Annotated in this window: 83 protein-coding genes and 1 tRNA gene; 50 read left to right on the forward strand and 34 right to left on the reverse strand. The window is 57.0% G+C overall.

Features of this window, described 5'->3' with window-relative positions:
- Positions 1-100 precede the first annotated feature (100 nt).
- Positions 101-175 (forward strand) — tRNA-Gln (locus tag INF86_RS18885).
- Between the two features lie 108 nt (positions 176-283).
- On the opposite strand, the gene ubiF is transcribed toward INF86_RS18885, so the two are convergent.
- Entirely contained in the window at positions 284-1,459 is a 1,176-nt protein-coding gene (ubiF, locus tag INF86_RS18890; protein ID WP_193543802.1) for a 3-demethoxyubiquinol 3-hydroxylase, read from the reverse strand.
- A 135-nt stretch (positions 1,460-1,594) separates the two neighbouring features.
- On the opposite strand from ubiF, the gene miaB reads away from it, so the two are divergent.
- From miaB to rihA, 10 genes are all read left to right on the forward strand, one after another.
- Positions 1,595-3,019 carry a tRNA (N6-isopentenyl adenosine(37)-C2)-methylthiotransferase MiaB gene (gene miaB, locus INF86_RS18895; RefSeq protein ID WP_003858672.1) on the forward strand — a complete coding sequence of 475 codons (1,425 nt, stop codon included), beginning with the start codon at positions 1,595-1,597 and terminating at the stop codon, positions 3,017-3,019.
- A gap of 163 nt (positions 3,020-3,182) precedes the next feature.
- Positions 3,183-4,229, forward strand: coding sequence for a PhoH family protein (locus INF86_RS18900; RefSeq protein ID WP_022647440.1), 1,047 nt, complete (start codon positions 3,183-3,185; stop codon positions 4,227-4,229).
- Positions 4,226-4,693 carry an rRNA maturation RNase YbeY gene (gene ybeY, locus INF86_RS18905; RefSeq protein ID WP_193543803.1) on the forward strand — a complete coding sequence of 156 codons (468 nt, stop codon included), beginning with the start codon at positions 4,226-4,228 and terminating at the stop codon, positions 4,691-4,693. The genes INF86_RS18900 and ybeY overlap by 4 nt, the downstream gene beginning before the upstream one ends.
- Positions 4,694-4,777: 84 nt before the next feature.
- Positions 4,778-5,656 (forward strand): CNNM family magnesium/cobalt transport protein CorC, encoded by an 879-nt coding sequence (gene corC / locus INF86_RS18910; RefSeq protein WP_003858679.1) that lies wholly within the window; start codon positions 4,778-4,780, stop codon positions 5,654-5,656.
- A gap of 5 nt (positions 5,657-5,661) precedes the next feature.
- Positions 5,662-7,200, forward strand: coding sequence for an apolipoprotein N-acyltransferase (gene lnt / locus INF86_RS18915; protein ID WP_193543804.1), 1,539 nt, complete (start codon positions 5,662-5,664; stop codon positions 7,198-7,200).
- A gap of 383 nt (positions 7,201-7,583) precedes the next feature.
- Entirely contained in the window at positions 7,584-8,489 is a 906-nt protein-coding gene (locus INF86_RS18920; RefSeq protein WP_022647438.1) for an amino acid ABC transporter substrate-binding protein, read from the forward strand.
- A 155-nt stretch (positions 8,490-8,644) separates the two neighbouring features.
- On the forward strand, positions 8,645-9,385 hold the full coding sequence (gene gltJ / locus INF86_RS18925; RefSeq protein WP_015571133.1) for a glutamate/aspartate ABC transporter permease GltJ: 741 nt from the start codon (positions 8,645-8,647) through the stop codon (positions 9,383-9,385).
- Entirely contained in the window at positions 9,385-10,059 is a 675-nt protein-coding gene (gltK, locus tag INF86_RS18930; RefSeq protein ID WP_022647437.1) for a glutamate/aspartate ABC transporter permease GltK, read from the forward strand. The genes gltJ and gltK overlap by 1 nt, the downstream gene beginning before the upstream one ends.
- Positions 10,059-10,784: an amino acid ABC transporter ATP-binding protein gene (locus tag INF86_RS18935; RefSeq protein ID WP_006809622.1), complete on the forward strand. Its 726-nt coding sequence runs from the start codon at positions 10,059-10,061 to the stop codon at positions 10,782-10,784. Before gltK ends, INF86_RS18935 begins: the two co-directional genes overlap by 1 nt.
- Before the next feature lie 119 nt (positions 10,785-10,903).
- Positions 10,904-11,845: a pyrimidine-specific ribonucleoside hydrolase RihA gene (rihA, locus tag INF86_RS18940; protein WP_193543805.1), complete on the forward strand. Its 942-nt coding sequence runs from the start codon at positions 10,904-10,906 to the stop codon at positions 11,843-11,845.
- A 67-nt stretch (positions 11,846-11,912) separates the two neighbouring features.
- On the opposite strand, the gene INF86_RS18945 is transcribed toward rihA, so the two are convergent.
- Positions 11,913-12,395, reverse strand: coding sequence for a zinc ribbon-containing protein (locus INF86_RS18945; protein ID WP_032621827.1), 483 nt, complete (start codon positions 12,393-12,395; stop codon positions 11,913-11,915).
- Between the two features lie 214 nt (positions 12,396-12,609).
- Here INF86_RS18945 and leuS point away from each other — a divergent pair, with 214 nt between their 5' ends.
- The 14 genes from leuS (at position 12,610) to lipA (ending at position 27,565) form a co-directional block, all read left to right on the forward strand.
- Positions 12,610-15,192 carry a leucine--tRNA ligase gene (gene leuS / locus INF86_RS18950; RefSeq protein ID WP_015571136.1) on the forward strand — a complete coding sequence of 861 codons (2,583 nt, stop codon included), beginning with the start codon at positions 12,610-12,612 and terminating at the stop codon, positions 15,190-15,192.
- 14 nt (positions 15,193-15,206) lie between these two features.
- Entirely contained in the window at positions 15,207-15,776 is a 570-nt protein-coding gene (lptE, locus tag INF86_RS18955) for an LPS assembly lipoprotein LptE (RefSeq protein ID WP_022647432.1), read from the forward strand.
- Complete coding sequence (gene holA / locus INF86_RS18960) at positions 15,776-16,807, forward strand: DNA polymerase III subunit delta (RefSeq protein ID WP_193543806.1); 1,032 nt, start codon at positions 15,776-15,778, stop codon at positions 16,805-16,807. The genes lptE and holA overlap by 1 nt, the downstream gene beginning before the upstream one ends.
- Positions 16,800-17,465, forward strand: a complete 666-nt coding sequence (nadD, locus tag INF86_RS18965; protein WP_193543807.1) for a nicotinate-nucleotide adenylyltransferase — start codon at positions 16,800-16,802, stop codon at positions 17,463-17,465. Before holA ends, nadD begins: the two co-directional genes overlap by 8 nt.
- Before the next feature lie 268 nt (positions 17,466-17,733).
- The gene (rsfS, locus tag INF86_RS18970) at positions 17,734-18,051 is read left to right on the forward strand and encodes a ribosome silencing factor (protein WP_003858696.1); all 318 of its coding nucleotides are present in this window, start codon (positions 17,734-17,736) and stop codon (positions 18,049-18,051) included.
- Positions 18,052-18,054: 3 nt separating this feature from the next.
- On the forward strand, positions 18,055-18,522 hold the full coding sequence (gene rlmH, locus INF86_RS18975; RefSeq protein WP_058677431.1) for a 23S rRNA (pseudouridine(1915)-N(3))-methyltransferase RlmH: 468 nt from the start codon (positions 18,055-18,057) through the stop codon (positions 18,520-18,522).
- Between the two features lie 28 nt (positions 18,523-18,550).
- The gene (gene mrdA, locus INF86_RS18980; protein WP_015571138.1) at positions 18,551-20,452 is read left to right on the forward strand and encodes a peptidoglycan DD-transpeptidase MrdA; all 1,902 of its coding nucleotides are present in this window, start codon (positions 18,551-18,553) and stop codon (positions 20,450-20,452) included.
- A gap of 2 nt (positions 20,453-20,454) precedes the next feature.
- A complete protein-coding gene (mrdB, locus tag INF86_RS18985; protein ID WP_022647428.1) occupies positions 20,455-21,567 on the forward strand; it encodes a peptidoglycan glycosyltransferase MrdB in 1,113 nt (370 codons plus the stop codon).
- 16 nt (positions 21,568-21,583) lie between these two features.
- Positions 21,584-22,690: an endolytic peptidoglycan transglycosylase RlpA gene (gene rlpA, locus INF86_RS18990; RefSeq protein ID WP_023305687.1), complete on the forward strand. Its 1,107-nt coding sequence runs from the start codon at positions 21,584-21,586 to the stop codon at positions 22,688-22,690.
- A gap of 139 nt (positions 22,691-22,829) precedes the next feature.
- Positions 22,830-24,041, forward strand: a complete 1,212-nt coding sequence (dacA, locus tag INF86_RS18995; protein ID WP_003858714.1) for a D-alanyl-D-alanine carboxypeptidase DacA — start codon at positions 22,830-22,832, stop codon at positions 24,039-24,041.
- Between the two features lie 107 nt (positions 24,042-24,148).
- A complete protein-coding gene (gene ybeD / locus INF86_RS19000; protein ID WP_003858718.1) occupies positions 24,149-24,412 on the forward strand; it encodes a DUF493 family protein YbeD in 264 nt (87 codons plus the stop codon).
- A 94-nt stretch (positions 24,413-24,506) separates the two neighbouring features.
- A complete protein-coding gene (lipB, locus tag INF86_RS19005) occupies positions 24,507-25,148 on the forward strand; it encodes a lipoyl(octanoyl) transferase LipB (protein WP_045308970.1) in 642 nt (213 codons plus the stop codon).
- A gap of 291 nt (positions 25,149-25,439) precedes the next feature.
- The gene (locus INF86_RS19010) at positions 25,440-26,393 is read left to right on the forward strand and encodes a YbeF family transcriptional regulator (RefSeq protein ID WP_022647425.1); all 954 of its coding nucleotides are present in this window, start codon (positions 25,440-25,442) and stop codon (positions 26,391-26,393) included.
- Between the two features lie 206 nt (positions 26,394-26,599).
- Entirely contained in the window at positions 26,600-27,565 is a 966-nt protein-coding gene (gene lipA, locus INF86_RS19015; protein ID WP_006809637.1) for a lipoyl synthase, read from the forward strand.
- A gap of 80 nt (positions 27,566-27,645) precedes the next feature.
- Here the strand turns inward: lipA and tatE are convergent, their stop codons facing one another.
- The gene (tatE, locus tag INF86_RS19020; protein ID WP_022647424.1) at positions 27,646-27,849 is read right to left on the reverse strand and encodes a twin-arginine translocase subunit TatE; all 204 of its coding nucleotides are present in this window, start codon (positions 27,847-27,849) and stop codon (positions 27,646-27,648) included.
- A 128-nt stretch (positions 27,850-27,977) separates the two neighbouring features.
- Positions 27,978-28,766: a deaminated glutathione amidase gene (locus INF86_RS19025; protein ID WP_023299586.1), complete on the reverse strand. Its 789-nt coding sequence runs from the start codon at positions 28,764-28,766 to the stop codon at positions 27,978-27,980.
- A 67-nt stretch (positions 28,767-28,833) separates the two neighbouring features.
- On the opposite strand from INF86_RS19025, the gene crcB reads away from it, so the two are divergent.
- A complete protein-coding gene (gene crcB, locus INF86_RS19030) occupies positions 28,834-29,217 on the forward strand; it encodes a fluoride efflux transporter CrcB (RefSeq protein ID WP_017382474.1) in 384 nt (127 codons plus the stop codon).
- A 219-nt stretch (positions 29,218-29,436) separates the two neighbouring features.
- On the opposite strand, the gene cspE is transcribed toward crcB, so the two are convergent.
- The 7 genes from cspE to INF86_RS19065 all read right to left on the reverse strand — a co-directional run bounded on the left by cspE (position 29,437) and on the right by INF86_RS19065 (position 36,899).
- The gene (gene cspE, locus INF86_RS19035) at positions 29,437-29,646 is read right to left on the reverse strand and encodes a transcription antiterminator/RNA stability regulator CspE (RefSeq protein ID WP_002439184.1); all 210 of its coding nucleotides are present in this window, start codon (positions 29,644-29,646) and stop codon (positions 29,437-29,439) included.
- 190 nt (positions 29,647-29,836) lie between these two features.
- Positions 29,837-30,412 (reverse strand): lipid IV(A) palmitoyltransferase PagP, encoded by a 576-nt coding sequence (gene pagP / locus INF86_RS19040; RefSeq protein ID WP_193543808.1) that lies wholly within the window; start codon positions 30,410-30,412, stop codon positions 29,837-29,839.
- 161 nt (positions 30,413-30,573) lie between these two features.
- Positions 30,574-33,690 carry an efflux RND transporter permease subunit gene (locus INF86_RS19045; RefSeq protein ID WP_193543809.1) on the reverse strand — a complete coding sequence of 1,039 codons (3,117 nt, stop codon included), beginning with the start codon at positions 33,688-33,690 and terminating at the stop codon, positions 30,574-30,576.
- Entirely contained in the window at positions 33,687-34,886 is a 1,200-nt protein-coding gene (locus tag INF86_RS19050; protein ID WP_193543810.1) for an efflux RND transporter periplasmic adaptor subunit, read from the reverse strand. The genes INF86_RS19045 and INF86_RS19050 overlap by 4 nt, the downstream gene beginning before the upstream one ends.
- On the reverse strand, positions 34,883-36,139 hold the full coding sequence (locus tag INF86_RS19055; protein ID WP_193543811.1) for a TolC family protein: 1,257 nt from the start codon (positions 36,137-36,139) through the stop codon (positions 34,883-34,885). Before INF86_RS19055 ends, INF86_RS19050 begins: the two co-directional genes overlap by 4 nt.
- Positions 36,140-36,150: 11 nt before the next feature.
- Positions 36,151-36,444, reverse strand: a complete 294-nt coding sequence (locus INF86_RS19060) for a copper-binding protein (RefSeq protein WP_193543812.1) — start codon at positions 36,442-36,444, stop codon at positions 36,151-36,153.
- Positions 36,445-36,497: 53 nt separating this feature from the next.
- Positions 36,498-36,899, reverse strand: a complete 402-nt coding sequence (locus INF86_RS19065; protein WP_193543813.1) for a hypothetical protein — start codon at positions 36,897-36,899, stop codon at positions 36,498-36,500.
- 342 nt (positions 36,900-37,241) lie between these two features.
- On the opposite strand from INF86_RS19065, the gene dcuC reads away from it, so the two are divergent.
- Both dcuC and rna read left to right on the forward strand, forming a co-directional pair.
- Positions 37,242-38,609, forward strand: coding sequence for an anaerobic C4-dicarboxylate transporter DcuC (gene dcuC / locus INF86_RS19070; RefSeq protein WP_017382481.1), 1,368 nt, complete (start codon positions 37,242-37,244; stop codon positions 38,607-38,609).
- 94 nt (positions 38,610-38,703) lie between these two features.
- The gene (gene rna / locus INF86_RS19075) at positions 38,704-39,513 is read left to right on the forward strand and encodes a ribonuclease I (protein ID WP_155025409.1); all 810 of its coding nucleotides are present in this window, start codon (positions 38,704-38,706) and stop codon (positions 39,511-39,513) included.
- Here rna and INF86_RS19080 read toward each other — a convergent pair.
- Entirely contained in the window at positions 39,507-40,133 is a 627-nt protein-coding gene (locus INF86_RS19080; protein WP_023299579.1) for a flavin reductase family protein, read from the reverse strand. The two genes, rna and INF86_RS19080, sit on opposite strands and share 7 nt — an antisense overlap.
- A 262-nt stretch (positions 40,134-40,395) precedes the next feature.
- On the opposite strand from INF86_RS19080, the gene rnk reads away from it, so the two are divergent.
- Positions 40,396-40,806 (forward strand): nucleoside diphosphate kinase regulator, encoded by a 411-nt coding sequence (gene rnk, locus INF86_RS19085; protein ID WP_022647414.1) that lies wholly within the window; start codon positions 40,396-40,398, stop codon positions 40,804-40,806.
- Positions 40,807-40,944: 138 nt separating this feature from the next.
- On the opposite strand, the gene INF86_RS19090 is transcribed toward rnk, so the two are convergent.
- Entirely contained in the window at positions 40,945-42,183 is a 1,239-nt protein-coding gene (locus INF86_RS19090; RefSeq protein ID WP_015571156.1) for a zinc-dependent alcohol dehydrogenase, read from the reverse strand.
- 181 nt (positions 42,184-42,364) lie between these two features.
- Here INF86_RS19090 and uspG point away from each other — a divergent pair, with 181 nt between their 5' ends.
- Complete coding sequence (uspG, locus tag INF86_RS19095) at positions 42,365-42,793, forward strand: universal stress protein UspG (RefSeq protein WP_022647413.1); 429 nt, start codon at positions 42,365-42,367, stop codon at positions 42,791-42,793.
- Between the two features lie 59 nt (positions 42,794-42,852).
- Here the strand turns inward: uspG and ahpF are convergent, their stop codons facing one another.
- Both ahpF and ahpC read right to left on the reverse strand, forming a co-directional pair.
- Entirely contained in the window at positions 42,853-44,418 is a 1,566-nt protein-coding gene (gene ahpF, locus INF86_RS19100; RefSeq protein ID WP_022647412.1) for an alkyl hydroperoxide reductase subunit F, read from the reverse strand.
- Positions 44,419-44,606: 188 nt separating this feature from the next.
- A complete protein-coding gene (gene ahpC, locus INF86_RS19105) occupies positions 44,607-45,170 on the reverse strand; it encodes an alkyl hydroperoxide reductase subunit C (protein WP_014882974.1) in 564 nt (187 codons plus the stop codon).
- A gap of 621 nt (positions 45,171-45,791) precedes the next feature.
- Here ahpC and INF86_RS19110 point away from each other — a divergent pair.
- The 3 genes from INF86_RS19110 to INF86_RS19120 all read left to right on the forward strand — a co-directional run bounded on the left by INF86_RS19110 (position 45,792) and on the right by INF86_RS19120 (position 48,675).
- Positions 45,792-46,712 carry a LysR family transcriptional regulator gene (locus INF86_RS19110; RefSeq protein ID WP_022647411.1) on the forward strand — a complete coding sequence of 307 codons (921 nt, stop codon included), beginning with the start codon at positions 45,792-45,794 and terminating at the stop codon, positions 46,710-46,712.
- Positions 46,713-46,840: 128 nt separating this feature from the next.
- On the forward strand, positions 46,841-48,064 hold the full coding sequence (locus INF86_RS19115) for a phosphoadenosine phosphosulfate reductase (protein WP_063146997.1): 1,224 nt from the start codon (positions 46,841-46,843) through the stop codon (positions 48,062-48,064).
- Positions 48,049-48,675: a ParB/RepB/Spo0J family partition protein gene (locus INF86_RS19120; RefSeq protein WP_032624678.1), complete on the forward strand. Its 627-nt coding sequence runs from the start codon at positions 48,049-48,051 to the stop codon at positions 48,673-48,675. Before INF86_RS19115 ends, INF86_RS19120 begins: the two co-directional genes overlap by 16 nt.
- Here the strand turns inward: INF86_RS19120 and INF86_RS19125 are convergent, their stop codons facing one another.
- The gene (locus tag INF86_RS19125) at positions 48,676-49,836 is read right to left on the reverse strand and encodes a pyridoxal phosphate-dependent aminotransferase (protein ID WP_032676370.1); all 1,161 of its coding nucleotides are present in this window, start codon (positions 49,834-49,836) and stop codon (positions 48,676-48,678) included.
- A gap of 122 nt (positions 49,837-49,958) precedes the next feature.
- Between INF86_RS19125 and INF86_RS19130 the strand changes: the two genes are divergently transcribed.
- From INF86_RS19130 to INF86_RS19140, 3 genes are read left to right on the forward strand one after another with little or no spacing between them, the layout of a single operon-like run.
- Positions 49,959-50,573 (forward strand): methylthioribulose 1-phosphate dehydratase, encoded by a 615-nt coding sequence (locus INF86_RS19130; RefSeq protein ID WP_022647407.1) that lies wholly within the window; start codon positions 49,959-49,961, stop codon positions 50,571-50,573.
- On the forward strand, positions 50,570-51,259 hold the full coding sequence (mtnC, locus tag INF86_RS19135) for an acireductone synthase (protein ID WP_023305674.1): 690 nt from the start codon (positions 50,570-50,572) through the stop codon (positions 51,257-51,259). The genes INF86_RS19130 and mtnC overlap by 4 nt, the downstream gene beginning before the upstream one ends.
- Positions 51,256-51,798 (forward strand): acireductone dioxygenase, encoded by a 543-nt coding sequence (locus INF86_RS19140; RefSeq protein WP_058645960.1) that lies wholly within the window; start codon positions 51,256-51,258, stop codon positions 51,796-51,798. The genes mtnC and INF86_RS19140 overlap by 4 nt, the downstream gene beginning before the upstream one ends.
- A gap of 121 nt (positions 51,799-51,919) precedes the next feature.
- On the opposite strand, the gene INF86_RS19145 is transcribed toward INF86_RS19140, so the two are convergent.
- Complete coding sequence (locus INF86_RS19145; protein ID WP_023299573.1) at positions 51,920-52,144, reverse strand: helix-turn-helix transcriptional regulator; 225 nt, start codon at positions 52,142-52,144, stop codon at positions 51,920-51,922.
- Positions 52,145-52,250: 106 nt separating this feature from the next.
- Here INF86_RS19145 and INF86_RS19150 point away from each other — a divergent pair, with 106 nt between their 5' ends.
- Positions 52,251-52,523 carry a helix-turn-helix transcriptional regulator gene (locus INF86_RS19150; RefSeq protein WP_032624682.1) on the forward strand — a complete coding sequence of 91 codons (273 nt, stop codon included), beginning with the start codon at positions 52,251-52,253 and terminating at the stop codon, positions 52,521-52,523.
- Positions 52,524-52,584: 61 nt separating this feature from the next.
- On the opposite strand, the gene INF86_RS19155 is transcribed toward INF86_RS19150, so the two are convergent.
- Complete coding sequence (locus INF86_RS19155) at positions 52,585-53,055, reverse strand: SRPBCC family protein (RefSeq protein WP_045622238.1); 471 nt, start codon at positions 53,053-53,055, stop codon at positions 52,585-52,587.
- Positions 53,056-53,098: 43 nt separating this feature from the next.
- Complete coding sequence (mtnA, locus tag INF86_RS19160) at positions 53,099-54,115, reverse strand: S-methyl-5-thioribose-1-phosphate isomerase (protein WP_063149481.1); 1,017 nt, start codon at positions 54,113-54,115, stop codon at positions 53,099-53,101.
- Positions 54,116-54,217: 102 nt separating this feature from the next.
- Here mtnA and mtnK point away from each other — a divergent pair, with 102 nt between their 5' ends.
- Complete coding sequence (gene mtnK / locus INF86_RS19165) at positions 54,218-55,417, forward strand: S-methyl-5-thioribose kinase (RefSeq protein WP_048966160.1); 1,200 nt, start codon at positions 54,218-54,220, stop codon at positions 55,415-55,417.
- A gap of 87 nt (positions 55,418-55,504) precedes the next feature.
- Here mtnK and INF86_RS19170 read toward each other — a convergent pair whose 3' ends face one another.
- The 4 genes from INF86_RS19170 to INF86_RS19185 all read right to left on the reverse strand — a co-directional run bounded on the left by INF86_RS19170 (position 55,505) and on the right by INF86_RS19185 (position 60,417).
- Positions 55,505-56,746, reverse strand: a complete 1,242-nt coding sequence (locus INF86_RS19170; RefSeq protein WP_022647399.1) for an LVIVD repeat-containing protein — start codon at positions 56,744-56,746, stop codon at positions 55,505-55,507.
- A 92-nt stretch (positions 56,747-56,838) separates the two neighbouring features.
- Entirely contained in the window at positions 56,839-57,903 is a 1,065-nt protein-coding gene (locus INF86_RS19175; protein ID WP_022647398.1) for a sugar ABC transporter substrate-binding protein, read from the reverse strand.
- Between the two features lie 19 nt (positions 57,904-57,922).
- Positions 57,923-58,918 (reverse strand): ABC transporter permease, encoded by a 996-nt coding sequence (locus tag INF86_RS19180; protein ID WP_022647397.1) that lies wholly within the window; start codon positions 58,916-58,918, stop codon positions 57,923-57,925.
- The gene (locus INF86_RS19185; RefSeq protein ID WP_193543814.1) at positions 58,915-60,417 is read right to left on the reverse strand and encodes a sugar ABC transporter ATP-binding protein; all 1,503 of its coding nucleotides are present in this window, start codon (positions 60,415-60,417) and stop codon (positions 58,915-58,917) included. Before INF86_RS19185 ends, INF86_RS19180 begins: the two co-directional genes overlap by 4 nt.
- Before the next feature lie 159 nt (positions 60,418-60,576).
- On the opposite strand from INF86_RS19185, the gene INF86_RS19190 reads away from it, so the two are divergent.
- The 4 genes from INF86_RS19190 to INF86_RS19205 all read left to right on the forward strand — a co-directional run bounded on the left by INF86_RS19190 (position 60,577) and on the right by INF86_RS19205 (position 63,331).
- Positions 60,577-61,665, forward strand: coding sequence for an oxidoreductase (locus tag INF86_RS19190; protein ID WP_023299565.1), 1,089 nt, complete (start codon positions 60,577-60,579; stop codon positions 61,663-61,665).
- Positions 61,666-61,722: 57 nt separating this feature from the next.
- Entirely contained in the window at positions 61,723-62,466 is a 744-nt protein-coding gene (locus INF86_RS19195) for an SDR family NAD(P)-dependent oxidoreductase (RefSeq protein WP_022647394.1), read from the forward strand.
- Between the two features lie 183 nt (positions 62,467-62,649).
- Positions 62,650-62,952 (forward strand): type II toxin-antitoxin system RelE/ParE family toxin, encoded by a 303-nt coding sequence (locus INF86_RS19200; RefSeq protein WP_022647393.1) that lies wholly within the window; start codon positions 62,650-62,652, stop codon positions 62,950-62,952.
- Entirely contained in the window at positions 62,927-63,331 is a 405-nt protein-coding gene (locus INF86_RS19205) for a helix-turn-helix transcriptional regulator (RefSeq protein ID WP_193543815.1), read from the forward strand. Before INF86_RS19200 ends, INF86_RS19205 begins: the two co-directional genes overlap by 26 nt.
- Here the strand turns inward: INF86_RS19205 and INF86_RS19210 are convergent.
- Entirely contained in the window at positions 63,328-63,525 is a 198-nt protein-coding gene (locus tag INF86_RS19210) for a YbdD/YjiX family protein (protein ID WP_142488620.1), read from the reverse strand. The two genes, INF86_RS19205 and INF86_RS19210, sit on opposite strands and share 4 nt — an antisense overlap.
- A 104-nt stretch (positions 63,526-63,629) precedes the next feature.
- Positions 63,630-65,735, reverse strand: a complete 2,106-nt coding sequence (gene cstA / locus INF86_RS19215; protein WP_038415638.1) for a pyruvate/proton symporter CstA — start codon at positions 65,733-65,735, stop codon at positions 63,630-63,632.
- 268 nt (positions 65,736-66,003) lie between these two features.
- Between cstA and INF86_RS19220 the strand changes: the two genes are divergently transcribed.
- The 3 genes from INF86_RS19220 to INF86_RS19230 are packed head-to-tail and all read left to right on the forward strand — an operon-like array spanning position 66,004 to position 68,286.
- Positions 66,004-66,699 (forward strand): nucleoside recognition domain-containing protein, encoded by a 696-nt coding sequence (locus tag INF86_RS19220; RefSeq protein ID WP_063149477.1) that lies wholly within the window; start codon positions 66,004-66,006, stop codon positions 66,697-66,699.
- Positions 66,696-67,160, forward strand: coding sequence for a YjiG family protein (locus tag INF86_RS19225; RefSeq protein WP_063149476.1), 465 nt, complete (start codon positions 66,696-66,698; stop codon positions 67,158-67,160). The genes INF86_RS19220 and INF86_RS19225 overlap by 4 nt, the downstream gene beginning before the upstream one ends.
- Positions 67,161-67,173: 13 nt before the next feature.
- On the forward strand, positions 67,174-68,286 hold the full coding sequence (locus tag INF86_RS19230; RefSeq protein WP_193543816.1) for a M20 family metallopeptidase: 1,113 nt from the start codon (positions 67,174-67,176) through the stop codon (positions 68,284-68,286).
- 90 nt (positions 68,287-68,376) lie between these two features.
- Here the strand turns inward: INF86_RS19230 and entH are convergent, their stop codons facing one another.
- From entH to entC, 5 genes are read right to left on the reverse strand one after another with little or no spacing between them, the layout of a single operon-like run.
- Complete coding sequence (gene entH, locus INF86_RS19235) at positions 68,377-68,790, reverse strand: proofreading thioesterase EntH (protein ID WP_022647384.1); 414 nt, start codon at positions 68,788-68,790, stop codon at positions 68,377-68,379.
- Positions 68,790-69,542: a 2,3-dihydro-2,3-dihydroxybenzoate dehydrogenase EntA gene (gene entA / locus INF86_RS19240; protein WP_048966668.1), complete on the reverse strand. Its 753-nt coding sequence runs from the start codon at positions 69,540-69,542 to the stop codon at positions 68,790-68,792. The genes entH and entA overlap by 1 nt, the downstream gene beginning before the upstream one ends.
- The gene (locus INF86_RS19245) at positions 69,542-70,396 is read right to left on the reverse strand and encodes an isochorismatase (RefSeq protein WP_022647383.1); all 855 of its coding nucleotides are present in this window, start codon (positions 70,394-70,396) and stop codon (positions 69,542-69,544) included. The genes entA and INF86_RS19245 overlap by 1 nt, the downstream gene beginning before the upstream one ends.
- Positions 70,397-70,406: 10 nt before the next feature.
- Complete coding sequence (gene entE / locus INF86_RS19250) at positions 70,407-72,017, reverse strand: (2,3-dihydroxybenzoyl)adenylate synthase EntE (RefSeq protein ID WP_193543817.1); 1,611 nt, start codon at positions 72,015-72,017, stop codon at positions 70,407-70,409.
- Positions 72,018-72,026: 9 nt separating this feature from the next.
- The gene (entC, locus tag INF86_RS19255; protein WP_023299559.1) at positions 72,027-73,202 is read right to left on the reverse strand and encodes an isochorismate synthase EntC; all 1,176 of its coding nucleotides are present in this window, start codon (positions 73,200-73,202) and stop codon (positions 72,027-72,029) included.
- Between the two features lie 188 nt (positions 73,203-73,390).
- Between entC and fepB the strand changes: the two genes are divergently transcribed.
- The gene (gene fepB, locus INF86_RS19260; protein WP_126490600.1) at positions 73,391-74,350 is read left to right on the forward strand and encodes a Fe2+-enterobactin ABC transporter substrate-binding protein; all 960 of its coding nucleotides are present in this window, start codon (positions 73,391-73,393) and stop codon (positions 74,348-74,350) included.
- 77 nt (positions 74,351-74,427) lie between these two features.
- Here fepB and entS read toward each other — a convergent pair whose 3' ends face one another.
- On the reverse strand, positions 74,428-75,654 hold the full coding sequence (gene entS, locus INF86_RS19265; protein WP_058677448.1) for an enterobactin transporter EntS: 1,227 nt from the start codon (positions 75,652-75,654) through the stop codon (positions 74,428-74,430).
- Between the two features lie 108 nt (positions 75,655-75,762).
- Here entS and fepD point away from each other — a divergent pair, with 108 nt between their 5' ends.
- The 3 genes from fepD to fepC are packed head-to-tail and all read left to right on the forward strand — an operon-like array spanning position 75,763 to position 78,553.
- The gene (fepD, locus tag INF86_RS19270; protein ID WP_193543818.1) at positions 75,763-76,767 is read left to right on the forward strand and encodes a Fe(3+)-siderophore ABC transporter permease; all 1,005 of its coding nucleotides are present in this window, start codon (positions 75,763-75,765) and stop codon (positions 76,765-76,767) included.
- Positions 76,767-77,756 carry an iron-enterobactin ABC transporter permease gene (gene fepG / locus INF86_RS19275; RefSeq protein WP_074129344.1) on the forward strand — a complete coding sequence of 330 codons (990 nt, stop codon included), beginning with the start codon at positions 76,767-76,769 and terminating at the stop codon, positions 77,754-77,756. The genes fepD and fepG overlap by 1 nt, the downstream gene beginning before the upstream one ends.
- Positions 77,753-78,553, forward strand: coding sequence for an iron-enterobactin ABC transporter ATP-binding protein (gene fepC / locus INF86_RS19280; RefSeq protein WP_023299555.1), 801 nt, complete (start codon positions 77,753-77,755; stop codon positions 78,551-78,553). The genes fepG and fepC overlap by 4 nt, the downstream gene beginning before the upstream one ends.
- A gap of 88 nt (positions 78,554-78,641) precedes the next feature.
- On the opposite strand, the gene entF is transcribed toward fepC, so the two are convergent.
- From entF to fes, 3 genes are read right to left on the reverse strand one after another with little or no spacing between them, the layout of a single operon-like run.
- A complete protein-coding gene (gene entF / locus INF86_RS19285; RefSeq protein WP_193543819.1) occupies positions 78,642-82,499 on the reverse strand; it encodes an enterobactin non-ribosomal peptide synthetase EntF in 3,858 nt (1,285 codons plus the stop codon).
- Entirely contained in the window at positions 82,496-82,708 is a 213-nt protein-coding gene (locus INF86_RS19290; RefSeq protein WP_032624700.1) for an MbtH family NRPS accessory protein, read from the reverse strand. Before INF86_RS19290 ends, entF begins: the two co-directional genes overlap by 4 nt.
- A gap of 10 nt (positions 82,709-82,718) precedes the next feature.
- Complete coding sequence (gene fes / locus INF86_RS19295) at positions 82,719-83,918, reverse strand: enterochelin esterase (RefSeq protein ID WP_038415624.1); 1,200 nt, start codon at positions 83,916-83,918, stop codon at positions 82,719-82,721.
- Positions 83,919-84,064: 146 nt separating this feature from the next.
- Here fes and INF86_RS19300 point away from each other — a divergent pair, with 146 nt between their 5' ends.
- Positions 84,065-86,305, forward strand: a complete 2,241-nt coding sequence (locus tag INF86_RS19300) for a TonB-dependent siderophore receptor (RefSeq protein ID WP_063135850.1) — start codon at positions 84,065-84,067, stop codon at positions 86,303-86,305.
- The last annotated feature ends 37 nt before the right edge of the window (positions 86,306-86,342 follow it).

The following is an 86,342-nucleotide window of genomic DNA, read 5'->3' on the forward strand; positions in this document are numbered from 1 at the left end:
GCCAAGCGGTAAGGCACCGGATTCTGATTCCGGCATTCCGAGGTTCGAATCCTCGTACCCCAGCCACTTTAAAGTCGTTAAGCAGTTTGTTTAACGCAATTGGGGTGTCGCCAAGCGGTAAGGCTCTGGTTTCTGATACCAGCATTCCGGGGTTCGAATCCCTGCACCCCAGCCACTTAAAACAAAAAAGCCCGCTCTGCGGGCTTTTTTGTTTTTGTTGCTCAGAATAGTGCGGCCTGATGCCCTCACCCTAACCCTCTCCCACGGGGAGAGGGAATAAAGATTAGAGTCCGAGGGCGTATTTCAGTGCCTGACGCTTCAGACCACCGGCACGTTCCGCTGCCATCAATCCAATATTGCGCAGTATCCGCACCGGACCCACGTCATTGCTGAACCCGGCATAGAACAGATCCATCCCCGACTGCATAATGAAGTTATCCGCCATACGGCGCGTCTGGTAGCGCTTCAGTACCTGATGGCTGGCCCAGGCTTCCGCGTGGGCGCGAGCGTTACCCAGCACATCCAGTAACGCATCGACGTCACGGTATCCCAGGTTAACCCCCTGCCCCGCCAGCGGATGAATGGTGTGCGCCGCGTCTCCCACCAGGGCCAGCCCTTCACGGGCATACTGCAACGCATGGCGTCGCATCAGCGGGAATGCGCCAGCGGCAACCGGGGTCACGTTACCCAGACGGCGCGGGAAGTGCTGGCGGATTTCGCGCTGCAACTGATCCATGGACAGCCCCTGCAACTGTCGAATGCGCGCCGGCTTGTCGTACCACACCAGCGAAGCCCAGTTATCAAACAACGGTAAGAATGCATGCGGGCCGTTCGGCGTAAAATGCTGCCAGGTGCTTTCGCCCGGCGCGTTTTCTGACTGCACGGTGATCAGCATGCAGGATTGCTGATACTGCCAGGCATGGATCCCAATGCCTGCCATCTGCCTGACCTGCGAGTTCGCGCCATCCGCCCCCACCAACAGCTTCACGGCCAGCTCATCGTCGTTATCCAGCGTCAGGAGATATCCACCTTCATGACGATGCAGGGCTTTCAGCGAGTCCGGAACACGCAGCGTCACCTTCGGGTGCGCCTCCAGCGCCTGCCAGAGTGCCTGCTGGAGCACGTTGTTTTCCACCATATAGCCCAGGCGCGGCAGTTTCAGCTCGGCGGCGTCAAACGAGACGTGAGCATTTTCCCACTCCCAGGTTTCAAGACGGCTGTAGGGGTGCGCGCGCATCGCCAGCACCGCCTCCCAGACGCCCAGCCCGCGAAGCAGATCAACAGAGGACGCGCTGATGGCGGAAATACGCACGTCCGGTTGGCTGGCAGGATCGAATACCGGCGGAGCCGCCTGTTCAATAACAGTTACGTCAAATCCCTGCTGCGCCAGCCCCAGCGCCAGTGCGCCGCCGACCATACCGCCGCCAACAACGGCAACTTCGGTGTTCAGGAGTGTCATGGTCACTATTCCTTATTGGAGAATACCTTAAGTTTACCGGATTTTTGCGGCCCTGAGGTTGACAACCTTCATACTGGTCACAACCGCACCAAAGCATTACAATACGCGGCTTGCAATCCTGAGCTGAGCAAGTCGATGACTAAAAAACTCCATATAAAAACCTGGGGCTGTCAGATGAACGAATACGATTCATCGAAGATGGCCGATCTGCTGGATACCACCCACGGATACCAGCTGACTGAAAATGCGAAAGAAGCCGATGTGCTGCTGCTGAACACCTGTTCAATTCGTGAAAAAGCACAGGAAAAAGTCTTTCATGTGTTAGGCCGCTGGAAGCTTCTCAAACGGAAAAATCCGGACCTGATCATTGGCGTGGGTGGCTGCGTCGCATCGCAGGAAGGTAAGCTGATCCGCCAGAGAGCCCCCTATGTGGATATCGTTTTTGGCCCTCAGACCCTGCACCGCCTGCCAGAGATGATTAATCAGGTTCGCGGCAGCCGTAGCCCGGTGGTTGACGTGAGTTTCCCGGAGATCGAGAAATTTGACCGTCTGCCAGAGCCGCGCGCTGATGGCCCGACCGCCTTCGTCTCCATCATGGAAGGCTGCAACAAATACTGTACTTACTGCGTGGTACCTTACACCCGCGGTGAAGAAGTGAGCCGCCCGGCAGACGATATCCTGTTTGAAATCGCGCAGCTTGCCGCGCAGGGCGTTCGCGAAGTGAACCTGCTGGGCCAGAACGTGAACGCCTGGCGCGGGGAAAACTACGACGGCACCACTGGCAGCTTTGCTGAACTGCTGCGTCTGGTGGCGGCGATTGACGGCATTGACCGCATTCGCTTTACCACCAGCCATCCGATGGAATTTACCGACGACATTATTGACGTCTATCGCGATACGCCAGAGCTGGTGAGCTTCCTGCACCTGCCGATCCAGTGCGGCTCTGACCGCGTGCTGAACCTGATGGGTCGTCCACATACGGTGCTGGAGTATAAGTCCACCATCCGCAAGCTGCGTGAAGCGCGCCCGGATATCCAGATTAGCTCCGACTTTATCGTCGGCTTCCCTGGCGAAACCGCTGATGACTTCGAGCGTACCATGAAGCTCATCGGCGAGGTGAATTTCGACGTCAGCTACAGCTTCATCTTCTCAGCACGCCCGGGCACCCCAGCGGCCGATATGGTTGACGATGTGCCGGAAGAAGAGAAAAAGCAGCGTCTCTATATTTTGCAGGAGCGTATCAACCAGCAGGCCAATGCCTGGAGCCGTCGTATGCTCGGCACTGTCCAGCGTATTCTGGTGGAAGGCACTTCACGTAAGAGCATCATGGAACTGTCCGGTCGAACCGAAAATAACCGCGTGGTGAATTTTGAAGGCACCCCGGACATGATTGGTAAGTTTGTGGACGTCGAGATTGTCGAAGTGCTCACGAACTCGCTGCGCGGGAAGGTGGTACGCACTGAGGACGAAATGGGTCTGCGTATTGCACAGACTCCGGAATCCGTTATCTCTCGCACCCGTAAAGTCAACGATTCTGGCGTAGGTATTTACCAGCCCTGATCCCTCTGGCCTGCCTGTCCGGCAGGCCTTGTATTTCCTCTCATCACCCCCAATATCTACCGCAACGCTTGCGCCTTTATTCTATGGCGTGAATAATTTCGGTAATGACCGTTTTATTACGCCGTGTGGCCACAGGTCAGTTAACCAAATAAAGAGGAACAGTTTGAACATAGATACGCGTGAAATTAGCCTTGAGCCCGCAGACAACGCTCGCCTGCTGAGCCTGTGCGGGCCGTTTGATGACAACATCAAACAACTGGAGCGACGTCTGGGTATCGAAATCAATCGTCGCGATAACCATTTCAAACTCACCGGACGCCCAATCTGCGTCAACGCCGCGGCAGATATTCTCCGCAGCCTGTATGTTGATACCGCCCCGATGCGCGGTGAGATCCAGGATATTGAACCTGAACAGATCCACCTGGCCATCAAAGAGGCGCGCGTGCTTGAGCAGAGCGCGGAAAGCGTGCCGGACTATGGCAAAGCCATCAACATTAAAACCAAACGCGGCGTGATTAAGCCTCGTACCCCGAACCAGGCACAGTACATCGCCAACATTCTCGACCATGACATCACCTTTGGCGTGGGTCCGGCGGGTACGGGTAAAACCTATCTGGCCGTTGCTGCTGCGGTCGATGCACTTGAGCGTCAGGAGATCCGCCGTATCCTGCTGACCCGCCCTGCTGTAGAAGCCGGTGAGAAACTCGGCTTCCTGCCGGGCGATTTAAGTCAGAAAGTGGACCCCTACCTGCGCCCGCTGTACGACGCGCTGTTCGAAATGCTCGGCTTCGAGAAAGTTGAAAAGCTCATTGAACGTAACGTGATTGAAGTGGCCCCGCTGGCCTACATGCGTGGGCGTACACTTAACGACGCGTTCATCATTCTGGATGAGAGCCAGAACACCACCATCGAACAGATGAAGATGTTTCTGACGCGTATTGGCTTTAACTCGAAAGCGGTTATCACCGGTGACGTGACCCAGATTGACCTGCCGCGTAACACCAAATCGGGTCTGCGTCACGCCATCGAAGTGCTGGCCGAGGTAGACGAAATCAGCTTTAACTTCTTCCACAGCGAAGACGTGGTACGCCACCCGGTGGTCGCGCGTATCGTTAACGCTTATGAGGCCTGGGAAGAGGCAGATCAGAAGCGCAGGGCCGAGCTGGCCGCAGAACGTAAGCGCGAAGCGCAGGAGCATGAACAGAAATGAGTCAGGTGATCCTCGATTTACAGCTGGCCTGTGAAGATAATTCCTGCATGCCAGAAGAGGCACAGTTTCAGAAATGGCTGGATGCCGTTATCCCCCAGTTTCAGGAAGAATCAGAGGTCACGATTCGCCTGGTGGATGAAGCAGAAAGCCATGAGCTCAACCTGACCTATCGCGGGAAAGATAAGCCGACCAATGTGCTCTCTTTCCCGTTCGAAGCCCCACCGGGCATTGAGATGCCGCTGCTGGGCGATCTGATCATCTGCCGTCAGGTGGTTGAGCAGGAAGCCAAAGAACAGCAAAAGCCGCTGGAAGCGCACTGGGCACACATGGTGGTGCACGGTAGCCTGCATCTTCTGGGTTACGACCATATTGAAGATGACGAAGCGGAAGAGATGGAATCCCTCGAGACAGAGATAATGCTTGCTCTGGGCTATGAGGATCCGTACATTGCCGAGAAAGAATAGTCAGTCACTGACTACCATGCCGCCGCGCAGGGACATAGCGCGGCGGTTAACGTTGAACTAACAAGAGAACCCTTAACAAACGCCATGAGCGACGACAATTCACACAGTAGCGACACGACAACCACTAAAAAGGGATTTTTCTCCCTCATCCTGAACCAGCTTTTCCACGGCGAACCGAAAAACCGTGATGAACTGCTGGAGCTGATTCGTGATTCCGGGCAGAACGACCTTATCGACGAAGATACGCGCGAAATGCTCGAAGGGGTGATGGACATCGCCGACCAGCGCGTCCGCGACATCATGATCCCCCGCTCGCAGATGATTACCCTGAAACGCAACCAGACGCTGGACGAGTGCCTCGATGTGATTATCGAATCGGCTCACTCACGTTTCCCGGTCATCAGCGAAGACAAAGATCACATCGAAGGGATTTTGATGGCGAAAGATCTGCTGCCGTTTATGCGCAGCGATGCCGAAGCCTTCAGTATGGAAAAAGTGTTACGCCCGGCCGTGGTTGTGCCGGAAAGTAAGCGTGTGGATCGGATGCTGAAGGAGTTTCGCTCCCAGCGCTATCACATGGCGATTGTTATTGATGAATTTGGTGGCGTTTCCGGTCTGGTCACAATCGAAGACATCCTTGAGCTGATCGTGGGCGAAATCGAAGATGAGTATGACGAAGAAGAGGATATCGACTTCCGTCAGCTGAGCCGCCACACCTGGACCGTGCGCGCGCTGGCCTCCATTGAAGACTTCAATGACACCTTTGGCACCAGCTTCAGTGATGAAGAAGTGGACACCATTGGTGGTCTGGTGATGCAGGCCTTCGGCCATCTTCCGGCCCGCGGTGAAACCGTTGACATCGATGGTTACCAGTTCAAGGTCGCAATGGCTGACAGCCGACGTATTATTCAGGTTCATGTCAGAATGCCGGACGACTCACCGGTGCCAAAACTGGAAGATTAATGTAAATGGCATTTGCCCCACTCTTTGAACGCCAGCGCGTCCGTTTGCTGCTGGCGCTGTTACTCGGAGCCAGCGGTACGCTGGCTTTTTCTCCTTACGATATTTGGCCAGCCGCTATTCTCTCCCTGATGGGGCTACAGGGTCTTACCCTGAACCGTCGTCCGGTACAGGCCGCGGCCATAGGCTACTTCTGGGGGCTGGGGCTGTTTGGCTCTGGTATCAACTGGGTCTACGTCAGTATCGCTCAATTTGGCGGAATGCCGGGGCCGGTTAACGTCTTCCTGGTTGTGCTGCTCGCCGCCTATCTTTCGCTCTACACTGGCCTGTTCGCCGGTATTCTATCTCGTCTGTGGCCTAAAACGACCTGGCTGCGCGTCGCGATAGCGGCTCCCGTTGTCTGGCAAATCACCGAATTTCTGCGCGGCTGGGTACTGACCGGCTTCCCGTGGTTGCAGTTCGGCTATAGCCAGGTGGACGGCCCGCTGAAAGGTCTGGCTCCCATCATGGGCGTGGAGGCGATTAACTTCCTGCTCATGGCGGTCAGCGGCCTGCTGGTGCTGGCTCTGGTGACACGTAACTGGAAGCCGCTGGTTGCCGCGTTAATCCTGTTTGCCCTGCCTTTCCCACTGCGTTATATCCAGTGGTTCACGCTGGAGCCCGCGCGCGCCACGCAGGTATCGTTGATACAGGGCGATATCCCGCAGTCATTGAAATGGGATGAGAATCAGCTGCTGAACACGCTGAAAATCTACGCCAATGCCACTGAAAAGGTGATGGGTAAATCGCAGCTCATCATCTGGCCTGAGTCTGCGATCCCGGATCTGGAGATCAATCAGCAGCCCTTCCTGAAGATGATGGACGATCTGCTGCGCGCGCGCGGCAGTACGCTGATTACCGGAATTGTGGATGCGCGTCTCAATCAGCAGAACCGCTATGACACGTACAACACGATCATTACGCTCGGTAAGGACAGCAAATACAGCTATACCTCCACCAATCGTTACAACAAAAATCACCTTGTACCGTTTGGCGAATTTGTTCCGCTGGAGTCTATTCTGCGCCCACTGGCACCGTTCTTTGACCTGCCGATGTCCTCATTCAGCCGGGGCCCTTACGTTCAGCCGCAGCTGCATGCGCACGGTTTTGCCCTGACGGCCGCTATTTGCTACGAGATTATCCTCGGCGAGCAGGTGCGCGATAACTTCCGCCCGGACACCGACTATCTGCTGACCATCTCAAACGATGCGTGGTTCGGTAAATCGATCGGCCCGTGGCAGCACTTCCAGATGGCACGAATGCGTTCTCTGGAGCTGGCACGTCCGCTGTTGCGCAGCACCAATAACGGCATCACCGCCGTGATTGGCCCGCAGGGTGAAATCCAGGCCATGATCCCGCAGTTCACCCGTGAGGTGCTGACCACGAAAGTCACGCCAGCTACGGGCCTGACGCCTTATGCGCGCACCGGGAACTGGCCGCTGTGGATCCTGACCACGCTGTTCGGTTTTGCCGCCGTAGTGATGAGCCTGCGTCAGCGTCGTAGATAACCTGGCCTTCTGTTGCCGGGTGGCGGCTACGCCTTACCCGGCCTACTCTCCGGCGCAGCCGCCACCCGACAATTTCCTCCTAAACTTCAATTCTGGCACGCCTGTTGCTTTGTTTAATTACGCAAACGCTGTCTGGCTTAACGTGCAACCTTGTCGCACCAGCATGGATCTCCGGTAGCACCGAAACGGTGCAACGAGAGATTATTGCCTCTGAATGGTGCGGCGCGCTTCGCAAAAATAAACAATAACGCAGCAAAATCTTTACATTAAGCCAGACTAAATGTTAACAAGCTTGCATAACACTGCACTCGCATTGCGCGAGATATAACAACATCACAATGGGTATCAAAGCGTCACTGGCGCTGATAAGAAAGGAGTTGGGTATGCAATTACGTAAACTGGCCACAGCAATGCTGGTTATGGGAATGTCTGCGGGCATCGTTCACGCTGAAGACGCTCCGGCAGCAGGAAGCACTCTCGACAAGATTGCCAAAAACGGCGTGATCGTGGTCGGCCACCGTGAATCTTCTGTCCCGTTCTCTTACTACGACAACACGCAAAAAGTCGTGGGCTATTCACAGGATTACTCCAACGCCATCGTTGAAGCCGTGAAGAAAAAGCTGAACAAACCTGACCTGCAAGTGAAGCTGATCCCCATCACTTCACAGAACCGTATTCCTCTGCTGCAAAACGGCACATTTGATTTTGAATGTGGCTCAACCACCAACAACCTTGAGCGTCAGAAACAGGCCGCTTTCTCGGACACTATCTTCGTTGTAGGCACCCGCCTGCTGACGAAGAAAGGCGGCGATATCAAAGATTTTGCTGACCTGAAAGGCAAAGCGGTTGTCGTGACCTCCGGTACCACGTCCGAAGTGCTGCTGCACAAGCTGAACGACGAGAAGAAAATGGACATGCGCATCATCAGCGCGAAAGATCACGGCGACTCCTTCCGTACCCTGGAAAGCGGTCGTGCCGTTGCGTTTATGATGGATGACGCTCTGCTGGCAGGCGAGCGCGCCAAGGCGAAGAAACCAGACAACTGGGAAATCGTCGGGACTGCGCAGTCGAAAGAAGCTTACGGCTGTATGCTGCGTAAAGGCGATGAAGGCTTCAAAAAGCTGATCGATGACACCATCGCTCAAGCGCAAACCTCTGGCGAAGCGGCAAAATGGTTCGACAAATGGTTCAAGAACCCAATTCCACCAAAAAACCTGAACATGAACTTTGAACTGTCTGACGACATGAAAGCGCTGTTCAAATCACCAAACGACAAAGCTCTTAACTAACTAGAACGACAGGGGCGGGATCTCCTGCCCTCTCGATTGTCGGGAAGCATGGACAGACTATACGTTGAGTGGTCGTTCCCCACTCAGCGCAAAAATTGAGCTTCTCACCAATCTTCGAGGGTAGCGCTGCTACCCTCTTTTTTCTGGAGTTTACTATGTCAATTGACTGGAACTGGGGCATCTTTCTGCAACAAGCCCCGTTCGGCAACACCACCTATCTCGGCTGGCTGTGGAGCGGCTTTCAGGTTACCGTTGCGTTATCGATAACGGCGTGGATTATCGCGTTTCTTGTCGGTTCGCTGTTCGGTATTCTGCGTACCGTCCCTAACCGTTTTCTCTCTTCGATTGGCACGCTCTATGTGGAACTGTTCCGTAACGTTCCGCTGATCGTGCAGTTCTTTACCTGGTATCTGGTGATCCCGGAACTGCTGCCGGAAGATCTCGGCATGTGGTTCAAGGCCGAGCTGGATCCTAACGTACAATTCTTTGTCTCCTCCATGCTGTGTCTGGGACTGTTCACCGCTGCGCGCGTCTGCGAGCAGGTGCGTGCCGCCATACAGTCACTGCCACGCGGACAAAAGAATGCGGCACTGGCGATGGGCCTGACCCTGCCACAAGCCTACCGTTACGTACTGCTGCCTAACGCTTACCGCGTCATCGTTCCGCCGATGACCTCCGAGATGATGAACCTGGTAAAAAACTCGGCCATCGCCTCAACCATTGGTCTGGTAGATATGGCGGCGCAGGCGGGCAAACTGCTGGATTACTCCGCTCACGCATGGGAATCCTTCACGGCAATCACGCTCGCCTATGTTCTGATTAACGCTTTCATCATGCTGGTGATGAACCTGGTTGAACGCAAAGTACGCCTGCCGGGCAATCTGGGGGGCAAATAATGTACGAATTTGACTGGAGTTCCATTGTTCCCTCCATGCCTTATCTGCTGGATGGCCTGGCGATCACCTTAAAGATTACCGTAATCGCCATTATCGTCGGTATTGTCTGGGGCACCCTGCTGGCAGTGATGCGCCTGTCGAGCTTTAAACCGCTCGCCTGGTTTGCTACGGCTTACGTTAACGTGTTCCGCTCCATTCCACTGGTCATGGTGCTGTTGTGGTTTTACCTGATTGTTCCCGGCTTTTTACAGAACGTGCTGGGACTGTCGCCGAAAACCGATATCCGCCTGATCTCTGCCATGGTGGCATTCTCTATGTTTGAAGCCGCCTACTACTCCGAGATCATCCGCGCAGGTATTCAGAGTATCTCGCGCGGGCAGTCCAGCGCTGCGCTGGCGCTCGGTATGACGCACTGGCAGTCCATGAAGCTCATTATTCTGCCGCAGGCGTTTCGCGCCATGGTTCCGCTGCTGCTGACGCAGGGCATCGTCCTGTTCCAGGATACCTCCCTGGTCTACGTGCTGAGCCTGGCAGACTTCTTCCGTACCGCCTCCACCATTGGCGAACGTGACGGAACGCAGGTTGAGATGATCCTCTTCGCAGGCGGGGTCTATTTTGTGATTAGTTTAAGCGCATCGCTGTTGGTCAGCTGGCTGAAGAAAAGGACCGTATAATGATTTCCCTGAAAAATGTTTCTAAATGGTATGGGCACTTTCAGGTGCTGACCGACTGCTCAACAGAAGTGAAAAAAGGCGATGTGGTGGTGGTATGCGGCCCGTCCGGCTCCGGTAAGTCGACGCTTATCAAAACCGTTAATGGGCTGGAACCTGTCCAGCAGGGCGAGATTGTCGTTAACGGCACCAAAGTGAATGACCGCAAAACCAACCTTGCCCAGCTTCGCTCCCACGTTGGGATGGTGTTCCAGCATTTTGAGCTGTTCCCTCACCTCTCCATCATTGAGAACCTGACGCTGGCGCAGGTGAAAGTGCTGAAGCGCGACAAAAAAGCGGCGCGTGAAAAGGGACTGAAGTTGCTGGAACGCGTCGGGCTGTCTGCACATGCGGATAAGTTCCCTGCGCAGCTTTCAGGTGGCCAACAGCAGCGCGTGGCAATCGCGCGTGCGCTGTGCATGGATCCGGTGGCGATGCTGTTTGATGAGCCGACGTCCGCGCTCGATCCTGAGATGATCAACGAAGTGCTGGACGTTATGGTGGAACTGGCGCACGAAGGGATGACCATGATGGTGGTGACGCACGAAATGGGCTTCGCCCGTAAAGTGGCCAACCGTGTGATCTTCATGGATGAAGGGAAAATTGTTGAAGACTCACCGAAAGAAGAGTTCTTCGCAAATCCTAAATCTGAACGTGCAAAAGACTTCCTCGCCAAAATCCTGCATTAATCTTTTTAGTGCGCAATCTGTGGATTGCGCACTGCTTCACGCTTTAGATCTCTTTTTCTATTCGGCGTCACATCGCAGCGTTAACCTTGTCACAAATAATGCTAAGAATGGAGAACGCCATGGCACAGCCTATTATTCTCGACTGCGATCCGGGTCATGATGACGCAATCGCACTCGTCCTTGCTCTTGCCTCCCCTGAACTGGAAGTAAAAGCTGTCACCGCCTCTGCAGGGAACCAGACGCCGGATAAAACCCTGCGAAACGTGTTGCGCATGTTAACGCTGCTAAAACGCACCGATATTCCGGTCGCAGGTGGCGCCATTAAGCCGCTAATGCGCGAGCTGATCATTGCGGATAACGTTCACGGTGAAAGTGGGCTGGATGGCCCGGCGCTGCCGGAGCCGGGTTTCGCACCACAAAACTGTACTGCCGTCGAGCTCATGGCGAAAGTTCTGCGTGAAAGCGCAGAGCCCGTGACGCTGGTGGCGACCGGCCCACAGACCAACGTAGCGCTGCTGCTGAACAGCCATCCTGAACTGCACAGCAATATCGCCCGTATCGTCATCATGGGCGGGGCAATGGGGCTGGGGAACTGGACGCCAGCCGCGGAGTTCAACATCTTTGTTGACCCGGAAGCCGCAGAAATCGTCTTCCAGTCGGGCCTACCGATTGTGATGGCGGGGCTGGACGTTACCCACCGCGCACAAATTATGGCGCAGGACATCGAACGATTTCGTACTGTGGGTAACCCGGTTGCAACAACCGTGGCAGAGCTGCTCGATTTCTTTATGGAGTATCACAAAGCCGAGAAGTGGGGATTCCACGGCGCCCCGCTGCATGACCCATGCACCATCGCCTGGCTACTGAAGCCGGAAATGTTTACTACGGTCGAGCGTTGGGTTGGTGTGGAAACACAGGGGAAATATACCCAGGGAATGACGGTGGTGGACTATTACTCGCTGACGGGAAACAAGCCGAATACCACAGTGATGGTGGATATCGATCGGAAAGCGTTTGTGGATTTGCTAGCGGAGAGGCTGGCTTATTATTCTGCGGCCTGATGCCCTCACCCACAGGGAGAGGGAGCAGACACTAAAAACGGCAACGACGTTGCCGTTTTGCTTTTACCTACGGCTCAAACGGCCGACGCTGGAACTGGTCGTGCCCGCATTTCGGACACAGCGACAGCACCTCCGGCGTATAAACGGCGATATGGTGGTGGCACTTCTCACACACCAGGTTCCCCAGCCCCACCACTTCGCCGCTGTGATAGACACCGTGGTGGTTTAAATCCTGGAATACCTCGCGCCACTCCAGTTGGGTTTTATCGGTAATATCCGCCAGCTCCTGCCACAGGCTCTCTTTAATTACCCGCATAAAAACACTGTCGGCGATTTCGTCCTGGCTCTCTTCATAGCTTCGCGCAAACTCTTCCAGGTCGCGGCGCACGGCGCGCGTCACCTCTTCCACTTCGGTTCGCGATAACTCACCCGTTTGCGTCACGCGTGCGCGTGCCTGTTCGACCAACGCGTCGATATCACGCTCGCCGTTACGCAGCCTTTCCGTCAGAGTCGCTACCAGTTCACGGTAAAATTGAGCAACCTTGTTCATCATTTTGCCTCCCGGGTAAGTAACTGTCTCTAATAATAGACCTTATTTCGTCGCCGCTTTGTCAGGTGAAGCACAGACCCGGTAAATTCCTGCAAAGTGCATTTGCGTGAAAGGCTGTTTTGACGCGGGCGTTTGGGCTATGCTATGCGGATCTGAATTACCACATCCATTGGCTACATTTGTAGCTGTATTGAACACAGGACCACTGGCTGCCATGCAAGAGCAATACCGCCCGGAAGAGATAGAATCAAAAGTCCAGCAACACTGGGACGAGAAGCGCACCTTTGAAGTAACCGAAGACGAGAGCAAAGAGAAGTATTACTGCCTGTCGATGCTTCCCTATCCTTCTGGTCGACTACACATGGGCCACGTGCGTAACTACACCATCGGTGACGTGATTGCACGCTACCAGCGTATGCTGGGCAAAAACGTACTTCAGCCTATCGGCTGGGATGCGTTCGGCCTGCCTGCTGAAGGCGCGGCGGTGAAAAACAACACGGCACCGGCTCCGTGGACGTACGACAACATCGCGTACATGAAAAACCAGCTGAAAATGCTGGGCTTTGGCTATGACTGGAGCCGCGAGCTGGCAACCTGTACCCCGGAATACTACCGCTGGGAGCAGAAGTTCTTCACCGAGCTGTATAAAAAAGGCCTGGTCTACAAGAAAACGTCCGCCGTTAACTGGTGCCCGAACGACCAGACCGTTCTCGCGAACGAGCAGGTTATCGATGGCTGCTGCTGGCGCTGTGACACCAAAGTAGAGCGTAAAGAGATCCCGCAGTGGTTTATCAAAATCACCGCCTACGCTGACGAACTGCTGAACGATCTGGATAATCTGGATCACTGGCCTGACACCGTTAAGACCATGCAGCGCAACTGGATCGGCCGTTCCGAAGGTGTGGAAATTACCTTTAACGTAGAAAACTACGACCAGACGCTGACCGTCTACACCACCCGTCCGGACACCTTCATGGGCGCGACCTACCTGGCCGTGGCCGCAGGTCACCCGCTGGCGCAAAAAGCGGCGGAAAACAATCCGGAGCTGGCGACCTTTATCGACGAATGCCGCAACACGAAAGTGGCCGAAGCCGACATGGCGACGATGGAGAAAAAAGGCGTTGATACCGGCTTCAAAGCGATCCACCCGCTGACGGGCGAAGCGATACCTGTCTGGGCCGCCAACTTCGTACTGATGGAATACGGCACAGGCGCCGTGATGGCCGTGCCGGGTCACGATCAGCGCGACTACGAATTTGCCACCAAATACGGCCTGACCATCAAGCCTGTTATTCTTGCTGCTGACGGCTCTGAACCCGATCTCTCTGAGCAAGCGCTGACTGAAAAAGGCACCCTGTTTAACTCCGGTGAGTTCAGCGGCCTGAGCTTCGAAGAGGGCTTCAACGCCATCGCCGACAAACTGGCCTCCCTGGGCGTGGGCGAGCGTAAAGTGAACTACCGTCTGCGCGACTGGGGCGTTTCCCGTCAGCGTTACTGGGGTGCGCCAATCCCAATGGTGACCCTGGAAGACGGCACCGTGATGCCAACGCCGGAAGATCAACTGCCGGTGATCCTGCCGGAAGACGTGGTCATGGACGGCATCACCAGCCCGATCAAAGCCGATCCTGAGTGGGCAAAAACCACCGTCAACGGTCAGCCAGCGCTGCGTGAAACCGACACCTTTGACACCTTTATGGAATCCTCCTGGTACTATGCGCGCTACACCTGCCCGCAGTACAAAGAAGGCATGCTGGATTCCGATGCTGCAAACTACTGGCTGCCGGTAGACATCTATATCGGTGGCATTGAACACGCCATCATGCACCTGCTCTACTTCCGCTTCTTCCACAAACTGATGCGTGACGCAGGCCTGGTCAACTCCGACGAACCGGCAAAACAGCTGCTGTGTCAGGGTATGGTGCTGGCAGATGCGTTCTACTACGTTGGCGCGAACGGTGAACGTAACTGGGTTTCTCCGGTTGATGCGATTGTGGAGCGTGACGAGAAAGGCCGTATCGTGAAGGCGAAAGACGCCGAAGGTCATGAACTGGTTTATACCGGCATGAGCAAGATGTCCAAGTCTAAAAATAACGGTATCGACCCGCAGGTGATGGTTGAGCGTTACGGCGCTGACACCGTGCGTCTGTTCATGATGTTCGCCTCCCCGGCAGATATGACGCTGGAATGGCAGGAATCCGGCGTTGAAGGGGCAAACCGCTTCCTGAAACGCGTCTGGAAACTGGTTTACGAGCACACCTCACAAGGTGATGCGCCAGCGCTGAACGTGGCTGCACTGAGCGAAGATCAGCAGGCGCTGCGTCGTGATGTTCATAAAACCATTGCGAAAGTCACCGATGATATTGGTCGTCGTCAGACCTTCAATACCGCAATTGCGGCTATTATGGAACTGATGAACAAGCTGGCGAAAGCCCCGCAGGACGGCGAGCAGGATCGCGCGTTAATGCGCGAAGCGCTGCTGGCGGTCGTTCGCATGCTGAACCCGTTCACGCCGCACGTTAGCTTCACCCTGTGGCAGGAGCTGAAAGGCGAAGGGGATATCGACAACGCGCCGTGGCCAGTGGCGGATGAATCCGCTATGGTGGAAAACACCACGCTGGTTGTGGTGCAGGTTAACGGTAAAGTGCGCGGTAAAATTACCGTCGCGGTCGACGCAACCGAAGAACAGGTTCGCGAGCGCGCAGGCCAGGAGCATCTGGTCGCGAAATACCTTGAGGGCGTTACCGTACGTAAAGTGATCTACGTACCCGGTAAACTGCTGAATCTGGTCGTTGGCTAAGCGCGGGAGGAAACGTGCGACACCTGGCAACAATACTCTTATCTCTGGCGGTGCTGGTCACCGCTGGCTGCGGCTGGCACCTGCGCAATACCACGGCAGTGCCGGCTCAGATGAAAACAATGATCTTCGACTCATCCGATCCGAATGGACCGCTGAGCCGGGCCATTCGTAACCAGCTGCGTTTGAACGATGTTGAGCTGATCGAGAAGGGAACCCTGCGTCAGGATGTTCCTTCGCTCCGCGTCCTGAAATCAACGCTGTCACAAGACACGGCATCGATCTTCCAGGATGGACGAACCGCGGAATATCAAATGGTGCTTACCGTTGATGCGGCCGTTTTAATGCCAGGTAAAGATATTTACCCTATCAATACCAAAGTCTACCGCTCGTTCTTCGATAACCCGCAGACGGCCCTGGCAAAAGACGCCGAACAGCAGATTATCATCAAGGAAATGTATGATAAGGCCGCGGAGCAACTGATCCGCAGACTGCCTGCCATTGCCGCGTCGACGAAAAAAGGCGCTGACGTTATCGAAACACCGGATGCCAGCACGCCGGATATGCCAACGTCGCTGGGTAACTGATGATCAGGTTGTATCCTGAACAACTCCGCGCGCAGCTCAACGAAGGGCTGCGCGCGGCCTATCTGCTACTCGGCAATGACCCCCTGTTACTTCAGGAAAGCCTTGATGCGGTTCGCCATGCGGCAGCCGCGCAGGGTTTCGATGAGCATCATACGTTCCAGATCGATAACAGTACCGACTGGAACGCTATCTTCTCGCTTTGTCAGGCCATGAGCCTGTTTGCCTCTCGTCAGACAATCCAGATCGTGCTGCCAGAGAATGGTCCTAACGCGGCCATCAATGAACAGCTGACCATGCTGGTGAGTTTATTACACGGCGATCTGCTGCTTATCGTACGCGGTAACAAGTTCACGAAAGCGCAGGAAAACGCGACCTGGTTTACCCAGCTTGCCACCAATGCGGTACTGGTCACCTGCCAGACGCCAGAACAGGCGCATCTGCCAAAATGGGTTGCCGCGCGCGCAAAGCTGCACAATCTGCAACTGGATGATGCCGCCAGCCAGCTCCTTTGCTATTGCTATGAAGGCAACCTTCTGGCACTGGCGCAGGCGCTGGACAGGCTCGCCCTGCTGTGGCCCGATGGCAAGCTGACGCTACCGCGCGTGGAACAGGCGGTGAATGATGCCGCGCACTTTACTCCCTTCCACTGGGTTGATGCGCTGCTGTCGGCGAAAAGTAAGCGAGCCCTGCACATACTGCAACAGCTGCGCCTGGAAGGGAGTGAGCGGGTCATTCTGCTCCGCACGCTCCAGCGCGAATTACTGCTGCTGAACAACCTTAAACGTCAGTCGGCACATACGCCCCTGCGCGCCTTATTCGATAAACATCGCGTCTGGCAGAACCGTCGGGCGATGACCACGGAGGCGATAAACCGCCTGAGCCAGGAGCAGTTGCGTCAGGCAGTGCAACTTCTGATGCGCGCCGAACTGACGTTAAAACAGGACTACGGCCAGTCTGTCTGGGCGGAGCTGGAGAGTCTCTCTTTGCTGCTCTGCCATAAGGCGCTGGCAGACGTATTTATCGATGGGTGATATGCATTCTTTACAGGCAATGTATGGCGGGACCTTCGACCCGGTACACTATGGGCATCTTAAGCCGGTAGAAATCCTCGCGAATTTGATTGGGTTGCAGCGGGTAATCATCATGCCCAACAATGTTCCTCCGCATCGTCCTCAGCCAGAAGCAACCAGCGAGCAGCGCAAAGCGATGCTCGCGCTGGCTATCGCAGATAAGCCTCTCTTCACGCTGGACGAGCGCGAATTGCGCAGGGATACCCCTTCCTGGACATCGCAAACGCTGCGGGAGTGGCGCGCTGAGCAGGGGCCCGTGCAACCGCTGGCGTTTATCATCGGCCAGGATTCCTTGCTCAACTTTCCCAGCTGGTACCAGTACGAAACCATTCTGGAAAACAGTCATCTGCTGGTCTGCCGCCGTCCGGGCTACCCGTTGACCATGCGCGATGCGCAGCATCAGCAGTGGCTTGACGCGCATCTGACGGACAATATAGAAGACCTGCACAGTCTACCCGCCGGGAAAATTTACCTCGCTGAAACGCCGTGGTTTGATATTTCCGCGACCCTCATCCGCGAGCGTCTCCAGCAGGGTTTAGACTGTGACGATCTCCTGCCCTCGCCCGTGCTGGCCTATATCCATGCACACGGTTTGTATCAGAAAAGTACAGATGCCTGATCATCACCGGCGAAAATGTCTGTTAATGTTTATCCTGCCTTGACAGGCTAAGCCATACTGATATCCTCCGCTGCCAGACTTTCCCGCCGATCGCTGCTTTACAGAAATTGTTTTACAAAAATGGCGATGCAATCTCAGGCGGAGGGTGGGATGATACCCGCCTTCAAAAGCCGGGCGGTGACATTTGTCCCGCGACTGGCGTCAGTTCAGGTATACTGACTGGCCACGAATTCATAGTTGTACAATCTCATTCACCCAGGGGGAAAACTTGCAGGGTAAAGCACTCCAGGATTTTGTTATCGACAAAATTGATGACCTGAAAGGTCAGGACATCATCGCTATCGACGTTAAGGGTAAATCCAGCATCACCGACTGCATGATCATCTGCACCGGGACCTCAACTCGTCACGTTGTTTCGATTGCTGACCATGTTGTTCAGGAATCGCGCGCGGCAGGGCTGCTTCCGCTGGGCGTTGAAGGTGAAGCGACCGCTGACTGGGTGGTTGTCGATCTCGGCGATGTGATTGTCCACGTCATGCAGGAAGAGAGCCGTCGCCTGTATGAGCTGGAAAAACTCTGGGGTTAATGCGTGAAGTTGCAACTGGTCGCCGTCGGCACCAAAATGCCGGACTGGGTACAAACCGGTTTTACTGAGTATCTGCGTCGTTTCCCAAAAGATATGCCGTTCGAACTGGTGGAGATCCCAGCAGGAAAGCGCGGCAAGAACGCAGATATCAAACGTATTCTCGATAAAGAGGGAGAGCTGATGCTGGCTGCCGCAGGCAAAAACCGCATCGTGACCCTCGATATCCCGGGAAAACCCTGGGATACGCCGCAGCTGGCGCACGAACTGGAGCGCTGGAAGCAGGATGGTCGTGATGTCAGTCTGTTGATTGGCGGACCAGAGGGGTTATCTCCCACCTGCAAAGCGGCAGCAGAACAAAGTTGGTCACTCTCGGCGCTGACGTTGCCCCACCCGCTTGTGCGGGTTCTCGTGGCAGAAAGTTTGTATCGCGCATGGAGCATCACTACCAACCACCCTTATCACCGCGAGTAATGACAGACCAGGGTAATTTAAGCAGCGGATGAAACTACAGAATTCTTTTCGCGACTATACGGCTGAGTCCGCGCTGTTTGTGCGCCGGGCGCTGGTCGCCTTTACGGGGATTTTGCTGCTTACCGGCGTGCTGATCGCCAACCTCTATAATCTGCAAATTGTCCGCTATACCGATTACCAGACCCGCTCAAACGAAAACCGTATCAAGCTGGTACCCATTGCGCCCAGCCGCGGCATTATCTACGATCGTAACGGCACCCCGCTGGCGCTAAACCGCACCATCTACCAGATAGAGATGATGCCGGAGAAAGTGGATAACGTGCAGGATACGCTGAACGCGCTGAGAAGCGTTGTCGACCTGACTGATGACGACATCGCTGCGTTCAAAAAAGAGCGCGCACGTTCTCACCGCTTCACCTCTATTCCGGTAAAAACCAACCTGACGGAAGTGCAGGTCGCCCGTTTTGCCGTTAACCAGTACCGTTTCCCCGGTGTGGAAGTCAAAGGCTATAAACGTCGCTACTATCCTTACGGCTCCGCGCTGACGCACGTCATAGGCTACGTCTCCAAAATTAACGATAAAGACGTCGAACGCCTTGATAAAGACGGCAAGCTGGCTAACTACGCCGCAACCCATGATATTGGCAAGCTTGGGATTGAACGTTATTACGAAGATGTCCTGCACGGTCAGACCGGGTATGAAGAGGTTGAAGTTAACAACCGTGGCCGCGTGATCCGTCAGCTCAAAGAGGTTCCCCCACAGGCGGGACATGACGTTTATCTGACGCTCGACCTGAAGCTACAGCAGTATATCGAAACGCTGCTGGCGGGTAGCCGGGCCGCCGTGATCGTGACCGACCCACGTACCGGCGGTATTCTGGCGATGGTTTCTATGCCAAGCTACGATCCGAACCTCTTCGTGGATGGCATCTCCAGCAAGGATTACTCCGGCCTGCTCAACGATCCAAACACCCCGCTGGTGAACCGCGCCACGCAGGGGGTTTATCCTCCAGCCTCAACGGTAAAACCGTATGTCGCCGTTTCTGCGCTGAGCGCGGGCGTCATTACTCGTAATACCAGTCTGTTTGACCCTGGCTGGTGGCAGTTGCCTGGCTCTGAAAAACGCTACCGTGACTGGAAAAAATGGGGTCACGGCCATCTGAACGTGACCAAATCACTGGAGGAGTCGGCGGATACCTTCTTCTATCAGGTCGCCTACGACATGGGTATTGATCGTCTGTCTGAATGGATGAGCAAATTCGGCTACGGACATTACACCGGTATAGATTTGGCGGAAGAACGTTCCGGCAACATGCCAACCCGCGAATGGAAGCTGAAGCGCTTTAAAAAACCCTGGTATCAGGGTGATACCATTCCGGTGGGCATCGGCCAGGGCTACTGGACGGCAACGCCGCTGCAAATGAACAAGGCGATGATGATCCTCATCAACGATGGCGTTGTGAAAGTACCGCACCTGCTGCAAAGCACCGTAGAAGACGGCAAAAAAGTGCCATGGATACAGCCGCACGAGCCGCCGGTGGGTGACATTCATTCCGGGTACTGGGAAATCGCCAAAGACGGGATGTATGGCGTAGCCAACCGCCCTAACGGGACGGCGCACAAATATTTCGCTGGCGCACCGTATAAGGTTGCCGCGAAATCAGGTACGGCTCAGGTCTTCGGTCTGAAAGCGAATGAAACCTATAACGCACATAAAATTGCCGAACGTCTGCGTGACCACAAGCTCATGACGGCGTTTGCCCCTTATGATAACCCGCAGGTTGCGGTGGCGATGATTCTTGAGAACGGCGGCGCAGGCCCGGCGGTGGGTACCATCATGCGTCAAATCCTCGACCACATCATGCTGGGTGATAACAACACCGAACTGCCAGCTGAAAACCCGGCAGCCGCTGCGGCGGAGGACCAATAATCATGACGGATAATCCGAATAAAAAATCGCTGTGGGACAAGATCCACATCGACCCTGCCATGCTGCTGATCCTGCTGGCTCTGCTGGTGTACAGCGCCCTCGTTATCTGGAGCGCCAGCGGCCAGGATATCGGCATGATGGAGCGTAAAGTTGGCCAGATCGCCATGGGTCTGGTCATTATGGTGGTGATGGCGCAAATACCACCGCGCGTGTATGAGGGCTGGGCGCCCTATCTCTATATTTTCTGTATCATTTTGCTGGTGGCAGTAGATGCGTTCGGTGCTATCTCGAAGGGGGCGCAACGCTGGCTGGATCTGGGGATTGTCCGCTTCCAGCCGTCAGAAATCGCCAAAATCGCCGTTCCGCTGATGGTGGCGCGCTTCATTAACCGCGACGTCTGCCCGCCGTCGTTGAAGAATACCGCCATTGCGCTGGTGCTGATTTTCCTGCCGACGCTGCTCGTGGCCGCACAGCCTGACCTCGGTACCTCGATTCTCATCGCCCTCTCCGGCCTGTTCGTCCTGTTCCTGTCCGGCCTGAGCTGGCGTCTGATCGGCATCGCGGTGGTCCTGCTGGCTGCCTTTATTCCTATTCTCTGGTTCTTCCTGATGCATGATTACCAGCGCCAGCGCGTGATGATGCTGCTCGATCCCGAGACCGATCCGCTGGGCGCAGGCTATCATATTATTCAGTCGAAGATTGCGATTGGCTCCGGCGGCCTGCGCGGAAAAGGCTGGCTGCACGGGACTCAGTCGCAGCTCGAATTTTTACCGGAACGCCACACCGACTTTATCTTTGCCGTTCTGGCTGAGGAGTTAGGGCTGGTTGGCATTCTGGTGCTGCTTGCACTCTACGTGCTGTTGATCATGCGTGGGCTCTACATTGCCGCACGCGCGCAGACCACCTTTGGCCGGGTTATGGCGGGTGGATTAATGTTGATTTTGTTCGTTTATGTCTTCGTAAATATTGGTATGGTGAGTGGTATTCTGCCGGTTGTTGGCGTACCGCTGCCGCTGGTGAGTTACGGGGGCTCGGCACTGATCGTGTTGATGGCCGGGTTTGGTATCGTCATGTCGATCCATACCCACAGGAAAATGTTGTCCAAAAGCGTATAAAAATAAGGGGATCGCAATGCGTAAGCAGTGGCTGGGGATCTGCATCGCAGCAAGTTTACTTGCCGCCTGTACAAGTGATGATGGTCAGCAACAGGCAACCGTCGCGCCGCCGCAGCCTGCGGTCTGTAATGGCCCGATTGTTGAAATTAGCGGTGCCGATCCCGTTTATGAACCGCTGAACGCCAGCGTGAATCAGGATTATCAGCGCGACGGTAAAAGCTATAAAATCGTTCAGGATCCTTCCCGTTTCAGCCAGGCCGGCTTTGCTGCCATCTATGACGCTGAGCCAGGCAGCAATCTGACCGCGTCAGGTGAAACCTTCGATCCGATGCAGATCACGGCGGCACACCCGACACTGCCTATTCCAAGCTATGCGCGCATCACTAACCTGGCGAATGGCCGGATGATCGTGGTACGTATCAACGATCGTGGCCCTTACGGCAACGATCGCGTGATCTCCCTGTCACGCGCGGCAGCCGACCGTCTGAATACCTCAAATAATACAAAAGTGCGTATCGACCCGATTATCGTGGCGCAGGATGGTTCGCTGTCTGGCCCGGGCACGGCCTGTACCACGGTCGCGAAACAGACCTACGCCCTGCCCGCACGCCCGGATCTAAGCGGTGGTATGGGGGGCGCTTCAATGCCAGCAGAGCCCGCGCAGCCGCAGGGTGAAGTGCACGCCATCAGCAACGATACGCTACAAAGTGAAGATGCGACAGGCGCCCCGGTGAAAAGCAGTGGTTTCCTTGGTGCACCCACCACGTTAGCGCCGGGCGTGATTGAATCAAATGAACCTGCCCCAGCGCCTGCGCCCGTTGTTGCTGCACCCGCTACACAACCCGCCCCGGTGACCGCACCGGCTGCTACGCAGACTGCGGCGCCTGCGACGGCGAGCGGCAGCTACGTGGTTCAGGTTGGCGCCGTCAGCGATCGGGCCCGTGCAGAGCAGTATCAGCAGCGTTTAAGCCAGCAGTTTGGCGTGCCAGGTCGCGTTGAGCAAAACGGTGCGGTATGGCGTATCCAGATGGGTCCGTTTGCCAGCAAATCGCAGGCAGCGTCCCTGCAACAGCGTTTGCAGAGCGAGGCGCAGCTCCAGTCGTTTATCGCTGTTGCGAAGTAATTAATCGGTGGTATCCGAAATGTCAGTTTGTGTAAACCACGTTAACACTCTCATGATGAAAGTCGGATGCCTGCCCGTATAGCATTTGCTATAGTAAGGCACTTTTTTTAATTCCATCACGGATGTCGTAGTTCTGACCATGAAGACCACTTTTTCTGCTCGTTTTGTGCAGCGCATGGCGCTGACCACGGCCCTTTGCGCTGCTGCGTTCTCCGCAGCTCACGCGGATGACCTGAACATCAAGACCATGATCCCTGGCGTTCCGCAGATCGACGCGGAATCCTACATCCTGATTGATTACAACTCCGGCAAAGTTCTGGCAGAACAGAACGCCGATGCCCGCCGCGACCCGGCCAGCCTGACCAAAATGATGACCAGCTATGTTATCGGCCAGGCCATGAAAGCGGGTAAATTTAAAGAAACCGATCTGGTGACTATCGGTAACGATGCGTGGGCAACCGGCAACCCGGTGTTCAAAGGTTCATCGCTGATGTTCCTGAAGCCAGGCATGCAGGTTCCGGTCTCTCAGCTTATCCGTGGCATCAACTTGCAGTCCGGTAACGACGCCTGCGTGGCAATGGCCGATTTTGCAGCGGGCAGCCAGGACGCGTTTGTGGGCCTGATGAACAGCTACGTCTCTGCGCTGGGCCTGAAAAACAGCCACTTCCAGACCGTTCACGGCCTGGACGCCGAAGGTCAGTACAGCTCCGCGCGTGACATGGCGCTGATCGGTCAGGCGCTGATCCGCGATGTGCCAAACGAGTACTCTATCTACAAAGAGAAAGAGTTCACCTTCAACGGCATTCGTCAGACCAACCGTAACGGCCTGCTGTGGGACAATAGCCTGAACGTCGACGGCATCAAAACTGGTCACACCGACAAAGCTGGCTATAACCTGGTGGCTTCTGCCACTGAAGGCCAGATGCGTCTGATCTCTGCCGTGATGGGGGGCCGCACGTTTAAAGGACGCGAAACGGAAAGTAAAAAACTGCTGACCTGGGGCTTCCGCTTCTTCGAAACCGTGAATCCGCTGAAAGCCGGTAAAGAATTTGCCTCTGAACCTGTCTGGTTTGGCGATAACGACCGTGCTTCCCTGGGTGTGGACAAAGATCTCTATCTGACGATCCCACGCGGTCGTATGAAAGATCTGAAAGCCAGCTACGTGCTGAATACCACCGAGCTGCACGCCCCGCTGCAAAAGAATCAGGTCGTGGGTACCATCAACTTCCAGCTGGATGGCAAAACCATCGATCAGCGCCCGCTGGTGGTGCTGGAGGAAATTCCTGAAGGCAATTTCTTCGGCAAAATCATTGATTACATTAAGCTGATGTTCCATCACTGGTTTGGTTAAAAATTGAACACTTGAAAGTGTGATTTTGATCCCCATATACTACGTATCAGTAAAACTCCCGCCCCGTGGCGGGAGTTATTATTTTTTATACACACGCCGGAGCTGACATGAAAACCAAACTTAACGAACTGCTTGAATTCCCTACCCCTTTTACTTACAAAGTAATGGGTCTGGCGAAACCTGAGCTGGTTGATCAGGTGGTTGAAGTGGTACAGCGCCATGCGCCGGGCGACTACTCTCCATCAGTCAAACCGAGCAGCAAAGGTAACTACCACTCGGTCTCAATCACCATCACTGCGACACACATTGAGCAGGTTGAGACGCTGTACGAAGAGCTCGGCAATATTGAAATTGTTCGTATGGTGCTGTAGTCCTTCTGCGGTTACCCGGTTTGCCGGGTAACCCACTTCCCCGCTGTGATATACTCCCCGTTACCTATTCTCCCTTGTCTTCGGAGACATCCTTTTGTACCAGGATAAAATTCTTGTCCGCCATCTTGGGCTACAGCCTTACGAGCCTGTCTCTCAGGCTATGCATGACTTTACCGACAGGCGCGATGACACCACGCCTGATGAAATCTGGCTGGTTGAACACCTGCCGGTGTTCACTCAAGGCCAGGCAGGAAAAGCCGAACATTTATTGATGACGGGCGATATCCCGGTGATCCAGAGCGATCGCGGTGGACAGGTGACCTACCACGGCCCGGGCCAGCAGGTGATGTATGTTCTGCTTAACCTGAAACGCAGAAAGCTGGGCGTGCGTGAGCTCGTGACCTTACTGGAGCAAACCGTGGTAAATACGCTGGCTGAGTACGATATTGACGCTCACCCTCGCGCCGATGCCCCGGGCGTTTATGTGGGAGAGATGAAGATCTGTTCGCTGGGGCTGCGTATCCGCAAAGGCTGCTCGTTCCACGGGCTGGCGCTGAATATCAATATGGATTTGGCCCCCTTCCAGCGCATCAACCCATGTGGGTATGCCGGTATGGAAATGACGCAAATGCGCCAGTGGGTCGATACCGCCACGCCTGACAATATCCGGCCCGTGCTTCTGAAGAACTTTTTAGCACTGCTTAACAATCCCTCCTACGAATATATTGCTGCTTAACTTACCTCGGGCAGTGGCTCAGTTATTTGACCAGCCACTGCTTAATTACCGCATTTACGCTTTACAATAAACCGCATATTCTATATTTTCGAGTCGCCCATATATTAGCGTCACATATTAATTAGAACCTTAATAGAACCATCGCCGGGTTTCGTGTAACGTGCGTGACAATCACCCAACTGCTTGTTTTCGATAAATAATGGAAACTTACTAAACACTTTACGAATCTCTGCAAGCATAATAAATAAATTCAACTATCATTCATATTGTGAATGGATACGGAGTAAGAGCGTGGAGCCTACTAATTTACCAGCCAAACGCCTGAATGAAACCAGCGGCGAAGATAAGCCGCAAATTTTTCGGACTTTACGTAATATTGATCTCAATTTATTGACTATTTTTGAGGCGGTATATGTCCATAAAGGTATCGTTAATGCTGCGAAAATTCTTAATCTCACGCCCTCTGCTATTAGCCAGTCAATTCAAAAATTGCGCGCGATATTTCCCGATCCGTTATTTATTCGTAAAGGCCAGGGCGTAACCCCAACCGCGTACGCCACCCATCTGCACGAGTACATCAGCCAGGGTCTGGAATCAATACTGGGCGCGCTGGATCTCACCGGCAGTTATGATAAGCAACGAACTATCACCATAGGCACCTCTCCCTCAGTGGGCGTTCTGGTCATGCCAGCCATCTATCAGGCGGTGAAACAGCATGCGCCACAGTTGCTTATCCGCAACGTGCCCGTCACCGATCCGGAAACACAGCTGGCGCAATTCCAGACGGACCTGATCATCGACGGCAATAGCTTTACGGCCAGAGCGTTAGGGCATAACGTACTTTATACCGACACTCTGGCGCTCGTTTGTCGTCAGGCTCACCCTGCGTTGAGCGCACCTTTGACGCCAGAAAATTTGCGCCATTACGAACATGCGACATTTATGTCCGAAGGACAGGGTCAGGATCCGCTGCGACAACGTATTGACGAACTGTTCCCGGACCGTCCGATCAGCTTTAGCAGTTACAATATGTTTACCCTCGCGGCCCTGATTGGCAGCAGCGACTTGCTCTGTATCATGCCTGTGCGTCTCTTCACTTTGCTTCAAAAGTGCTGGCCACTGGAGAGCATTCCATTAAGTCAACTTACGACGGAATCTATTGAAATCTCACTGCATTACAACAAGCTAAGCCTGCGCGATCCGGTGCTGGAAAACGTCATCAATGTGATCCGCCAGACTTTTTGATCCGCCTTTCAGCGTAAGGCCCTGCCGCATGCGGGGCAAAAGGCACAAAACAACAACTATTTTACAAATTGGCGACCTGGCAGGCTGCTTTACCGCCCCTTTAAATGTTATACTGCCTGTCGTTCGTTCAAAAATAGTTGATAATTACAACATTCCCTTGAATTGAAACGCTTTCCTTCGATATTCGCAACTGGAACACGCACGCTATGAGTAAACCCATTGTGATGGAACGCGGTGTTAAATACCGCGATGCCGATAAAATGGCCCTTATCCCGGTTAAAAACGTGGCTACAGAGCGCGAGGCGCTGTTAAGAAAACCGGAATGGATGAAAATTAAACTTCCGGCTGACTCTTCGCGTATTCAGGGGATCAAAGCGGCGATGCGCAAAAATGGCCTCCACTCTGTCTGTGAAGAGGCCTCCTGCCCTAACCTTGCTGAATGTTTCAATCACGGTACCGCGACGTTTATGATTCTGGGTGCCATCTGCACCCGCCGCTGTCCGTTCTGTGACGTTGCCCATGGCCGTCCTGTTGCGCCTGACGCTAACGAACCGCAAAAACTGGCGCAGACCATTGCCGATATGGCGCTGCGTTATGTTGTTATCACCTCCGTTGACCGTGACGATCTGCGCGATGGCGGTGCTCAGCATTTCGCTGACTGCATTACCGCCATCCGCGAAAAAAGCCCGAACATTAAGATTGAGACGCTGGTGCCGGACTTCCGTGGCCGTATGGACCGCGCGCTCGATATCCTGACCGCGACGCCACCAGACGTGTTCAACCACAACCTGGAGAACGTACCGCGTATCTACCGTCAGGTGCGTCCAGGTGCAGATTACAACTGGTCGCTGAAGCTGCTGGAGCGCTTTAAAGAAGCCCATCCGCATATTCCTACCAAGTCTGGCCTGATGGTGGGACTGGGTGAAACCAACGCTGAGATCATTGAAGTGATGCGCGATCTGCGTCGCCACGGCGTCACCATGCTGACGCTGGGCCAGTACCTACAGCCAAGCCGTCACCACCTGCCTGTACAGCGTTACGTGAGTCCGGATGAGTTCGATGAAATGAAAGCCGAAGCGATGGCGATGGGCTTTACCCACGCTGCGTGCGGTCCGTTTGTTCGCTCCTCTTATCACGCCGATATGCAGGCGAAGGGCGAAGAAGTGAAATAAAGCTGTAAAACTTATTTACAGTAAAACAAAAAACCGGCCTCGTGAGCCGGTTTTTTTATGCAAGCCTTGCAGCATTGCCATTACTCTTTGTGTGAAAGCTTCTGTGCTGCGATGTCATCTTCGGCACTTTTCTTCGCTGCCGCGTCGTCATCGTTCATTGCTTTCTTAAAGCCTTTAATGGCAGCACCCAGGTCTCCACCCAGCGTGCGTAACTTCTTGGTACCGAACAGCAGGACGACCAGTGCGGCAACCACCAGCAGTTTGGTAATACTAATCTCACCCATAAATACCTTCTTTACATGAAACAGGCTGCATTCAGCGCCAAAGAAACCTGAACGTATTAACGGTCATCAGGCGCGCGCACACAATAGCAATCTGTAACAAGGTGAATCAAGCATTGTTGAAAAAAACATCATATTAATTGCGGTGGCGCAAACCTGCGGTTGCGCAGAACAGGTAATTGCTGACGCGCAAGCGTTATTCGTGCTGACGTTATCTCTGTCAGCAGTAAAGCAGGCGCTTCCGCCGCCGCGGCTACGGTCACTCCCAGCGGATCGACAACCCTGCTCTGCCCGATATTTTTATTGCCACATTCACCCGCAGCCACTACATAGCAGGTGGTGTCCAGCGCGCGTGCGGCCAGTAGCGTTACCCAGTGATGCTCCTTAAGCGGTCCTCTGACCCACGCGGCGGGCAGAACCAGCACCTCGGCCCCCTGTAGTGCCAGGTTCAGCGCCAGCTCCGGAAAACGGATATCGTAGCAGGTCATCAGGCCAACCTTAAAACCCTCCACCTCAATCAGCGGCGGAATTACACTCCCCGGATCGACCAGTCGCGACTCCTGGACGCTGAACGCATCATACAGATGAAGTTTGGCGTAGCTTGCGACAATTGTGCCTTCACGTATCGCCACCAGCGTGTTCACCGCCCGCCCCGGCGTGGAGGGAACATGGATAGTCAAAATGGTGGTGAGCGCGTTACCGACGCTTTCGGCCAGCAGTCGTTTCAGAAACGCCCCTTCCAGCATTTGCGCAGACTTTACCGACAGGTCCGGATCGCCATCATCGCGCGCCAGTAACGCTTCAGGAAGCACCAGCAGCGCCGCCCCTTTTTGCTTCGCCTGGTTCATCAGGGAGATGCACTTGTCCGCGTTTTCATTCCAGTCCGGCGTCACCGCAAACTGCCCTACTGCTACATACATAATTGTCTCCCGGTTAAAAACAGCGTTACACTCGACGCACTTACACAGCAAATAGCAGGTATTGACAGTGTTACAACTACTTATAGCCGTTTTTATTGGTGGGGGCACGGGTAGCGTTGCGCGCTGGCTCTTAAGCATGCGGTTTAACCCGCTGCATCAGGCCATTCCGATGGGGACACTGGCGGCAAACCTGATCGGGGCATTTATCATCGGGATGGGGCTGGCGTGGTTTAATCGCATGACCAACATCGACCCTATGTGGAAGGTATTGATTACGACCGGTTTCTGCGGCGGTTTAACGACGTTTTCTACCTTCTCTGCGGAGGTGGTGTTTCTGTTTCAGGAAGGCCGGATGGGCTGGGCGCTGACGAACATTGCCGTTAACATGCTTGGCTCGTTTGCGATGACTGCGATCGCATTCTGGTTATTTTCCTCCGCCAGCGGACATTAAGCGCGACAACCTTAATGTTGGCTTAATTTTTGTCTGTCATTCTTGGCTCAATATTGAACGAGGGTGATAGCATGAGAGAGAATCTGTCAGGCGTGGGTATGGTATTGCTAAGCGTCGCGATCGTCGCCAGCTTTCTGAAGATCTATCTTTTTGGTTGATTCATAACGAAAAAAACCCGCTCATTGAGCGGGTTTTGAAATTCTTGCTGACGCGTCTGAATTACAGAGCGATTACGTTAGCAGCAGAAGGGCCTTTGGCACCGTTAGTGATTTCGAACTCTACGCGCTGACCTTCAGCCAGAGTTTTGAAACCATTAGACTGGATTGCAGAGAAGTGTACGAACACGTCTTTGCTGCCATCTTCAGGAGTAATGAAACCGAATCCTTTGGACTCATTAAACCACTTAACGTTACCTTTAATCTTAGACATCAAAATTACCTTTACATTAAAAAACGACACAAATGCTGTGTCGGGTATCAGTACAACAATTGTGAGGCGTTTTGTCCAGCGGATCTTTGATAAAAAGTGACAAAAGTCGCGTTAATTTTCGCTGTCCGATTTTTATCCTTTACATTTCAATGTCTGTGCGTTTTTTGGCCGATTTACCAGACAAATTCAGTTAAAACTGAAACCGCATCCAGGCAAAGTAAACGTTACCGTTGTTATACGTACCCGGTATGTAGGTCATCTGAAACGTTGCAGGACCATAGCCGATGGAGGCAAGCGGCAACAGTACCGGAACAGGAATGTATTTCCAGTTATCACGCGCCGTGAACCCTGCCGTATAGCCCAGCCCAAGACGGAAGTTGTCGTCTGATAACGGACGCCAGGTTTTTTCCCAGCCGTAGCCACCAATAGGCTCCCATTTATTGTAGGAGTCCTTAAACGCCATCAGGTACAGGCCATGCCAGTTACCTTTTTCATCCCAGCGAGACTGACCGACACCAGCCCCCCACGGACGCTCGTTATAACGGTCTGTTTTTTCTTTATCGTAGGCAAAACGTGCATGCCACGTAATGGCCGGAATATAGAGATCGTAATGTTCAGGTTCGTTCCATGTTTGCGCGACGTTATCCGTGAAGGTGGTGAACCAGCTTTTATCCGCTGTATTGCTCTGTGCATTAACAGCAGACGCAAATGATAACTGCGCAATAATAAACAATAAAATCAGGGGGAATTTAATTCGTACAATCACAATGCCATTACCATATTTAGTATTCGGTGCAGACCTTAGCACAGATTACTTGAATGAACGCTTAACAGCATGGGTGTTATTCCTAATTACCATCCCGTTCCTGAGAATAGTCTGACGATACATAAACTGCATGCCTGAATAAGCACATGCAGTTGACATTTTTAACGTTGATGTAACAATTTGTAGAGTGCGGGAATAACTAACATCGACAATAACGGTGCAGTAACCATGCCACCAATCATCGGTGCAGCAATACGTTGCATCACCTCCGAGCCACTCCCATTGCCCCACATGATGGGCAGCAGTCCCGCCATAATAGTGGCGACCGTCATCACCTTCGGACGCACGCGCAGCACGGCACCTTCGTGGATCGCCCGCAATAGCACCGTATTTCCCCCTTCTGGCTCAAGCCTGTGATATTTATCAAGCGCATGATTCAAATATAGAACCATAATTACGCCGAATTCTGCTGCCACCCCGGAAAGGGCGATAAAGCCAACGGCCCCCGCCACAGACAAATTATATTCAAGCAGCCATAATAACCACACCCCACCAATAAGCGCGAAAGGCAATGTCCCCATTATTATCAGGACATTTGATATCCGCCTGAAGGTTAACCATAAAAGGATGAATATAATCATCAGCGTGACAGGTAAGACTATTTTAAGCGTCGCGGTCGCCCGTTCCAGATATTCAAACTGCCCGGACCAGGAGAGAGATACGCCCTGCGGCAATAGCACCTTCTCCTCCACCCGTTTTTGCATTTCATCTACGGCGGACTTCAGATCGCGCCCGCGTAAGTCCACGTAGATCCAGCTGGAAAAGCGCGCGTTTTCACTTTTTAGCATCGGTGGGCCTTCCGTCACGACGATATCGGCCAGTTCCCCCAGCGCCACTTGGCTACCGCTGGCGGTTACTACCGGCAACACCCGCAACGTGTCGACGTTATCACGCAAATCGCGGGGATAACGCAGGTTGATGGGGTACCGCTCGCGTCCCTGGATCACCTCACCAATGTTATCGCCCCCGACCAGCGTGGAGACCAGGCTTTGCAGTTCATCGACGGAAACGCCGTAGCGCGCGGCTTTTTGCCGGTCGATACGAATATCCACGTAGCGCCCGCCTTCCAGTCGCTCCGCCAGCGCCGAGGAGACGCCAGGAACGTCCTTCACCACCTGCTCAATCTGCCGGGCCACGCGCTCAATGTCGGCAATATTATTGCCGTTCACCTTAATGCCGACCGGGCTTTTGATCCCGGTTGCCAGCATGTCCAGACGGTTACGGACAGGGGGCACCCACACATTGGCAATGCCCGGCAGCGACACGGTTTTATCGAGCTCCTCCACCAGCTTTTGCGGCGTCATTCCAGGCCGCCACTGCTCGCGGGGCTTAAAGTGGATAGTTGTTTCCAGCATGGTTAATGGCGCGGGATCGGTTGCCGACTCCGCCCGACCAGCTTTGCCAAACACGCTCGCCACCTCCGGTACGCTTTTGATCAAGCGGTCCGTCTGCTGAAGCAGCCGCGATGCCTCGCGAGCAGAGATCCCCGGCAGCGTGGAGGGCATATAGAGTAAATCCCCTTCATCCAGCGGCGGCATAAACTCACTCCCCAGGCGGCTCAGCGGCCAGAGCGTGGCGATCAGCAGCAGACATGCCAGTGCCAGGGTCGTTTTCGGGAAGGTCAGTACCTTATCAAGCAACGGCTCATACAGGCGGATCAGGAGGCGGTTTATTGGGTTTGCCTTCTCATCCGGGATTTTCCCGCGAATAAAGAAGCCCATTAGCACCGGTACAAGGGTGATCCCAAGCCCGGCGGCCACGGCCATCGACCAGGTTTTGGTGAACGCCAGCGGCGAGAACATTCGCCCCTCCTGCGCTTCCAGCGAAAATACCGGTATAAATGACAGCGTGATGATTAACAGGCTGCAAAACAGCGCCGGTCCCACTTCAACCGCCGCCTTTTCCGCCAGACGCCAGTACTCTCCCGACGCAGGCTCCTTGCCCGGATTATCATGCCGCCACTGCTCCAGCACCTTGTGCATGTTTTCAATCATGACAATTGCCGCATCCACCATCGCTCCGATGGCAATGGCGATCCCGCCGAGCGACATCATATTCGCGTTAATGCCCTGATAGTGCATCACCACAAAAGCCCCGAGGATCCCCAGCGGCAGAGAAACCATCGCCACCAGCGCGGAACGCAGGTGGAACAGGAACAGCGCGCACACCAGTACCACCACGGCAAACTCTTCGAGCAGCTTGTGCGTCAGCGTTTTGACCGACTCCTCAATCAGCGTGGAGCGATCGTAGACCGGAACAATCTCGACGCCCTGCGGCAGCGTTTTTTGCAGCTCGCTCAGTTTCGCTTTTACCGCGCGAAGGGTTTCCAGCGCGTTCTGCCCGTAGCGCATCACGATTACGCCGCCAGCAACCTCCCCTTCACCGTTAAGCTCCGCCACGCCCCGGCGGATCTCCGGGCCAATGCCAATGGTGGCGACATCTTTCAGCAGGACAGGTACGCCATCGCGGGTGGCGATCACCACATTGCGAAAATCCTCCAGCGAGCGCAAATAGCCCGTTGTCCGCACCATATACTCCGCTTCGCCCATCTCCAGCAGGGCGCCGCCGCTCTCTTTATTGGCGGCCTGCACCGCGCCGGATAGCTGGCTGTGGGTAATATTCAGCGCGCGCATTTTCGCCGGGTCCGCCACGATCTGATACTGACGCACCATTCCGCCAATGCTTGCCACTTCAGATACATTCGGTACCGTCTTAAGCTCGAACTTAAGCGTCCAGTCCTGAAGGGCCCGCAGATCTGCCAGGCTGTGTTTTCCACTACGGTCGATCAGCGCATATTCGTAGATCCAGCCCACGCCCGTCGCATCCGGCCCCAGCGACACCTTCACGCCCGGCGGAAACTGCGCCTGTACCTGGCTTAAATATTCCAGCACCCGGGATCGCGCCCAGTAAAGATCGGTGCCATCCTCAAACAGCACATACACATAAGCGTCACCAAACATTGAAAAACCGCGCACGGTTTTGGCACCCGGCACAGACAACATGGAGGTTGTCAGCGGCCAGGTCACCTGATCTTCAATCACCTGCGGCGCTTTCCCGGGGTAACTCGCTTTGATAATGACCTGCACATCAGACAGATCGGGCAACGCGTCCAGCGGCGCGCGCTGCACCGCCCACCAGCCCCAGCTGGCCATCATCAACGCGGCCAGGATCACCAGCAGGCGGTTACGCAACGAGGCGCGAATCACAGCGGCAATCATGGCGTCACCTCCGGCATCACGCTACGCAGGCTGGCTTCGGAATCAATCAGGAATTGCCCGGACGTCACCACCTTATCGCCCTCTTTGACCCCGGACAGGATCGCCGTCCAGCCCTGCGCCGTCAGGCCGGTTTTCACCGTCACAGGCTGGAAATAACCGTCCCCGGTAGCCAGCAGCAGACGCGCAGACTCTCCGCTGTTAATCACCGCTTCTTCCGGCACCGCCAGCACCGGCGGGCCTTTCAGCTCTTGCGCACGCCTGACGGAGAGGTACATGCCCGGCTTCAGCTTATGTGCGGAATTTTCCAGCACGATACGGGCTTTCAGGGTTCGCGTTGCCGCCTCCATCTGCGGCAGCAATTCGCTGACCGTGCCGTGGAACTGCTCCCCCGGCCAGCTTTCTGAGGTTGCTACCACCTTGCTGCCCACCGTCAGAGACTGCGCCTGCGTTTGCGGGTAGTCGACCACCAGCCAGACCGGATCGAGGCTGGCGATCTCAAACAGCGGCGCCGTTGCGGTGATTTGCGCCCCTTCCCGCACGTCCAGCTTCACCACATAGCCCGCCCGGTCGGTGCGCAGAATGAGCGTGGTCTGCGGCTTACCGCTACGCTCCAGCAAACGAATGACCTCTTCTGGCATAAACTGCAACGCCAGCCGCTCGCGAGCGGCGCGGGTCAATGCGGCATCGCCAAGCTGACGAACCGCGAGATACTCCTGCTGGGCGGCGGTCCACTGCGGGATCCACAGTTGCGCCAGCGCCTCTCCGGCTTTTACCTGCTGCTGCGGCGCATTAACAAACAATTTTGACACCACGCCATTGGCCGGGGCTGACAACACCGAGACGTTACGTTCATCCGTTGCAACCGTGGCAAAGGCCGAGAACGGCGAAACCAGCTGGCGCCTCTCAACGTTGGCGGTTTTCATCCCCAGGTTTTGCTGCTGTTGAGTGCTGATGGCCACGCCTGACGCCGCCTGCGCTTCATCGGCGTAGCGTGGGACCAGATCCATATCCATAAAAGGGGATTTACCCGGCTTATCGAAGCGCTGACCGGGCACCATGGGGTCGTACCAGTAAAGCACCTTGCGTTCTGATGGTTGTGAAGCCGCATCCGGCTGATGCGTCTGCTTCTGTCCGACAAAATAGCCGCCAAAGGCAGCTATCGCGATGGCAATCGCCATTAACGTTGTTTTTTTCATTGCGCCAGCTCCTGCGGGATCAGCCAGTTCACGGCAGCCCAGGTTCGCGCCATTTCGCGCTCCGCCTGGTTCACCGCCAGTTCCGTATCCAGTACGCCACGACGCGCCTCCAGCAGGGCCGGAAGCGCCGACTGTCCAGAACGATATTGCGCCGTCAGCACCGCCAGCCGTTGTCGCTGCAACGGTAGTACCTCGTCCCGCTGACGCTGCCACACCGTTTGCGCAGCCTGATACTGCGCCACCAGCGTTTGCACCTGGGCAATGTGTTCGCGTTTGAGCAGCGTCAGTTGATCCACCGCCTGCATTGAGCGGGAAACATCGGCGGCGTAATCCTTGTCCTGACGTTTTGACTGGAACAGAGGCAGATCCACGCTGAACATCACGCCAGCCATATCGTCATAGCCTTCGGCGCGGTGGGCGTAATAGACCTCCACATCCACATCGGGTAGCGCTGCCACGGCAGATTGCGCTGAACGCGCTTTCGCGGTCTCTGCTTCACGTCGCGCGGCCTCCACTTCCGGGTGTCTGGCAATCCCCTCCTGCAACGTTTTTTCATCGGCAGGAAGGCGCTGATAGCGCGGCAGCGGACCGCGAACCGCCGTAATAGCGTGCCCTGTTAGCTCCAGCAGACGGCTTTGCGCCAGCTGCACATCCCGCTGCGCCAGCGTCTCTTTGTCGCGCATGGCGCTGAGGATCATTTGCAGGGCCAGTACGCTGTCCGGCGTTGCGCCTCCCGCCCCGACGCTCGCCTTCTGCACGCCCCGCTGGCGTTCCGTTTCACGGACCAGCGTTCTGGCCGTTTTCAGCGCCTGCTGTGCCAGCGCCAGATCCAGCCAGGCCTGGGCGGTATCACGCTGAAGCGCGGCACGTACGGCCTCGGATTTTGCCAGCACGCTTCGCGCCTGCGCCTGAAAAGTCTGTGCTTTACGTTCCCGCTTCTCTGAGCTGACGTAGCTTTGCATGATGCCAACCTTCTGCATGGTCATCCCTTCGCGCGTAAGCCGCCGATCGTTGCTGCCCTGTACCGGCACGTTTTCAATACCGAATTTCAGTTTTGGATCAGGTAATTGCGTGGCGGAATCCGCCATCGCATCCAGCGCCTGCGCTTCGTTACGGCTGGCGGAGAGTTCTGCCGAGTAGCGCTGGGCTTCGGTCATGGTGTGTTCGAGCGTCCACGGCTCCGCCTGCGCGGCGGAGGTTAACAGGCCGAACAACACCCCACCGAGCCACAGGCTCAGTGTGTGTTGTTTCATGGTGACCTCGCTTAGCGCGCTGACGTCAGCGAGATAATCTGGAAACCGTCACCCGCACGCTCAAGCGTGAAGGTCACCTCATCCCCCGGTTTGGCGCCATTCAGCGTGGCGCCGGCAGATAAAGTAAACGGCATGGTCATCGCTGGCCATTTTAGTTCCGGTATGGCCTCGTGACGGAGCATGACGGCATTGTCAGAGATCGACTGAACCACGCCGCGGCCCTGCCAGGTCTGGTTTGCCTGAACGGTATAAGAAGCGAAAGAGATGGACGCGCCAACCAGCGCGGAAAGGAATAGGGTACGCATGATAAAACTCCTGTTAAACGTTAAGTAAATAAAATCAACGAATTAACAGGTTTTTACTCCCGAAACCGGCAATAGCGGATCGTTGCCGTCGGCCCCACAGCAGGAGGGGTAACAGACCTCGCAGAATGGCTTGCAGATGAGCACTCTGGCGTCGTTAAGGTCAGGGTCATGGCGGCAGGCAGCGCCACCAGATGCGGCTGGGCAGGATCTTTTTGTACCTGATCCGGCACACAATGTTTTTCACACAGCGGTGAAGCACCGGCAGCATAATGCAGCCCCGGTTCCGCCATCATATCCATATGCTGGATGGTGGCCACCTCACCGCGCAAATCCATTGAACATTGATGGGAGGCGACGGCCACCTGACTCTGGATTAACAGCCAGCCAAACGCCAGCAAAAACATCAGCAGATGTTTTTTGATAAAGCGCATGCGATACGTCCAGCTGGCGTGCATATTCAGATCGTCGGATAGGGTAAAAGTGAACCGAGTATAAGCAGGCAAAAGAATGAAAGAGAAGTAGTTTTAAAGAGATTTACGTTTTTAAATCGATTGTCGGCAAGTAATACTCAAAACCTTAACACTTCACCATCAATTTAATGACATATAATATCTATTCATCAGGTCAATAACGTCTTAATATAAATGACGCAGGGTTAGCAAAAATATCGTCATCATTGCCTTTAGTAGTCTCTTTCTTGATTTTAATCAGCAAGGACTGGCCATTTATTCGGCACATTTCAGGCTTCTTTTTTATTGATTATTTGTCTCTCGGGCAGCAAGGATACAGGGGAAATCATGCTTACTTTTCTCGAACTCCTCATTGGAGTCGTGGTCATTGTCGGTGTAGCACGCTACATCATTAAAGGTTACTCAGCCACCGGCGTGCTATTTGTCGGCGGCCTGACGCTGCTGATCATTAGCGCGCTAATGGGTCATCAGGTTTTACCCGCCAGCGAAGCCAGCACCGGATATACCGCTACCGATATTGTGGAATATATAAAAATTCTGCTGATGAGCCGCGGCGGCGACCTGGGCATGATGATCATGATGCTCTGCGGATTTGCTGCCTATATGACCCATATCGGTGCGAATGATATGGTGGTGAAGCTGGCTTCTAAGCCGCTGCAATATATTAACTCCCCCTATCTGCTGATGGTCGCGGCTTATTTCCTGGCCTGTCTGATGTCATTAGCCGTTTCCTCAGCAACAGGCCTTGGCGTGCTGTTAATGGCGACGTTATTCCCGGTAATGGTTAACGTCGGGATCAGCCGTGGCGCAGCGGCGGCTATTTGCGCCTCTCCGGCGGCGATTATTCTCTCCCCTACTTCCGGTGACGTGGTGCTGGCCGCGAAAGCCGCGGAAATGTCGCTGATTGACTTCGCCTTCAAAACTACACTGCCAATCTCCATCACCGCTATTCTCGGCATGGGCGTGGCGCATTTCTTCTGGCAACGCTACCTCGATAAGAAAGAGAACGTCAGCCATGAGATGATGGACGTCAGTGAAATCACCACTACCGCCCCGGCGTTTTATTCCATCCTGCCCTTCACGCCGATTATTGGCGTGCTTATTTTTGACGGCAAATGGGGCCCTCAGCTGCACATCATCACTATCCTGGTGATCTGTATGCTGCTGGCGGCCATCCTGGAATTTGTTCGTGGCTTTAATACCCAGAAGGTGTTCACGGGTCTTGAAGTCGCCTTCCGCGGCATGGCGGATGCCTTCGCGGGCGTGGTGATGCTGCTGGTTGCCGCAGGGGTGTTTGCTCAGGGGCTGAGCACAATCGGCTTTATCCAGAGCCTGATCTCTATCGCCACCTCTTTCGGCTCGGCCAGCATTATCCTGATGCTGGTGCTGGTGGTACTGACCATGCTGGCGGCGATGACTACCGGCTCCGGTAACGCGCCGTTCTATGCGTTTGTTGAGATGATCCCTAAGCTGGCACACTCCTCCGGCATCAACCCGGCTTACCTGTCCATTCCGATGCTCCAGGCCTCCAACCTGGGTCGTACCATTTCTCCGGTATCGGGCGTGGTGGTTGCGGTGGCGGGGATGGCAAAAATCTCTCCGTTTGAAGTGGTAAAACGCACGTCAGTGCCGGTGCTGGTTGGCCTGATTATCGTTATTATCGCCACCGAAGTGCTGGTTCCCGGCGCTGCCTAAGCGAAATTCCTGCTTTCCAAAAAGCGCCTGCGGGCGCTTTTTGTGCTTTAATAACCCCCAGAAATTAATCGCGCCCAACCAATCAGGAAAGCAAATGTTCAGGAAGGATATCGTTATACCGTCTGGCGCAGTAGCGCTTGCACTCTGTGTCTTCTCAATTCAGGCAGATCCGCTTAAGCCAACCCAGTACGGCGATTTCGATCGCTACGTTCTGGCCCTTTCCTGGCAAACGGGATTTTGCCAGAGTATGGTCGAACGCAACCGTGACGAACCGGAAGAGTGTCGCCTGCAAAAAGAGAGCAGCAACAAAACCGATTTTCTGACCGTCCACGGCTTATGGCCAGCGCTGCCGAAATCTATTGCCGCTCGCGGAGTGGATGAACGCCGCTGGATGCGCTTCGGCTGTGCCACTCGTCCGGTTCCGAATTTGCCGGAAGCAAAAGCCAGCCGCAAATGTGACGCCGCAGAGACCGGACTATCGCTAACGGGCGCGGCGAAGCTGAACAGCGTGATGCCCGGCGCGGGCGGCAACTCCTGCCTTGAACGTTATGAATACGCGAAACACGGCGTCTGCTTTGGTTTTGATCCCGACGCTTACTTCGGCACCATGGTGCGCATGAACCAGGAAGTGAAAAATAGTGCGGTTGGGAAATTTCTGGCGGAAAACTATGGCAAAACCGTCCGTCGTAGCGACTTTGATGCAGCCGTGGCCAAAAGCTGGGGGAAACAGAACGTAAAAGCGTTCAAGCTTACCTGCCATGGCAATCCGGCTTATCTGACCGAGATGCAGATCTCGCTAAAATCCAGCACCATTAACAACCCGCTCTCAGCCAGTTCCTTTGCGCTACAGCCGCATCCCGGTAACTGCGGCAAACAGTTCGTTATCGATAAAGCCGGTTACTGATTGTTCCTGCGCGCATCCGGGCGTACCAGATCGAAGCGATGGCTGTCGCTGATGCCGTAGTAGGCTGACGGTCCACCCGCACGCAGAATGGGCTGCGCTTTCGCGGTCTGGTAAATCCCCTCTTCCAGCAAACTCTCAGCGATATGGACGCCCACCACTTCGCCGAGCACCAGCCAGGTATCAATCGGTGTCCCATCCGCGCCGGTCAACTGAATGCACTGTGACAATCGACACTCGAAATTCACCGGGCTTTCCGCCACGCGCGGCGAGCTCACAAGCTGGCTGGCTACGGGCGTCAGGCCGGCAAAGGTAAATTCATCCTCGCCATGAGGGAGTGTGGCGGAGGTTTCATTCATCGCCTCAGCCAGATCGCGCGTTGCGAGGTTCCAGACAAACTCTTCCGTTTCGGTAATATTCCGCACGCTATCCTTCCAGCCGTTGCTGGAAAAACCAATGATCGGTGGGCGATAGTTAAAGCAGTTAAAGAAGCTGTACGGGGCAAGGTTCAGTTGACCGGCCTTATCACAGGATGAAATCCAGCCAATCGGACGTGGACCGATAATGGCGTTCAGCGGGTCGTGCGGCAGGCCGTGCCCCTGAGACGGTTGGTAAAAGTACATATCGCTCTCTCTACGCTGGGGCTGCAACGCGCATTGCCCGGTTTAAGTTTTACCAGCGTAACGAAATTTCCGTTAAGCGTGAATCGGGATGCCGGGTTTATTGCCAAAAATTCATATGGCGCACGAATGTGACCTTCATCACTTCAAACTTAGGGTTTCAGACAGTATCATCAGATAAGTTAAACCCTCGCTGCCAGACGGCGAGGGTTTTCTTTTGGATTGGTTTCTGCGTTACACGCAGCATTAACGACATGGAGTAAAAATGTCCAGACCTACGATTATCATCAATGAACTCGACGCAGAACGTATTGACCGACTGTTGGAGAAACCAGAATTCGCCTCGCTGCCGGTTGCCGATGCGCTGAACGAAGAGCTAGACCGGGCGCAAATGTGTACGCCTGAGACCATGCCGCATGATGTGGTCACCATGAACAGCCAGGTGAAGTTCCGCAACCTGACCACCGGGGAGGAACTCACCCGTACGCTGGTCTATCCGGCGCAGATGACCGACAGCAGCATGCAGCTTTCGGTGCTGGCACCCGTGGGCGCGGCGCTGCTTGGACTGCGCACGGGCGATACTATCCACTGGGAACTCCCGGGCGGCGCCTCAGCCCATCTGGAAGTGCTTGAGCTGCTCTACCAGCCCGAAGCCGCTGGCGATTACCTGCGTTAATCCCTTCTGAACAAGCGACCCCGCTTTGCACAGAGGATGCACCTGCATCCTCTTTCCGCAAATTCACCGATTGTCTTATATCGGACAAAAACCGCTTAATCCACGCTTACTCTGTTGTAGTGCCGTGGGGACGAAACCTCACACAACGCCGCCGGGGAAGGCATTCACCAGTCCCTTCACTTTCTGCTGCGCTGCCTCCGGGGTATCTGCGCCAGGCACCAGGATCACCTTGCGGCACTCCTCCTCCCGTTTTTCGAAGATCTTATAGGCGCGCTCCGCATCAGCCAGCGGAAGATAGTGGGTCACAATATCTTCCGGTGTAAGCAACCCTTTTTCGATAAGCGGCAGCAGCTCTCCCAGCCAGGCGTGGACGTGCGTCTGCCCCATCTTAAAGCTCAGCCCTTTATCGAAGGCATCGCCAAACAGGAAGCCATGGATGAAACCGGCGTACACGCCCGGCACGCTGACCACGCCGCCGCGTCGCACCGCAGCAATGCACTGGCGCAGGGCTTTGCCGCTGCTGCCTTCAATTTTCAGGTTACTGAGGATCGTTTCCGTCGTGCTGCCTTTGGCCTCAAACCCGACGGCATCAATCACCGCATCCACCCCGCGCTGCCCGGCCGTTTGCTCAATGATTTTCTCCGCCGCGTCGTTATCGTCATCAAAGTTAATCGGGATCGCGCCGTAGCGCTCCTGGGCAAACCGCAGTCGATAGGGATGATGGTCAACCACAAAAATCTGCTCTGCGCCGAGAAGCCGCGCGCAGGCAATGGTCAGTAACCCCACCGGCCCGGCCCCGAATACGGCGACGCTGGAGCCTTTCTGGATCTGCGCATTTTTCGCCGCCTGCCAGGCGGTAGGCAGAATATCTGACAGGAAAAGCGCTTTGTCGTCTGACAGCAGCTGAGGCACTTTAAACGGCCCCACGTTGCCTTTCGGCACGCGCACATACTCCGCCTGTCCGCCCGGCACGCCGCCGTAAAGATGGCTGTAGCCAAACAGCGCGGCAGGGGCGGGAATTTGCTTTTTGTTCAGCGCCGCGCCCTGCCCGCGGTTCGTGTTTTCGCAGGCCGCGTACTGTTGCATCTGGCAAAAGAAACAGTCACCGCAGGCAATCACAAACGGGATCACCACCCGGTCACCTTTCTGCACGTTCTTCACTTCGCTCCCGCACTCCACCACCTCGCCCATAAATTCATGACCAAAGATATCGCCGTGCTGGACCTTGGGAATTTTTCCGCGATAAAGATGCAAATCAGAACCACAGATCGCCGTGGCCGTTACGCGCAGGATGATATCGTCAGGCTGTTCGATGCCCGGATCGGGGACATTATCGACCCGAACATGATGTGGACCGTGATAGGTGAGAGCTTTCATGCAACCTCCGAAAGGGTGTGGGTAAGCTTATAAAAGGGTAGCTACCTCTCGGGATCTGCCCCGGAATCCGGCTGTTTTGAGATTTATCCTGGCGAGATAAAAAAGTGCTGTCGGGATTACAGAAACCTTTTATATTTTGTGGTTGAATGATTTCAGCGTTTATAAACAAGGAGAAACGGTTATGTATCAAACAATCATTATGCCGGTTGATGTTTTCGAAATGGAACTGAGTGATAAGGCTGTACGTCACGCGGAATTTCTCGCGCAGCAGGACGGAGTTATTCATCTTCTGCATGTTTTACCGGGCTCTGCCAGCCTGAGCCTGCATCGTTTCGCTGCTGATGTGCGTCGTTTTGAAGAGCATTTACAGCATGAAGCCGAGACGCGCCTGCAAACCATGGTCGGGCACTTCAGCATCGATCCTTCCCGCATAAAAACCCACGTCCGGTTCGGTAGCGTGCGTGACGCCGTTAATGAACTGGCCGCGGAGCTGAACGCAGACGTGGTGGTGATTGGTTCGCGCAACCCGTCTATTACCACGCACCTGCTGGGGTCGAACGCCTCCAGCGTGATCCGCCACACCCACATTCCGGTGATGGTCGTCAGATAAAAAAAGAGGCCACCTTTTGGTGGCCTCTTGTATTGCAGGTGTCGTCTTGCTTTCTTTTATTATGCAGTTTTGGTGCGGATCAGGTAATCAAACGAGCTCAGCGACGCTTTCGCCCCTTCGCCAGTGGCGATGATGATCTGTTTGTACGGCACGGTGGTGCAGTCGCCCGCCGCAAATACGCCCTTCACGCTGGTTTCGCATTTCGCATCGATGATGATCTCGCCCATGCGGTTGCGCTCAATTGCGCCTTCCAGCCAGGTGGTGTTTGGCAGCAGGCCAATCTGAACGAAGATCCCCGCCAGCGGTACGCTGTGAATATCGCCACTCACGCGGTCACGGTATTCCAGACCGGTCACTTTGCTGCCGTCGCCTTTCACTTCTGTCGTCTGGGCATTGAGCACAATGTCGACGTTATTCAGGCTACGTACTTTATCCTGTAACACCTGGTCCGCTTTCATCTCAGGGGCGAACTCCAGCAGGGTAACGTGTTCAACAATCCCCGCAAGGTCGATAGCCGCTTCCACGCCGGAGTTACCGCCGCCGATCACCGCTACGCGTTTACCTTTGAACAGCGGGCCGTCACAGTGCGGGCAATAGGTCACGCCTTTGGTGCGATACTGATCTTCGCCCGGCACGTTCATGTTGCGCCATTTCGCGCCAGTGGCAATGATCACGCTGCGCGCCTTCAGCACCGCGCCGGACGCCGTTTCAATCTGGTGCAAACCACCCTCGACCGCTGCCGGAACCAGTTTGCTGGCGCTTTGGCTGTCAATGACATCCACGTCGTAGTCGCTGACGTGCGCTTTCAACGCCCCGGCCAGCTTCTGGCCTTCGGTTTTCGGCACGGAAATGTAGTTTTCAATGTCTACGGTATCCAGAACCTGACCACCGAAACGCTCGCCCATCAGACCGGTACGGATCCCTTTACGTGCGGAGTAAACCGCTGCCGCCGCGCCCGCCGGGCCGGAGCCAACAATCAGCACGTCGTACGCATCACGTTGGTTCAACTCTTCTGCCGCACGTTTTTCTGCGCCGGTATCCACTTTGGCGACGATTTCGGTCAGCGTCATACGCCCCTGGCCGAACTCCTGACCATTCAGGTAAACCGCCGGAACGCCCATCACGTTGCGCTCGGTGATTTCGTTCTGGAACGTACCGCCGTCAATCGCCGTGTGCTTAATGCGTGGGTTGAGCACTGACATCAGGTTCAGCGCCTGCACCACGTCCGGGCAGTTGTGGCAGGAGAGCGAGTAATAGGTTTCAAACTCAAAATCACCGTCGATATCGCGGATCTGCTCCAGCAGCGCCTGCGCTTCTTTTGACGGATGACCACCGGTCCACAGCAGCGCCAGCACCAGGGACGTAAATTCGTGCCCCAGCGGAGAACCCGCGAAACGCGGCCCCTGGTCAGACCCTGGGTTGGCGATCAGGAAAGAAGGCTTACGGACTGCCAGCGTGTTGTCTTCTTTGAAGGTCACTTTCGGCGACAGCTCAGCAATCTCTGTCAGCAGCGCTTTGATTTCTGCCGATTTCGCGCTGTCGTCCAGCGTGGCAATCAGCTCAACAGGTTTGGTCAGTTTCTCAAGGTAGGCCTTGAGCTGGGTTTTCATGTTAGTGTCGAGCATTATTCTTCCCTCTCTTAAAACGTCATCATGCAAGCCGCCTTATACGGGCTGCCTGAATGCAACTTGCATCATGGTGCTGGAATGAAATGGGCGCGGGGAGCGCCCATTGATTGCCGGGTGGCACTTCGTTTACCCGGCCTACGATACTGTAGGCCTGTGCAAGCGTAGCGCCGCCAGGCTTTACAGACTTAGATCTTGCCGACCAGGTCCAGAGATGGCGCCAGCGTTGCTTCGCCTTCTTTCCATTTCGCCGGGCACACTTCGCCTGGGTGAGAAGCAACGTACTGAGCCGCCTTCACTTTGCGCAGCAGGTCAGATGCATCACGGCCGATACCTTCAGCGGTAACTTCGATAGCCTGGATAATGCCCTGCGGGTCAACAACGAAGGTCGCACGGTCAGCCAGGCCTTCATCTTCACGCATGTTGTCGAAGTTACGGGTCAGGGCGCCAGTCGGGTCGCCGATCATCGCGTATTTGATTTTCGCGATAGTTTCAGAGCTGCTGTGCCACGCTTTGTGGGTGAAGTGGGTATCGGTAGAAACAGAGTAAACGTCTACGCCCAGCTTTTGCAGTTCTTCGTAGTGGTCTGCAACGTCGCCCAGTTCGGTCGGGCAAACGAAGGTGAAGTCAGCCGGATAGAAGAAGAACACGCTCCAGCGGCCTTCGGTATCTTTCTCAGTAACTTCGATGAACTCACCGTTTTTGAACGCCTGGTTTTTGAAAGGTTTAATTTTGGTGTTAATCAAGGACATCTGTACTTCCTCCGTGTTTTCGTTGAGGTGTAAGGTAACCAACTTTGTTCATCGGGGCTAATGCGTATGCTTTATCAAATCAATCAGCCAAACCTTACAACAGCAACAAGACAGCAAGGTGAACCTTTTACAGGAAAGCCTGAAAGTAAAAAGGCCGCCTCAACGGGCGGCCCTGATACCTGAATTCCCCGCAGGTACATTCAGTGCCAGCCGAAGCTGGCGTTGCGTTGCGCTCTACATACCTTGTATCAAGGCCGTAACAGCGGTTTGATTACAGCACCCCTGCGCGCAATGAGCAATGCATAAGAGGGATAGTCCTGCCTATGGCTGTGATAGGCAGATTCGAACAGGTCATTGAAACATTATAAATTTAATTTCATTATGGGTTTCACGCTATATATAAACGCCATTTGTCATTCAAATAATTCAATCACACTTTAAAGATAAAATTATCTTAATAACTCTTGAAGATATGTTTCAATAATCCAAAGCCGTGATATATTAAGATCACTTAAATTTTAAATTAAGCGAGTTATTCACACGGATTGTAAAGGGTAACTACACTCTGTCGTACTCCATGGTGTGATAACGACAGCAAACTCAACTCACTCAGGACGAAACATGGCAAACCTCTACGACCTAAAAAAATTCGATCTCAATCTGTTAGTTATCTTCGAATGCATTTACCAACATCTCAGTATCAGTAGGGCTGCCGAGACGCTTTATATCACACCATCCGCCGTCAGCCAGTCGCTGCAACGCCTGCGCGGTCAGCTTGATGACCCCCTGTTTATCCGTTCAGGGAAGGGAATTACGCCCACCACGGTAGGTACCAACTTGCATCATCATCTGGAAAAAAATCTCAATCAGCTTGAGCAGACGATCAACATGATGCATCACTCGGACATCAAGAAAAAGTTCGTTATCTATTGCACTCAAATGGTGTCTCCTGGTTCGATGCTGGAACCGTTGAAGCTTTTAATATCTGAGGAGAATTATGAGATAGAACAAAGAGATATGCTTATTTCCTCCGAATCAGCGGAAGATTTGTTGGCCTATCGTAAAGCCGATCTCATCTTCTCTATCGCACCTATCCACAATCGCTCTGTGGTCTGCACCCACTTCACTACGGTGCCGATAGCCTTAATCTGTAGAGCAGACCACCCAAGGCTCGCTGACACAGCTACAGTGGACGCGCTATACCAGGAGAAATTCACTTTTTACCAGAGTGCTCATCCGGGTGTAAAAGAGTTCCAGAGTCGGGCCAATGACGCTTTTCCGGAAAGAAATATTGCTTTTCGCACCGACTCCCTTAGCTCTCTCATCTCTATGGTCAGTTCATCTGATTTGTTAGGCTATATCCCCGTGTCGATCTATGAAACATTTAAAGAATCTTTGAAATTAAAAAGGCTTGAGCCACCGTTTGCGCTGCCTGAATTAAAGATCTATATGCTCTACGGCCGTTCATCACTGAATAGCTCTGTTTTTTCAACATTCATTGAAAAAATGCATAAGCTCTGCGTTTCTCCGCCGTCTGCGTAAAATACATTTGCATGGTGAATATAATTAAAGCGAACCGAAAAAAATGACTCCGTGAAATTAAGGATAAATAATTCCATAATATCGTTTTGATTTTCCCAAGACATTTAACACGCAGGACGCGATTAATCATGTCGAACTATAAAATCCCTTTACAGGAAAATGTTTTAGACGCTTCTGCGGAACGCATACACTGGACGCTTAACAATTTCCCCAGGGTATGCGTTTCCTTTTCCGGTGGAAAAGATTCTACCGTGATGCTGCATCTTGTTGCCCAGAAAGCACGGCAATTAAAGCGAAAAATAGACGTCATCTTTCTGGACTGGGAAGCGCAATTCTCGTCGACCATTCAGCATGTTGACGCTATGAAAACGCTCTATCGGGATGTTATCCACCAGTTCTGGTGGGTAGCGCTTCCGCTCACGACCCAGAACGCCCTGTCACAGTTTCAACCTGAATGGCAGTGCTGGGAACCCGGAACAAACTGGGTTCGCCAGCCACCAGAAGATGCCATTACCGATTATCACTATTTCGATTTTTATCAGCAGGGAATGACGTTTGAAGCCTTCGTGCGCGAGTTTGCCGAATGGTATGCGCAAAGACGTCCTGCCGCAGTCATGGTGGGGATCCGCGCCGATGAATCTTACAACCGCTTTCTGGCTATCGCGTCGGCGCGTAAGCAGCGCTTTTCTGACGATAAACCCTGGACGACCGTCGCCCCGGGTGGGCACGCCTGGTATATCTACCCACTGTACGACTGGAAAACCGCCGACATCTGGACGTGGTTCGCGAAATCAAAATGTTGCTATAACCCGTTATACGACCTGATGTACAAGGCTGGGGTGCCGCCGCGTTATATGCGCATCTGCGAACCGTTTGGTCCGGAACAGCGTCAGGGCTTATGGCTCTATCATGTCATTGAACCCGAACGCTGGGCGGCTATGTGTGAACGCGCCTGCGGCGTGCGAAGTGGAGGTATTTATGCCGGGCACGATAACCATTTTTATGGCCACCGGAAGATCCTGAAACCTGACCATCTCGGCTGGCGCGAATACGCCATGCTGCTACTCGACAGCATGCCGCAAAATACGGCGGAACATTACCGAAATAAAATCGCAATTTATCTCCACTGGTATCAAAAGCGAGGCCTGGAGGATATTCCCGATACGCAGGAGGGTGACATTGGCGCAAAAGATATCCCTTCCTGGCGACGCATTTGCAAGGTTTTACTCAACAATGACTACTGGTGCCGGGCTCTCTCATTTAGTCCAAACAAACCTAAACACTATCAACGCTACAGCGAAAGAGTGAAAGCCAAACGCAAGGAATGGGGGATTTTATGCAGCAGCAAATAATCAGAGAAATGCAGACGTACCTGCAGGCCCTTTCTGAAGAAGAGAAAATCGGCGCTATTAATGCCTTTCGCCAGGCATTACACGAAATCAGCCCTTTTAATAATCAACCCGTCGACTGCGTATTGTGGATAAAACAAACTGACATCACCGCCAATGACTACAACCCAAATAATGTCGCTCCGGCGGAGAAGCGGTTGCTCAGCAAATCACTGGAGCTGGATGGATTCACACAACCTATCGTTGTGACGGAAAATGCGCCTGAGAGCTATGAAATTGTCGATGGATTCCATCGCCATGAGCTTGGCAGTCATCGGGCTATTCTGAAGCGTCAACTTAAAGGTTACCTCCCTGTTACCTGCCTGCGTAAAGCACGCCAGGAAAAGTTCGATCGCATGGCTACAACCATTCGTCACAACCGCGCGCGTGGACGCCACCAGATCAATGCCATGTCAGAAATCGTGCGAGAACTGGTGCTTATGGGCTGGAGTGAGCAGAAAATTGGCCTGGAGTTGGGTATGGACAGCGATGAAGTGCTGCGACTGAAGCAAATCAACGGTCTGCTGGAACTCTTCGCGGACCGTCGTTTTTCAGAAGCCTGGACGGTTGAATAGTCAGAGCGAATTTAAGCGCGCAGCCGCTGCCAGCAGCGTCGACTCCTGCTTCGCAAAGCAAAGACGAATCAGTTTATGCGGGAAGGGATCGGCGCAGAACACCGACAGCGGAATGGCCGCCACGCCCACCTCTTTCGTCAGCCACTGGCAAAAACTGACATCATCCAGATCGGAAATCGCGCTGTAGTCCGCCAGCAGGAAGTAGGTGCCTTCGCATGGCAGGATCTCCAGCCGACTCTCGCTCAAGGCAGTCACAAACCGATCCCGCCGCGCACGGTAAAAAGCTGGCAGGTCCCGGTAATGTTCAGGTTCAGCGCGCAGCATATCCGCCAGCGCCAGCTGGGCGGGTGTGTTTACGGCAAACGTCAAATACTGGTGCACTTTACGCAGCTCAGCACTGATGGCGGCGGGCGCCACGCAGTACCCTACCTTCCAGCCGGTCATATGGTAGGTTTTCCCAAATGATGATACCGCGATTGCGCGCTCGCGAAGCTGCGGATGCGCCAGCACGCTGGCATGACCCTCTTCGGCAAAGCAGATGTGCTCATACACCTCGTCGCTCAGAACATAGATTTCACGTTCGGCGATGGCCTGCCACAGGGCGGCAAAATCGCTTTTCTGCCACACCGTCGCCGATGGGTTGTGTGGCGTATTCAGGATCACCAGCCGGGTTTTATCGCTCAGCAGCGCGGCAAACGCCTGCCAGTCCGGACGAAAATGCGGCGGCTGGAGCGCCACGCGTTTCACCACGCCACCGGCCAGTTCAATCGCCGGGGCGTAGCTATCGTAGCTCGGGTCAAAACAAATCACCTCATCGCCCGTACGCACCAGGGCGGTTATCGCCGCATACAGCGCTTCGGTCGCCCCTGCGGTTACCGTGATATCGCTGTTCGCGTCAGGCTTATGGCCGTATAACTCCGCCGTTTTATCCGCAATGGCTTCACGCAACGCCTGCACGCCGGTCATCGGCGCATACTGGTTGGCTCCCTGCGCAACGTGGTACGCCAGACGCTCCTGCAAATATTTCGGCCCGTCAAAATCCGGGAAACCTTGTGAGAGGTTAATGGCGTTGTGCTGCTGCGCCAGGGCGCTCATCTGCGTAAAAATCGTCGTGCCGAGATTCGGAAGTTTACTCTGCGGGATCAACGGGTTATTGCTCATTGTAGTATGCCTGCCTGTAATACTTATGTTGCTGACACTATAACACGATGTTAGTCTCTGGCAATCAAGACGCTTAGACGTCTAAATGATATAAATATTCCTGACCGAGAGGGTAAAAGGAAATGACAGACAACCTGCAACTCACACACCTGGTCGAGGCCTGCCGCTGGATTGGCGCTAAAGGCTGGGCGCCCGCTACCGGCGGCAATATGTCCGTGCGTCAGGATGAACATCTGTGCTGGCTGAGCGAATCCGGAAAAGACAAAGGCAGCCTGACCACCGCCGATTTTCTACAGGTTGAAATCGCCACCAACCGTGCGCCTTCTGGCCGTAAACCGTCGGCAGAGACCGGGCTGCATACCCTCATCTATCGCCTGTTCCCGGAGGCTAACGCCGTCCTGCACGTTCACACCGTCAATGCCACGGTGCTGTCGCGGCTGGTCAACGAGACCGAGCTGAAGATCTCCGGCTTCGAGATGCAAAAATCCCTTACCGGACAGACCACGCATCGGGATACGGTGGCCATCCCGGTGTTTGATAATGACCAGGACATCGACGCCCTCGCCTCTCGAATCGCCCATTACGCGCAGGAACGCCCGCTTAATTATGGTTTTCTTCTGCGCGGTCATGGCTTAACCTGCTGGGGACGCGACGTGGCCGAAGCCCGCCGTCATCTGGAAGGTTTAGAATTCTTATTTGAATGCGAAATGCGTTTACGACAATGGGAGAGAGTATGATTCGCGCGATTGTGACGGATATTGAAGGGACCACCAGCGATATCCGTTTTGTCCATGATGTTTTGTTCCCCTACGCGCGTGAGCGGCTGGCGGCCTTTGTGACCGCGCAGCAGTACGCCGAGCCGGTCAAATCGATTCTGGACAACCTGCGCGATGAAATCAGCACTCCGCATGCCAGCGTCAGCGATCTCATCAACGTGCTGTTTACCTTTATGGATGAAGACCGCAAATCGACGGCGCTCAAAGCCCTGCAAGGCATCATCTGGCAGGACGGTTACATCAACGGTGACTTTACCGGCCATCTCTACCCTGATGTACTGCCCGCGCTGGAAAAATGGAAGGCACAAGGGATTGATCTCTATGTTTATTCCTCTGGCTCCGTCGCCGCGCAGAAACTGTTATTTGGCTACAGCGACGAAGGTGATATTACTCATCTGTTCAGCGGCTATTTTGATACCCGCATCGGCGCCAAGCGTGAGGTGCAGTCTTATCAAAATATTGCGGCGCAAACGGGCATCGCCCCGTCGCAGATCCTGTTCCTGTCGGATATTCATCAGGAGCTGGACGCGGCTGAACAGGCGGGTTTTCGCACCCTGCAACTGATACGCGGTGAAGATGACGGCGCAAGCCATCACCATCAGATCCACCAGTTTGACGAGATTAACCCGGAGCAGATCCCTTCATGAGCGCATTGACCATTTATTCCGATAAAGACGCCAGTCATCACCTGTGGCACAGCACCGACGCCGCCGAGATTGCCCAACAGCTGAACGCTAAGGGCGTGCGCTTTGAGCGCTGGGCGGCAGACCGTGATTTAGGGCAGGATCCCGCGCCTGAAGCCGTGATTGAGGCGTATCAGCATGCAATCGACAAGCTGGTGGCAGAGAAAGGTTATCAGAGCTGGGACGTGATTAGCCTTCGCGCCGACAATCCGCAGAAAGAGGCGCTGCGCGCGAAGTTTCTCAACGAGCACACTCACGGCGAAGACGAAGTGCGCTTTTTCGTGGAAGGGGCGGGACTATTCTGCCTGCACATCGGCGATGAGGTGTATCAGGTGCTGTGCGAGAAAAACGACCTGATTTCCGTACCCGCAGGCACGCCGCACTGGTTTGACATGGGTTCAGAGCCGAACTTTACCGCCATTCGTATTTTCGACAATCCGGAAGGCTGGGTTGCCCAGTTTACGGGCGATGCAATCGCGGATGCGTATCCACGCCTGGCCTGATCTTTTCTCCCTACCCCACAAAGTAATGCGAGCACCGTGCTATCCCCTCGCCCCTCTGGGGAGAGGGTTAGGGTGAGGGGAACATACGGCTCAGGTGGTCAGTTCCATACTCAGGCATTAATTAAATACTGGCGATAATCCTCTGCACATCTGCGCCAACCAGCCTCGCCAGATGCACAAACTCCACCACGTCCAACCTACGCTCACCGTTTTCCACTTTAGCAATAAACGATTGTGGTTTTCCCAGTGCCTCCGCAAGCTGCGCCTGAGTCATCCCCTTCTCTTTACGCGCTTTCTTCAACGCATTGATAACACGCTGGTATTCATCCGAGTAAACTGAAGCCATTGTTCCGATTCCATACAAATATCCTGAAATCGAATATCCTCCCGCTGCCTTCTTATCCCAAAATAGGATAATTGAGCACGTAACGAACACATGTAAGGAGGACACAATGCAACATCAGAACTGGCACCCGGCCGATATTATCGCTGCACTAAAGAAACATGGAACAAGCCTGGCTGCGTTGTCCAGAAAGGCTGGCCTTTCCTCATCCACACTGGCAAATGCGCTTACCCGACCATGGCCTAAAGGTGAACTGCTTATCGCTCAGGCGCCAGACATTCCACCCGATGTGATATGGCCGGAAAGATACTTTGATGAAAAGGGAGAGCGAGTATTTCGTCAGATGAGGAATACCAAAAAGAGAAATCTGTCTTCAACATAATCAATGAATTCTCCCCCCTCACCCCAGCCCTCTCCCTCAAGGGAGAGGGGGTCTAAGGGCACTACCGTTTCAGCCCTTTCACATACCCCACCAGCTGATCCAACACCACGCCCCACCCTTCGTGGAAGCCCATCTGTTCATGCTGCTCGCGGATTTCCTTCGTTGGGTGACGCGCAATCGCCGTGTAGCGGGTCTTGCCCTCCCCCACATCTTCCAGCAGCAGGATCGCTGTCATAAACGGCTTTTCAGCCGGCTTCCAGCCCTCAGTATAGCCATCGGTAAAGACCAGCTTGTTCCCCGGATCGATTTCAAGAAATACGCCCCGGTTATCCATCCGCTGCCCGTCCACCTCAAACACGGTATTGAACCGCCCACCCACGCGCAGATCGAGGTCGCATTCAGTCACCTTATGGGGAGCAGGAATGAAGAAGTTTTTGATGTGCTCCGGTGTGGTCCAGCAGAGCCACAGCAGGTCGCGCGGTGCATCCACCACGCGTTCCAGTTTTAAGTCTGTTTCAGGATCGAGCGTCACGATAACGTCCTCTAAAGGGAACCCCTTACAAGGATAGTCCCACTCAGGCGAATTTCCCTTTCGCTACCTCTTCAGGGGTGACCACGCCCGTATCCAGCACCCAGCCGCTAATCAGCGAGGCGGGGGTAACGTCAAACGCCGGGTTATAGACCTGCGCCTCTTGCGGCGCCCACTGCACCGCGCCAAAGCTTCCCGCCACGCCCGTCACTTCGCTGGCCGCGCGCTGCTCAATCGGGATCGCGTCACCGTTCGGGCAGTCCCGGTCGAGGGTCGTTTGCGGGGCGGCGACGTAGAACGGAATACCGTGGAACTTCGCCAGCACCGCCAGGGAATAGGTGCCGATTTTGTTCGCCACGTCGCCGTTGGCGGCAATGCGGTCTGCCCCCACCCACACGGCATCCACCTGCCCTTTTGCCATCAGGCTGGCGGCCATGGAGTCAGTAATCAGCTGATAAGGCACGCCCAGCTCGCCCAGCTCCCATGCGGTCAGCCTGCCGCCCTGCAACAGCGGACGGGTTTCATCCACCCAGACGTTGCTGACATTCCCTGCCTGATGCGCGCGGGCAATCACACCCAGCGCCGTCCCGACGCCCGCCGTTGCCAGCCCGCCGGTATTGCAGTGGGTCAGCAGGCGGCTGCCGGGCTTCACCAGCGCGCTACCCGCTTTCGCAATCGCGTCGCAAAGCCGTTTGTCTTCATTAATCAGGCGCAGCGCTTCAGCCACCAGCGCCGGAACGAACGCTTCCTGCCACAGCGCAATCTTCATGCGGTCGAGATTGTTCATCAGGTTCACCGCCGTCGGGCGGGAGGCACGCAGGGTCTCCAGCGCCGCCGCCAGCTCGTCGCGGCCTTTACCGCTTTCCGCTAACAGCGCCAGCAGCAGGCTTGCAGAGAGACCAATTAACGGCGCGCCACGCACGCGCAGAGCGTGGATATGCCCAACCAGCGCCTCCACCGTCGAGGCATCCAGCCAGCGTTTCTCCTGCGGAAGCGCCTGCTGGTCGAGAATATAGAGCTGATTATTCGCCACCCGCAGGCTGGTCGTCTGTAATGTCTGCATGTCGTTAATTCCCTGTTGCGTTGTTGTAGCACATTGTGTCAGGATGAAATCCAGATGTATAGACGTCTACATGTCTTAATTAGCAAAACTGAGGAGCAGGCCATGTCGCAATACCGTACCTTTACCGCTCAGGACGCCGTGGAGTATGCCAGGCAGTTTGGCGGACTTGACGATCCGTCATCGCTGGTGGAGGCGCAGGAAATCGGCGACGGTAACCTCAACCTGGTCTTTAAAGTTTTCGACCGCGCGGGCGTGAGCCGCATCGTCGTTAAGCAGGCGCTGCCCTATGTGCGCTGCGTCGGCGAGTCCTGGCCGCTGACGCTGGATCGCGCTCGCCTGGAGGCGCAAACCCTGGTCGAGCATTACAAGCACAGCCCTGAGCACACGGTGAAAATCCACCACTTTGACCCGAAACTGGCGGTGATGGTGATGGAAGATCTCTCCAGCCATCGCATCTGGCGCGGCGAGCTGATTAACAACATTTACTACCCGCAGGCGGCGCGGCAGCTGGGTGAATATCTGGCTCACACCCTGTTCCACACCAGCGATTTTTATCTGCATCCGCACGAGAAAAAAGCGCAGGTGGCAAAATTCATCAACCCGGAGATGTGCGAGATCACTGAAGATCTGTTCTTTAACGATCCGTACCAGATCCACGCGCGCAACAGCTACCCGGCCGATCTGGAGAACGATGTTGCCGCCCTGCGCGACGACGCCCAGCTTAAAATCGCTGTGGCCTCCCTGAAGCACCGCTTCTTTTCGCATGCCGAAGCCCTGCTGCACGGGGACATTCACAGCGGCTCAATTTTTGTGGCCGACGGCAGCCTGAAAGCCATCGACGCCGAGTTCGGCTACTTTGGCCCGATTGGCTTTGACGTTGGCACTGCCATCGGCAACCTGCTGCTGAACTTCTGCGGCCTGCCGGGGCATCTGGGCATTCGCGATGCCGCCGCCGCGCGCGAGCAGCGCCTGACCGATATTCAGGAACTGTGGAACACCTTCGCGGAGCGCTTCCAGGCGCTGGCGAATGAGAAAACGCGCGACGCCGCGCTCAGCGCGCCGGGCTATGCCTCTGCGTTCCTGAAAAAGGTCTGGCACGATGCCATCGGATTCTGCGGCACCGAGCTGATTCGCCGCAGCGTCGGGCTTTCCCATGTGGCGGATATCGACACCATTCAGGATGAAGCGATGCGTCACGAATGCCTGCGCCACGCGATATCCCTCGGCAAGGCGCTGATTGTGATTGCTGACCGCATCGACAGCGCGGAAGAGCTGGTAGCGCGAGTGCGGCAGTACAGTTGAGAACGTTTGCCCGGTGGCGCTGCGCTTACCGGGCCTACGGGTGCAAAATGTAGGCCCGGTAAGGCGAAGCCGCCACCCGGCAAAAACTCATCCTAAATACTCAATCACCGACATCCCACCGTTATAATCCGTGCTGTAAATAATCCCCTGCGCATCCACAAACACGTCGCACGACTGGATCACCTGCGGGCGATTGGGCCGCGTATCCATCATCTTTTCCGGCGCCGCGGGCACCAGCGCCCCCGTTTCCACCGGGCGATACGGATTGGAAATGTCATACGCGCGCACGCCCGCGTTCTGGTACGTCGCGAAGATCAGCGTTGAGCTGACAAAGCTCCCCGGCCGGTTCTCGTGCAGGTTGTGCGGGCCGAAATGCGCCCCTTTCGCCACGTAGTCGGTTTCATCCGGCTGCGGGAAGGTAGAAATGCTCACCGGGTTCGACGGCTCGCGGATATCAAACAGCCAGATCAGCTTCTCGCCGTCCTGCTGGTTATCCAGCACCGCCTCGTCCAGCACCACCAGCAGGTCGCGATCCGGCAGCGGAAGCGCGGTGTGCGTCCCGCCCCCAAACGGCGGGCTCCAGTTACGGTGGCTAATGAGCTTAGGCCGGGTGCGGTCCTTCACGTCCAGCAGCGTCAGGCCACCGTCGCGCCAGCTGCCGTACGCGGTATCGCCTGCAATAATCGCATGGTGCAGGGCGTAGCGTTTGCCTTCCGGCCAGTTCGGCTGTTCGCCTTCGGCCTGATTCATCCCCGGCAGCCACCAGCGTCCCGCCACTTCAGGCTTGCGCGGGTCCGCCAGATCGATGGTCAGAAAGATGTAGTCGGTAAAGCCGTCTATCAGCGCTGAGACATACGCCCAGCGGCCACCGACATACCAGATGCGGTGAATGCCGATGCCGCTCAGCGATAAAAAGCCTATCTCGCGTGGCCTGTCCGGTGTGGAGATATCAAAGACGCGAAGCCCGGCGCTCCAGCCTTTATCCTGCACATCGCTGACGGTCTCCCCCACCTGGCGGGTGTAGTAGACCTTCTCGTCGGCAAAACGCGCATCGGCAAACAGATCCCGGGCGTTGATCACCAGCAGCAGGTCGTCATGCGCCTGGAGATGCACATTCCAGGTACCCGGCGGCGCAGGCACGTATCCTGCGGCTTTTGGTTTTTTCGGGTCGCGCACATCCACTATCGAAAAGCCCTGCGACACCATATGGCCGATATAGGCGAAACCGCGGTGTACCATCAGCTGCACGCCGTCCGGGCGACCGCCCTGATCGCTATGGCCAATCAGCCGCATATTGCGGCTGTATTCGGGAGGGGGTAATTGAGACACCTTATGCTCCTTACGCCCGGTGGCGCTGCGCTTACCGGGCCTACGGGTGCGAAATGTAGGCCGGGTAAGGCGCAGCCGCCACCCGGCTTGGTTTACTTGTTTTTAGCGGCAAGGGTCGCAAACCACGGCGCGATAAAATCTTCCGTCTGGCCCCAGCCCGGAATGATTTTCCCCAGAGACGCCACGTTCACCGCGCCCGGCTGGGCGGTCAGCAGCGCCTGCGGAATGGCCGCCGCCTTGAAATCGTAAGTGGCAGGCGTCGCTTCTCCGGCAATCTTATTGGCAATCAGGCGTACGTTGGTCGCGCCAATCAGCTTCGGATCCACCGCCACGCTCACTGCCCATGGGCTACCCGGCTCGCGCATCAGCTGTAAATCCTGGTTGGAGATGTCGATGCTGTAGAGTTTGATCTCGGTTCGGCCGTTCTCTTTCAGCGCCTTATACGCGCCCTGGCTGAAGGCATCCCAGGTACCCCAGATGGCATCGATTTTACCTTTCGGGTATTTCGCGAGGATCGCGCCCACCTTGTTGGCAGTGTCGCCCTGCACGTCAGAGGAGACCGCGCCGATGGACTCCAGCTCTTTAATCTCCGGGTACTGCTTTTGCAGTTCTTTGTAGGCCGCCTGACGGCGCTCCATCGGCGGGAAGCCCGCGACCCATAGCTTGACGATATTGGCCTTGCCGTTGAAATCTTTCGCCAGCTGGCCGAAAGAGAGGTTGGTCAGGGAGGCATCGTCCTGCTGGGTAACGGTTACGCCCGGGATCTCGCCGTTCACAGCGGTATCAAACACCGAAACTTTGATCCCGGCATCCACCGCCTTCTTCACCAGCGCGGTGGAGTACGGATCGCGCCCCTGAGAGAGAATAATCCCGTCGTATTTCTGGCTGATGGCCTGGTTAACGAAATCCTGGAATTTGGCGTCGTCCCCGTTACTTAAAAAGGTGCTGACCTTAAAGCCGAGCTTTTTCCCTTCCTGAATCGCCCCGGCAACAAACTGCGTGGTGTTGTCGTCCGAGCCCAGGTTGCGGATCACCGCAATGCGAATGGGGCCGTCATGGCTGGCAATGGCGGTCGGAACCGGCGCGGGGGTAGCCGCCAGGCCCGGCAGAGAAGTGAGTAACCCAAGAGCTACCAAAGAGAGCGCAATCTTTTTCATTTATTATCCCGTTGTGTTGTCAGCGTTTTTGTATGTAGGTAATCGCCAGCGCTACCGCGAGCACCAGCCCTTTTATAATGTCCATGGCGTAATACGGCACGGAGAGCATCACCAGCCCGTTCGACAGCACGCCGAGGATCACCGCCCCCACCAGCGTACCCAGCGCGTTCGGCTTGCCGGATCCGGCCAGCGAGAAGCCGATCCACGCCGCCGCCACCGCGTCCATCAGGTAGCCGCCGCCCGCATTCACCTGCGATGAACCAATACGCGAGGCCAGCAGAATGCCGCCCAGCCCCGCCAGCAGAGAGGCAATCACGTAGGCTGCCACTTTGTAGCGGGTGGTGCGAATGCCGGAGAGGCGCGCGGCTTCGGGGTTGCCGCCAATGGCGTACATCCGGCGTCCATGGGTGGTCAGCGACAGGCCCAGCTGTGCCAGAATCGTCACCACCAGCATGACGATCACAATGGTCGGCACCTGCCCCAGCAGGCCAAACGCCGCCGGAATGGTCCCTTCCGCCATGTCGCCGCTCGGCAGCACCATGTTCTCGGTAATCGACCCGCCGTAGCTGTAGGTCATCGCCACACCCTGGATGACAAACAGGCTGGCAAGGGTCGCGAGCATGTCCGGAATGCGCAGGATGACGATCAGAAAGGCGTTAAACAGGCCGACCAGCGTACAGAGCGCGAGGGTCAGCAGAATCGACTCGGTGGTGCCAAAGCCGTGCCAGACGAAAAGCGAAATCACCAGCGCGTTCGCCAGCGACGCGGTAGATCCCACGGAGAGATCGAACCCGCCGACGGTCAGCGAAATAGAGACGCCAACGGCAATCACCGTCACGATGGCAATCGAGCGCAGAATGTTGATTATGTTGTTCGGGTCGAGGAAGCTGTCCGACGCCAGGCCAAACACCGCCACCAGCGCGACGACGGTCAGCAGCATGCCCCACTTATAAAGAAAATCGAAAATCTGCTGACGGCCAGACGCCGCCGTGGTCACTGAAAGGGCCTTGCTCACGACGCCGTGCCTCCGGTTGAATAATAAAGTAGTGTTTCTTCCCGGGCCTCTGCCCCGGCGATTTCCGCCACGATGCGCCCGTCCCACAGCACGCAGATGCGGTCGCACAGACCGACCAGCTCGGCAAATTCACCCGAGGCGTAAATCACCCCTTTGCCCTCGCGCGCCAGGCCGTCTATCAGTTGAAACAGATCGGTTTTGGCCTTCACGTCCACGCCTTTGGTCGGCTCGTCGAATATCAGCACGCTGGCGTCATTGCGCAGCCATTTCCCGATGGCGACCTTCTGCTGGTTACCGCCGGAAAGCCGACGCAGCACCTGCCCCGGCCCGCGCGTGCGCACGCCGACGCGGGCAATCACCTCTTCCGCCCAGCGCCACGCCTGACGATGACCAAACAGGCTCCAGCGCGAGAAGCTGTTATCGGCGCACACGGCAAGGTTCATGCTCACCGGCTCGTCGATAAAAATGCCCTCTTTGCGCCGCTCCTCCGGCACCAGCGCCAGACCGCGTAGCACCGAGTCTGCCGGATCGCGCGGTTTCCAGGCCTGATGGTTCAGCTCGCCGCGCGCCACGCGGCTTTTGCTGGCGCCAAACAGCGCCTTGCAGAGTTCCGTTTTCCCCGCCCCCGCCAGCCCGGCAATGCCGAGGATTTCACCTTTGCGCAGATGCAGGGAGATATCTTTCAGCAGCGCGTCGTCGTGCAGGCCTTCCACCCGCAGCAGCATCTCTTCACCGTGCGGCGGTCGCGGGGGCGGATAGATATCGCTCAGCTCGTGGCCGAGCATCTTCTCGACGATCTCCTCTCCGCTCAGATCCGCCATCGGGCCGGACTCAATCAGCCTGCCGTCGCGCAGCACCGTCAGGGTGTCGCAGATGGCCTTCAGCTCGTGAATGCGGTGAGAAATAAACACCACGCCAATGCCCTGCTGTTGCAGACGTCTTACTACCGCAAACAGACGCTCGCTTTCGTGCGCGTCCAGCGGCGCGGTGGGCTCATCGAGAATGAGAAAACGGCAGTGGTGCGAGAGCGCCCGCGCCAGCAAAATCTGCTGCTTTTCAGCCAGCCTGCAGCTGTCGATGGAACGGCGAACGTCCAGCGAAACATCCAGCTGCGCCAGCGCCTGCCGCGCCTGCTGACGAATCGCGCGCCAGCTGTAGCGGTGTCCCGGCTGCGCCAGCTGGTCGAGCATAATGTTCTCCGCAATGCTCAGCCCGGGGATCAGCGCCACGTCCACCTCCTGCTGCACAAGGTGGATACCCAGCCGTTTGGCGTCCAGCGGCTCGCGGATGCTTACCGGCTGGTTGTTAATGCAGATTTCGCCTTCATAACGATCGTGCGTGCCGCACAGCACCGCCATCAACGTCGATTTTCCCGCGCCGTTGGCGCCGGTCAGCGCATGCACCGACCCGCCATTCAGGGTGAAATCCACGCGCGACAGGGCCTGAAAGCCGGAAAAGGCCAGGCTGATACCGCGCATCTCAAGGCGACTGGAAACCATCCGCGTAAATCCTTCATTACTCTTCTGATTTAGCGAATTTTTCACAGCTCCGGTTGACTGACAACGACGGAAAAGGCATAAGATAAAGCGAAATATTATTAGCCATCCGGATGTCCAGACATAACATCGGGTTAGCGCTTGCTAAAAAAGGACAACTTCATGAGCAACACCGATATCCGCGTCGTGCCCGGCCCGGCGAACTACTTCTCTCATCCGGGAAGCCTTGCGCACCTGGATGATTTCTTTACTCCGGAACAGCTTTCCCGCGCGGTGTGGATCTACGGCGAGCGGGCTATCGAGGGCGCACGCCCTTATCTGCCGGAGAGTTTTAACGCGACGGGGGCAAAACATCTGCTGTTTAAGGGCCATTGCAGCGAGCGTGACGTCACTCATCTGGTGAACGCGTCGGGTGGTGAAGCCAGCGTGGTGATTGGCGTGGGCGGCGGTGCGGTAATGGATACCGTCAAGGCCGTGGCGCGTCGTCTGGGCGTGCCGTTCGTGGGCATTCCCACCATCGCCGCCACCTGCGCGGCGTGGACCCCGCTCTCCGTGTGGTACAACGATGCCGGGCAGGCGCTACAGTTTGAGATTTTTGACGACGCCAACTATCTGGTGCTGGTGGAGCCGCAAATCATCCTTAACGCCCCGGCGGAATACCTGTTGGCAGGCATCGGCGATACGCTGGCGAAGTGGTACGAAGCGGCGGTACTCGCCCCTGAACCGGAAAACCTGCCGCTGACCGTGCGTCTTGGCCTGAACGGTGCGCTGGCGATCCGCGACGTGTTGCTGGAGCGCAGCGAAGAGGCGCTGGCCGACCAGCAGCGCGGCGACCAGACGCAGGCGTTTCGGGACGTGGTGGACGCCGTTATCGCCGGTGGCGGTATGGTCGGCGGTCTGGGCGAACGCTATACCCGCGTGGCGGCGGCACATGCGGTGCACAACGGCTTAACCGTGCTGCCGCAGACGGAAAAATACCTCCACGGCACCAAGGTGGCCTACGGCATTCTGGTGCAGAGCGCCCTGCTCGGTCAGGAGGACGTGCTGGCGCAGCTGGTGGCGGCATACCAGCGTTTTAACCTGCCGACCACGCTTCGCGCGCTGGAGGTCGATATCCATAACCGCGACGAGCTGGACAAGGTCATTGCTCACACCCTGCGCCCGGTGGAGTCTATTCACTTTTTACCGATTACGTTAAGCCCTGACGTTCTGCGCGCCGCGTTTGAGAAGGTGGAATCCTTCAGCCGTTAATCGCGCCGACGGGCTATACCTAATGATGATTCTCTCCACTCTTACAACGAGGTCATCATGCAGATCGATTTAACAGGTAAAAAGGCGCTGGTCACCGGCGCCAGTCGTGGGCTGGGTCGGGCGATTGCGCTGTCGCTGGCACGCGCCGGTGCCGATGTGGTTATCACCTACGAAAAATCCGTCGATAAAGCCCAGCAGGTCGTCGATGAAATCAACGCGCTGGGGCGACACGGCGAGGCGATTCAGGCCGACAGCGCCAGCGCGCAGGCGATTCAGGATGCGGTCACGCAGGCGGCGCGCTCCCTCGGCGGGCTGGATATTCTGGTCAATAACGCCGGGATTGCACGCGGCGGCCCGCTGGAGTCCATGACCCTGGCGGACATCGACGCTCTGATCAACGTCAATATCCGCGGCGTGGTGATCGCCATTCAGGAAGCGCTGGTGCATATGTCTGACGGCGGACGCATCATCAACATCGGCAGCTGTCTGGCGAACCGCGTGGCGCAGCCGGGGATCGCCGTCTACTCGATGACCAAATCGGCCCTAAACTCCCTTACCCGGGGTCTGGCCCGCGATTTAGGCCCGCGCGGCATTACCGTCAACCTGGTTCATCCCGGCCCGACCAACAGCGATATGAACCCGGAAGACGGCGAGCAGGCGGAAGCCCAGCGCCGGATGATCGCGCTTGGTCATTACGGCCAGCCGGAGGATATCGCAGCGGCGGTCACCTTCCTCGCCAGCCCGGCTGCGGGGCAAATTTCCGGCACCGGTCTGGATGTGGACGGCGGTCTGAACGCCTGATCGCAAATTTACTGTATGCCTCTGTCGCCCGGCAGAGGCCTGTTCGAGTCGCCTCGACGATTCGCGTTTTGCCGCTTTCTCGCGGTTTTTCTCCGCTCTACAGTACCCCATAAGAAATTCGGAATTTATCTAATAGTCTTATTATTTCCTTATGTTTTGTGTGGGCGTACAGTGGAGGTACGGATGAAGATTGTCTGGTCTAAAACAGCAGAGAAGCAGTTTTCTAAAATCGATCCTCGATATCAGAACCGCATTAAATTCAGGCTGGAGAAGATGGACGATAAAACATCACCTGTCGCGGATATCAAGAAATTATCTTCTCCCGAAAACCACTACAGGTTGCGATTAGGTGATTACAGGGTCATTTACACCTTCGGGGATCCGCCGGGTGATATCTGCTACGTAGTGGCAGTAAAACGCCGGACAACCACTACCTACCTTCATGAGGAGCATACGGAATATGACTATTCAGTTCATCAAGGATGAAGAAGGAAAAAAACAGTATGTTGTCATACCCTACGGTGAATATTTTCGCATGCGTTTAGCCATGCTTGAGTACGATGACGATGATGAAAACGACTGGGAAGACATCCCTTACGAATCAGACATCTACGATAACGTAGGTTTACCGGGTGAAGTGTGCGACATCATGCATAACGAGAACGTCAGCCTACAGGCCGCCTGGCGCATTTTAAGCGGTATGTCCCAGCAGGAGGTGGCGGAGAAGCTTGGCATCAGTCAGTCCGCCGTGTCACAGCTGGAGGCACTGGACTCCCGACCGCAAAAGCGCACCCGCGAAAAGCTGGCGGCAATTTACGGCTGTAAACAGGAGCAGATCAGCCTCTATTTACCAAAAGAGGGTTAACAGCACTTCGCCCCGCCCTTGGCGCCGTAGCGGGCGTCCTGGCGGTCGCGGAAAAATTCTTCGTAGGTCATTGGCGTCTGATCCGGGTGGTTGACGCGCATATGCTCGACGTAGTTGTCGTAATCCGGCACGCCAATCATCATTTTTGCGGCCTGGCCCAGGTATTTACCTGCTTTGGAAAGGGTGTCGAACATAGTCAGTTTCTCGTTTGTTTCCCTCACCCCGGCCCTCTCCCGGAGGGAGAGGGAGGATAAGAAATGTAGGCCGGGTAAGGCGAAGCCGCCACCCGGCACACGGGTTAATGCGCCCCTTTCGCCTGGGTGACAATCTCGTCCAGGTTCTCAGGCATTGGCTCATACGGCGTCTCTTTCGCCGTTGGCGTGTCGACTTTCAACGCCGCCAGCGCGGTTTTCAGAGAATACAACGCCAGCACCACAACCACCACCATAAAGAAGATGGTCAGCCCGGCGTCCAGACGGTTGTTAAACACCAGCTGCGACAGCTGAGATTCGGTGTACTGCGCCGGGATCTTGCCGCTGTCGATCATCGCCTGGAACTTGTTGGCAATGGCCAGGAAGCCCACCTTGTTGTCCGGGCTGAAGGCTTTCTGCCAGCCTGCTGTCAGGGTACAGATCAGCAGCCACGCCGTTGGCACCAGCGCCACCCATGCGTAACGCTGGCGCTTCATCTTGAACAGGACTACGGCACAAAGCATCAGCGCCATGCCCGCCAGCATCTGGTTGGCGATACCGAACAGCGGCCACAGGGTGTTAATCCCGCCCAGCGGATCGACCACGCCCTGATGCAGGAAGTAGCCCCACGCCAGCACGCACAGTGCCGTCGCCAGCAGGTTAGCCGGGAGTGAATCGGTACGTTTCAGATTCGGGGAGATCACCCCCAGCAGATCCTGCAACATAAAGCGCGCCGCGCGCGTACCGGCATCCACCGCCGTCAGGATAAACAGCGCCTCGAACAGAATGGCGAAGTGATACCAGAACGAGACATCCATCAGCCCGCCCAGCGCACCGTGCAGGATGTAGGCCATACCCACCGCCAGCGTCGGCGCCCCGCCCGCACGGGAGATAATCGACTGCTCGCCGACCTCGTTAGCGATATGCGTCAACGTTTCAGGGGTAATCGCAAAGCCCCAGCCGCTCACCACCTGCGCAGCAGAGGCGACCACGTCAACAGTGCCGGCCGGGGCCAGTACCGCCATCGGGCTGTTCATCGCGAAGTACACGCCCGGGTCGATAATACAGGCCGAGACAAGCGCCATAATCGCCACGAAGGATTCCATCAGCATGCCGCCATAGCCAATCAGGCAGGCCTGATTTTCATTCGCCAGCATCTTCGGCGTGGTCCCGGAGGCGATAAGCGCATGGAAGCCAGACACTGCCCCACAGGCGATGGTGATAAACAGGAACGGGAACAGATTGCCGGTCCAGACCGGGCCGGTGCCGTCAATGAATTTGGTCAGGGCAGGCATGGTCAGGGTCGGGCGCATAATCAGAATGCCGATCGCCAGCCCGACGATGGTACCAATTTTCAGGAACGTAGAGAGGTAGTCACGCGGGGCCAGCAGGAGCCATACCGGCAGCACCGCCGCCACGAAGCCGTAGCCCACCAGCATCCAGGTCAGCTGCACGCCGGTGAAGTCGAAGAACGGTGCCCAGGTCGGGCTTTCCGCCACCCAGCCACCGGAGATAATAGCAAACACCAGGAACACCAGGCCAATGACTGAAACTTCACCAATGCGTCCCGGACGCAGATAGCGAATGTAGATCCCCATGAACAGCGCCAGCGGAATGGTGAAGGCGACGGTATAGGTTCCCCACGGGCTGTGGGTCAAGGCTTTCACCACAATCATCGCCAGTACCGCGAGGATGATGACCATGATCATAAAGGTCGCCACCAGCGCAATCACCCCGGCAGTTGCCCCCATCTCCTCTTTCACCAGCTCACCCAGCGAACGACCGTCGCGACGGGTGGAGACGAACAGCACCATGAAGTCCTGCACCGCGCCCGCCAGCACCACCCCCGCGAGGATCCAGATCATCCCCGGCAGATAGCCCATCTGCGCCGCCAGTACCGGCCCCACCAGCGGGCCTGCCCCGGCAATCGCCGCGAAATGGTGACCGAACAGCACTTTTTTATCGGTCGGCACGTAGTCCAGACCATCGTTATGACGCACGGCCGGCGTCATGCGCGTGCCGTCTACGCCCAGTACCGTCTTCGCGATATAACGGCCATAAAAACGGTATGCGATCAGATAAATGCAGACGGAGGCGACCACGATCCAGAGCGCATTTATCTGCTCCCCCCGGTTGAGGGCGATGTAGCCCAGGGCAAAGGCTCCCACAACGGAGAGCCCTGCCCATATAAGGTATTTCCCTGAGTTGTTCATAATGGTTATCCGTTGTTGTGAAACAGTGAGATGTTACATTTTGTTTCTAGAACAACGGATAAAATTTAACAACTTTGAAACGCAATAATGCGTGGTCAAACCAGACATTTACACCACATTGTTAAGCCGATCACTTTCGTAGCGTCACCGTTCACACTTTTACCTTTTTCGGCCAGACACCGCCTTACGGAATGATTTGTATCATTTTTTTTGGCCATAACCTCGCCAGAATGATCCTGCGCAATCGCGTGCATACAAGGAAAAGGATATGAACAGTTCAGTACCTCAGGATAGTCAGGTCGGGCCGGGCGCGTACTTCGCGCTGGCGTTTGCAGCCGTTTTCTTCTCGGGTCTGTTAGGCGGACAAGAGTGGTACGGCGTCTTTGATTTCACCACCCTCAACGGCGCATTTGGCAAAGTGGTCAGCAAAGCCAGTCTGGATGACGGTACGTTAACCACAGCCAGCAGCACCTTTCGCGGCACCGGCGGCAGCGGCGCGATGGACGGGTTTCTCTTCGCGCTCGGTTTAATTCCCGCGGTGATGTTCGCCCTGGGGATGATCAACGTGCTGGAGCACTATGGCGCCCTGCGTGCCGCGCGAAAACTCTTAACTCCTCTGCTGCGCCCGCTATTGGGGATCCCTGGCACCACCGGGCTGGCGCTGATTGGCAGCCTGCAAAGTACCGACGTGGGCGCGTCGCTTACCCGTAATCTCTCTGATGAAGGGCAAATCAGCGAAAAAGAGAAAGACGTTTTCGCCATGTTCCAGTTCTCCGCCGGGGCGATGATCACCAACTTTTTCTCTTCCGGGGCGATCCTCTTCACGCTGCTCGCCGTTGACGGCACGGCGGCGGTGCCCACCTCCATCGGGGCCTGTATCGCGGTGATGTTTATCATGAAAATTGTCGGCGCCAATCTGCTGCGCCTGATCCTGACGTTTACCCATAAAGGAGACGCCGCATGAGTGCCTCACAGTCCAATCCCGTCATTACCGATGTGTTTATCGAAGGCGCGCGCAAAGGCTGGAGCATTGCCACCAGCAGCACGCTGCCCAACGTGGTGATGGCCTTTATCATCATCAAGGCGCTGGAAATTACCGGCGCGCTGAAAGGGCTGGGCACGATCTTCTCTCCGCTGATGGGCCTGTTTGGCCTGCCGGGCGAAGCGGCCGCCGTGCTGATTGGCGGCTGGATGTCGATGGGCGGCGGGATCGGCGTTGCCATCGGCCTGTTTGATAAAGGCATCCTCACCGGCGAGCACCTGGCGATCCTGGCGCCCGCCATCTACCTGATGGGCTCGCAGGTGCAGTACCTGGGCCGCATTCTGGGGGTGATTGGCACCCGCGCCAAACGTATTCCGCTGATGATCGCCCTCTCGGTGGTCAACGCTTTCTTAGCCATGCTGCTGATGCGCATTATTCTCTGAACAGGACGTGAACATGAATCTTGACCATTATATCGAAGAGCTGAAAACCCTGGTGAACGTAGACTGCGGCACCCAGACGATTGACGGCGTCGCCGCTGTTGCAGGCATCATGCAGCAACTGTGGCAGCGCGAAGGCTGGCATACGGAGCAAGTGAACCTGGGCGACAAGGTGGGCCCCGCCGTCTTCGTCAGTAACAAGCCGCAGGCGGAACGGTTCGACGTGCTGCTGGTCGGGCATCTGGATACCGTATTTCCCGCCGGCACCGTGGCCGCGCGTCCGCTGAGCGAGGATGAAACCCGCCTGTACGGCCCCGGCGTCTCGGATATGAAGAGCGGACTTCTGAATATTTTGTGGGCAATGCGCGCGCTTGACGCCGCAGACAACGATCGTCTCGCGATTGCCGTTGCGATGAACCCGGACGAAGAGACCGGATCTGTCCATTCCCATGAGTGGATTGGCGAGCTGGCTAAGCGTTCCCGCTGCGTGCTGGTGTGCGAAGCCGCCCGCGCCGACGGTTCGCTGGTGAAAGCGCGTAAAGGGATGGCGGGCTATCACCTCACCTTTAGCGGCGTGGCGGCACACGCGGGCAATGACCCGGAAAAAGGCCGCTCGGCGATCACCGCGCTGGCAAAGAGCGTTATCGCCATCAATGCGCTGACGGACTGGGATCGCGGCACTACACTTAACGTCGGCGTGATTCAGGGCGGCAGCGCGGCGAACGTGGTCGCGGACAGCGCTGTGGCAGAACTGGACGTTCGCTTCTGGGAAAACGACGAGTATGACCGGGTGAACCAGGCGCTGGAGTTGTTATGTGAACAAGGTTTTTTAGACGGCGTGACCACCACGCTGACGCGGGTTAATCACAAACCGGCGATGGCCGCGAGCGACGCGACGCAGGCGCTGATGCAGCAGGTTGAAGCGGCGGGTAAAGCGGAAGGCATCGACATTACCTGGCAGGCAGTCGGCGGCGGCAGCGACGCCAACCACACCGCCGCGCTCGGCATCCCCACGCTTGACGGCTTCGGGTCGGTTGGCGCCGGGTTCCACAGCCCGGCGGAATGGCTGGATAAAGCGTCCATTGCGCCGCGAATTCGGCTGTTGAAGCGGGTGGTATCGATGTTGTAACAACCGCCCGGTGGCGCTTCGCTTACCGGGTCTGCATGTTTCGTAGGCCGGGTAAGGCGAAGCCGCCACCCGGCACTCCCGCCGCACAATCTAACCCAGCACCATCGTACTCAACCGACACGTACAGCACCGCCGCCCCTGCTCGTCGAACACCACAATCTCCCAGCTCTGACTGGAGCGGCCCAGATGCAGCGGCTGACATACGCCGCGCACCTTACCGTGAGAGACCGCGCGGTGGTGCGTAGCGTTCAGTTCCGTGCCCACCACATTCTGCCCGTCGCGGGTCATCAGAAAACCGGCCATCGACCCCAGCGTTTCCGCCAGCGCCGCCGACGCACCGCCGTGCAGCAGGCCAAACGGCTGGTGGGTGCGCGCATCCACCGGCATCTCCGCTTCCAGCGTATCGTCCCCGAGGCGGGTATAGACGATGCCAAGGTGTTCCACCATCGTGTTCTGGCTAGTGGCATTCAGTTCGTCGAGGGATAAATGACGTTTCCAGATCATTACGCCCCCAGCGTGGAGCCGCCGTCCACCACGATATCCTGCAAGGTGATATGGCTGGCGGCATCGGATGCCAGGAACAGCACGGTCGCGGCAATCTCCTGCGGACGGGCAATTTTACCGAGCGGAATGCCGAGTTTGAACTGCTCGCCGAAGCCGCGAATGCGCCGCTGTTCCGCATCATCGCTGGTCCACAACGTGCGCTGCATGTCGGTATCCGTAGAACCCGGCGACACCAGGTTACAGCGTACGCCGCTGCCCGCCAGCTCCAGCCCGACGGTCAGCGCCAGGCTTTTCAGCGCCGCTTTCGACGCGCCGTAGGCGCTCATGCCGATGCGCGGCGTGTGCGCCGCGTCAGAGGCCACCGTCACAATCGCCCCACCCTGCTGACGACGGAACTGGCCCATCGTCTGCTGGAACAGGTTGAACGCGCCGCCGACGTTGACCGCAAAGGTCTGCTGCCAGTCCTCCTGCGAAAGCTGATCCGTCGCGCCCATACGCAGAATGCCCGCCGCGTTAACCAGCACGTCGAGCCGCTCAAGGCTGCTGAGCAAACGCCTGCAGACATCACTCGCCTGCGCCGCATCCGCCACGTCCAGCGTTTCGGTGGCAAACGGATATTCGCCGTGAGGGAAAGCCAGATCGAACCCGGTCACCTGCGCCCCGGCCTCCACAAATGCCAGCGCGGTCGCATAGCCAATGCCCTTACCCGCGCCCGTCACCCAGACGGTTTTACCGGTAAAATCAAAAGCCATCACTTCACCTCGCGGGAGAGCAGCGCCCACCAGGCATCGAGGGTCGGATTTTTTGCCAGCATCACGAAATCAATGTCGCCGTGCACTTTGCGCCAGCGGGCGGCCAGCGCCATCATCCGTACTGAATCCAGACCGTAGTCGATCAGGTTTTCATCATCCATCGGCTCGTCGGACTCGTCCAGCAGCGGCAGGATCAGCTCACGCAGCGCGGCTTTCGTTGCCGGAACAGACGGCAGCAGCTCGTCGGTCATCACCACGCGGCCCGAACGTCCTGCCACGTATTTCAGCGACATCAGGTGCTCGTCGCGGGTGAAATCCGCCAGCGCGTCGGCGATAAAGAACGGTTTGATGTCGCGCATAAAGGCGTCGGTGGCGGTGGTCATGCAGCCGATGTGGGCGTACACGCCGGTGATCAAAAGCTGGTTGCGGCCGGTCTCTTTCAGCATCTGCTCCAGCGGGGAGCGGTGGAACGCGCTGTAGCGCCACTTCACCAGCACGGTGTCCGCTTCGTCCGGGGTCAGCTCAGCGACGATGCGCTGCTGCTCCGGCGAGCGAGTCAGACCCGGCCCCCACATATCGTTCAGCAGGGCGCGGTCTTCATCGCTCTGATCTTTCGGCTGCGCAGTGTAGTACACCGGAATATTGTGCTCTTTGCAGTACGCGCGCAGTTTAGCGATGTTCGCCACTACCTGCTGCATCATGTCGCTATTTTCGCCCCAGAAATTCAGGAAGTACTCCTGCATATCGTGGATCAGCAGCGCGGCGCGCTCCGGCTCAAACGCCCAGCTTACTTTACTGGTCGGCAGTTCGGCGGCGGTTGGCAGCGCATATGCGGTTAATTTTGGAATAGCCATTCTCTGTTCCTCAGCCCCGGGCGCGTTCAGCAAGCCACAGGCGCAACTGTTTCTTATCAACTTTGCCGACCGGCGTGAGCGGAAGCGCATCCACGCTCTCCACGCGGTCCGGCAGCTTAAATTCGGCAACGCCCTGCTCGCGCAGGAAGCGGCGCACCTCCACCGCGCGCAGCGGCTGTTTCACCACCAGGTACGCGCAGCTTTTTTCGCCCAGCAGGCTGTCCACCATGCTCACCAGCGCGGCGTGGATCACCGCGTCGTGGCGCAGCAGCAGGTTTTCGATCTCTTCGGCGGCGATTTTCTCGCCACCGCGGTTGATCTGATCTTTCTCGCGCCCCTGCACGGTGATGTAACCCTGCTCATCGATGGCGATCAGATCGCCCGAGCAGTAGAAGCCGTTAGCATCGAAGGCGCTGGCGTTGTGGTCCGGGCTGTTGAAATAGCCGCGGAAGGTGTAAGGGCCGCGCGTCATCAGACGCCCGACCTCCCCGCGCGGCAGCGGGTTGCCGTCCTCGTCCGCCACCCACACTTCATCGTCCGGGCACATCGGGCGGCCCTGGGTATTGATGATGCGCTCCGGCGCATCGTCGAGGGCGGTATAGTTCACCAGCCCTTCCGCCATGCCAAACACCTGCTGAAGCTGGCAGCCAATTTCCGCCGGAATGCGCGCCGCAAGCGTGGCGGAGAGGCGCGCGCCGCCCACCTGGAGCAGCCTGAGGGATTTCAGCTGGGCGTTCCCCGCGCCGTCGGCAATCGCCTGCAACCACAGACTGACCGCGGGTGGCACCAGCGAGGTGACGTTTATCTGATGCTGCTCAATCAGCGGGAAGCAGAGCGTGGCGCTCGGATCGTTCGCCAGCACCACGCAGCCACCCGCCGTGAAAACGCCTAACGATCCTGGCGAGCTCATGGCGTAGTTATGCGCCGCGGGAAGGGCGTTCAGATAGCGGGTGTGCGCAGTGATACCGCAGATTTCGTTGCTGCGACGGATGCTGTAGTCGTAATCGTTATGCGTGCGCGGGATCAGCTTCGGCGTGCCGGTGCTGCCGCCGGAGAGCTGGAAGAACGCCACTTCGTCGGCGGGCGTCGGGTTCGGGATGAAATTGTCCGCCGGGCGCGCAATCGCCGCCTCCAGCGCATGTTCGCCCTTATCGCCACGCAGCAGCACAACGCGTACCGAGCGATGCGCATCCACAAAGGTGTTGAGAAAATCATCGCCTGAGAACAGCGCGTGGTCGCGATCGGCAATCAGCACGGCGGGTTTGATCTGCTCCGCGTAGGCGTTGAGTTCACTGCGCTGATGGCTAAAGAGCGCGTTGACCGGCGCGACGCCGATTTGTAGTAGCGCGAAGAAGGTGATGTAGAACTCGGCCACGTTGCCAAGCTGCACCAGCGCGGTCTCACCGCGATGCAGTCCCTGCGCCTGAAGGGAGGACGCCAGATTCGTCACCGCCTGATTAAACGCGCGGTAGGTGATGCGGCGTTCGCCGTCAATTATCGCGACCGTATCGCTGTCCGCATGGTCCGTCAGGATGTGGGTCAGCGGCAGATCCTGCCAGTAGCCTTTTTCACGGTAGCGGCGGGCAAACTCCTCAGGCCAGCGGGTAAAAGGGATGGTCATGAGTATTCCTTAGTGCAAACCAAACACGTTGAGCATGGTGGAGAGCTTCACGCCCGTCTCGCGCCACTCGCCGACCGGGGAGGAGGCAGGCACAATGCCCGCACCGGCAAACAGGCGAACGGTATTTTGATGCAGCCGCGCGCAGCGGATAGTTACCACCCACTCGCCGTTACCTTCGCTGTCGCACCAGCCGACGATGCCGCCGAACAGCTCGCGGTCGAACGGCTCCAGCTCGGCAATCAGCTCTTTTGCCGCCTGATGCGGGAAGCCGCTCAGCGCGGGCGTCGGGTGCAGCAGGCAGGCCAGCGTCAGGGCGTTCTCGTTTTCACGTGCCTCACCTTCTACCGGCGTGGCCAGATGCCACAGCGTCGGGGTGGTGATGAGCTGCGGGGAAGCTGGCATGCTCAGATGATGGCTACGCGGTTCCAGAATGGTTTTCATTGCCTGCGTGACCAGATCGTGCTCGTGGCGGTCTTTTTCGGAGGCCAGCAGCTTAGTGCCCGCTTCGCGATCCAGCACATCGTCCGGCTGACGGCGCGCAGAGCCTGCCAGCGGCAGCGAGCTAAAGTGCGCGCCCTCTTTGCGCAGCAGCAGTTCCGGGCTGGCGCCCAGCAGCACGCCGCCGTCTTCCAGCGGTACGTGGAAGTTAAAGCTCGCCGGGTTCTGGGCGATAAGACGCTCCATCAGCGCGCTGCTATCGATCTGTTTGTCGGTAGCGATATCAATCAGGCGCGACAGCACCACCTTATTCACCTGCGGCGTGGCGGTGAGCGACGCGGCGCGAGCAACCATCTCCTCGAAAACCGGCTGCGACGGGATCTCGGTGCGCTGTTGCACGTTCAGCGTCTGCGCGCCGGAGGCATAACGTGCGGACTGCTGACGCGCCGGGCGGGAGAAGGTTTGCCAGCGTTGCGGAATAAACAGCGATGACGGTTTGCGGGTATCGAAGGGGATCGCCCCTACCATCACCGGATGGGCAATGCCGCTGTTTTTCGCATTCCGGAAAGCCTGAGCTAATTTCTGCTGAAAGGGACCCGCCGGATCGTCACCGCCGACGGCGGGTTCAGAAAAACGGGCAAAACAGCCGGACGTGGTAAAACTGCGGTAAGGCGACATAAAGAAAAAGCTGTCTGATTGCAGCGTTGTCGCGGTGTGCTGAACTTCCTCAGCCAGGGACGTGTCCATATCATCCTCCTTAAAATGATAAAAGAAGCAATAATGATTATCATTTATATTTTCGTCGGCTAACCTAATCCCACATCGCCCCGCTGTCAACCGTCGGGCAAATAACTTGTGCGACAAACGCTTGCATCCCTTCCCTACAGCCCTGAAAATGAGAAGCATTATCTTCAATAAAATCAGGATGCCGCTCTGTGAAAATCGCTGCCGTTTGCCGCAATGCCCTTCTTTTAACAGGACTTTTTGTTTTAGGACTAACCTCAGCCGTCGCCGCCGACTGGCCGCGCCAGGTCACCGACAGCCGCGGCGTTCACACGCTTGAGAGCAAACCGACGCGCATTGTCTCCACCAGCGTGACCTTAACCGGCTCCCTGCTGGCCATTGACGCGCCGGTCATTGCCAGCGGCGCGACCACGCCAAACAACCGCGTGGCGGATGCGCAGGGCTTCCTGCGTCAGTGGGGCGATATCGCCAAACAGCGTAAGGTTGCCCGGCTGTACATCGGCGAGCCGAGCGCCGAAGCCGTCGCGGCCCAGATGCCGGACCTGATTTTGATCAGCGCCACCGGCGGGGATTCCGCGCTGGCGCTCTACGATCAGCTTTCCGCCATCGCGCCGACGCTTATCATTAACTACGACGACAAAAGCTGGCAGGAACTGCTGACCCAACTGGGGACGATCACCGGGCAGGAGACACAGGCCGCAGAGCGCATCGCTGCCTTCGACAAACAGCTCGCCCAGGTGAAACAGCAGATGAAGCTGCCGCCACAGCCGGTGAACGCCATCGTCTACACCGCCGCGGCGCACACGGCGAACCTGTGGACGACAGACTCCGCGCAGGGCAAGCTTTTGCACCAGTTGGGCTTTACGCTGGCCGACGTGCCTGCCGGGTTGCACACCTCAAAAAGTCAGGGCAAACGCCACGACATTATCCAGTTAGGGGGTGAAAACCTGGCGACGGGGCTGAACGGCGAAGGGCTGTTCGTGTTTGCCGGCGATCAGAAAGACGTGGACGCGATTTACGCCAACCCGCTGCTGGCGCATCTGCCGTCGGTGAAGAACAAGCGCGTCTGGGCATTAGGAACCGAGACGTTCCGCCTGGATTATTACAGCGCGATGTTGGTGTTGCAGCGTTTGAATTCAATTTTTAAATAAGTGGCACGTTCCCCGTAGGCCCGGTAAGCGCAGCGCCACCGGGCGTTTTGTCGGGTGGCGGCTACGCCTTACCCGACCTACAGGGTCTGCCTGAACCGACGCAACTCCACCAGAACCGCCAGTAAAATCACGCCAACAACGGCTAACACAAACCCGCTGCTGCTCGCCGACGCCACCGGGGTCATTATCGCCCCCAGCCCGCCGAGGATCGCCGCGCCAATCGCATCGCCCGTGACGTTCTGCGCCGTCCACAGGCCGTTAATGCGCCCGAGCATCCCTTCCGGCGTCTGGGTCTGGATCAGGGTGTACTGTAAAAGAGAGCTGACCGCGCTCAGCCAGCCGAAAATCACCAGACACATCACCCCCAGCGCCCACACCGGCATCAGGCTAAAGAAACCAATGGCGATAAACGAGGCCAGCGTCGCCACCAGCATGATCAACCCCGGCCTCGCGCTCTGCGCCAGGTTGCCGCTGGTCAGCGCCCCGAAGGCCGCACCGAGCGGAATGGCGGCGTACAGCACGCCAATCTCTGAGGCGCTCATCTGCCACTCACCCGCCAGCGCCGGATACAGCACGCGCACGGCGCTCGCCATCGTCAGCAGGCCGCCGAGCAGCGCAATCCCGCCAATCAATGGGTTGCTGAACAGGAAACGAATCGCGGCCATCAGGGACTTCAGCGGATGCTCGCGCGGCTGCGGCGGGGGTGGCAGGAGCGGCAGACGCAGTAGCGTCAGGGTGGTAATAAACGTTCCCGCCGCGGCAAGGCCGTAGTTCCACGCCACGTTGCCGGTCGCCAGCAACAGACCGCCCACCATCGGCGAAATCACCGAGCCGAGACGTACGGTGAGCATGGTAATCGCCCCCGCCTGCATCAGGTTCTCGCGCCCGACCAGCGCGGGCGTGGCCGCCAGCAGCGCCGTCACGCCTAACGAAGCAAAAAAGCCGTCCCACAATCCCAGCACGTAAATGGCCACCAGCGACGGCTCCGGCAGCATGGCGTTCAGACACAGCCCGATAAAGCCCACCCCGCAGGTGCCGCGCGCCAGCAGGATCAGCTTTTTACGCTCGTAGCGGTCCGCCAGCACGCCGCCCACCATCAGGCCGATAAACATCGCCCCGCCGGTTAAGGTGACGGATAACCCCACCAGCCAGCTGGAGTGAGTCATGGTCTGGATTTGCACCGGTACGGCCACACCAAGCAGACCGAGGGACAAAATGGAGATAAAGCGAGCGATAAAAACGGCGCGATACGCCGGGTGTGTTTTGAGCAGGCTGAGGTTAAGCAGCCAGGATTTTTGATTCATGACAAAGCCTTGAGTCTATTTCTACCCATTCCATGGGCGCACATGCTAACATAGCCAAATAAGATAGATAACGATAATCACTATCATTATCAAATCATGGATGTTGCTATGTCGTTTTCCTCTTCTGCGGTGCGCGCCCTTGCCGTGCCCGTTTTATTGCTACTGCTAATCCTTGCGATTGCACTCAGCCTGCTGGTCGGCGCAAAACCGCTGCCCGCGTCCGTTATTGTCGATGCGCTATCCGGTACCTGTCAGAGTGCCGACTGCACCATCGTGCTCGACGCTCGCCTGCCCCGAACCCTTGCCGGATTGCTGGCTGGCGGTGCGCTCGGCCTTGCCGGTGCTCTGATGCAAACCCTCACCCGCAACCCGCTGGCGGACCCCGGCATTCTCGGCGTTAACTCCGGCGCCAGCTTTGCCATCGTGCTCGGCGCAGCGCTGTTTGGATTTACGTCCCCCTCTGAACAACTGATGATGGCTTTTTGCGGCGCGCTGGCGGCCTCGCTGGTGGTGGCGTTTACCGGCAGCCAGGGCGGCGGCCAGCTCAGCCCGGTACGCTTAACGCTGGCGGGCGTAGCGCTCGCGGCGGTACTGGAAGGCTTGTCCAACGGCATCGCCCTGCTCAACCCGGACGTGTATGACCAGCTGCGCTTCTGGCAGGCGGGTTCGCTGGATATTCGTACCCTTGAAACCTTAAAGGTGGTGGTGATCCCGACGATCGTCGCTGCCGCCGTGGCGCTCTGTTTAAGCCGGGCGCTGAACAGCCTGAGCCTCGGCAGCGATACCGCGACCGCCCTCGGCAACCATGTGGCGCGCACGCAGCTGACGGGGCTACTCGCCATTACCGTGCTCTGCGGCAGCGCGACCGCCGTGGTCGGGCCGATTGCCTTTATCGGCCTGATGATGCCGCACATGGCGCGCTGGCTGGTGGGGGCGGATCACCGCTGGTCGTTGCCGGTCACGCTGCTGGCGACCCCTGCCCTGCTGCTCTTTGCCGACGTAATGGGCCGCCTGCTGGTGCCGGGTGAACTTCGCGTCTCGGTGGTCAGCGCCTTTATCGGCGCGCCGGTACTGATCTTCCTGGTTCGACGCAGACGCGGGGGTGGCGCATGATGGCCCCGTCCCGTCGTTTACTTACCAGCGTCGCCCTGCTGGTCGTCGCCAGTCTGCTGCTGGCGGTCTGGAGCCTGCAAAGCGGTGCCGTAACGCTTGATTTCGCGCAGGTCTTTCACGCTCTCAGCGGCAGCGCGCCGCGTAACATCACCATGGTGGTCACCGAATGGCGACTGCCGCGCGTGGCGATGGCGATCCTGGTGGGCGCGGCGCTTGGCGTCAGCGGCGCGATATTCCAGTCGCTGATGCGTAACCCCCTCGGGAGCCCGGACGTGATGGGCCTGAATACCGGCGCGTGGAGCGGCGTGCTGGTGGCGATGGTGCTGTTCGGGCAGCATCTTACGGCCATTACCTTTACGGCGATGGCGGGCGGCATTCTCACCTCCCTGCTTATCTGGGCCCTGGCCTGGCGCAACGGCATCGACACCTTCCGTCTGATCATCATCGGGATCGGCATCCGTGCGATGCTGATGGCGTTCAACACCTGGCTTCTGCTACAGGCATCGCTGGAAACCGCGCTCTCCGCCGGGCTGTGGTACGCCGGCTCCCTCAACGGTCTGACGTGGGGAAAAACCTGGCCCGCCGCGCCGCTGATTTTGCTGATGTTTATTGGCGCGTTGCTGCTGGTCAGGCGCATGCGGCTACTGGAGATGGGCGACGACAGCGCCTGCGCGCTGGGCGTGAGCGTAGAGCGCTCGCGCCTGATGCTGATGCTGGTGGCGGTCTTGCTGACCGCAGCGTCTACCGCCATCGCCGGGCCGATCTCGTTTATTGCCCTCGTAGCCCCGCATATCGCGCGGCGTCTTAGCGGTACCGCGCGCTGGGGATTAACCCAGGCGGCGCTGTGCGGCGCATTGTTACTGCTGGCCGCCGATCTCTGCGCTCAGCAGCTGTTTATGCCTTATCAACTGCCGGTGGGCGTGGTGACCGTCAGCCTCGGCGGGATTTACCTCATCGTCTTGCTCGTTCAGGAGTCACGCAAGAAATGACAGATTCAACATTCCGCTTGCGCGGCGAAAACTTGACCCTCGGCTACGGCAAAAAAATCATTGCCCGGGATTTATCCGTGTCCATTCCGGACGGCCACTTCACCGCCATTATCGGCCCGAACGGTTGCGGCAAATCGACCCTGCTGCGCACGCTGAGCCGCCTGATGTCGCCGGTTGAGGGTAGCGTGTTCCTCGACGGGGAGCAGATCCAGCGCTTCGCCAGCAAAGAGGTGGCGCGCCGAATTGGTCTGCTGGCGCAAAACGCCACCACGCCGGGGGATATTACCGTGCAGGAGCTGGTCTCCCGCGGGCGCTACCCGCACCAGCCGCTGTTTACCCGCTGGCGCAAGGAGGACGACGAGGCGGTGAAGCGCGCGATGCAGGCTACGGGCATCACCAATCTGGCCCAGCAAAGCGTCGATACCCTCTCCGGCGGACAGCGCCAGCGCGCCTGGATTGCAATGGTACTGGCGCAGGAAACCTCGATTATGCTGCTGGACGAGCCGACAACCTGGCTCGATATCAGCCATCAGATTGATCTGCTGGAGCTGCTGAGCGAACTGAACCGCACGCAGGGGTACACCCTGGCGGCAGTGCTGCACGACTTAAATCAGGCGTGCCGCTACGCAACGCATCTGATTGCGCTGCGCGACGGCGAGATTGTGGCGCAGGGCGCGCCGAAGGAGATTGTGACGCCGGATCTGATCGCGCGGATCTACGGCATGCGCTGCATGATTATTGACGATCCGGTGGCGGGTACGCCGCTGGTGGTGCCGTTGGGCAAGCGTGCGGTCTGATGCCCTCACCCCGGCCCTCTCCCACGGGGAGAGGGAGCAAACCATCCCCTCTCCCCGTGGGAGAGGGTTAGGGTGAGGGGCATTTGCACTATCCTAAAATTTCCTTCAGTACCGGCCCAATCTTTTCAAACGCCTGCGGTGAAATAATATCCACGTGGGCGCAGTCCTGGCTGTACACCTCCAGCGCACTCACCCACGGCGCCCACGCGGCCTGCGGATCCAGGGTTCGCGTTCGCTCGGCGACAAACAGCGTCGCTTTACCGTCAAACCGCGCGCTGTGTGCCGTGGTGAGCAGCCGCACCGCGTCCGCATAGTTGCCTTCAATGGCGTTAAACAGCTCGCTGGAACCTTGCCCCTGCTGGGCGGCGATAAACGCCTGACGCTCGCGCTCAATTTCCGCCAGCACCTCCGGATCGAGGCCATTAGCCTCTTTCTCCGCCCAGTTCTGGGTTTCCGGCGGCCAGGTATCCAGCAGGCCGAGGAACGCTACGTTTTCACCCTGCTCGCGCAGACGCGCCGCAATGCCCTGCGCCAGCGTGCCGCCGAGGGAATAGCCGAACAGATAATACGGCCCCTGCGGCTGCTGCTTACGCAACGTGTTCAGATGATGTTCGATCACCGCATCGAGATCCGCACACTGCTGCATCGGTCCGTCAGGTCGGGGAGACTGAATGCCGACGATTGACCAGCGCGGGCTGAGGTAGCGCGCCAGGACGCTAAACTGCCAGGCAAAGCCGGATGCCGGATGGAAGCAGAACAGCGTGGGGCCGTTGCTTTCACGCAGCGGGAGAACAGTTTCATACCCCAGACGCTGCGCCTGCTCGTCGCTCATCTGCGAGTCCAACAGGGCGCTAAGCTTACTCACCGTCGAGGCGACCATAATCTGGCCCGGCGTGACCTTACGGCTGAACGCACGGCTGAGCTGAGCCGCGAGGCGCATCGCCAGCAGCGAGTGGCCGCCGAGGGCAAAGAAATCGGCTTCGATATCGTTCACCGCGCAGCCCAGCAGGGCAGAAAACGCCTGCGCCACGGCGACTTCGGTTTGTGTCTCAGGCGCGCGACCAGAGGTTTTGCTGGTCAGCTCCGGCAGCGGCAACGCCTTGCGATCCAGCTTGCCGTTGGCGCTTAACGGCAGCGCGCTGATTTGCAGCAGCACCACCGGCACCATATGTGGCGGCAGCTGGGCTTTGAGTGATGCTAGCAGCGCGTCGCGATCCAGCGGTAAGCCGGATTCGGAGACAACGTACCCCACCAGCTGGCGGGCATCGCCACCCGTGGCAGTTGCCTGGTTGAACACGCAGGCGTGCGCCACGGCCTGGGCCACATCCGGCAGCGCAAGCATGGCCCGGTCGATTTCGCCCAGCTCAATGCGCTGACCGCGAATTTTTAACTGGTCATCGCTGCGGCCCAGATATTCTACCGCGCCGTTGTCCAGCCAGCGGGCAACGTCCCCGGTGCGGTACATCCGCTCGCCGGGGGCAAAAGGATCGGCGATAAAGCGGCTGGCGGTAAGGTCGGGGCGTCCCAGATACCCCTGCGCCAGCTGGATGCCGGTGAGATACAGATCCCCCGCCACGCCGAACGGCACCGGGCGCATCATCGCGTCCAGAATGCGCAGCCCCGTATTCCACACCGGGAAGCCGATCGGCACGCAGTTCCCTTCCACCGCCGCCAGCTCGGGGCCGTACGCCGGATACCAGCTGACGTCCACCGCCGCTTCGGTCGGGCCATAGAGGTTGTGCAGCGGCGCATGGGTGAGCTGTTCCCACTCGCGGCACAGCGCAGTCGGCAACGCCTCGCCGCTACAGAACACCTGCTTCAGCGTCCTGCAACAGTCGACGTTTTCCGGCGTCAGCGAGGCGACGAACGCCGCCAGCATCGACGGCACGAAGTGGGTGGTGGTTACGCCATATTGTGCGAAGAAGCTCTGCATCGCCTGCGGATCGCGGTGCGCGTCCGGCTCGGCCATCACCAGCTTCGCCCCGGCAATAAACGGCCACCAGAACTCCCACACCGACACGTCAAAGCTGCACGGCGTTTTCTGCGCCACCACGTCATGCGCCGCCAGTGGATAATGATCCTGCATCCACTTCAGGCGGTTAACGATGGCGGTATGGCCGACCATCACGCCTTTTGGTCGTCCCGTCGAACCGGAGGTAAAGATGATGTACGCGGTCTGCTCCGGCTTCGCCAGGCGCAGAGGTTCAGCATCGGTGGCCGGTAATAGTGTGTTGTAACTAAAGGTGGCGATCGGCAGATCGTTAAAGCGCGGAAGCTGCTGGTCGGTGGTAATGAGCAGCGACGGCTTCGCGTCCTCCAGCATCATCCGCAGACGGTCGTCCGGGTAACCGGTATCCAGCGGCAGCCAGGCGGCACCGGCTTCAACAATCCCGTGCAGCGCCAGGGTCAGGAACACCGAGCGCGGGAGCGCCACCGCCACGCTGTCGCCCGGCTTCACGCCGCGCGCGCGCAGCAGATTTGCCAGCGCGACCACCTGCTCGCGCATCTGGCGGTAGTTCAGCTCAGTATGGGCATCCGCCAGCGCCGGGGCGTCCGGCGTTTTGCTCGCCTGCTCCGCGACAAGGTCCGCCAGCGTGGTGGACGGCAGCGCCAGCCCGGTATCGTTGATTCGCGCCAGCCGGGCGTATTCCTGCTCTGATACGGTTTCCACGTCGCCACAGCGCAGGTCCGGGTTGGCGGCAAACTGCGTCAGAATTGCGTTCAGCCGCGCCGCGTGCCCCTTCAGCGTCGCCTCGTCGTAACGCTGCCTGTTGGCGAGGATCTCAATGCTTAGTCCGCCCTGCTCGTCCGGGAACAGCGCCAGCTCCAGATCGTTCACCGGGCCGGTCGCCAGCGTGTGGGTAATGGCCTCCACGCCGTCGATATCCAGCTGATAATCGAACACCTTGACGTTCAGCACCGGACCAAACAAGGGTTCGTCCCCTGCGGCCTGCCCGCTGTCGCGCACGATCTGCTCGGCGTCGTAGCGCTGATGGAGGCGCATCTTTTTCAGCTGGTTCGCCAGCCGCAGCGCCAGCGCTGGCAAGCTCTCGTGCGGGCAAATATTCACCGCCAGCGGCAGGACGTTGAGCACCGGTCCGGTCGCGGTCAGCGCGGCGGAGCCCATGCGGCGCATAAAGATAAACCCGGCGGCGTAGTCCAGCCGTCCGGTCAGGCGGCCCAGCCACAGCGCCACCAGCGCAAGCGCCAGATCGGTTCGCTGCGTTTGCCCGGCCGCCTGTGCAAGCTGGCTAAACGCACGGCCGTCCATCGCCATTTTCAGGCGCAGGATGTCGGTGGTGGCGGCACGTCCCGGCAGGGGCGCCGAAGAGAGCGAGACCGGAGAAGGAAGCTGTTTGCGCTGTTCGGTCCAGAAAGCACCGTCGCGCTGATACGCCTCGCTGTCGCGATAGCGCTGATACTCCTCTACCACCTCGGCGAACGGAGTAAACGGGGAGGCGGGTGCAGGTTCACCTTTCTGCCACGCAGCGTAAATGGCGGCGATTTGACGGGTAATGGCCGGGAAACTGAAGCCATCTACCACCAGATGATGATACCGCTGATACCAGTACCAGTGGTTTTCTCCCACCTGAATCAGCTGGTGAAACGCCAGCGGCTGACCGCTGTCGACGCGCAGGTTCTGGTTGAGATCGGCCTCCATCAGCGCCACGGCGGCGTCGTGGGAGTTAACGCGCACAATGGACGGCTCCGGCAGGATCATGGCCTCATCGACCCACTGCCACACCTCGCCGTTATCCTCAGCGAAACGCATCCGCAGGGTGTCGGCCTGCATCATGCCTTCAGCGATGGCTTTTGCCAGCAACGGCGCGTCGATAGCGCCTTTCAGTTCGGTGTAGTGCGCCACGCTCCAGGCGTTTGGCAGGGAGGAAAGCTGCTCTGCCATCCAGATCCCCGGCTGGGCGGCGACAAGAGGGAGACGGTTCATGCGCGCTCCCCCGCAAAGTAAGACGGCTCAAGCGTCTGCCACTGTTCCGCCAGCCACTGCTGGCACGCCTCCTGAGATTGCGGTTCGCACACCACGCGCCAGCCCGCGGGCAACTCGCACTCTTGCGGCCACAGGCTGTACTGCCCCTGGTCATTTTGCAAAATGGCGAACTGTCCCTGCGGATTATCGAAAGGATTGCTGAATTCCATACAGACTCCGTTATTGAATAAGCGGCTGCCAGAGGGTCATCAGCCCCTGTGTCAGCCCACCGCGCCAGCAAAGCGCATCGTGTCCGCCGTCAACCTGACGCCAGAAAACCGGTTGCTGAGTGTGTAGTTCGGCGAGGATCGCCTGGTTTGCGCGTAAGATAAGCGGCTCGTTGCGCCCGGCCTCAAGGACGATGCGCAGCCCGCGAGCGGTTTTTTCACCCGCTTTGAGTTGTTCAATGAGCAGCCCGTCCTGCTGCGCGCCGCGGTGCGGCCACCAGTAGGATCCGGACTGGCTGAGGATGCAGCCAAAACGCTGCGGCCAGTTGAGGCCCGCATAGAGGGAAGAGAGCCCGCCGAAGCTTTGGCCCGCCACCACGGTATGGTCGGCGCGGTCGCTGAACGGGGCCATGCTTTTCACCTGCGGGAGGAGTTCGTCCTGCACCGCCAGCCAGAAATCAGGGTTGCACGGCAGCTCGCGGCTGCGGTGTGCGGTGTCAATGACGTCGATTAAGACATAAACCGCAGGCGGCAGTTTGCCTTCATGGGTGAGCGACGCCAGCGCAGGCCAGACGGGCATGCTTTCGGCCCAGAACTGCCCGTCAAGCAGCACCGCCAGCGGGCGCTCCGGGCTTTCATCCCCGGTGGTAAAAATCCACACGCGGCGATGGTTCTTCAGACGCGCGCTGTGCCACTCAATGCAGACAGGCTTTTTATAGGGCGTATCGGGATGATTCCAGCCGGGCTGTACGGGCGCCTCCGGCATCTCCAGCGCCGAGACGGCGTGCCCGCGCCCGCCGCGCCAGCTCTGCGCATTCAGCGGATCGGAAACCGCGTGCGGCAGCAGTTTGCGCCAGCCTTCGCGCAGCGCCATGCGGTCCGGCTGCTCGCCTTCAAACACTGCGCTGGCAAAATCATCTTCATTGTCGGAGGGGATAAAACAGTAGCTGCCGCGCCATTCGGGGCTGAACTCGCCCTGCCACTGCCAGACGTCGGTATCCGGGATACGTTCAAGGGACTGCGGACGGGCATTTTGATGGTGATCGGTCACGCCGGTGACGTAGAGCCAGACGCGTTTAATCGTCGACGTTTTCTGCGTTCCCGCCGGGTCCCGCCACCAGAATGTCACGCGATAGTTTTCCTGATGACGTTCCCGTTCCGGCCCGTTTTTCGCCTGCCACCACGCTTCACTTCCGGTTGTTAACGCCGTCACCCTTATAACCCCATGTTTAACAGTCTTTTTTGTTTCAGAGCAAATTTTATTGATAATATTATTGATAACTATTTGCATTTGCAATAGCGTAATGCCCGCGCTGTGGGAAGCGCGCTCATTAAATAACCATAAAAGCGGGACGTACAATGAATAAGAAGATTCACTCTCTGGCCTTGCTGGTCAATTTAGGGATTTATGGTGTCGCGCTGCCCGTCATGGCAGACGACAACACCGCCTCCGCGCAGCACGAAGACACCATGGTGATCACCGCCGCCGAGCAGAATTTGCAGGCGCCGGGCGTGTCAACCATCACCGCCGATGAGATCCGTAAAAACCCGCCCGCGCGCGACGTGGCGGAAATCATCCGCACCATGCCGGGCGTTAACCTGACCGGCAACTCCACCAGCGGCCAGCGCGGGAATAACCGTCAGATTGACATTCGCGGCATGGGCCCGGAAAACACCCTGATCCTGATCGACGGCAAGCCGGTCACCAGCCGCAACTCCATCCGTCTGGGCTGGCGCGGCGAGCGTGATACCCGCGGCGATACCGGCTGGGTCCCGCCGGAGATGATCGAGCGCATCGAAGTGATCCGTGGCCCGGCTGCTGCCCGCTACGGTAACGGCGCGGCGGGCGGCGTGGTGAACATCATCACCAAAAAATTCGACGACCAGTGGCACGGCTCCTGGAACACCTACCTGAATGCGCCAGAACATAAGGACGAAGGTTCGACTAAACGCACCAACTTCAGCCTGAGCGGCCCGCTGGGCGGCGACTTCAGCTTCCGCATGTTTGGTAACCTGGACAAAACCCAGGCCGATGCGTGGGACATCAACCAGGGTCACCAGTCTGAACGTACCGGTGCCTACGCCAACACCCTGCCCGCAGGCCGTGAAGGTGTGGAAAACAAAGACATCAACGGCGTGGTGCGCTGGGACTTCGCACCAATGCAGTCGCTGGAGTTTGAAGCGGGCTACAGCCGCCAGAACAACCTGTATGCGGGCGACACGCAGAACACCAACAACGACAACGCGCTGGTGAAGAAGAACTACGGTAAAGAGACAAACCGTATTTATCGTCAGAACTTCGCCGTGACCTGGAACGGCGGCTGGGATAACGGCATTACCACCAGCAACTGGGCGCAGTACGAGCACACCCGCAACTCCCGTCTGGGTGAAGGACTGGCGGGCGGTACTGAAGGTCTGTTCAACAGCAATAAATTCACCGACACCGATCTGTCCGACGTGATGCTGCACAGCGAAATCAACCTGCCGATTGATTTCATTGTGAACCAGAACCTGACGCTCGGCACCGAGTGGAACCAGCAGCGCATGAAGGACTCGACCTCCTTCACGCAAACCCAGCAGGGCGGCACCATCCCGGGCATGAGCGAAGACCGTAGCCCCTACACGTCAGCGGAGATCTTCTCCCTGTTCGCCGAAAACAACATGGAGCTGACCGACAGCACCATGCTGACCCCTGCTCTGCGCTTCGATCACCACACTATTGTCGGCAATAACTGGAGCCCGTCCCTGAACCTGTCGCAAGGTCTGGGGGATGACTTCACCCTGAAGATGGGCATCGCGCGCGCCTATAAAGCGCCAAGCCTGTATCAGACCAACCCGAACTACCTGCTGTACAGTAAAGGCCAGGGCTGCTACGCCAGCTCCGACGGCGTGGGCTGCTACATGATGGGTAACGACGATCTGAAAGCGGAAACCAGCATCAACAAAGAGATTGGCCTGGAGTGGAAACGCGACGGCTGGCTGGCGGGCGTGACCTGGTTCCGCAACGACTATCGCAACAAGATTGAAGCGGGCTACGCGCCGATTGGCCAGACGTCCACCGGCAAAGTCACCACCGATATCTACCAGTGGGAAAACGTACCGAAGGCGGTAGTGGAAGGTCTGGAAGGCTCCCTGAACGTGCCGGTCAGCGATACCATCAACTGGACCAACAACATCACCTACATGCTGCAAAGCAAGAACAAGGAGACCGGCGATCGTCTGTCGATCATCCCGGAGTATACGCTGAACTCAACCCTGAGCTGGCAGGTACGTCAGGATGTCTCATTGCAGTCGACCTTCACCTGGTACGGCAAGCAGCAGCCGAAGAAGTACAACTACAAAGGTCAGCCGGTGACCGGGTCTGAGAAAGACGAAGTCAGCCCGTACAGCATCGTTGGCCTGAGCGCGACCTGGGACGTGACGAAAAACGTCAGCCTGACCGGCGGCGTGGACAACGTCTTCGACAAGCGCCAGTGGCGCGCCGGTAACGCCCAGACCACGGGTAATACCACGACGGGTGCGTATATGTACGGTGCGGGTGCGTATACGTATAATGAGCCGGGTCGCACCTGGTACATGAGCGTGAATACGAGGTTCTGATACAGGCAGTGACTTCCCCCTCTCCCTGTGGGCTGAG

The organism is Enterobacter cloacae complex sp. I1M (assembly GCF_014982425.1).
Lineage (GTDB): Bacteria > Pseudomonadota > Gammaproteobacteria > Enterobacterales > Enterobacteriaceae > Enterobacter > Enterobacter intestinihominis.

Coding starts and splice junctions, on each gene's coding strand:
- cspE (WP_002439184.1), bottom strand. CDS start 29,646: ATGTCTAAGATTAAAGGTAACGTTAAGTGGTTTAATGAGTCCAAAGGA.
- mtnA (WP_063149481.1), bottom strand. CDS start 54,115: ATGCAGACATTACAGACGACCAGCCTGCGGGTGGCGAATAATCAGCTC.
- gltK (WP_022647437.1), top strand. CDS start 9,385: ATGTACGAATTTGACTGGAGTTCCATTGTTCCCTCCATGCCTTATCTG.
- lipA (WP_006809637.1), top strand. CDS start 26,600: ATGAGTAAACCCATTGTGATGGAACGCGGTGTTAAATACCGCGATGCC.
- cstA (WP_038415638.1), bottom strand. CDS start 65,735: ATGAACAACTCAGGGAAATACCTTATATGGGCAGGGCTCTCCGTTGTG.
- entS (WP_058677448.1), bottom strand. CDS start 75,654: ATGAATCAAAAATCCTGGCTGCTTAACCTCAGCCTGCTCAAAACACAC.
- INF86_RS19050 (WP_193543810.1), bottom strand. CDS start 34,886: ATGAAAAAAACAACGTTAATGGCGATTGCCATCGCGATAGCTGCCTTT.
- entC (WP_023299559.1), bottom strand. CDS start 73,202: ATGGACACGTCCCTGGCTGAGGAAGTTCAGCACACCGCGACAACGCTG.
- INF86_RS19090 (WP_015571156.1), bottom strand. CDS start 42,183: ATGAAAGCTCTCACCTATCACGGTCCACATCATGTTCGGGTCGATAAT.
- ubiF (WP_193543802.1), bottom strand. CDS start 1,459: ATGACACTCCTGAACACCGAAGTTGCCGTTGTTGGCGGCGGTATGGTC.
- fepD (WP_193543818.1), top strand. CDS start 75,763: ATGTCGTTTTCCTCTTCTGCGGTGCGCGCCCTTGCCGTGCCCGTTTTA.
- INF86_RS19175 (WP_022647398.1), bottom strand. CDS start 57,903: ATGAAAAAGATTGCGCTCTCTTTGGTAGCTCTTGGGTTACTCACTTCT.
- mrdB (WP_022647428.1), top strand. CDS start 20,455: ATGACGGATAATCCGAATAAAAAATCGCTGTGGGACAAGATCCACATC.
- INF86_RS19130 (WP_022647407.1), top strand. CDS start 49,959: ATGACAGACAACCTGCAACTCACACACCTGGTCGAGGCCTGCCGCTGG.
- INF86_RS19065 (WP_193543813.1), bottom strand. CDS start 36,899: ATGCACGCCAGCTGGACGTATCGCATGCGCTTTATCAAAAAACATCTG.
- INF86_RS19210 (WP_142488620.1), bottom strand. CDS start 63,525: ATGTTCGACACCCTTTCCAAAGCAGGTAAATACCTGGGCCAGGCCGCA.
- INF86_RS19125 (WP_032676370.1), bottom strand. CDS start 49,836: ATGAGCAATAACCCGTTGATCCCGCAGAGTAAACTTCCGAATCTCGGC.
- corC (WP_003858679.1), top strand. CDS start 4,778: ATGAGCGACGACAATTCACACAGTAGCGACACGACAACCACTAAAAAG.
- INF86_RS19140 (WP_058645960.1), top strand. CDS start 51,256: ATGAGCGCATTGACCATTTATTCCGATAAAGACGCCAGTCATCACCTG.
- rihA (WP_193543805.1), top strand. CDS start 10,904: ATGGCACAGCCTATTATTCTCGACTGCGATCCGGGTCATGATGACGCA.
- nadD (WP_193543807.1), top strand. CDS start 16,800: ATGGGTGATATGCATTCTTTACAGGCAATGTATGGCGGGACCTTCGAC.
- INF86_RS19060 (WP_193543812.1), bottom strand. CDS start 36,444: ATGCGTACCCTATTCCTTTCCGCGCTGGTTGGCGCGTCCATCTCTTTC.
- fepG (WP_074129344.1), top strand. CDS start 76,767: ATGGCCCCGTCCCGTCGTTTACTTACCAGCGTCGCCCTGCTGGTCGTC.
- mtnC (WP_023305674.1), top strand. CDS start 50,570: ATGATTCGCGCGATTGTGACGGATATTGAAGGGACCACCAGCGATATC.
- INF86_RS19205 (WP_193543815.1), top strand. CDS start 62,927: ATGACTATTCAGTTCATCAAGGATGAAGAAGGAAAAAAACAGTATGTT.
- tatE (WP_022647424.1), bottom strand. CDS start 27,849: ATGGGTGAGATTAGTATTACCAAACTGCTGGTGGTTGCCGCACTGGTC.
- lnt (WP_193543804.1), top strand. CDS start 5,662: ATGGCATTTGCCCCACTCTTTGAACGCCAGCGCGTCCGTTTGCTGCTG.
- entH (WP_022647384.1), bottom strand. CDS start 68,790: ATGATCTGGAAACGTCATTTATCCCTCGACGAACTGAATGCCACTAGC.
- ahpC (WP_014882974.1), bottom strand. CDS start 45,170: ATGTCCTTGATTAACACCAAAATTAAACCTTTCAAAAACCAGGCGTTC.
- INF86_RS19080 (WP_023299579.1), bottom strand. CDS start 40,133: ATGTACTTTTACCAACCGTCTCAGGGGCACGGCCTGCCGCACGACCCG.
- entE (WP_193543817.1), bottom strand. CDS start 72,017: ATGACCATCCCTTTTACCCGCTGGCCTGAGGAGTTTGCCCGCCGCTAC.
- INF86_RS19115 (WP_063146997.1), top strand. CDS start 46,841: ATGTCGAACTATAAAATCCCTTTACAGGAAAATGTTTTAGACGCTTCT.
- rnk (WP_022647414.1), top strand. CDS start 40,396: ATGTCCAGACCTACGATTATCATCAATGAACTCGACGCAGAACGTATT.
- INF86_RS19225 (WP_063149476.1), top strand. CDS start 66,696: ATGAGTGCCTCACAGTCCAATCCCGTCATTACCGATGTGTTTATCGAA.
- ybeD (WP_003858718.1), top strand. CDS start 24,149: ATGAAAACCAAACTTAACGAACTGCTTGAATTCCCTACCCCTTTTACT.
- gltJ (WP_015571133.1), top strand. CDS start 8,645: ATGTCAATTGACTGGAACTGGGGCATCTTTCTGCAACAAGCCCCGTTC.
- leuS (WP_015571136.1), top strand. CDS start 12,610: ATGCAAGAGCAATACCGCCCGGAAGAGATAGAATCAAAAGTCCAGCAA.
- INF86_RS19110 (WP_022647411.1), top strand. CDS start 45,792: ATGGCAAACCTCTACGACCTAAAAAAATTCGATCTCAATCTGTTAGTT.
- INF86_RS19150 (WP_032624682.1), top strand. CDS start 52,251: ATGCAACATCAGAACTGGCACCCGGCCGATATTATCGCTGCACTAAAG.
- fepC (WP_023299555.1), top strand. CDS start 77,753: ATGACAGATTCAACATTCCGCTTGCGCGGCGAAAACTTGACCCTCGGC.
- INF86_RS19045 (WP_193543809.1), bottom strand. CDS start 33,690: ATGATTGCCGCTGTGATTCGCGCCTCGTTGCGTAACCGCCTGCTGGTG.
- INF86_RS19190 (WP_023299565.1), top strand. CDS start 60,577: ATGAGCAACACCGATATCCGCGTCGTGCCCGGCCCGGCGAACTACTTC.
- rlpA (WP_023305687.1), top strand. CDS start 21,584: ATGCGTAAGCAGTGGCTGGGGATCTGCATCGCAGCAAGTTTACTTGCC.
- miaB (WP_003858672.1), top strand. CDS start 1,595: ATGACTAAAAAACTCCATATAAAAACCTGGGGCTGTCAGATGAACGAA.
- mtnK (WP_048966160.1), top strand. CDS start 54,218: ATGTCGCAATACCGTACCTTTACCGCTCAGGACGCCGTGGAGTATGCC.
- holA (WP_193543806.1), top strand. CDS start 15,776: ATGATCAGGTTGTATCCTGAACAACTCCGCGCGCAGCTCAACGAAGGG.
- INF86_RS19120 (WP_032624678.1), top strand. CDS start 48,049: ATGCAGCAGCAAATAATCAGAGAAATGCAGACGTACCTGCAGGCCCTT.
- INF86_RS19025 (WP_023299586.1), bottom strand. CDS start 28,766: ATGTATGTAGCAGTAGGGCAGTTTGCGGTGACGCCGGACTGGAATGAA.
- INF86_RS18920 (WP_022647438.1), top strand. CDS start 7,584: ATGCAATTACGTAAACTGGCCACAGCAATGCTGGTTATGGGAATGTCT.
- INF86_RS19195 (WP_022647394.1), top strand. CDS start 61,723: ATGCAGATCGATTTAACAGGTAAAAAGGCGCTGGTCACCGGCGCCAGT.
- dcuC (WP_017382481.1), top strand. CDS start 37,242: ATGCTTACTTTTCTCGAACTCCTCATTGGAGTCGTGGTCATTGTCGGT.
- INF86_RS18945 (WP_032621827.1), bottom strand. CDS start 12,395: ATGAACAAGGTTGCTCAATTTTACCGTGAACTGGTAGCGACTCTGACG.
- ahpF (WP_022647412.1), bottom strand. CDS start 44,418: ATGCTCGACACTAACATGAAAACCCAGCTCAAGGCCTACCTTGAGAAA.
- INF86_RS19145 (WP_023299573.1), bottom strand. CDS start 52,144: ATGGCTTCAGTTTACTCGGATGAATACCAGCGTGTTATCAATGCGTTG.
- INF86_RS19230 (WP_193543816.1), top strand. CDS start 67,174: ATGAATCTTGACCATTATATCGAAGAGCTGAAAACCCTGGTGAACGTA.
- ybeY (WP_193543803.1), top strand. CDS start 4,226: ATGAGTCAGGTGATCCTCGATTTACAGCTGGCCTGTGAAGATAATTCC.
- INF86_RS19300 (WP_063135850.1), top strand. CDS start 84,065: ATGAATAAGAAGATTCACTCTCTGGCCTTGCTGGTCAATTTAGGGATT.
- INF86_RS19200 (WP_022647393.1), top strand. CDS start 62,650: ATGAAGATTGTCTGGTCTAAAACAGCAGAGAAGCAGTTTTCTAAAATC.
- entF (WP_193543819.1), bottom strand. CDS start 82,499: ATGAACCGTCTCCCTCTTGTCGCCGCCCAGCCGGGGATCTGGATGGCA.
- INF86_RS19055 (WP_193543811.1), bottom strand. CDS start 36,139: ATGAAACAACACACACTGAGCCTGTGGCTCGGTGGGGTGTTGTTCGGC.
- INF86_RS19290 (WP_032624700.1), bottom strand. CDS start 82,708: ATGGAATTCAGCAATCCTTTCGATAATCCGCAGGGACAGTTCGCCATT.
- dacA (WP_003858714.1), top strand. CDS start 22,830: ATGAAGACCACTTTTTCTGCTCGTTTTGTGCAGCGCATGGCGCTGACC.
- INF86_RS18935 (WP_006809622.1), top strand. CDS start 10,059: ATGATTTCCCTGAAAAATGTTTCTAAATGGTATGGGCACTTTCAGGTG.
- INF86_RS19220 (WP_063149477.1), top strand. CDS start 66,004: ATGAACAGTTCAGTACCTCAGGATAGTCAGGTCGGGCCGGGCGCGTAC.
- INF86_RS19245 (WP_022647383.1), bottom strand. CDS start 70,396: ATGGCTATTCCAAAATTAACCGCATATGCGCTGCCAACCGCCGCCGAA.
- uspG (WP_022647413.1), top strand. CDS start 42,365: ATGTATCAAACAATCATTATGCCGGTTGATGTTTTCGAAATGGAACTG.
- entA (WP_048966668.1), bottom strand. CDS start 69,542: ATGGCTTTTGATTTTACCGGTAAAACCGTCTGGGTGACGGGCGCGGGT.
- mrdA (WP_015571138.1), top strand. CDS start 18,551: ATGAAACTACAGAATTCTTTTCGCGACTATACGGCTGAGTCCGCGCTG.
- INF86_RS19185 (WP_193543814.1), bottom strand. CDS start 60,417: ATGGTTTCCAGTCGCCTTGAGATGCGCGGTATCAGCCTGGCCTTTTCC.
- rna (WP_155025409.1), top strand. CDS start 38,704: ATGTTCAGGAAGGATATCGTTATACCGTCTGGCGCAGTAGCGCTTGCA.